Source organism: Haloarcula mannanilytica, assembly GCF_005406125.1.
GTDB lineage: Archaea > Halobacteriota > Halobacteria > Halobacteriales > Haloarculaceae > Haloarcula > Haloarcula mannanilytica.
Map to the genome: position 1 here is coordinate 1 of NZ_BIXZ01000003.1, position 109731 is coordinate 109731.

A 109731-nucleotide genomic window follows, 5' to 3' on the forward strand; every position below is an offset into this window, starting at 1 on the left:
GCCCTGAAGTCTGGGACTGTGACACCGAGTGGTGGATTCACCGCCCACCCGGAAGGGTCCGAGGTCGAGTCCACGGACAAGCCCCACCCTCAAAGCGCCGAAGGCGCTTAGGGTGGGGTAGTTGACCGCTCGCACTAGGTGTCGGTTTTGCCCTTGGTGCTGTTATTGACCTCTTCTGATAGTGATTATTGTAGATTAGTTCCGGATAGCGCCGACCCGGGGGCGGGGCGTCCTCTATGCCTCTCCCAGCTATAGGGATCTGCCCTGATACAGCTCGGCTACTCCGGCGGCGAGCCGACGAGCGGACGCTCGGGGGCGGCCAGGGTGTTCTGGACCAGTGTTCGCGTTCCGCGACGGAGCCGCTCCGAGGCGGCCTGGCTGGAGATACCCAGCTCTGCGGCGAGGTCCGAGAGGGACGATTCCCGTGGCACAGTGAAATACCCGCGGTTGAGCGCGAGCAACAGCACTTCCTTTTGCGGGTCTGTCACGCCGAACTGCGGGGACGCCTCCGTGTCATCGGTAATTGTCTGAATGTCGATATTGATATCGCTTGAAACGAGCGAATCACGGAACGACAGCACCGAACTCTTCTCGGGGAACCGGGCCCGAAACACCCAGTCGTCCCCGGTCTGTGCGGCACCGAGGAGGAACCCGTCTGCCTTCAACAATGACTGTCCAATCGAACCGACTACCATGTCAGTTGTATGTAGTGTATACCAGTGACCATCTCCTTCGGACGCCACGTGAGCGTAGTCTGTAATACTCTCGTCTTGGGCCAGGTTCGCTTCAATGGCGGGTCGTTCGACAGGGCCGATCCAGGCGACGGCACGGCAGTCGTCGCCCTCGCAGTGCAGCCGCTGTATTCGTATCGCTGTTTTACTCAGCGTCTCAGCTGTTCGTTGCAAGAGAGGGGCATCGATGTGAAATTCTACTATCATGTCTCACTGTCACGTAGCAACAATGATAAACCCCGGTCAGACAGTTGTCGTACCTGAAAACGGTGCTTGTATAATTTCCGGGTACTGAAGGTTGACGGCGGTATGGGCCGGGGTATAGTTGCTTCAAGCACCAATCGGTAGCACTCGGGAAATACACTTAAATTCCCAGCATGGTCTACCATGTCTCAGCTACCAGCACCCTTTTGAGCGGGTGCGAGTATTGTATAGCAGCCTGCACGATGGGGATGGCCCCGAACTCGGTTGACGGCATCATACGGAGCGTTGCGGCCTGAATCCACATGATTGACTCTCCCCGCGGCCAATCAGAAACCGTCGGCATCGTGCTGCTGACGGCAGTCATCGTCGTAGTGGTCTCGGTACTCGGAGCCGGTATTCTCTCGTCCGGGCCACAACCCGCTGAGAGACCGCTTGTGGACCTCGATATAGACATCTCGTCGAACAATGTCACAATCACCCATAGCGGGGGTGACACCGTCGACGGTGCGTCACTCGACGTTGGTATCCGAAACGAAACGGCGAGCCAGCGCTACACGTCCGCCGTCACCGGACAGTTCCGGCCGACTGACACGCGGACGCTGTCACACTCTCTGACCGGTACTGTCACCGTGCTCGTGATTGATACCGGGAGCAACAGCGTCCTCGGGCGTGACAGCCAAGCGCCGGATACCGAGACAGCGACGGCCGCGGGGATGCCGGCTATCGAATCGGAGAGGCGATTATAGCGTTCGACGCTGTGACGATTTCGGACGGTTTGACGGCTGAAAGCCCGATGTATGCCTCCCTGCACTCCGAGAACCCAGTCCAGATAGCCAGTGCGTCTTCGTTCAGTAATGGGTGCGAACTGGCTTCCGTCTCCCCCACCGTGGTAGCGCTACTGCAGGTTTTCGCCCTGATACGACCCCTCATAGGTCCCCTCGTGAGCCGCGTCGGCGAGGACGAGCTGTGCGACCCGCGCGCCCGCTTCGAGTTCTATCGGATGATGGACTTCCAGAAGCCCTTCACCTCGCCCCTCATAGCCGGCATCCCAGACGGCCGTATCGAGCATACAGGAGTTGCGAAGCAACGACGACCGCGGGAGGAGAAAGCCAACGTGTCCCTCTGGGATGACGACGCGGTCAGCGTACTCGACGATGTAGCCGCCGCGGTCGAGGTGGTACATGCCGTCGTTGGGTTCGATCTCCTGTCGGTCGCCGACGGTCTTGCCATCGCGCTCGATGCGCCCCGGTTCGACCTGCTCGTAGACGGCCCCGAGCGTGAGGTCGACGCCGTTCGGTTGCACCTGTGATTCCGCCAGGTCGCCGAGGGCATCGGCGACGAACTGCCCGCTTTTGAACATACGGAGTTCTGTGCGAGTGTCGTGGAAAGACCTGCCGGTCTCGCCGATCCCCGGTCGGTTGACTCACATCTGAGTGGCGGACGGGACGGGGTTTTTATAAATGCAAAATAGGGAGGAATACGCGGGATTTATACCGGCGCGCCATCCATTGACGCACGTTATGGGACAGACGCTTACGGAAAAGATTCTCGACGACCATCTCGTCGAAGGGGAGCTGACACCCGGAGAGGAGATCGGGATCGAGATCGATCAGGTGCTGACACAGGACACGACCGGGACGCTTGTTTGGCTGCAGTTCGAGGCCCTGGGCCTCGAAGAGGTTCAGACGGAGCTTGCCGCGCAGTACTGTGACCACCAGACCTACCAGTTCGACTTCAAGAACACGGACGACCACCGCTTCCTCCGCTCGGCCGCAGGCACGTTCGGGGCTCACTTCTCGCGCCCCGGCAACGGTATCTGTCACAACGTCCACAAGGAGAACTTCGCCGAACCCGGCAAGACGATGCTCGGGTCGGACTCTCACACGCCGACCCCCGGTGGCCTTGGCGAGCTCGCCATCGGCTCCGGTGGCCTCGATGTCGCCGTCGCGATGGGTGGCGGCGCGTACTACATCGAGATGCCGGAAGTCGTCAACGTCCGCCTCGAAGGCGAACTGCCCGAATGGGCCACCGCCAAGGACGTAATCTTGGAGCTGCTCCGCCGGCTGTCGGTCAAGGGCGGCGTCGGCAAGGTGCTTGAATACACCGGCCCCGGCGTCGAGACGCTGACCGTTCCCGAGCGGACCACCATCACGAACATGGGGACCGAACTCGGTGCCACGTCCTCGATCTTCCCGACGGACGACCAGACCAAGGACTACCTCGAACGCCTCGGCCGCGAGGAGGTTTTCGAGGAGATCGGCCCCGACGAGGACGCCGAGTACGCCGACGAGATCGTCGTCGACCTCTCGGACCTCGAACCGCTCATCGCCGAGCCGTCGATGCCTGACAACGTCGTGCCCGTCTCCGAGGTCGAGGGCGTCGATGTCGAGCAGGTCATGATCGGCTCCTGTACGAACGGCGCCTACGAGGACATCCTCCCGGCCGCGAAGATGCTGGAAGGGCGCAACATCGACAAGAAGACCGAGATGATCGTCGCCCCCGGTTCCAAGCAGGCCTCCGAAATGCTGGCCCGCGAGGGCTGGACCGCGGAGATGATGGCTGCTGGCGTCAACTTCTCCGAGGCGACGTGTGGTGCCTGTATCGGCATCGGCCACGTCCCGGCCTCCGACTCCGTCTCGCTGCGGACGTTCAACCGCAACTTCGAGGGTCGCTCCGGTATCGAGGACGACAACGTCTACCTCTGCTCGCCGGAAGTCGCCACCGCGGCGGCCATCAAGGGCGAAATCGTCGACCCGCGCAACCTCGCCGACGAACTCGGCGACCTCGAGGCCCCCGGCCTGGAGATGCCCGACCAGTACATCGGCAACTCCGAATCGGACCTCATCGCGCCGGAAAACGCCGTCGACGACGAACTCATCAAAGGCCCGAACATCGGCGACGTGCCGCTGAAGGACCCGCTGGAGACCGAAGTCGGTGGCGAAGCCCTCCTCAAGATGGAGGACAACATCACGACGGACCACATCATCCCGGCCACACAGGACATCCTGATGTACCGGTCGAACGTCCCGAAGCTCTCCGAGTTCACGCTCTCGCGTGTCGACGACACGTTCGCGGAGCGCGCACTCGAAGCCGACGGCGGCGTCCTCGTCGCCGGCGAGAACTACGGCCAGGGCTCCTCGCGCGAACACGCGGCCCTGTGCCCGATGTATCTCGGTATCGAGACGGTCCTCGCACAGAGCTTCGCCCGCATCCACAAGGCGAACCTGTTCAACTTCGGGATCGTCCCGCTCACCATCGACGAGGAGACCTACGAGAAGATCGAGCAGGGCGACGACATCGAGGTCGTCGACGACGCAGCAGAGGCTGTCAAGTCCGGCCAGGAAGAGTTTACCATCCGCGTCAACGACGACTGGGAAGCGACCGGCTATCTCGACGCCTCCGACCGCGAGCGCGAGATTCTCGCCGCCGGTGGCAAGCTCTCGCACACGAAGATGCAGCACGACGACGGCGGCGCTGCACCTGCTGACGACTAAAGCGAGATTCCGTCAGGAATCTCGATATTGCGAGCGGGGAGGAACGACCCGCGACGGAGAGACTCCGAACGTAGTGAGGAGTCTCTTACAGGTCGACCGGCGCTTCGCGCCGTGAGACACGCGAGGTCGCCTTACGACCGCGATTTTTTTCGATGGTGACGCCGTGAGCCGCTACTGTTGTCTCAGAGAACCAGCACAGTCGGCGATAGCGGACGAAATGCCCGAACCAGCCAAAATATCTCACCCAGGGACAGATATTCCCGATTTAGCACTCGCTACACGGCGGATATGCTACCTACCAGTGGTAGCGAAACTTAGCAACGGTGGAAAGATTGGAAAGAGGGGTGGGGGTGGGGGTGGTGGCACCCAAAATGGGTGCGATTATAAGTAGGTCCGTTGGGCTAAAGAACCTTCCGACGTTCTGTTCGCACCTCGGTCGTATCGATGCATGAATTATCAGTTCCTATCGACAAACAGTCAGAACTGGGTGCCGGTTCGGTCGGCGATAACGCATATGTAGGTCCGCACCGAATACCGCATGTGACAACGGTCGCCCCCGACGGATCTGAGCCGCCGGACACCCCGCGGGTTCGGCGCGCCGTCCGCGCGGATCTCATCGAGATCCACCGCATCGAGCAGGCGTCGTTTCCGCAGCCGTGGCCGTTTTCGGCACTGGAGAGCTATCTCGGCGAACCGGGGTTTCTCGTCGCCGAGACCGGCAACGACGACGATGACCCGCCCGCTGTCGCAGGCTACGTCGTCGCGGATACAGTGCCGAACCACGGCACACCGCTTGGCCACATCAAGGACCTCGCGGTTCGGGCGTCGTACCGACGGCAGGGGGTGGCGAGCGCGCTGTTGACGCATGCGATGGAGGTCATCGACGAGACGGGCGCCGGTTCGGTCAAGCTGGAGGTCCGGGCCGACAACGACGGGGCGCGACAGCTCTACCGGCGCTTCGGGTTCGAGCACCGCAAGACGATTCCGAACTACTACAGCAACGGCGAGGACGCCCTTGTGATGGTCCGCCTGCTGTAGGTGGTCGCTGCGCTTCGCCGAGACCCCGACTGCATATACGGCTCCGTATCCACGGTTTGCACACCGATGGGATACGCCTGTCCAGTGTGCGAGGACCCGCAAGCTGACGACGTGCATCTGGCGAACCACCTCGCGTTCACGGCGATGACCGGCGGCGACGACCACGAGGCCTGGCTCGACGAGCACGTCCCCGACTGGGGACAACTCGGAGAAGACGAACTGTCCACGGAAGTCGTCGAATACGCCGAGGAGACGGAGTTCCCGCAGGTGTTTGAGGACACCGTCGACCGCAGCGGGGACGGACATAGCCACGAACACGACCACGCAGGCCACGGGCACGGCCAAAGCGACCTCCCGCAGGGCGCGGACCGTCATCGCGGGTCGAACGCCCTCAGTGACCACGACAGCGAGGTGCTGGCCGAGGCACGGGACCTGACGCGAGAGATGTTGCGTGAGGGCGACGACAGTGACACGGAAGACGGCGGTTCGGACGCTGCTGCCGAGGACGCGACCGACGACGGAGACGAAACCGAATAGTCCGACCGGCGATAAGTGCGGGTATGGACACCGAGGGGCAGTTCGCGCCGGCATCGGCAGCCGAAGCCAGCGAGCGCTACGAGGCGCTCGGACCGACGGCACAGGTCGTCGTCAAGGAAGTCGCGAAGGCGATGGGACTCGACGCCGAGGCCTACGAGGAACGGGTCACCAGTGAGGTGGTCGAAACCGCCCGCGACGTGCTGTTCGCGGAATCGCTCGTGGTCCAAGTCGGTTCGATGGCGGAGTTCGAGGAGTGGCGCGCCGATACCGACTGCGAGGTGACGCTGGTCGGCGCGGAGAACGTCGACAACGTGGTCTGGCACGCTGTGCCCTTCGCCGAGCAGGCCGTCGCGGCGACGTTCCAGGACAAACGCCGGGCCGCCATCGGTACTCTCCGCCGGCAGGCATTCGGTCGTATCTACCGCGAGGTCGTCTGATGCGGCCGGTCACACGGAACACCTTGCTCGGCATCATCGCCGTCGTCGTGCTGTTGCTGGCCCTGGGTGCGCTGCCAGGGCTTCTCAAGAGCGGCGACCCCTACTACGTCGTCGCCACGCCGACCGACGGCGAGTACAGCGTCGAGAACGGCACGGCGATCAACTGGAGTACCCAGTCAGAGCGGCGCTTCCCGTACACGAGCGCGGCGCTTGCCGACGCATCCCCGTCGGCGGCCGGACAGTCCGACCCGTACTGGCGCGGGCCGGTCGGGTTCAAGGGCGCGTTCACCCACTCGCCGTTCGACGAGCGAGATGCCTTACGACAGCAGTACGACGGCGCTGTGACCGATGATGGCGTCGTCGTCAGGTACAACGGCACGTTTTACCACGTCGCGGTCAGACAGGAGGTATGACCCGCGAACCGGCCCACGAGTGGCCCGTCGTCGAGAGTGAGCGCGAGTACGAGACCGGCTGGTACACCGGCGGCTACGACCGGGTTCGCCAGCCTGACGGCTCGGAGAAGGACTACTACTGGGCGGAACTGCCTGATGCGGCCGTCGTGGTTGCCACGACCGGCGACGAACTCGTTATGGTCGACCAGTACCGCCCGACCATCCGCGAGCAATGTCTCGAACTCCCCGCCGGCATCGTCGAGGACGGCGAGTCCTACACGACTGCTGGCGCACGCGAACTCCGCGAAGAGACCGGCTTTGAGGCCGCCGGCGTCTCGCTTATCGAGGAGTTCTCGTGTTCGACCGGTGTGCTCCGACACCGGCGCGGTATCGTCTTCGCCGAGGGCCTAGAACCCGTCGACCGGGAACTCGACGACAACGAGTTCCTCTCGGTGACGACGGTCCCCATCGACGAGGCGCTGCAGGTCGCCCGGCGCGAACCGGCCAACGACGCCACTATCGAGGGCATCCTGCTGGCACAGACCGACGGCTTGCTGTAGCCGGTGAAGGTTTAGGTATCGCCCGCTAGCGGCTGGATATGGACGGCGAAATCGACGCCGACGAGCTGCGGTCACAACTCGAAGAGGGGGACGTGCGGGTGGTCGACATCCGCTCTCCGGGTGCGTTTGAGCGGGGCCATATCCCCGGGAGCGAGAACGTCCCGTTCCCCTCACTCGTCGACGAAGTCGAACGGTTCGAAGGGGACGAGCAGGTCGTGACGGTCTGTCCGCACGGGAAATCAAGCGTCCAGGCCGCCCGGCTCATCGCCTCGTACAAGGGCTTCGACGGCGATGTCGTGAGCCTCGCACCGGGACTCGACGGCTGGGAGGGGCCGCTGGAACGCGGTGATGCGAGTGAGGCGACGCCGGCAGACGCTGCGACCGCTGACGGCGATTCCGACGACGGTTCTGCGGCACCGTTTTAGCTGTCGCTCGGGCGTTGAAATGGTGGCTCAGGAAAAGTCCATCGTCACAAGGGGCTCAGCGGGGGTAACATCTCGTCATCGCCACCAAGAGTCGATTACGCGTCCCCGCTGAAAAGTTCGTCTATTATTTAGTCAGCCACACCGGCGTGGGAGTGGGGTTACCCTTCACCTCGGCTCGAAGACGTGGACCGGCCAGTCCGTTTCGTAGTCGAGTGCGGCCTCCCGCTCTGCGGCCGTCGGCTCACGCACTGTGAGTTCGACCGAGTCACCGATGGCGACGTCGGCGTAGTCGGCGGCCACGCGTCCAAGGAGGCGGCCCCCGTCCGCGAGTTCCACGACGGCGACCGTGTAGGGTGCGTCCGCCGCGAACGCTGGCGGCGGCGTGTGGACCTCTGTGTATGAGAAGACCTGACCTTCGGGTGATTGCGGTTCGATGTCGACGGCGCGACTACCGCAGGCGTAGCAGGCCGGGCGCGGCGGCAACAGGACCTGTCCACAGTCCGCACAGACGCCGCCTAGGAGTTCGCCGTCGGCGAGGCTGTCGAAGAACCCTGGCAGTGTCCGCGGGTCGGTCGCATCGAGGTCTCCGTCAGTCATCGTGCCTCCGCCGTCGTGAGCACGTGGCCGACAGTGACGGCGTCCGCGACGCCCCCTTCGTTGAGTAACAAGGCTGTCTTGGTCCCTTCGACCGCGCGGTCACCTGCGGCACCCGTGAGTTGTTCGTAGGCTTCGAGCGCCTGCAAGAGGCCGGTCGCACCGATGGGGTGGCCCCGGGCCTTCAGTCCGCCGCTCGGACTCAACTGCACGTCCGTCCAGCCGTCCGCTCGCTCCGCCGGTGCCTGGTAGCTCTGATAGCCCGTTCCCTTGGGAGCGAAGCCGGCTGCTTCCGCGAGCAACGCCTCGCAGACGGTGAAGGCGTCGTGGACTTCCGCAATATCGATGTCCTCGGCGTTGATGCCCGCTTCCTCGTAGGCCGTCTCAGCGGCGATGCGACCGCCCGCGATGTCCGTCATGTTCCGTTCGGCGACCGCGATGTTGTTCGCGGAGGCCCCGCTGCCCGCAACATGCACCTGCGGCCGGTCGAGGTCGGCTGCCAGTTCGGCGGTCGTCACGAGGACAGCCGCAGCGCCGTCCCCGACCGGCGCACAGTCGAAGAGCTTCAGCGGCGGGGCGATGAGGTCTGATTCCATGACCTTCGCCACGTCAATCTCCTTCGGAAACTGGGCCCGAGGGTTGCGAGCGGCGTTGGCGTGGTTCTTCACCGCAATCTCGGCGAGGTCGCGTTCCGTGGCGTCCGTCTCGTGGAGGTACCGCTGGGCGAGCAGTGCGTACTGGCTGGGTGCGGTGACGCCGGAGCGTTGCTCGATGGGGCGGTCGAACGCCGCCGACAGCGCGTCCGTCGCGCCGCTGGTGCCCGCGGATGTCATCTTCTCGACGCCGCAGGCGAGCACGGCCTCGTGTTCTCCGTTGCGAACGTCCTTGACCGCGTGGCGCAACGCGAGCGCGCCTGCGGCGGCACACCCCTCGACCCGCTCGGCGGGGACGTGACGGAGGCCGGCCCACTCGGCCAACAGCGTCCCGTACATGATCTGGTGTTCGTAGCTTTCCGACTGGTTGCCGACGTATACTGCTTCAACGAGGGTGGCTGGGTCGGGCAGTTCGTCGAACGCCTCTGCGAGGGCGACCGAAAACAGGTCGCGGCCCGGGAGGTCTGTGCGGCCGAGCGGCGAAGCCCCCACCGACGCAATGACTGGTTCTGGCATGTGTACCTACCCTGTCTTGACGGTACTTGTTAGGTATTAGCATCCTACAGCTAACTGAGCCCGCGAGACAGAGGACCACTTGCATATCATCACTGGTGTTGCACTCCCCCGGTCTGTGATGGAGTTCAATGCTCGTGCCAGCAGACCCGATTACGGCGTTTTCAACGACTACTACTACCGAATCTGAGCTGACAGCTGTCTGAATAACTATAGTGTTACCCTCGGCTATATAGCGAACATATAAAATAACTATACGAGGATCCGCGATTTCCAGACCGAACCTCCCGTGTCTGACACCGAGACAAGCCAGCCGCGAATCGAGCAGGCACTCGACATCGTCCAGCGAGAAATCGACTGTATCGAGGCTGAACTGACGGCTCTCAGTCGGTTTCGGACCAAGATCGTCTCTATCGAACCGACGGCACGCGCCGCGGGGACCGTCGATACGTCGGCCGGTGGCATGTCGGCACTGAGTTCCCGCCAGCCGAAACCCGATGCCAGCCTGCGTGCCGTCAGAGAAGCGTATCGGGAGACGGTCATGGCGGTGCCACACTTCGAAGCCGAGTACGATGACTCGCTGGAAGCGAACATGTCGACGGAGTTCGGACCGGAACTGGGGACACAGATCGCCACGGGCACACGCCTGACGCCGCAGTTGTACGAGGCACTGCTGAGTGCAAGTGAGGGTGCCCGCGACGAACGCGAGACGCTGCTCCCGGAACTCGAACGGGAGCGCGAGTCGCTCCAGTCGGTGCGGAACAAACTCGAAGATTGCGAACACCGGGCGGCCGCCCTCGGTTCGAACGCACGCCGGACGACTGACCCCGCTCGGCTTGACACCATCGATGACCAGCTCGCCGACATCGAAGCTGCGTGCGAGACGGCGGCAGCGACCCGCCAACGGCAGCTCCACAGCCGGTCGGCCGCTGCTCTCTCGGGCATCGACGGGACCAGTCTCGTCCGCTATCTCTATGACGAGTGTTCGGTGACGTGTCCGGCACTTGCTGATATCGTCGCCTGCCTCGACATGATCAGGCGACACCGTCGCCACTGTCTGGTGTCGACGAGCTGAGGGAAAGAGTGGTCGACTGTCGTTTCTTCGTTGGCTGCTCTCAGGACTGTGGCCGCGGTGCGGCTTTCTGGAGCGCGCTTTCGGCGATGTTCCCGCCGTAGTCTGCGGTCCGGGACAGCGAGTCGACAACGAGCCCGAGTACCTGTGCGCTCTGTGGATCGAACTCCCGGATCTTCCCGTCGACTTCGCGGGCGGTCTCGTCCACATCGGGAATCTGGCTCCGGGCCTCGTTTGCCAGGTCGACGGCCTCATCGGAGTTTTCGGTCAACAGGGCGTCCATTGCGGTTTCGGGAACGGCGATAGCCTCGGCTTCCAACTGGTCGAGCAGGTCAGCGGTTTCACCGGTGATCTCCCCGATCTCCTGGGAGAGGCTGGCGATCTTCGTGGCGTGGTCGGCGATACGCTCTAGCTGGCGGGCGCTGGACTGGAAATCGAACACCGTCTCGCGTGGGAACCCGATCTCATCGGCCGCCGTCGGATTCCGGAGGACGGTCCGGAACACACGCGAGACCATGTACCAGAGCCGGTCCACGTCATCGTCGCGTTGCATTACGTCCGCCGCGAGGTCGTCGTTGTCCTCGATGAGCGCCTCGACGGCGTCGGAGAGCATCGTCAATGAGACCAATCGCATGCGCGTAATGGCGTTGTGGACCGATAGCTCCGAGGAGTCGAGCAGGTCCTGCAGGACGACCCGGTCGGTCGTCTCCTCGATCATCTCCAGGCCGACAAGCCCCTGCGTGGCGTCGCGGATGATCCGTCGCTGTTCGGCGGTTATCCGAGAGGCTTCGAGCTGGATGATGTCGAAGCCACTGACGTACATCGTCATCACTGCCCGCGTGAGTTCGTGCCTGTTTTCCAGCCCCTCCACGTCGAGACTCCCCTCCACACGACCGTTGTCGCGCTGTGGAGCGAGCAACAGCAGGTCCCGTTCGGCGTGGAACTCGACGACGCTGCCCGCGCTCACGTCGTTTTCTGTCGCCCACTCTTTGGGTAGTGAGACGGTGTATGTCGACCCGCCCGTCACCTGGACCTTGCGTGTCTCCATGTGACCGGCACTCGTTCACGGGATGATATAAATCCATTCATATCTATATACTGTATTGGAGTTCTAATATTTGGGGACATATTCGCCGTCTGAGCGACATTTATTCGATGATATTCACCGGTGTAGCCGGTTCTGACCGACTAAAACGGCGATATCTGAGTGCCCGTTCATACAATCGGAATTCAGGTACAAGAAGGCTCAAATACGGTGAATGAGGTAGTATATTTGCACCTATTTGTGGGTGTTTACCACACTATATCTATATAGTAATATGGCGAACGATATAGGAATCTTAGCAGGTTACTTATTAGCCGTCCTGCTGGACTCTGGTGATGGCGCACGATCCAGACGGGCTGTCAGACTTCGTATCGCGGCGGAAATTCATCGCAACGACAGGTGCAACCAGTATCGCTGCGATCGCTGGCTGTTCCAGTGGGAGCAGCGACACCGACTCGGACGGTGGCTCCGGCGGCAGCACGGACACTGCGGCGTCGACGGAAACGGAAGCGACCGAAATGGAGGAGACCGAAACGGAAGCGACCGAGAGTGGCGGCTCCAGTGACACCAGCGCGCTCGAATCCGGCGGTTCCTCGACGGTGTACCCCATCGCCAACACCGCGGCCTCTTACTGGAACGCCAACCGGCCGGCTAGCGACTCCGAGTACTGGCCCCACGGCGAGTACGACATCGACACCGATCAGAATCTCGCCGACTACTGGGCGGGCCTGTACGGGTTCGAGGCCGGCGGCGAGGAGGGCCCGCCGTTCCAGTTCACCGTCGGTCTTTCCCACTCCGGGACCGGCGTCGAGAAGGTCATGAACGGCCAGAACGACATCGGCAACTCCTCCGGGAATGTCGAGGACGAACTCCCGGACCGTGACTCCTATGAGAGCTTCGTCGACCACGTCGTCGGCGTCGACGGCCAGCCGCTCGTCGTCTCGCAGGAAATCGCCGACGCCGGCGTCGAGCAGATTACCGGCGACCAGCTCAAGGGCCTCTACAAGGGCGACATCACCAACTGGAGCGAACTCGGCGGTCCGGACCGCGAGATTCAGGTGCTGGGCCGGGTCAAGGGCTCCGGGACGCGCACCTCCTTCGTCTCCAACGTCTTCGGCAACCCCGAGGAAGACACCAGCGTCGCCAACCGCTACGGGCAGAACCAGCGCCTCGCACAGGCCATCGCTCAGGCCGACAACGCCATCAGCTACCTCGCGCTGGCGTTCATCGACACCGACGGGCTGGCCCCCATCGCTCTGGAATGGGAGGGGACGACCTATGCCTACCAGGACGACGAGAACGGCCTGGACTCCAAGGCGTACCCGCTGTCGCGGGACCTCCACATGTACACGTGGGAAGGCACCTCGAACAAGGAAGCCGCGGTCATCAACATGATCCTGTCAGACTTCGGCCAGGACACGTTCGTCGCGCCGAACAACTACTTCAAGCTTAGCGCCCGCCGGCAAGAGGAACAGCGCGCCAAGCTCCCCGACCAAGTGTAATCGCCCGCGACCGGAACGGTTGGACAGTTGTCGACCGTGTCGGTCGATTTTCCATACTATGACAGAGGACATACCTACGACGGAGGGAGAGGCGGTTTCAAGCGGGGAGAGAGTCGACGGGTCGACGCTCGCCGTCGGCACGATAGCGACGACGCTGGTGGCGACGGTTCTCGTCTTCCTGTTTCGGCCGGCCCTGGCGCTGCCCATGCTGCTCGCGTTCGTGTTTGTCACGGTGGTCGGCTGGGTGACTTATCAGGCCGAAGTCGCACGCCTGCTCACGCTGGTCGCGACGGTGCTGACAGTGCTGACGGTCGCGTTCATCACGTTCTTCCTGTTCATGAGCGCACTGCCGGCGTTTCTCGAACACGGGCTCGGCCTCCTCCTGATTCCGGAACAGGGTGGGGAGCCCCGCTGGTTCTTCTGGCTCGAAACCGTCCTGCCGTCGAATTCGACGTACTGGAACCCACTCAGTGGGGCCTACTCGCTGATTCCGATGATCTGGGCGACGGTGATCGTTACCCTCATCGCGGGCGCAGTGGCTGGGCCACTCGGTCTGTTCGGCGCGCTGTTCATCGCCGAGGTCGCCAGCGACCGCCTGCGGGAACTCATCAAGCCCGGTGTCGAGATCCTGGCCGGTATCCCCTCTATCGTCTACGGGTTCATCGGCTTCCAGGTGCTGAACGGCTTCATCCAGACGAACTTCCTCGATGACGGAGCGAGCTTTCTCATCGCCGGCGTCGTCGTGGGCGTGATGGCACTGCCGACGGTCGTCTCCGTCGGCGAGGACGCCCTCTCAAGCGTCCCCCAGTCGATGGGTGACGGCTCCGTCGCCATGGGCGCGACCGAGTGGCAGACGATGAAGAGTATCTCCATCCCGGCGGCGTTCTCGGGCATCTCCGCGGCCGTTATCCTCGGCCTCGGACGGGCCATCGGCGAAACGATGGCCGTCGCCGCCATCATGGCCTCGGGGACGCAGTTCGCCGACCCGCTGTTCGACATCTTCGATGCCAACGCGACGCTGACCAGTCTGATTGCGACCCAGTACGGGAGCGCATCCGAGAGCACCGTCGACGTGCTGTTCGTCGCCGGCGTCATGCTGTTCGTCATCGTCGCCGGGATGAGCATCGTCTCGCAGTACATCGAACGACGCATGCAGCGGAAACTGAAGGGGCAACAATGAGTGACGCCTACGCGACCACGGACCGACTCGTCAGTGCGGATTCGAACATCTACGACCGGGCCCTCGATACGGCGATTGCGCTGAGCGTCATCGGCTTCACGCTCGGGCTCGCCACGCTCGTAAATCTGGTCCCGCCCGGTGCCAGCGGCAGTGCCCTCACCACTGCCTTCGGGACGCTGCTGGCTATTGTCACTGGGGCGGTCGGCATCACCGGCCTCGCATCTTACACCAACGTCGTTCCGGTCACCTCACAGCGGGTGCGTGGCATCGGTCTCGGCCTCGTCGTTTCGACAGTCGCGCTGACCGTCCTCGCGGCGGCCCTTCCGGTGACGATGGCGACGCTGCTGGGAACCGTCTTGCTGGTCGAGGCGCTGGCGGTCACCGTCGCTGGCGTCACCTCCCGGCTCGAAATCGTTGACACGGAACCGAACATGAGCGCCGGCCTGCTCTCCGGCGTGGCCTTTGGCACTATCGGCCTCGCCATGGGAGCGGCTGTCGGGGGTGCCCTCGCCGGCTTTGGCTCGCTCCTGTGGCTCGTCGGCGCTATCGTCGCCGGTATCGGGCTGTTTCTGCTGGCGATTCTCCCCCGCGAAGACCTCGGCTCGACGCTCCCGACGGCTCTCGTCGTCGGCGCGCTCGGGCTGACAATCGTGACCGGGACCATCGGCGTCGGCTGGCAGTGGAGCCCGCAGACGCTCTCCGGTGGCTTCACCGGCGGCGCAGTCATCCCGGTGTTCCTTCTGGTCGGGACGCTCCTGTCGGCCTGGTCGGCCGCGAAGTGCCGGGCCGGGTTCGGTGCCCGGGGACGCGAATACGGGGCCTTCCTCGTCATCAACCTCAACGCCTTCCTGATGGTCACTGTGATGGCGACAATCGTCGTGTTCGTGACGGTCAAAGGCGTTGGCTACGCGATCCACGGGTTCTCAATCGGCGCATTGACCGCGCTGGTCCTGCTGACGCCTGCACTCCTCGCCGCGATCCAGTTCGCCCGGTCGCCCGCGGGCACGAACGACTGGCACACCGGCGCACGACAGCTGTTCCGCGTGCTCCCGCTGGCGGTTGTCGGCGCGCTCGCCGCGGTGTTTGTGAGCGTGCCCATCACCGGGTCCCCGCTGCGCTACCCGTTCACCTACACGGTACTCGTCAACCGACAGGAGCAGTCAATCGACACGGCGATCGCGGTGACGCCGGACATGACGATCGGGACGCTCCTGTTGATCGCGCCGGCACTGTTGCTCGCGGTCACCTTCTTCCGTTCGTTCGGCTCGCTCCGAAAGGTCGGGACGCAGTCCGAGCGGACCGGGTCGATCAGACAGGCCGTTCCGACCGCGGTGCTCGCGCTCGTCGTTCTCATCGGCCTCTTCCTGCTTCTCGGTCCCGCTCCGTTCGGTCTCCCCCTCGGCGGCACGCTCGGCCTCGCCGCCGTCGTCGCCGGTGCAGTCGCGGCGGGCGGGCTCGCCGTCTATCCGCTCGTCGGCGTACTCACAAGCGACGGGCCGACATTGGCCGACAGCGCACAGCGCGAGGCCCCGCTGTTCACGCTGGGGGTGTTCGGCGGACTCGGGCTGTTGCTGACCGCGCTGTTGCTCCAGCCCGTCGCCGGCGTCAATCCGCAGGTCGGCCCGGTGAACCTCGTGCCGGCGGTGGCGTTAGCGGCCGCCGTTGCCTCACTGGCGCTGGCGACGCTCACGACCGTCGCAAAGCGCTCCAGCGAGGAGACCATCACCCGCCGGCTGCTGACCGAGGAGACGCGACTCGGCCTCGTTGGCGCGGCCGGCTTCACCGCGCTGGTAGGCCTGCACGTCGCCGTTACCGGCGTCTCCTTTACCGTTCTCGGCGTCTCGGTCTCCAACGAGGGGAGCCTCTCGTGGCCGATGGTGATGCAGGCCTACATCCCGCTGGGGGCCGAACCCGGTGGGATCATGCCTGCCATCATCGGCACGGTGTGGCTGGTCATCGGCGCGACGCTGTTTGCCGTCCCGCTGGGGGTCGGTGCGGCGGTGTTCCTCACCGAGTACGCCGAGCAGGGTCGGTTCACCGCGGTCGTCGAGATCGCGACGAATGCGCTCTGGAGTACGCCGAGTATCGTCTTCGGCCTGTTCGGGGCGGCCTTCCTGATCCCGCGGCTGGGCGGCGACGAGTCCCTGCTGGCCGGGATGCTTGTGCTCGGGTTCATGCTCCTGCCGCTGGTGCTCATCACCTCGCGGGAGTCAATCAAGGCTGTTCCCGACGAGTATCGGGACGCCAGCGCGGCCCTGGGCGTGACCCAGTGGGAGACCATCAAGAGCGTCGTCCTGCCCGCGGCGATGCCGGGGGTCATCACCGGCGTCATCCTCGGTGTCGGCCGCATCGCCGGCGAGACTGCCCCGCTCATTCTCGTGCTCGGGTCGACGCTGAACGCGACGGCCGCCGTCAACGTTATCGACGGGTTCCGCTTCGTCTCGGGGCCACCCTTTATCGCTAACGACGCCTTGCTGACGGCCTCGGCGTCACTGCCGACGCAGGTGTGGGCCGTCATCGCGGCCGGGGTGTCGGGGTCGCCACAGATGGGGTGGGCGACGGCGTTCATCCTGCTGATGGTCGTTCTGACGTTCTATGCGGTCGGTATCACGGCGCGGACGTACTTCCGGAGGAAACTCAACTATGAGTGATAGCATCAACACGGAGACGAGCACGGAGACGCAAACGAGCGGCGGTCAGACGGTCGAAACCGCATCGCCGAGCACCGAGACGACAGCCGGCGAGAGCGACGAGCAGATCCGCGAGGCGTGGCGCCAGTACGACTTCGATGGCGACGCGAAGCTCTCGGTCGAGAATCTGGATGTCTGGTACGGCGACGACCACGCGCTGAAAGACGTTTCAATGGAGATCCCCGAAAACAGCGTCACGGCGCTCATCGGTCCGTCGGGCTGTGGCAAGTCGACGTATCTCCGGTGTCTGAACCGCATGAACGACCGCATCAAGGCCGCTCGTATCGACGGCTCGGTCGAACTCGAAGGCACCGAGATCTACGACCCCAACGCCAACCTCGTCGAACTGCGCAAGCGCATCGGGATGGTGTTCCAGTCGCCGAATCCGTTCCCAAAATCCATCCGCGAGAACATCTCGTATGGCCCCCGCAAGCACGGCGACATCAACAAGGGCCTGCTCGCGCGCCTGTTCGGCCGCGACGATACGGAGAAAGAAGGCGACCTCGTCGAACGCTCGCTGAAACAGGCCGCGCTGTGGGACGAGGTCAGCGACCGTCTCGGCGACAACGCGCTGGGACTCTCGGGCGGCCAGCAACAGCGGCTCTGCATCGCCCGCTGTCTGGCCGTCGATCCCGAGGTCATCCTGATGGACGAGCCGGCATCGGCGCTTGACCCCATCGCAACCTCGAAGATCGAAGACCTCGTCGAGGAGCTGTCGGAGAACTACACCGTCGTCATCGTCACCCACAACATGCAGCAGGCGGCCCGCATCTCGGACCAGACCGCCGTCTTCCTCACCGGCGGCGAACTCGTCGAATACGACGACACGGACAAGATATTCGAGAACCCCGAGAGTCAACGCGTCGAGGACTACATCACCGGCAAGTTCGGGTGACCCATGTCGCGCGAGTCGTACCAGCAGCAACTGGACGAACTCCGGGCGAACGTGGTCGACATGGGTGAGCTTGTCGTCGAGCGCCTCGAAGCAGCGCTTACAGCCCTCCAAACGGTCGATCTGGAGACGGCACAGTCGATCATCGACGGCGACGACGAGATAAACGAGCTGTATCTGGGTCTGGAAGCGGACTGTATCGACCTCTTTGCCCTCCAGCAGCCGGTCGCCACCGACCTCCGTTTTATCGCTGCCTCGTTCAAGATCATCACCGACCTCGAACGCGTCGGCGACCTCGCGACGAACCTCGCGGCCTACGCGCAGTCGGCCGACCAGCGGCTCGGCCTCGATATCGATGTCGATACCATCGGCCGGGAAGCCACCGAGATGGTCGAGCGCAGCATCGACGCCTACGAACGGGAAGATATCGAGGCATGCCGCGCCATCGCGGCCGACGACGACGAACTCGATGCGCTCTGTCAGCGGGCCAGCGAGACCGTCGCCCGTGACCTCATCGAACGGGAGGCCGACAGCGACGACGGTTGGGGGGTCGAACAGCTTCTCGACGACGTGTCCCGGCTCCTGTTGACGGTTCGGGACCTCGAACGCGTCGGCGACCACGCCGTCAACATCGCGGCACGCACCCTGTATATGGTCGAAACTGATTCCGAACTCATCTACTAAGCATGGAAACCCGAAAGATACAGACCGTCGGCGGCGGGACCTACACCGTTTCGCTACCGAAAGAGTGGGCCGAGTCGGAAGGCTGTACGGCCGGGACGACGGTCAACCTCCATACGCACATCGACGGCCTGCTAGTGATTCAGACGCCCGAGTCCCAGACGGGAGCGCGGAACCGCGTCGCGCTCGAAGCCGGGACCGACGACCCGGCCGAGATAGAGCAGTTGCTCCGGGCGGCCTACGCCGCCGGCGTCGAGTCCGTCGTCCTCGAAGTCCCCGACGGCTACACCGACGACCAACTCCGGGCTATCGAACGCGTCACGCGGAACCTGACCGGCGTGACCGTCGCCGAGGAGACCGAGACGGCGGTGACGGTCCAGACGCTGCTCGACGCCGGCGAGGTGTCCGTCAGACAGTCGGTCCGCCAGCTCCAGTTCGTCGCGCTATCGATGCACCGGGACGCGATGGCCGCGCTCACGGCCGGGACAACCAGCGACCGATGGGGCGACCGCGACGAGCAGGCCGACCGGCTGTATGCCATGATTGATCGCTACTTCGAGCGCGGCCTGGCACGACTCGACGAGATCGACGCGCTCGGGCTGACGCGCCCCGAACTGTTCAGCCTCTGGGTGACCGCGAACGAACTCGAACGCGTAGCTGACCACGCTGAACGCATCGGCACCGTGGCTGACCAACTCGACGGTCAGCCCGCCGGTCCCATCGCCACCGGTCTCAATGACATCGCCGATGAGGTCCGCGCCGTCGTCGAGGACGCCGTCCGCGTCATCATCGGCGACGCCTGCGTTGCCACCGCCCGGCAGACCCTCGCCAAGCGCCGGGCCGTGCGCCAGCGAATAACTGACCTCGACCGACAGCTGTTCGAATCCGGTGACGCCGATTACCGGCTCACACGTGCCCTCGATAGCCTTTCTAGAACGGCGGAACACGGCGGCAACATCGCCGAGTTCGGGCTTCGGATGGCCGTCCGCGACGGTGCGCTCGCCGACTCCAGTACCGGCACCGACGACGCGGACACGTCGGGGTCGGCGGCCGAGACGGAGTCGTGACTCCGTCCAGTCCCTTTTGATGGAGCTCTCGGCAGTATCCTTTTGCGATTGCGAACGGTAGTACTGGCATGGCCAAGCGTGATACGCGTCGGATCGCGCACGAGCGTCTGGACGAGCCACATATCTCCGGGCGGCGTATCAGTGTTCGGCAGATATACGCGCTCGTCGAAGAGCGCGGCGAAGACCCCGTGGCTGTGGCTGATCGCTACGACCTCGATGTCGCTTCTGTCTACCACGCACTTGCGTACTACCACGACCATCCCCGCGAAATGCGTGCCGTAGAACAGGAACGGGACACCACGATGGACACAATCCGTGACGAAATCGACCGTCCCGCGGGTGTCGAACCCGATTCCATCCGTGATGAGTGAATGGCGGTTCTTGCTTGACGAAAATATCGACCCGAAAACAGCCACCTACCTTCGGAAAGAAGACCTGGCTGCTGAACACGTCCGCGACGCGCTCTGGCAGGGAGCCGCGGACGAGGCCGATGTCCTCCCGTATGCCTTGGAACAGGACTGTATCGTCGTGACCAGCGATGTCACGGATTTCGGTCGCCTCCCTCCGGAGTCTCATGCGGGAATTGTCCTCCTGTACGACGACACGATGCCGGCGTATCAGGTCGCTTCAGGTCTTATCGCAATGGTCGATGCGTACCCTGGGCGTTCGGCGTTTCCCGGCCGCGAAGAACTCGATGCGTGGGTGTGAGCGCACTCGGCAGCTCCCACCCCGAAACTTCGCACCAACACACGGACGTGGCCTCGGATGCCAAGCACACAAGACCCATCGGTTCCCAGACTCGCTATGGTCGACTGGGACGTGTATCTCGTTACGCAGGCGTCGCTCTCGGCGGGTCGGACAACCGAGGAAATCGTCGCGGACGCAATCGACGGCGGCGTCGGCGTCGTCCAACTCCGCGAGAAGGACCGGACAGCGCGCGAACGCTACGAACTCGGCCAGCGAGTACGGGAACTGACCCGCAAAGCCGGCGTCACGTTCGTCGTCAACGACCGCGTTGACCTCGCACAGGCACTCGACGCCGACGGGGTCCACCTCGGCGACGACGACCTGCCCGTCTCTGTCGCACGGGACCTGCTGGGCGAGGACGCGATTATCGGTCGCTCTGTCTCGACTGTCGAAGACGCCGAAGCGGCCGAGGCCGCTGGCGCGGATTACCTCGGCGTCGGCGCGGTGTTTGCCACTGGCTCGAAAGACGACATCGATGACGACGAATACGCTGTCGGCACTGACCGCGTCGCCGCAATCGCCGAGGCTGTCGATATCCCCTTCGTCGGTATCGGCGGTATCACGGCCGAAAACGCCACAGAAGTCGTCGAAGCGGGGGCCGACGGTGTCGCCGTTATCACCGCCATCACGCAGGCCGACGATCCGGACATAGCGACGGCAGATCTGGCGACCGCTGTCAAGCGTGGTCGTCAACGGAAGTAGCCATCCGGCTACCCTGACCGGTGCTCCTGGAATTTCTCGCGCAACTGCCGCTCGTCGACGTGGTATTTGAACGCCGGTGAGTCGTCGACGAAGACGTAGGGGACGCGCTCGCCGTACTCCTCCCGAAGGTCGGGGTCTTCGTCAACGTCGACGAGGTCCAGTGCGACGGCGACTCCCTCGTCGTCGGCGACCCGCTCGATGGTCTCGATGGCCTGTTCACAGAGATGGCAGTCCTCGCGCGTGTATACGGTGACCGACACGTCGCTCATCGCCGCGGTGTAAGTGCCCGGCGACTAAAGACCCTGCCGTCGTCGATGGGTTTCAATGTCTCGGGCCCGTACCAGCGGTGATGACAGGCTGGACTGCCGAGGACATGCCCTCGTTGACGGATCGAACCGTGGTCGTAACTGGCGCGAACAGCGGACTGGGGCTGGAGGGCTCGAAAGCGTTCGCACGCAAGGGCGCAACGGTGGTAATGGCCTGCCGCAGCGTCGAGCGCGGTGAATCGGCGGCCGCGGAGATCCGCGAAGCCGTTCCCGACGCGACGCTGGACGTTCGCGAGTGTGACCTGGCCGATCTGGCGAACGTCGAGGCTTTCGCCGACGGTCTCCACGAGGACTACGACGCCGTCGATGTCCTCTGTAACAACGCCGGTGTGATGGCGATTCCCCGGAGCGAGACGGCAGACGGCTTCGAGACCCAGGTCGGCGTCAACCATCTGGGACACTTCGCCCTGACCGGGCACCTGCTCGACCTGCTCCGGGCCGCCGACGGCGAATCCCGAATTGTCACGCAGTCAAGCGGCGCTCACGAGATGGGCGAGATAGATTTCGACGACCTCCAGCGCGAGCGCTCCTACGGCAAGTGGGAGGCCTACGGTCAGAGCAAGCTCGCAAACCTCCTCTTTGCCTACGAACTCCAGCGCCGACTGGGCAACCACGGCTGGGAGGACGTACTCAGCGTCGCCTGCCACCCCGGCTACGCCGACACGGACCTACAGTTCCGTGGCCCTCGGGAGATGGGGTCGACGCTGCGGACCGCGTTCATGGGCATCGCCAACGCCGTGCTCGCCCAGTCTGCCGAACAGGGCGCGCTGCCGATGCTGTACGCCGCCACCGCGGACGATGTTATCGGCGGCGAGTACGTCGGCCCCGGCGGCCTGTTCGACATGCGTGGTCCGCCCGAGTTCCAGCAGTCGAACGCGGCCTCCCGCGACGAGGAAACCGCCGAACGGCTCTGGGGGGTCTCGACTGACCTCACCGGCGTCGAGTACGACTTCGAGAGCGCCTGAACCCCTTCGGTACTGTCGCGACCCGAACGAAGTCGGCAATCCCCACTTTTTCACGCCCTGAACCTGAACCCCACCGGTACATGCAACCAGTCGAGATCACGCTCAGACTGCTTGCTGGCCTCGCCCTGATCCTCGCGAACGGCTTCTTCGTCGCTATCGAGTTCGCGCTGACGAGAGCCAGACAGTACACCGAATCGGAGTTCGACGAGCCCGGCCTCCGTCGGGCCTGGGAGATGACCGACGACCTGGAGATCTACCTGACGAGCTGTCAGGTCGGCATTACTGCCTCCAGTATCGCCGTCGGTATCGTCGCCGAGCCGGCACTGGCGGCCATCTTCGAGCCGTACTTCCAGTCCTCCGCGCTGGCCGGCGTCGGGGCCGGCGCGGCCATCGCCTTCCTCATCATCAACCTCGTCCACCTGACGCACGGCGAGCAGACGCCCACGTATCTCGGCGTTGAGCGCGCGAAGTTCGTCTGCCGGTACGGCGCGACGCCGCTGTACTACTTCGCTTTGCTCATCTCACCGATCATCAAGGTCGGTGACGGCGTCGCCAAGTGGACGCTCGGCCTGTTCGGCGTCGAGATGTCCGGTGCGTGGCTCGAAACCGAGGTCGACACCTTCGAGTCTCGCGCGGAACTGCGCAACGAACTCGGCTCCGTCCTCGACCGCGGCGACGTGTCCGAGGACCGCCGCGAGGAGATACTCGCGGCGTTCCAGGTCGGCGATCGTGAGGTCGGCGAGGTGATGAACCCACGGGAAGACATTGTCGCGCTGTCGACGGCTGCCGACGACGCGACCAATGCCGAGCGCATCGCCGAGACGCCCCACACCCGCTACCCGCTTGTCGGCGAGACGCTCGAAGAGTTCCTCGGTATCGTCTACATCCCCGCGCTCGTCGACGAGCGCGAGGAACAGGCCGGCGACGGCGGTCTGCTGGACGGCATCGACCTCGAAGCCGTCGCGTCGCCGCCGATGACGATGTCCCCCAATACGACCGTCAGCGACGCTATCGACCAGTTCCAGGCCGAACGGCAGGAACTCGCGTTCGTCCTTGATGACGGCGAGGTCGTCGGGCTGGTGACCGTCACGGACCTGCTCGAAGAGGTCGTCGGCGACATTCAGGACCCGATGGACGCCGAGGCCGGCGTCGACTGACGCTGAAAGTAGTTGCCTTGCCGCATCGGCTGTCGTGTTTGTCCTGTAGGCGGGGAACTACTACGAACTGTCCGGACCGATGGAACCGTTCGTCCGGAGTGGTGGAACCGACCCCTGAGGCGGCTAGCGCGGTGGCGTGTAGAAGTTGACTGTTTCCAGGGGTTCGTCACCGTCGTTCTCGATGCCGTGGCGCTCGCCGGGCTCGATGCGGACGAGGTCGCCGGCCTCGACCCTCTGAGTCTCGCTGTCGACGGTGACCACGCCGGTGCCGCTGACCACGAACAGCCACTGGTCGCTCTCGGCGTGGTAGTTCTCCGGTCCGCCGACGGACCGGCCCGGCGCGACGGTCATCTCGGCGGCCTGTGCCTCGTCGGTCTCCATGACGACCTCGAAGTAGCGGTCGAAATCGAGGTGTGCCCGTTCCATACGTTCCGGTCCGTCTGTACCGTAGAGTCGCTTTCGGGAAGAAGTGAGCTTCGGGACTCAGTCTCCGCTGGTGAGCCGTCCGACTCGGCCGGTGAGTCTGGCCGCGATGCCCTCGAAGTGGGCGGTACTCCAGCCTGCGACGACGAGCGCGCCGACCGTGTTAAACACGAGGTCGTTCACGATGTCGCTCGTTCCGTACTGGGCGAGGACCGCCTCACCCCCGATTACCGACGCGAGGCCGCCGCTTGCGAACTCCAGAATCTCCCAGCCGACACCCACCGCGAGGACGAACAGGACGACGAAGGTCGCGCGAAACTCGCGGTTGAAATCGACCGCCCGGGAGTGGCGTTCGACCGCCCGTGCGACCGCGTATCCCATGCCGGCTATCAGCGACGCCGAGACGGCGTGGGTTAGGCTGTCATACCAGCCAAACGCCTCGTATAGTTCGAGCGCGCCGGCCGCGTGCAGCGTCGACGCAACCGTGATCCACAGCACGAGGCCGGTGTCCATCGCGTAGCCGTACTCCCGGCGGAACAGCGCCGGCAGGAACGTTATCGCCAGCGGGCCGCCGCTGTTGACGAACAGCGTCGCGTTGCCCCGAACGAGTGCGAATAGGGCTATTGCACCCAGGACAGCCTGTAGCGCCCGGACCGCGAGGCGGTGGTGCTGGCCGTCTCCGGGAAGGGACGCCCCTGATTGGTCAATTGCCGCTTGATTCCCTTCCGAGACGCGAAGCCGGGCGATACGGTCCGATCGCTCGAAGTACAGTTCGAACACGACGCCGGCGACGATACCGGCGGCTGCCGCCGTGACGAGGTCCCACATCAGTTCTGTCTGGCCGTCGAGAAATGCGGTTCCCAGTAGCGTATCCGTCGCGTAGATACCGACTGCCCAGACGCCGGCGACGGCCATCGTCACGATGACGACGAACACGGTCGCGAATCGCGGCGTCATCGTCAGGGAGGTACACGCGTCGAGGACGACAGCCAGCAACAGGGCGACCCCGGCGATCACGAGAAACGGCGTGACTTGCGGGAACCCGCCGAACACCCGCACGAGCACCGGCACCGCGACCAGACCGAGCAACTCCGCGGGGACCGTCGTTTCGAGGTCTCGTGTGGCGAGCGGAACCGTGATCGCGATAGCGACGAGGAGCGCCGTGAGCACTGCCCAATCAAACTCGCCGCCGGCCGTGAACCGACCGATGCCACCCACGAGAATGCCAGTTACCACCCATGCACCGAGGGCGTCGAGCCGGTGGGGGCCGAGGAGAGACTGTAGTGAACCCATTACTGACTGTGGGTACGACGCGAGTCGTAATCAAAGCATGGCGGTTTCCTGACACCCGACCGGCCGCTTTCTGCCCGTGAGACCGCTGTCACGCGACTGACCGACGACTGTCTGACGAGGATATATCTCTCTGGCGGTCCCACTCCCCGTAATCAATGGACGAAGCGTTTCTGGACCTCGAAGCGATCGAAGTCGAACTGGACGAGGAGGTGCTCGATGCGATCGACGAGAAGGCGTTCGCCGACCACCGCGACAACCGGGACGCAGCGGTTCGTGACCTGCTCGACGAGTGGCTGAAACAGCGCGCCGCCGAGGACGGCGACGAGAGCGACTGAATTCCTCAGTTCCGCCCAGCCGTCCATTATACAGTAACTGTCGCGCCGACCTCGGGCGCTGTCGCGTCGTAGCCGTTCTCGCGGAGTGTGTCCGCAAACGCCCCACAGCGGTCGCCGTGGTTCACGACCACCGGCGTGTCGCGGTAGCTGTCGAGATACTCCAGCAGGCCGTCGCGGTCGGCGTGTGCGGAGAAGTCGTACTGCTCGATCCGTGCGCTGACGGGCATGATGCGGCCGTCTATCTCCGCGCTGCCCGTCTCTAGCAGGTCCCGTCCCGGCGTCCCCTGGACCTGATAGCCGGTCATCGTGATCTTGTTCATCGGATTGGCCCGGATCTCGGGGATGTACGTCATCGCCGGACCGCCCGAGAGCATCCCGCTGGTGGTGACGATTGCGGCCTTCTGGTCGGTGATACGCTTTCGCTGGCCGTCCTTGCCCGTGACGAACCGGGCGTGGGATTTCGCCCGCTGGAGCGCGTCCGCGTCGCGGACGAACTCGGGGTACTGCCCGAGCATCTCGGTCACCCGCTTTCCCATCCCGTCGACGTAACAGGGGATGTCGTGGGCTTCACAGATGAGCAACATCTCCTGAGTCCGGCCGATGGCGAACGCCGGGACGACGACTGTCCCGCCCTCCCAGAGTGTCGTTTCGACGCTCTCGACGAATCGCTCCTCGACCGTCGTCCGTGGCTCGTGCTCGACATCCGAATACGTGCTCTCACAGATAATCGCGTCCGCGCCGGGGCGGGCCGTGGTCCCCGAGACGAGTCGCTGGTCGTCGGTGTGGAAATCGCCCGTGTAGAGGAGTCGGGTGTCGCCATCGTCGACGAGGACGTGCGCGCTCCCCGGGATGTGGCCGGCGTTGTAGAACGTGACCTCGTAGCCGGCGGCCTCGAACGACTCCCGGTAGCCGTGGGTCTCCGACACCTGCGTGACCCGTCTGACGTTGGTCTCGGTAAACGGACAGTTGACCGTTCCGCCGTGGAGTTTGAGCGTGTCCCGCGCGAGCGTCATCGCCAGTTCGTACGTCGGCGGCGTCCAGTGAATCGGCGGCCGCGCGTCGCCCGACACCAGCGCCGGAATATTCCCAACGTGGTCCAGATGGCCGTGGGAAACGACGACGGCGTCCGGTGACGGCGTGCGAACCGGGAACTGCGGCGGAGAGTCGGTCAGCATCCCGAAATCCAGCAGGAGCGACTCGTCGATGAGGACGGCACTCCGGCCGATCTCACCCGCGCCGCCGAGAAACTGCACATCCATTATCGGGGCGGAGGCGACCCGTCCGTTTCCGTCCGTCGGTTCCGTCCGAACCATGCCGCTGGTCCCCGGCCAGTCGGGATCTGTGTGCAATAGAATACCCTGATAGATGCGGATTTAACAGCCATGCGAACCCAGAACGAGAGTCTCGCTTTCGATATTGTGCGTGAGTAACATGTCGGTTGGGCAGTGCTACCACACTAGCATAAACAATTATTATACTCCGGATCGATAGTTCAGTTGTCATGGCGACACGCCAGCAAACACCGACGACGTACCACACGTGCAGTTGCGGTGAGGAGTTCGACACAACGGAGGAACTCCTCGAACACGCACGAGAGGCACACGGGCTTAGCGTACACTGACTGGCGTCGCGCCGTTTTTTATACTTAGAGCCACCGACAGCGACGCGTCACGATGTCTTGTCGATGTCCTGTCGCACGCTGAACCGCGCGTAGCCGCCGTGTGAGAGGTCCAGTGCGCCCAGCCACCAGTTCCATCGCTCGGCGAGTCGATAGTCCTCGGGCGCGTCCCCGAGGTTGTCGACAACATCCTCCACCGTCAGCTCCGCGCCGAAATCGGTCACGAACTGATCCGCTTCCGAGAGGTCCCGTGCCTGCCTGGCCACGACCGTGACGATGTCGGGGTCGGCGTCAAAGGCGTCGCGGAGTTCCCGTTCGAGTTCCTTTCGGTCCACGTGCGGGTGTAAGATGCTCGTTTGACTTGAATGTACGGTTGGTTAGCAACATTTCAGTTCGGAGGCGGGAATCGCTGCTCGGAACGCTTGTCGCTGCCACGAACAGCTGCTGTGGCTCACCGACTAGCACTATAAAAATCCGAAAATAGGCCGTCTACGCTCTCGCTTACTCAGCCTCGCCCCGCTTCACGGCTTCCGATGGTCGCCGTTCCGCTACGAGGCCGATTCCTTCGCTGCGCTCAGTCGTCGGCCTCGCCTTTCTCCGCGGGTCGGCTATGCCTCCCCGCTCCGATTCGAGGCTTCGTGCGCTACCGCTTACTCAGCCTCGCCCTTCTCAATAGGCGCACCAACTAGGTTGCCCCATTCGGTCCAGGAGCCGTCGTAGTTGATGGTGTCCTCGTAGCCCAGCAGTTCGTGCAGGGCGAACCAGGCGACGGAGGAGCGCTCACCGATGCGGCAGTAGGCGACCGTCGTGGAGTCGCCGTCGATGCCGTACTCGGCGTAGAGCTCTTCGAGTTCGTCGTAGTCCTTGAACGTCCCGTCGTCGTTGGTGACGGCCGCCCAGGAGATGTTCTGTGCGCCGGGCACGTGGCCGCCACGCTGGGCCGTCTCCTGGAGTCCAGGGGGTGCGAGGATCTCGCCGGAGAACTCCTCGGGTGAGCGAACGTCGACGAGCGGCAGTTCGCGCTCGATGGCGTTCTCGACATCCTCTCGGTAGGCGCGGATGGACTCGCGCGGACCGGCGGCTTCGTAGTCGACCTCGGAGAACTCGGGCACTTCGTCGGTGAGTTCGTAGTCGTTCTCGACCCAGTACTCGCGGCCGCCGTCGAGCAGCTTCACGTCGTCGTGGCCGTAGTACTTGAACTGCCAATATGTGTAGGCGGCGAACCAGTTAGAGTTGTCACCGTAGAGGACGACCGTCGAGTCCTCGCTGATGCCGTGGGCACCCAGCAGGTCCTCGAAGTCGTCCTTGTCGAGGATGTCCCGCGTGGTCTGGTCCTGGAGGTCTGTCTCCCAGTTGAAGCCGATTGCGCCGGGCGCGTGGCTCTCGTCGTACAGTTCCGTGTCCACGTCCACCTCTACCAGTCGGTGGGCGGGGTCGTCGCTCTGGAACTCGTCCAGGTGCTCGCTGACCCAGTCGGCCGAGACGAGCACGTCGTTAGCGTATTCAGTCATAATGCATCGAAGCGTAAGTCTACCAGACATATATTACCACGACTTTCGGCATGTTCGGCCACTCGTCCACCCTGACGGCATATATTGCCTCTACTAGACACTGTAGAAATATAACACGTCGCTGGTGTCACGGACACGTAACCATGGAATGGCATGTCCGGCTGCGTCTCGGGCGACCTCCCCGCAAGAACAAGCAACATTTGCAACCACCTTCGACTGGCAGCGATGAGAGCGTTCAAGCGACCGGAGCGGCAACGCCACGACAATGACTGATTTCGTCTCCGCGGAGTGGGTAGCGAGCCAGGACGAGGACATCCGAATTGTCGACGTGCGCGACGCCTGGGAGTACGACGGCCTCGGCCACCTCCACGGTGCGGTGAGCGTGCCCTTCGATTCGTTCCGGGCGGACGAACACGGCGCTGAGTCCGACACCGACGCCGGCGACGGGATGCTCCCCGACGAGGACGACTGGGTGCAGTTGCTCTCGGAGGCCGGCATCACGCCCGACAGCGAAATCGTCGCCTACGACGACCACCATGGCGTCTTCGCCGCGCGGTTTCTCGTCACTGCCGAACTGTTCGGCCACGACCCCGACCGGCTCCACCTCCTCGATGGCGACTTCTCCAGTTGGCAACTCGAACGGGAAACATCGAGCGAGACGCCGGCCGTCGAGTCGACAGACTACGAGGTGACGCGCCCCGAGTCGACGCCGTTGGTCGGCCCGGACGCGGTCGCCGACGCGGGCGACGACCCCGACGCGGTGCTGGTCGACACCCGCGAGGACGAGGAGTACGACGCGGGCCACATCCCCGGCGCGGTCCTGCTGGACTGGCGGAACCTCGTCGACGACGAGACGCGCGGCCTGCTTCCGCGGGCGGAGGCGCTGTCAGTGCTTGAAGACGCGGGTATCGTCCCCGAGAAGCGCGTCGTCCTCTACTGTAACACCGCCCGCCGCATCAGTCACACCTACGTCGTCCTCCGCCACCTCGGCTTCGAGCGGGTGGACTTCTACGAGGGGAGCCTCACCGAGTGGGAGGCACAGGGGCGGCCGCTGGAGACGAACTGAGCCGTTCACGACCGCCGGCAGATAGACCGCTGTCTCAGCTCAGCTTCTGCTGGTCCCCGTGTCGCTCGCTCGTCAGCAGCGACGACAGTTCGACCAGGAGCGCGATGACGACCGGCCCGGCGATGAAGCCGATGACGCCCAGCGTCAACACCCCGCCGGTGAACCCGACGAAGTAGAGGCTGGCCGGCAGGCCGGTCGTCGAGCGGGCGAGCCTCGGCCTGATGACCGCGTCGGGGAGGAAGCCGACCAGGACGAGCCCGAACACGGTCACCAGCACCGCTCCGGTGATGTCGCCGTTGATGGCCTCCGCGGCGGCGATGGCGAGGACGACGACGCTGGGGCCGATGACGGGGACGAACTGCAGGACGCCGGCGGCCACCGCCAGCGCGAACGCGCCCTGGTACCCCAGCAGCCAGAACACGGCCCACGCCACGAGGAAGGTGCCGAAGGCCGTCGCCGCCTGAAGGACGTAAATCGCGTACAGCGTCCCCCGGAGCCGCTCGTGGAGCCGGTCGACGACATCGTGGTACGTCGCCGGCACGGTCCGGTAGACGGCTTTCTTCGGGGCCTGTGGCTGCCAGAGCATCGCGTAGACGAGAATCGTAAACAGGACGACTTTCAGCGCGAGGACGGGCGATTGCGCGGCCAGGCCGACCGCGACGGCCGTGAGCGCCTCCCGGCCGGCCGTCAGCGTGGGGTCTATCTCTAACAGGTAGCGGAACTCGCCGAACTCGACGGGCACGACCGGCGGGAGTTGCTGGAAGAACGTAAACAGGTCACGGCGGCGCAGATACAGCACGGCCCCGAGCGGGACGACCACGAGCGTTCCACTGACGAAGGCGATACCCGTTGTCACCGCTGCCGACAGCCGCCTGTTGAGCCCGTGGCGGCCGAGCCACTCCGAGACCGGGAACAGCACGTACGCGACCGTGATTGCGAAGAAAATCGTCGACAGCACTTGCTCCAGCAGGACTGTGGTCAGACAGCCGGCGAGCACGACCAGCCCCGCGAGGACGTAGGTCCGTCGACGTGTTGCCACGCCCGCCTTTTCCGGTCGGTCGGTAAAAACGTTGTCTGCACACGCCAACTGGGTAACACGTCCGTCAGGACCGGGAAAACAGCGCTGCCAGTTGCTCGCGGGAGAACAGCGTCGTCGGCCGGTCCATGTGGACGCCGATTTCGCCCTCGAAGGCTTTCATCCCGGCTTTCTGTATCGGCTCCGGCGCGGAGTAGCCGGCCCGGACCGCGTGACCAAGCCGAATCTCCTGGCGAAGGTCGTCGCGCCACGCCCGCTCGTACTCGCCCAGCGTCGCCGGCTCCTCGGGGTCGATCTCTCGGGCCGCGTGGTCGGCCGCGGTCATGCCATAGCGGATGCCGCCGCCCGTGAAGGGCTTGGTCTGGGCTGCGGCGTCGCCGACGAGGAACGACCGCCGGCCGGTGACCCGCTTCGGCGGGCCGATGGGAATGAGCCCCGAGCAGCGGCGGTCGGTCTCGACCCCGTAGCCGTCGACGAATTCCTCGAAGCGACCGCGGGCGTCGTCGCCCGGCGGCACCGCCAGCCCGTACTCGACGCCGGCCTCGCCCCGTGGGATGCGCCAGGCGAAAAACCGCGGGACGGTGAGGTGCACGTCGACGAAATCGCTGTGGTCCACCTCGTCGCTGAACCCGAGCACGCCGTGGAGCAGCTCGTCGGGCTCCGGGAGGTCGAGTTCCCGCCGGACGCGGCTCTTTGGCCCGTCACAGCCCGCGACCATCTTCGCCCGGTGCGTCTCGACGCCGTCATCGCCCCGAACCGCCACGGTGACGCCGTCCCTGTCCTCCGTGACGCCGACGACCGAATGCTCCTCACGAACGTCCGCGCCGGTGTCGCGGGCCAGCCCCGCGAGGTGCTTGTCCAGGCCGACGCGGTCGATGACGTTCGAGATGACTTCGTCCTTGTAGAAGGGGTGGTCTGCGCTCCCGGGACCGCCGGTGTGGAACCGCGCGCCCGAGATTTCGTTCTGGAACAGCTCGTCGCGGGCGTCCTCGGTGAACTCCCAGATGTCCGTGCTCACGTGGCCCGAGCAGGCCAGTGGCTTCCCGATCTCCCCCTGTTCGAACACCACCACGTCGAGCCCCCGACTCGCCGCTTGGCGCGCGTACCGGGACCCAGCCGGACCCGCGCCGACTACCACAACATCGTGCATACACGTTCTCTCGGTGTCACGAACCAAATAGCTTCTCGATTCATACGGGCTGTTGTACCTGTTTTCGGCGACCATCGCATCACCAGCCGAAGCAGGGCGTATTTGTCGCTGCAGCCCTTCTCGACGGCCATGGCGGAGTACCAGCCCGGGGTGTGTAACATCGGAGCGAACCAGCGCCGCGCCCGTCGACTGTCGGCCGTCGCGTCGTTCGCCATCGCTATCGGTATCGCGCTCGCCGTCGCAGTCGGTGCGGTCCCCGGCCTGTCGCTGTGGGCGACTGTCCCGTTCGTTTTCGGCGGGTACGTCGGCGCACTGCAGGACTACTTCCGGTTCTGCGTCGCCTTCGGGGCACTCGCCCGCTACGATCTCTCCGGGTCGGGCGGGGAAAGCGGCCGTGTCGATGCTAGCGAGGCCGTCCGCGCCGACCGGCGACAGGCGGCGAAAATCCTTCTGCTCGCGGTCGTTGCGACGGCCGTGACGAGCGGCCTCGGCTACGCGGCTATCGTGCTGCTCTAATCGACTCTCGCTGGTCACCGTAGCGAAATCGTGAAGGCGACGACGGCGAGCAGCAACAGGCCGAGCGACAGCGGCGACGGCGTTCCCGTCACGGACCGGTAGACGAGATAGCCCATGCCACCGCCCGCCGTCAGGAGCACCACAATCAAGACGGTGTGGACGAGTTCGACGCGGAGCGTCGGGGCCTCGGAGCCGACCTGTGCGTCCAACCGCAGTGCGTGTCTGGCGGTCACCCAGGCCAGCACGACCGGCACCGTCGTGCCGAGGACCCACTCCGGTGAGCCGTCGGCGGCAGCCTGTAGCACGGCTATGAACAGGCCGGCGACGCCGGTCGTCAGGGCGAACTCGGACCGACCCAGTAGACCGACGCCAACCGCCAGTCCGCCGACGACGGCAACCGCCAGCGATGCGGGGTCGGACGCGACGAGTCCGACAACGACGAGGACCGAACCCGCACTGACGCCGGCGCTGAACCGCGGCAGTCCTACAGCGGACGAACTGTCTCGATCAGACGCCAGCGGCACGGGCCTGCACCCCCCTGAGCGGTGTCGTCGGGTCCCAGTCCTCTACCGGGATGTCGTGTCCACGAAGCGTCGAGAGCCGGTTTTCGCGGGCGAGATGCGCGTAGGCCCCGGCGACCGTGGACGGGTCCGTACAGTCCGGACTGACTACCGAAACGCTGTGACCGGCACCCGCCAGTTGTCGGATGAGGGCCACGCCGTCGTCGTCACAGAGCGGCGAGACGACGACCACCTGTACGTCGGGGCCGAGCCGTGCCGACAGGTCGTTGACGGCAGCAGCGAGCTCTGTCGGCTCATTCGGTGGCGTCCATGGAACTGTGTTGTCGCCGGCAAGACACGTTCGGATGTCCTCGCGGTGGGCTTCGCCGGTCGTCGTCGGCAGCCAGCAGTCGCCCGCCCCAACCGTCCCCACGCCGACCGGAATCCCGTCGTCGAGCAATCGGTCGGCGATGCTGTGGGCGGCCGACGCGCCGTGCCGTGGTGCTGGCACATCTCCGACCGTCGGTGCGACGTACGCCGCGCGACGGGCATCGACGACCACGGCGACCCGCGGCCGGCGCGGCTCCTGGAACTCCACTATCGCCAGCTCGCCGGTCTTCGCGCGGTGGTGCCAGTCGATTCTCGACGCCGGGTCGCCGGGGCGGTACGCACGCAGCGAGTCGAACTCGACGCCGCTCCCGGTGACTCCCGCGTCCTGTCGTCCCGGCAGCGGGGTCGCCTGCTTGCGGGGCGCGCTGGCGTCGCCACTCGGCCGCTTGAAGCCGCACGCCAGGCTCTCATCGCCGTCCGTCACCGCGACGGTTCGGACCGTCTCTTGCGCGCCGGCGACATCGCCCACAATCACAATCGGCGACTCAAACGTGTGAGTGCCTGGAACCGCCGTCAGCACGTAGGTGAACGACCGCTCGGTGCCGGGCCGCAACGCGGTGGTCAGCCGCGGCGACCCCGAGCGGACGCTGAGTCCGGCGGGCACTCCATCCAGCAATCGGAGGTCCGGAACCGTCGTCTCACCGACGTTCCGAACCGTCACGGTGACCTCGACGGTCGTTCCGGGCGTCGGCGTCCGCGGTTCGAGCGTCCGGGCGAGTTCGATGTCGGCCGTCGGCTCCCAGACCTTCGCGGCCCCGGCGAGTGCGACCCCGAACGCGGCGGTCAACACCGCGCCGGGAACCCCCATCACGACGCCGCCAGCGCTGGCAAGCAGAACCGCGACGGCGACGCGTCTGGTCCGTCCGGTCGACCGGATTCGAGGGAACTCGGCAGTGGGCCAGTACTCACCGGCGGAGTCTCCGTCTCCCATCCTTTCCCCTGGAGCAAGTCGGCTGTCCGGGTCGGGCGCATCGGCCGCCAGTCGGTCGGCTAACTCAGCGACGGCGTGGCGGGCCCGACGCACCTCGGGTAGTTCGGGTCGAACAAGGGGGAGCGACGCCCGACGCGGCAGCGGCGGGCAAAGTCCGTCCGCGAAGAAGGCTGCGGCCGTCTCGTCGTCGGTCCACTCCCCGTCCGCGAGGCGGTCAGCGGCCACGCCCGGCCTGTCCCCGTCGGTCCGACCGAGTACGTCGACGGCAAGCTCATGCAGCGATGCGTACACACGCTCTCTGGGCGTTCGCTCCCTCGTCTCGTCCCACTCGTCCGCGTCGTTGACTGCGCGGCGACCGACGGTGCTAATCCGGTCGAGTCGCTCGGCGAATCCCGTCCCGGGCACTCGATACCGGGGACGGGATTCGGGCGTCGGAAGCCGTAGCTCCGGGTCGTCGCTGTCGACCAGTTCTCTGGCTGCGAGTACCACCGCTGCGGCCCCGACCCCAACCGTCAGCAGCGTCGCCGCCACTCGCGGCAGGACCCCACCACTCAGTTCGGGCAGTGCCAGGAGGAGCCCGCCGGCACTGATAGCCAGGAGGCCAACAACCGTCGGTAGGCGTCGCCGACGGGTCACTGTGCAGCACCTCCGACAGGCGCGTCAAGCGACAGCGTGGCCGCGACGGCCCGCGCCCGCTGTTCCCGCTCCGGCGTTGCGGCCGCGCCGCCGTACCGGACCGCACAGAACAGGTCAGTCAGCGCCGTCACTGGCTGTTCTGGGAGGCCGGACTCGATAGCCCTATCCCGAACATCGGCAGGGGTCACCGGCTCCCCAGCGGGCGCTTCGGACCCTTCGTGGGCCGGTTTGACGCGATTCCTGAGCGCGACCCATGCCCGGTACACGTCGTTTTCCGGCGGCACGTCCGCCGCGAGCGAAACCGAATCGGCCGCGGGTGCCGTCGGCGTTGGTGGCGGACTCTCGTCGTCAGGGTCCGGGTCGGTCGCCTCGCCGCGGGTCAGTTCATACAGCACCGCTATCCCGCCCAACACGACGAGCATGAGGCCGGCGGCGACCTGCCAGCGCGGTGGGCCGTTGTTCACGTTCGATGCGGCCGCCGTCGCCGCGTCCGTCTCCGGAACCCTGGTCGCTGACTGGGTCCCCTCTGGGGTACCGGGTCCCCCGCCGCCCGGCGCTTGCGGGGGTGGCGTCGAATCGACCGTCTGCTCCTCGGTCGTCACTGCCGGCGCTGTCGAGACGGTTTCAACCGACGCGGCGACCATCGCCAGCGCGACGACGGCGAGGGCAGCGAGGACCAGTGAGCCGAGCCGCGCCACGGTCACACCTCCCGAGGGCTGTCTCCGGCAGGCCAGAGCGATTGTCCTCCCGCCATCTGACTTACTCCCCGGCCGCCGGCGTCTCGGGGGCCGCCGGCGACACCGTCGGGACCGCGATGCTGTCGAACACGTCTGCGACGACATCGCCTGCGGTCGTCCCATCCACGGTCGCATCCGTCGTCAGAACCAGCCGGTGGGCCAGGACTGACTCACCGACGGTCTGTACGTCGACCGGGCGCACGTACTCCCGGCCCGCTATCACCGCGTGGCTCCGGGCGGCTTCCAGCAGGCGCTGGCTCCCGCGGGGCGAGACGCCGACGTCGGTGCGTGCATCCTGGCGGGTCCTGTGGACGATGTCGATGAGGTAGCTCAGAATATCGTCGTCGACAGTGACTCGCTCGGGGACGGACTGTAAGCGGCGCACGCCCTCGGGGTCGAGGACGCCGTCGGTCGAGGGGGTCTGTGATTCCCGTTCGGTCCGCTGGCGAAGCAGTCCCTTCTCGGCGCTGGCCTCGGGGTAGCCGATGCTGGTCTTGACCAGAAACCGGTCGCGCTGGGCCTCCGGCAGGGGGAACACACCCTCGCTCTCGACGCGGTTCTGGGTCGCAACGACGACGAACGGCTCCGGTAACGGGTGGGTGTCGCCGTCGACGGTCACCTGCCCCTCGGCCATCGCCTCAAGCAGCGCGGCCTGTGTTTTCGGCGGGGCGCGGTTGATTTCGTCTGCCAGCACGAAGTTGGCGAATATCGGTCCCGCCGAGAACTCGAACTCGCCGTCGCCCTCGCGGTAGACGTGCGTCCCGGTCACGTCCGCCGGCAGGAGGTCGGGCGTGAACTGCACTCGCGAGAAGGAGAGCCCCAGCGCAGTTGCGAAGCTCCGGGCGGTCAGCGTTTTGCCGGTTCCTGGCACGTCCTCGATGAGCACGTGACCTCGGGCGAGGACAGCGGTCAGCACCGTTTCGAGGAACTCCCGCTCGGCGACGACGCTCTCAGAAACCGTATCGAGAATCCGGTCACAGTCGGCACAGGCGTCTGAAACGTCCATCGTACCCCCGACTGGGACTGCCGATATGTTAGTAGTATGAACCGAGCTTCTCACCGAGAAAACGGGGTCAGACGACGACCAGTCCGCTCGGGACCTGGTCGTATTCGGCCGGCCATTCCTCGTCGCTGGGTCCTTTCCGCGTCCACGTTTCCCCGCGTTTCGACTGGAACAGGCCGTGATTCGTCAGTGCGAGCAAGCCGCCGTCCGGGTCGGCGGCGAGAACCGGCCGAGCCAACCCCGTCGGTCGCGGGAGGCCGTCCATCGACTGTCTCCACCGGTCGTCGTCCCACCGGTACACGTAGCTCTCGCCGCTGGTGCTGTGGGCCGACCGGGGGCCGCTGGCGGCCGAGACGACGACACGGTCCGGGTCCGCCGGATGGACAGCCAGGCCCCACACGTAGCGATGATCCAATCCGTCCTGTGGATGGGTCCACGTCTCGCCGCGGTCGGTCGAGATGGCGTAGCCGTCGCCGGCGGCGGTGTACACCCGGTCCGGGGCGTCGGGATGGGTCGCAAGCGTGTGGTTGTCCCGCCGTGCGCCGTCGGGGTGGTCCACCCACGTCTCGCCGCCGTCGGGACTGCGGACGAACGCGCCGGCCTCGATGGCGGCGTACACCTGCTCGGGGTCATCCGGCGCGAGCGCAATCCACCGGACGTGGTGGGTATGGGGTCGCGGCGGGAACGACCACCGCGCCGACGAGTCGAGGTCGGTCAGGCCCGGTCGCTCCGTCCACGTCTCCCCGCCGTCGCTCGACCGGTAGACTGCGCTCGGCTCCGCCCCGGCCCAGACCACGTCAGCGTCGTGTGGGCTGACCGTGACGCTCGTCACGCGGTCGCCGGCATCGAGGATTTCCTCCCACGTTGCGCCGCCGTCGGTCGTCCGCTGGAGTCCAGCGCCGACGGTGCCCACGAAGGCACGCTCCGGTTCGGCCACTTCCGCGGCGACGCACTCGATGTCGTGCCCCACGAGACAGTCGTCGACGGCGTCGCCGTCGGTGGCGAGGACGCGGTCAGAGAGTGCAGCGTAAGCGATGTGCATACCGAGTGACACGAGCCGGGAACAGAGAACGGTGTCGCCGGTTCGGGACCTCGCCTCGAAACCGCGGACTACGGCGTCCACCAGCGCAGCCCAACCATCACGAAGATAATAGCCAGTTGCATGAGCCCCTGCAGGCCGCCCAGTTTGGCGTTTCGCATCCCGATCTCGGAGACGAGATCAACGTCGGGGTTCTCGGAGACGACCTGCCGGTAGATGCGGATTTCTCCGGGCAGGATGACGCCGAAGCCCTGGACCGACAGCAGCGTCACGATAGCGAGCGTGGCGACGATCCACCACGAGGTCATCGCGAAGGCGGGCAGCGTGGTCGCAAGATACGCGCCGGAGCCAAGGACGGCCACGCCGAGGACGCCCAGCGTCTTCGGATCAGTCAGCGCATCGAACTGGGAGCCAATGAGGAGAACGACGGGAATCAGCGTCGCGGCGGTCAAAAGCGCCAGCCACGGGTCGGCGTTGGGGAACTTCCCGAGCCTGAGCGCCAGCAGGATGCCGCCGCTGATAGTCACCGTCGCCAGCGTCGGCATCAGGAACGTCATCTTGGGCGTGAACGAGGCGAAGAAGTCGGCTCGCGCCTCGGGCTCCTGGCCGCCCAGCACCGGCCCTAGCACGAGGCCCATGAACAGGTCGATGCCGGTCCACAGCACCCCGGCCATCACGTGGACGTAGGTCAGCGCCCGGATGTTGCCGCTGGCGAGCGCCCCTGCGAACGCGAGCAGCGGGATGGCGACTGCGCCCGCCGCAAAGGCCGGGTTCGCCTGCTTCGCCAGCCCACCGATACCCCGTTTCCGCTCGGTGCGGTCCGCTGTCGACTGTGCCATGTCTGCTATATCAGGTTTCGCTATCGACTAAAACGTTGGTGGCCGAACCAGCGGTCGCCGCGGCTGACCACCCGGCGACCGATTAGTCGTCGTCCGCGGCCGGCTGTGCCACGTCGCGGTCGGCGCGTGGCCCCTCAAGCTCGACGTTCGGCAGCAGGTCCCGGAGGTACTGCCCGGTGTAGGATTCCTCGCTCCGGGCCACCGCCTCCGGCGTCCCCTGTGCGACGAGTTCGCCGCCGTTCTCGCCGCCCTCGGGACCGAGGTCGATGATGTGGTCGGCGTTTTTCACGAGGTCGAGTTCGTGCTCGATGACGACCACCGTGTTGCCGTCGTCGGTGAGCCGGTGAAGCACGTCGATGAGTTTGCGTTCGTCCTCGGGGTGGAGCCCGGTCGTGGGCTCATCGAGCAGGTACAGTGTCTCGCCCGAGTCCTTCTTGCCCAGTTCCTCGGCGAGCTTGACGCGCTGGGCCTCGCCACCTGACAGGGTCGTCGAGGGCTGGCCCAGCCGCATGTAATCGAGTCCCACGTCCTTCAGGAGTTCCAGCCGGCGGCGGATGCCGCTGTGGCTCTCGAAGAAGTCGTAGGCCTCCTCGACGGTCATCTCCAGCACGTCGGCGATGGTCGCGCCCTTGTAGGTCACGTCCAGCGTCTCGTCGTTGTAACGCGCGCCGCCACACTCCTCACAGGGGACCGTCACGTCTGAGAGGAAGTTCATGTCGATGGTGACCGTCCCCTGGCCGCCACACCCCTCACAGCGGCCGCCTTTGACGTTGAACGAGAATCGACCCTTCTCGTAGCCCCGCTGCTTGGCGAGGCTGGTCTCGGCGAACAGTTCGCGGATGTGGTCGAAGACGTTGGTGTAGGTCGCCGGGTTCGAGCGCGGTGTCCGGCCGATGGGCGACTGGTCGATGAGCCGCACCGTCTCGATGTTGTCGAGGCCGTCGATGGCGTCGTGCTCGCCGGGGTTCACATCGGTGTCGTTCATCCGACGGACCAGTCCCTTGTACAGCACGTCGTGCATCAGCGTCGACTTGCCCGACCCCGAGACACCCGTGATGGCGGTGAACGTCCCCAGCGGGATGGACACGTCGAGGTCCGCGAGGTTGTGCTGGCGAGCGCCCCGGACGGTGAGTTCGCCGTCGGCCTCGCGGCGGCTCTCCGGTACTGGAATCGTCCGCTCGCCCGAGAGGTACTCGCCGGTCACCGACGCCTCGGTGTCGATGACCTCGTCCATCGGCCCGTTGACGACGACCTCGCCACCGCGCTTGCCCGGCCCCGGACCCATGTCGATTATCTGGTCGGCGCGGCGCATCGTCTCGGTGTCGTGTTCGACGACGAGCAACGTGTTCCCGAGGTCCCGAAGCTCCTCTAAGGTGTTCAGCAGGCGGTCGTTGTCCCGCTGGTGCAGGCCGATAGAGGGCTCGTCGAGGACGTAGAGGACGCCGACGAGGCCGCTGCCGATTTGGGTCGCCAGCCGGATGCGCTGGCTCTCACCGCCAGACAGCGTCGAGGCCTCGCGGTCAAGCGTCAGGTAGTCCAGGCCGACCTCGGTCATGAAGCCAAGGCGGGCACGGATTTCCTTGAGAATCTCCTCGGCGATTTTCCGATCCCGAGCCGAGAGGTTCTCTTCCATCCCTTCGAAGTGGGCCAGCGCGTCGCTGATGGACATCTCGTTGACCTCGGTTATTGAGGTCCCGTCGACGAGCACCGCCCGCGACTCGGCCTTGAGTCGCGTCCCCTCACAGGCCGGACACGTCGTCGTCGCCATGAACTCCTCGATGTGCTCGCGGGCTCGGTCCGAGTCCGTCTCGACGTGTCGCCGCTCAAGATTCGGGATGACGCCCTCGAAGCGCTCGCTCTTCTCGCGGGTGCCGTTCTTCGTCCGCCACTGGAAGTCGACGATGCGGTCGGTGCCATAGAGGAACTGCCGCTGGATGGACTCGTCGAGTTCCTCGAACGGCGTCGAGAGGTCCACGCCGAAGTGCTCGGCGACGTTGTCCAGTTGCCGCGAGTAGTACGTCCGGTCGTAGCTCCAGGGCTCGAAGACGTGCTTGAGCGGCTTCGTCGGGTCGGTGATGACGAGGTCCTCGCTGACCTCCTTGGTCTCGCCCAGCCCCTCACACTCCGGGCAGGCCCCGTGCGGTGAGTTGAACGAGAACGACCGCGTCTCGATTTCGGAGATGTCGATGCCACAGTGCGTGCAGGCCAGGTCCTCGGAGAGTTCGACGACGAGGCGGTCCGAGGCAGCGTCCTCGTCCTCCTCTCCGTCGGCGAGGTCCCCCGTCGCCCGGGCGTCTGACCCACCGAGTGTTTCCGCCGCGCCCTCGGGCGGGTCCGGCAGGATGACCTTCAGCGTCCCGTCGGCCTCTTCGAGCGCGGTTTCGACGGAGTCCGTGATGCGCGAGCGAGCGTCCGGCGAAATCTTCACACGGTCCACGACCACGTCGACCGTGTGGTCGTAGTTCTCGTCCAGTTCTGGCCGGTCCAGCGTGAGGTCGAACTCCTCGCCGTCGACCTCGACGCGGCTGTACCCCTCGCTCACGAGGTCGTCGAACAGGTCTTCGAAGGCCCCCTTCTGGTCGCGGACGACCGGCGCACACAGTTTGGCGCGTGTTCCCTCCGGCAGTTCGAGGATGCGAGACACCATGTTCTGGGCGGACTGCTCGCCGACCTCGCGGCCACACTCCGGGCAGTGGGGCGTACCGACCCGAGCGTACAGCAGGCGGAGGTAGTCGTGCAGTTCGGTGACGGTGCCGACCGTCGAGCGGGGATTGTTGGCGGCGTTCTTCTGGTCGATAGAGATAGCCGGCGAGAGCCCTTCGACGTTCTCGACCTGGGGCTTGTCCATCTGGCCCAGGAAGTTCCGTGCGTAGGCCGACAGCGATTCGATGTAGCGCCGCTGGCCTTCGGCGTACACCGTCTCGAATGCGAGCGAGGATTTGCCCGACCCCGACAGCCCGGTGACGACTGTCAGTTCCTCGCGGGGAATCTCCACGTCGACGTCCTTGAGGTTGTGTTCCTCGGCCCCTCGGACCTCGATTGTATCCTTGCTCATCTTGGATTTTACTTGGCCGGCAGGGGGGAAACCCTGTCGGTTCGGGTCTCGACAGACGACTCTCAGCACGGCCCCGTCTTTATTTTGGCCGATGTGGCGAAAGATTTACCACGAATATCGGATATGAGATTCGTATGGGTACGACAAGCGACTACGATATCAAAGGTATCGACCTCTCTGACGACAGCTACACAGTCGAACAGAGCCTGGTCCGCAACAAGTACAAGGCGATGGACGCCGCCGGGAACGTCGTCCTCCGCGGGAAACAGAAGATGCTGAAGATGAAAGAGGAGTTCCCGTTCGTCGACGCAAACGACAACGAGGTGTTCCAGGTCAAGGCCGGCGGTATCATCGATGTAGCCGGGAACTACGTTCTCACCGACTCCAAGACCGGCGAGGACATCGTCATCCTCGACAACGACTACTCCATCTTCCAGGACACGTGGAAGATTCGGGACGCCAGCACCGAGGCGAAGATCGCCGAAATCAACTCCCAGGGCGCGCTCGTGACCATCGCTCGCAACGTCGTCCCGTTCGGCGGGTGGATCCCCCACAAGTACGAGATCACCGACCAGGACGGCAACCACGTCGGCAACATCGACGGACAGTTCTCGCTGAAGGACCGCTACGAAATCACCATCGACGACGCCAGCACGGTCCCGAAAGAGCCGATCATCGCGGCGGCGATGGTCATCGACGCGATTCAGGGGAACTAACTGGCCCGCGGGCACCGGAATCCTTCTTGCCTTGGCTCCCCCAGGGACGGCTATGCGCCGCCGGACGGTCCTCCGACGACTCGCCCTCGCAGGCACAGGTGTCGGGCTGGCGACCGGGACAGCCAACGGCCATCCGACGCCGACCGGTGACGGGACGGCCGAGCCAGCGGCCTCCGACACCCCGACTGGCGAGGACCCGCTTGGCGTGCTGGAGATGGAGACGGTGTACGAGGTCGTCACCAGCCCCGACGGGCACACGGCCTACGTCGCGACGGGGGACGGCATCGCGCTCGTCGACCTCGTCACGCCGACCAGTCCCCGACCGCTCAGCCAGCGAACCGACCTGCTGGCCGACAGCGACAACGGCCCGATACAGCGCGTGCAGGACCTCGCTGTCAGCGATTCGCGGCTGCTGGCTGCCGGGCCGGCCCACCCCGCCGACGGAGCCCACGGCTTCGTCGTCTTCGACGTGAGCGACCGGCAGGACCCGGAGCGAATCGCGGGCGTCGAACTGGACACGCGAATCCACAACTGCGATTTCGACGGCCGCTACGCCTACCTGACCGCGAACGACCGCGACGGCAATCCCTTGCTCGTGGTCGATACCGACGCCGAACAGGAGGTCGGCGAGTGGTCGCTGCTCGATGCTGGTGACGCTTGGAGCGATGTCCCGACGAGCCTCTGGCCGCTGCACGACGTGTGGGTGCAGAACGACCGGGCGTATCTGGCCTACTGGGACGGCGGGACGTGGATTGTCGACGTGTCGGACCCGAGCGACATCTCGCTGGTGGCGAAGGTCCGCGGGCGTTCTCCCGAGGAGTTGGCCGCTATCGAGAACCCCGGCACCGAACGGAGCGAGCCGCCGGGCAACGACCACTTCGTGACGGTCGACGAGGAGGCATCGCTGCTGGGCGTCGGCGGCGAATCGTGGGACCTCGGTGACGACGACAGCGGCGGCCCGAGCGGCATCGACCTGTACGACATCAGCGACCCGACCGACGCCGAATTGCTGGCGACGCTCGACCCGCCGCCGACCTCGGACCCGTCGCCGGGGGGCATTCTCACGACGGCCCACAACTTCGAACTGACGGCCGACCGCTGTTACTCCGCGTGGTACAACGGCGGCGTCCGGGTCCACGACCTGACGGACCCGGCCACTCCCGAACTCGCTTTCGAGTGGCGCGACACCGAAGCGACCTCCTTCTGGACCGCACAGCGGGCCGCCGGCTGCTTTGTCGCCGGCAGCACCAACGCGAGCCAGGGGACGGAGGTCCAGCCCGGGCTGTACACGTTCCCGGACCCGCGGATACGGACGCCGACGGCGGACTCGTCGGGCACGAACAATGCGACCGGCAACGCTGACGGAACTGACGGCACGTCTCTCGGCGTCGGCGGCCCCGGCTTCGGCATCGGGTCGGCAGTCGCGGCGGTCGGACTGGTGGCGTGGCGCGCCCGACGCCGGCGTGACTGACTCTGCACCGCGTGACTGAGCCCCGTTCCGTTACTCCAGGGCACTCTGAACGGCAGCCGCAACACTCCGGGCGCGCTCGGCCAGTGGTTCGGGGACGTGTCCGCGCTCGACGGCCGCGGCGAGTTCGTCGTCGTCGACCCGCTCGACGGTCCCGTCGGCGTGTTTCACCACGTCGACGTGCAGGTCGACGTAGCGGGCGGTGTCGGGGAATATCTCGACGGGCGTGCAGACGTTGACGTAGGTCCCCTTCTTCTCGCCGTCGCTGTCGCGGTACACCGTCGGGTACCACCAGCGGCCCTCCTTGACTTTTGTTTCGGCGATGTCACCGGCCTCCTTCGGGATGCCGAGGGCGTCGTAGGAACCGCCGGCGCGCATCTCCCGCTCGATGGTCACCGTTCCGTCGTCGTTGACCGACTGGACTTCGCCGCTGCCCAGCGTGATGAGCCGGCCGTCGGGCTTGCCGTGGCCCAGCGACAGCGACCCACCGACCTGCGGGCCGAACTGCCGGGCCGTCACAGCGAAGGGGAAGTCCGTCTCGTCGGTGTCGAGGTCGTCACACAGTGCCTCGACGTAGTCGACGGCGGCGCTGGCCGCCCGGTCGCCGGCCTTCACGCGGTGGTGGCCCGGCATTGTCGCGGTCACCTCGCGCCGGGCCTCGTCCAGCGCGAACCGACTCTCGCGGCCGAACCACAGCCACGCCGTCGAAAGCCCCTCGTCGTAGCGCGTGGGGGCGCAGTCCTCGGGTGCGTCGGCTCCCGCAAGCGCGTCGTCGATAGCTGCCGCGCGGTCGTTGGCGGCGTCGAGGGCCTCGGCCAGCGCGTCGAAGCTCGCGTCCTCGCTCGCCGCTTCCCACGAGACGCTCCAACCCTCTCGTGGCTCCGCCGAAATCACGTCCAGCATCGCCGGGCCGCCGGTCCCCGACCTGTTGGCGGTCCCGCCGCGCACGAGCGAGAGTAGCGACCCGCGGACCGCGACGGTCGTGTCCAGCACGGGTCGGCCGTCGGTCCACGGCGCGCTCGCCTCGACGACCTGGACTCGAACTGTGTCACCCGTCTCGACGCGCTCGTCCGATGACGAGTACGGGAGAAACCCCTCGCCGTCGCCGAGGTCGACGACGGCTCCGCTGCTCAGCGTCTCGGTCACGGTGCCTGCGTAGACCGCGCCCTCGGGCGTCGGGTCGTCCCAGCGGAGTGTGTCCCGGCCAATTTCGGTCAGGCGGTCGATGATTGGGTCGGCAACGTCGCGGTCACCGACGACGCCGACGCCCTGCTGGTCGTCCGTCGTCGTCACGGTGACCGCCGCCCGCTCGTCGGCGAACTCGCCGTCGAAGCGGTCCTCGATGGGTCCCGACGCCTGGACGACCTCGTGGCCCGCCTCGCGCAGTAACTGGGTCAGCGCCGTCGCGTAGATGCCCCTGACCCGGACGGTCATAGCGCGTCCTCGTCGGCGGCGAAGCGGACCCGCCCGTGGACCGTCGGCCCCAGTGAAAGTTCTACTTTCTCGTCGGTCAGGACCCGGCCACCCTCGACGGGGACGCCCCAGGTGTCGAACCGCAGATAGCCCCGGATGTCGTCGGCGTGGGTGAACAGATCGCAGTACTCGACGGTGTGTTCCTGAATCTCGCTGGAACTGTGGGCGATGTCCATATCGGAGTACACCGTCCCGCGGCTGTCGAAGAAGGCTTCGAGCGCTGCGGCCGCGTCGTCAGTGGCTGTGACCACCGCGTCGGAGGCCGCTTCGATGGTATCCTGGTCGATGCCGGCGTCGCGGAGCGCCTGCTGTTCGCGTTGCGTGAAGTGCATACCCGCGAGTCAGTGGCGGAGGGAGGAAAACAGTGCGGAATCGCCTACACGATCATCGCGTTCAGTACGAGCATCAGCAGGCCGAACAGGACGCCGGTCGCGACGATTGTTCGAGGGTCGATACGGATCGTGTTCTGGTCTTCGGCGTCGAAATATCGGACCAGTCCCGCACTGGACATCAGTCCGCCGCCGTCGCTGCCACTCATACTTCAGGGTCGCGTAGCACCGACAGTAAGCCTTTCGGGTCGCCCGCGATTGCATGCGCCGGGTACACATGGATAACCCTTATCAGATCCCACGGGCTAACACGAATAGAGTACTATGACGGTTACACTGAAGGACTTCTACGCAGACTGGTGCGGCCCGTGCAAAACGCAGGACCCGATTCTCGAAGACCTCGAAGAGGAGTGGACCGATGTCGAGTTCGAGAAGATCAACGTCGACGAGGAGCAGGACGTTGCCAACGAGTACCAGGTCCGCTCGCTCCCGACACTCATCATCGAGAACGACGACGGCATCGTCGAGCGTTTTGTCGGCGTCACGCAGGCCGACGACATCGACGACGCGCTACAGCAGGCCTCGGCGTAACGCAGCAGTTTTTTGCGGTTTGTCACGCTTCCCGATAGCGGCCGCGCCAGCGTCTCGTCGCTGGCGTCGGGGACGGGCAAGGCTGGCACGAAGCAGGCCTAGCAAGAATATCGCTGTCCGCGGCGGGGCCGTCGTCGCAGGCATACCGCGCGCCGGCGGCGCGCGGTTTCACTTCTCGCGACCAGCGGGAGCGAGAAGGTCGTTTTTAGCGTAGATTTTTGCAAGGAGTGGTTCCCACAGCGGCGCGAAGCGCCGCGAGGAAACCCGACGCAGTAAAAAGGTACTATTGGAACCGCACGCCCAGGTCGTGCAGGCCGTCGTTGTGCCGGGCGACGTTGATGAGCAGCGGCGTCAGTCCCTCGACTTCCGCAGCATTCGCAAGGGGGCCGCCGTCCAGCGCACGAAGCCCCTCGATGCCTTCGGCGAGTTCACAGACGGTGTCCTTGGCGTCGGTGTCGTCGCCGACGACGATGGTGTCCCAGTCGAGGTCGGCATCGAGGTTGGCGAGGCGACCGGCCGCGAGGTTGTGGAACGCGCCGACGACAGGGGTGTCGTCGGGGGCGGCGTTGGCGGCCAGTTGCGTGACGCTGCCGGCCCCGGGGCGGTTGTAGTGGAAGCCGTCCTCGTCGCGTTGCATCCCGACGGCCGGGGCGACGAGCGTCGTGTCGTCGAGTTCGTCAGCGACGGCCTCGACGGTGTCCGTGAGGTGGTAGGCGGGGACGGCGGCGACGACCACGTCGGCGCGGGCGGCGGCGTCCTCGTTACCCAGGCCGGCGATCTCCACGTCTTCGTGGCCGCGGCTGCGCAGTTCCGCCTCGTACTCCTCGGCCTTGTTCGCCGCTTTCTCGGCTTTCCGGGAGCCGATGATTATCGTGTGGTTCGTGTCGTCGGCCCAGCGGAGGGCGAGGCCTTGGCCGATGTCTCCGGTACCGCCAAGCAACGCGATGTCCATATCTACGGCGTAGGCCGACCACTGAATAAGCGTTGTGTGACAGGTTCGCGCGCTCAGGTGTACTCTTCCCAGGCCCAGTCGAACCCGCCGGCGAAGGTGATATACAGCGCACTCCCGAGCCCCACCAGATAGCTGAGCCACTGGGTCCCAACGCCGAGGGCGGAAGTGTGTCCGAGGGCGAAATCAAACAGCGTCGAGAGCGGCACCGTCACGAAAAACAGGACGATGATGAACAGTCCGACGCGGCCCGGTCGATGGATGGATTCGAAGATATCGTCGTACGTACGCATCGTCCAGTAGGCCGCGCCCAGGCCGATAACCTGGCAGGTGATGGCGTACAGCGGCACCAGATCGACCGACGGCTCGCGGATGATTGCGCCCCCGACGAGCCCGGCCCAGATGCTCACCAGAAACGCCCAGCCAAACGTCGGCAGTCGTCGCATATTCGGGGTCTCTGTCCCGGCGGTGAAACCGTTGCCGTTTGCGGTCGAGCGATGTTGCTGGAAAACCGACGACGCCGGCTACGCCGCGTCCAGCAGGTCGGGAAGGTCAGTGACCGATTCGATGACGGCGCTCGCACCGTTGTTGGCGAACGTCCGGCGGCCGGCGTCGCCGGTCAACCCGCCGGTCAGGACGCCGACCCCGTAGTACACGCGGTCCTCGTCGGCTTCGTCGGCGTTGACCGCCGTCGCCATGTCGTCGAGGGTGTCCCCGGCGAAGGCGATCCGCTCGGCGTCGAAGCGCTCGGCGAGCGTCCGCAAAGCGGCGGGGTGGGGCTTGCCCTCCTCCCAGTCGTCCATGGTGAAGCGGTGCTCCGGCGGCAGGTCGAGGCCGACCCGCTCCAGCGCGATGTCGGCTTCTGCGGCGGGGCGACCGGTGACGACGCCGACGGCGAAGCGCCTTCGCAGGTCAGCTAACATCTCGTCGTCGACCAGCAGCGGCTCGTCGTGGATGTACCCCGGCGCGTCGAACGGCGGCTCCCCGCCTTCGATATCCCGATAGAGGTCCGTGCCGAGATACAGCGTCTGGAACACATCCCGGAGCTGTTCGGGGTCCCAGGCGTCGAAAACCCGTTTCTCGGCCGAGTCATCGAGCAGGTCACGAACGACTGCCTCGGCCGCGTCGAGGCCGCCGCCGCGCTCGGCGATAGCGTCGGTAAACGCCGCCAGGTCGGAGACCGCGGACTCGTGCCCGGCGAGGACGAACAGCGCCGCTGCGTCGGTCAGTTCCCAGTCGTTGTTGAACCCGCCGGCGTCCTTGAACTGCTGGATGGCCGACTTCTCGATTGTGTCGCCGTACACCCGGTCGATGGATTCGACGATGGCTCGGCGGTAGGAGTCGGCCACGTCCACCAGCACGCCGTCGATGTCGAGGACGACCGCGTCGACTTGCATGGGTGAGCGAAGGAAACGCTCACTCAAGCGCCTTGCTATCTTTCGCCCGGTACAGCGTCTCCCCGCCCGGGAGCTGCTCGCGCTCGACGGGGACTGTCGGCGGGTCGCCACCCAGCGTCGTGAACCAGAACGCCGCCCCGGCGGCGTCGGCGACAGCCAGCGTCGGCCGGTGGAGTTCCGGCGGGAGGTTTCGGGCGAATACGATGTCACACTCTGAATACACGGCGTAATCTGGGTCAAGTATGTCGTCAACGACGAACGTGACGCCGTCGGGGACCGTCCGCTTGACGATGTCCGTCGCCGTTACGTCGACGCCGCGACTGGCCAGTCGGCCGGCTATGTCAGGGTGATTTCCGATGCCGACCTCGACGACGGAATCGACGGACGCCAGTCGGTCGACGAGCGCGCCGGTGGTGTCGGTCACGTCGTACAATTTATGAGATGTGGGCGCATATGCGTTCCCATGCACGTCGACATCGTGCCGGTGGGCGAGGTCTCGGCCCAGGTCAAACGCGAGGCCTCCGACGGACTCCGGTCCGTCTATGACTGTGAGGTCTCGATGCACGAGCCACAGTCCGTTCCGGCCGGCGCGTACGATGGGGACCGCGACCAGTACCGCGCCGAGGAGTTCATCGATCTGGCCCGCCGGGTCGGCTCCGGCGGCAAGAACATCGCTATCACGCCGAAAGACCTCTTCTACCGCCGCCGTAACTACGTCTTCGGCCTCGCGTATCTCGGCGGTTCCGGCAGCGTCATCTCCACGTATCGGCTCCAGACCTCCTCCGACGGCGGCTTCTCGAACCGCTCGGCCGGCGAAATCTTCTCCCAGCGGGTCCGCAAGGAGGTCGTCCACGAGGTCGGCCACACGCTCGGCCTCGAACACTGCGACAACAAGCGCTGCGTGATGAACTTCTCGCCCACGGTCCGGCAGGTCGACGTGAAGGAAGTCTCGCTGTGTGGTTCCTGCCAGCGAAACGTCTTGTAGTCTGCGAACGGATACCAAACTGTTTGGGGCCGGTGCATATTTTTCTGTGGTACTGGTACACACACGCGATGAGCAAGAGTCAGTCCCCCGAACGCGTCGCGGAACTGCGAGACATCTTCGTGACGGTCACCGGCGATGAATCGGTCATTGAATCCCAGGCCGACGACCAGCCCGACCGCGAACTCGACCCCGACGAGGAGTTCGACCCCGAGGAAGTCGCTGATGGGCTTGATGACGCTGTTGCCGGGTCCGAAACCAGTGCGAGTGGTGATCCAGCGGCGTGACTGATGCGTCCGCTGCCACGCGGAACAGGATTTCTCTACGGACGGCCTACGGCGCGTAGTAGTACTCGCCGGCGTTTTTCTGCTCGCGGTCCAGTTGTGAGTCGGGCTTGTTGATGCGTGGCCGGGAGGTTCGCTCGTCGCGGCGGAAGGTGATATCGAGATTCTTGAGGAACTCGTTCATCCCCTCGCGCATGCCCTGTGGCGGCGCTGCGTGGCCGTTTTTCGCCGGCTCGCCGTCGAAGACGAGCAGCCGGTCGGCCAGCAGGTCGATCATGTAGATGTCGTGGTCGATGACCATCGCCGTCGCGTCGTGGTTCTCGGCGTAGCGCCGGATGGCCGATGTCGCCATGACCCGCTGTTCCACGTCCAGGTGGGCCGAGGGCTCGTCCAGCAGGTAGAGGTCGGCGTCCTTCGAGAGGCAGGCCGCGATGGCGACGCGCTGGCGCTCCCCGCCCGAGAGGTCGGTGAGTTGCTGTTCCATCACCGACTCCAGCTGGAGAGGCTGTGCGATTTCGGTGTTCCAGTAGGAGCTGCCGAAGTCGTCGGTTATCGACGCGAGGAACGCGTCGACACGCATCGGCTGGTCGATTTCGATGTACTGGGGCTTGTAGGCGATGTCGAGGCTGGTGTCGATGTCGCCGGCGGTCGGTTCGAGCCGACCGGCCAGCATCTTGGCGAACGTCGACTTCCCGATGCCGTTCGGGCCGACGACGCCCAGTACTTCGCTCTCGCGGATGGTGCCGGCCTCGACATCCAGCGAGAACTCGCCGTCGCCGTAGCTCTTCTGGAGTTCGGGGTACTCGATGACCACGTCGCCGGTCGAGGCGGTTCGCGGGGCGTGTTCCTCGAACTCGATTTCCGTCTGGCGGACCCGCATGTTCTCGTTTTCGAGGTAGCCCGAGAGATACTCGTTGATACCCTTCTTCGTGGATTTGGGCGGCGTGATGATACCGAACGCGCCGGGGGTCCCGTAGGCGACGTTGATGTTGTCGGCGAGCAGGTCCAGGATTGCGAGATCGTGCTCGACGACGAGCATCGAGCGGTCCTCCTCCTCGGCGAGTTCCCGGATGAGCCGCGCAGCGGTCATCCGCTGGCCGATGTCCAGATACGGCGTAATCTCGTCGAGGAAGTAGAAGTCCGCGTCACGCGCCAGCGTGGCGACGAGCGCGACCCGCTGGAGCTCACCGCCCGAGAGGTCGTCGATGTGGTTGTCGACGACTGGGCCGATGCCCGTGCGCTCGATGAGGTAGTCAAGGTCGCCCCGCTCGTCGGTCTGGTCGAGGAGCTGGCGGGCCTTCCCGTCGAACTGGTCCGGAATCCGGTCGACGTACTGGGGCTTGCGAGCGACGGTCACGTCGCCGTCGCGCATCTGTTCGAGGTACTCCTGCAGGGCGGTCCCGCGGTACTCGTCGAGGATTTCGTCCCAGTTCGGCTCCTCGCCGTAGCGGCCCAGGTTGGGCTGCATCTCGTCGGCGAGGATGCGGACGGCAGTGGTCTTCCCGATGCCGTTCGGGCCGAGAATCCCGGTGACCTGGCCCTCAGCGGGGCTTGGGAGCCCGTACAGCGCGAAGGCGTTCTCCCCGTAGCGGTGGACCGGCTCGTCGGTCAGCTCCTGGGGCAGATTGATGATCTCGATGGCGTCGAACGGGCACTTGTTCACGCAGATGCCACAGGACTCGCCCAGACAGATCTCCTCGGAGATGCGGACCTGGTCGGGCTGGCCCTCGAAGGGTTCGTCCTCTTCGTACTCGTCTTCCCGCTTGACGATGCATTCCTTCCCGCTGCGGTTGGGCGGGCAGTAGTTCATGCACTCGTAGTTACAGCGGTCGGGCTGACACCGCTCTAAGTCGACGACTGCGATACTGTCTTCGGCCATCGTTACGCTCCCGCCGTCAGAAGAATGCCCCACGAGACGAACCACAGCGAGAAGGTCATGAAGCCGATGTAGAGCACGTCCTTCGCCGAGAGGTCGTCCGTGTCGATGCCGATCACCCGCAGAATCGGGAACTGTGCTGCGATAGCGACCGCGACGACCAGCACGCCTTGCGGGTCGCTCGGCGCTGTCGCTAACGCGTTAGAACCGAACGCGGCGGCGATGCCAGCGACGGCCGTCAGCGTCGTGACAGTGAGCCCCCGCATGTGAGAGCTCATCCCGTCCGCCGTTTCCGTAGCCATACCACACGTTCCACTACCCGCAACCAAAAGGTGCGCGGTTCGGTGCTGCGAGCGCTCGTGCCGGCGAGACGGACTCCTCAATCTTTATGCGGCCGGCGCTTGTGATTACGGGTAATGACGGACTCTGATGGGGAGGCCATCGCAGACCTTCCGCCGAGCGCAAAGCTCGTATACAAGGTTCTGGAGTACGACGGCCCGCTGACACAGAAAGGCATCGTCGAAGAGTCGATGCTCTCGGCCCGCACTGTTCGCTACGCTCTGGAACGACTCGACGAAGTCGGTGTTATCGAAGAAGACGTGTACTTCGCCGACGCACGGCAGAACCTCTACGAGATCGTCGACCAACCGGCCGAAGCGGACGCCGCTGTCTCGGACTGACTGGCCTTCTTACTCGGTTTTGCACTGCGGTCAGTAGCCACCGCTCACAGCGACGCGACCACGTCGTCCGTCGGCGCGATTGTCGCGAACTCACCGCGCAGTTGCGCCAGCGCGGTTCGGTGAACGAGTGCTGGTTCGAAGCGTTCACCGTCCAGCACCCGGTCGAACGTCGCCGTCGCGTCGCCCGGCACGACTACGTCGAAGCCGCGGTTTTCAGCCATCCGCGTCGTCGTCGAGACGCAGTGGTCGGTCGTCAGACCACAGATGACGAGCGTCTCGTACCCATGGTCGCGGAGCCACGTCTCCAGCTCGGTATCGATGAACGCGCCGTTGACGCGCTTTTCGAACGTCGCTTCGCCCGACGCAGGCTCTAGCCCCGGCTTGAACGCGAACCCCGGCTCGCCGCGCCGGAGCGGCGAGTTCGGCTCCGTCGAGTCGTGTCGAACGTGAACGATCGGGAGCCCACGTTCCCGCCACGCAGTAAGCAGCCGCGTGGCGTTCGCCTCGGCGTCGGGATTGCTCCGCGTCCCCCACCGTGACTCGTCGAATCCCTGCTGGAAGTCCACGAGGACGAGCACCGGCGTCTCGGGCAGTTCGACCATGTCAGTCGGCTGGCTCTGGCGCGGGCGTTTCGATGAGCCACTTCGATTTCGGATGTTCGCGCGTCACGGTCATCGGACACTCGTCCGGCGACGCGTCTTCGTCCGAGGACAGCATGTACTGGGGCCACTCACGGTCGCCCTCGACGCCCCAGTCACCGAGATCAGCGTGCGGACAGACGCCATCGTACGCTTCGAGCCGTCCCTGGATGACATCGCGGGCGTGCTGGCCGGCCTCGGTATCGGCCGTGACGTTCAGGTCCTCGAACAGCGCCCGGGGCTGGAACGTGATCTCCAGCCCGACCGGGCAGTAGCGGCTCTTTCGCGTGTCATAGAACGGCGCACGACAGGTCGGAAACATCGGCTCGCCCCCGAAACAGAACTCCCAGTGAGGGTCATCGGGGTCGGTCGGGATATCCTCGGGCCACGGTTCCGGGTCGTGAACGTGGAGAAACTGGAGGACATGCCAGAGTCGGTCGTGGTACTCGGACTCAGTCAACGGTCGGTCCGGCGGCCGGAAGAACGTCACCAGCGACGCCCGCTCGCTGTGGTCCTGGTAGGTCTCTATGTAGGTGAGCAGCGTCCTGCCGAGGTCGAACAGCGCGTCCGCGTCGCTCATCGACGGGACAGCCGTATACAGCGGATCGCCGTCTCGCACTGACTCCGCGCCGAAGAAACAGGGGAACGGGGAGCCGTTTCGCTCACCGGTCAATCCCTCTCTGAACGTTCGCCAGTGGGCCCCAACCCAGTCGGGCGCGTCGCCGCGCTCTACTCGGGCGGCCAGTGTTTCCTGGTCTTGTAAGCTACCGACGACTGCGTCGGTCATGGGTAGCCGGTCGGGCTCCTCCGGAATTTATCTGTCGCTTTCGGCAGCTCGACTGCTGTATTTGGCACAATTGTTCACTTATATCTCGTCAGTCTGGAAAATTCGATAGCGGTGGCCGCCGCGGTGAACGAGCGTCCCGAGGATATCGCAGGCAACATCGACTACAACTCTGGGATGTTGAAGCCGCGCACCGGCCGGTTATCGAACGCTCCTACGACGGGACGACCGTAATCGTACTGCCGCGGTCGATGGCCCGCTCCAGTTCTTCGGCGATGCCCGACCCCCGCGAGACCTGAATCTCGCCGCTACGGGAGACCGTCGCGGTAAAGAGGTACTCGCCGTCGGCCTGTAGCTCGACGGTGTCGCCGGCATGGCCATCGAGCGGGACGATGACGTGCCGAGAGGTGACTTCGGGCTGGACGATTTCACCCTGCTTGCCGCCGGATTCGGTCTTGGGACCGCCCGAGGGTCCGGACGGTCGCTCCTCGAAGGTCCGCACGTCGATGTCGATGCCGAGGCGGTTCTCCACGTCGGAGATGCGGCCCCCGCCCTTGCCGATGACCTGCGAGATGTCGTCGTCCTCGACCCAGGCGATAGCGGTGTTGGGGCCACGGAGTTCGACCTCGACGTGGCCGCGGGCAATCGACCGAATCTCGCGCTCGACCTCCTGCTTGGCGAGGCGGTCGACACCCGAATCCTCCTGGTCGTCTTCGTCGCCAAGCGGCACCGTGACGACCTGGTTGTTGAAGGTGTAAATCTCGAACTCCGGTCGGTTGGTCTCGAAGTCCTTGACCATGATGACCGGTCGCGCGAGGTCGTCTTCCATGAGGCCCTGCGGGACCTTGACCTCGGTCGTCACGTCGTAGACGGTGTGGACCTCACCGGCTTCGATGTAGACGACGGTGTCGACAATCTGGGGAATGAGTCCCAGTTCGACGCGGCCGATGAGCCGCTGGAGCGCGTCGATGGCGCGGGTCGCGTGGACGACGCCGACCATGCCGACGCCGGCCAGGCGCATGTCAGCGAACACTTCGAAGTCGTCGGTTTTGCGCACCTCGTCGTAGATGGTGTAGTCCGGTCGGACCATCAGCAGCGAGTCGGCGGTCTTCTCCATCGAGCCGCCGAGTTCGGTGTACTGCGTGATGTTCGGCCCGACCTGGAGGTCCCGGGGTTTCTCCATCGTCTTGACCGCGTAGTCGGCGTCGACGAGGAACTCCCCGACGGCCTGGGCAAAGGTCGACTTCCCGGCCCCGGGTGAGCCGGAGATGAGGACGCCGCGCTGGTGTTCGGTGAAGCGGTCCCGGAGCTGGTCCGCGTACTCGTAGTCGTCCAGTTCGGTCTTGACGATTGGCCGGACGGCCGTGATTTCGAGTGCGTCGGCGAATGGCGGCCGCGCGATAGCGATGCGGTAGTCCCGGAACTGGGTGATTGTCATCCCCGGCTCGTCGAGTTCGAGGAAGCCGTCGGGCGAGGCGCGCGCGCTCTCCTCGATGTCGGCGGCGTACTCTCGGAGCTCGCTCTCAGTCGCGGGGTCGTCGCGGATCGGCGTGTACTGCATATCGCCGATAGAGCCCTTCTTGGCGTAGGGCTGGACGCCGACCTTGAGGTGGACGCTCATCGTCCCCTCGTCGAAGAAGTTCTCGATCTGGAGGCGGTCGACCGTCCGCTTGATCGGCTCGACGAACTCGACTGCGAGCCCCTTCGCGCGGGCGACCTGTGCCTGCACGTCGTCGCTGGTCACGAGCGTCGCGTCGCGGTCACCGGCGATGTCTCGGATGAGCGCGTCGATCTGGCCCTCGCCGGCTTCGCGCTTCTCGATGGCGTCGGGCCGCCGGCCGACGTACTCTACGTCGATTGTCCCTTCCTCGGCCAGGTCGACGAGCGTCTGTAGCTCCTCAAGCCCCTCCCAGCCGGTCTCGCGGCCGTCGTTCGCCTGTGCTTCGAGTTCGCCGACGACGGCTTCGGGGACCACGACCGTCGCGCCGGCAAAGCCCATGCCGTCGACATCGGTGTCAGGGTCGGCATCGGCCTTCACTTGGTCGGACACGCGGCCGTCGATGACCACGCTCGTGTCCGGTACGATTTCCATATCGGGCCGTTGGAGACTGCCGTTGATAAGGGTGTGGAGTCCACACGCACCTCGGTTCCGTTCACCGACGCCGCAAAACGGGACAAACGCTGTACCGCAGCCGACTCAGACGGCCTTCCGGAGTTGCGTCCGGACGCTCCGGTCAACCGACGCAAGCGACGGCTGTCCGTACTGATTGGCCGCCAGCTCACGGACCCATAGTGTCCGGTCCAGCTCCCGGAGCCCCTCCTGTTCGCCCACGAGTTCGACCGTTTCGGCGTTCGCCTCGACGATGTCGACGCCCGTGTTGCCGCGGACGGCCCGCTTCAGCTCGCTGACTTCCGCGGTTGTGACCCCCTCGACCGTGATTTCCGAACTCATCACCACTACGTACGTACCTGGTAAATAAATCTGGACTACCGAATCGTTTAGGCCTCTAAACATGGCAATCCGCTCCTGTCCATGACTTTTTGCCGTCCCGGTCCCCGACCCACGGTATGGCCACGCTCACGTCGCTGACTCGCGATCTCGTTTCGATACCCAGTCACGACGACGAAGCGGCTGCCGGGAAGTCTATCCGGCAGTGGCTTGAAACCAACACCGACGCGCGGGTCACCCGCGACGACCACGGCAACGTCATCGCTCGCAAAGGGCAGGGCGACACATCGCTGGCGCTCGTCGGCCACCACGACGTAGTCCCGCCGGACGGCTCACAGGTAGATACCGACGGCGAGTACGTCGTCGAGGAACGCGACGGCCGCCTCTATGGCCGCGGCACAGCGGACATGAAAGGCTGTGTCGCCGCGGCGATGCTGGCATTCCGGGACGCCGACCCCGCCAGCGAACTCGTCTTCGCCTCCTTCGTCGGCGAGGAGCAGGGCGGGGTCGGTTGCCAGGCCGCCATCGAGGACGGCTTCGCGCCCGACTACGCCGTCGTCGGGGAGGGGTCGACCGGCTACTCCGGCGACGGCGTCACCGACGTAGCAGTGGCTCACAAGGGCCGACGGGGGTCAACCATCGTCGCCGAGGGCGCGGCGGCCCACGCCAGCGAACCCGAAGCGGGCGCGAACGCCATCTACCGCGCGACCGACGCCGTCGACATGGTCCGGGACCTCGATTTCCCTGAGACGACGGTCCTGGGCCACGACCTGCGTGGGAGCGTCGCCGTCACCGAAATCGACGGCGGGTCGGCCTGGAACGTCATTCCCGAGCACTGTGAGGCCACGGTCGACGAGCGGACGGTCCCCGGCGAGCGCGCGCCGCTTGACAGGGTGGAAGCCATCGACGGCGTCACTTGGCGCGTCGACCAGGACCTCCCGCCGATGGCCTGCAGCGACGCCGAGTTCGCCGACACGGTGCTTAACGCGGCGACTGCGGCGCAGGATGGCGCGCCCGAGCACGTGGTCAAACCGCACGCGACCGATGCCGGCTGGCTCGCCCAGGCCGGTACGGACTGCGTGATTGTCGGTGCGGCCGAACCCGGTGAGGCCCACACTGCCGACGAGAGCGTCTCGCTGGACGTACTGGAACGCTGCCGCGAGGTCTATGAACGCATCGCCGAAGCGTGGCCATCGCACTGATTTTCGACAGTAACGCTACTACAGTCGCCAGCGTGGTGCCTGAACCGTCCTCGGGTTTCTCTCTGGCGTTGAATGCTGACTTCTGAATTAATTCCACTAAATCCTGACTATACTGAATGTACATCCATATAGATTTTCTAACAGTGGGTATTCATATAGAAAACCCGAAATACTTGTATATTCATCCATATTTATACCTGCCTGACACCTCCCGGGACGTGGAGCGATGAAACGAAGACGACTCATGAAAGCGGCAGGCGCGTTGGGCGTCCTCGGGGCCGGAACCGGCTCGCAGCTTCTCGGGGAGAACATCGACCTCGCGGCCGCACAGGAGGAAGACGAGACAGAGGCCGACGGCCAAGCGGATGAGGAGTATGAAGTCGATACAGTCGTCGAATCAACGACCGAGAACGTGGAATGGGGCGCAATCGACCCGACAAAGGACCCCGTTGAACGGGTCGAATCAGGCTCGGTGGTCCAGATTGAGACCATATCCCACGAAGGTATCCTGGAAGACCAGCCCGGTCCCGAGGAATTCTTCACAAGCGCGGGGATTCCGGAATCCGAAATTTTGGAGGACCAGGTCAGTGTCTACGAGGAAGTCCCCCACGACGGGGGTGGCCCACACGTCGTCACCGGGCCGGTGTACATCGAGGACGCCGAACCTGGCGACGTGCTGGAGGTCGAAGTGCTGGATATCGACTTCCGTGTCCCCTACGGCGCGAACACGATGCGACAGCGGAAAGGCGGCCTTCCCTCGGAGTTCACGTGGAACGACAGCGAGGTGATCGAATTTGACCTCGACCGGGGCGTCGCGGAACTCAGTGATACCACCGAAATTCCGCTGGAACCGTTCCAGGGAATCATGGCTGTCGGTCCGACGGCGACGACGGGGCGGGTGAACTCAGTGCCACCGGGTCCGTTCGGCGGCAACATCGATGTCCAGGGCACCGGCGTCGGGACGACGCTGTACTTCCCGGTTTTCGTTCCTGGCGCACTGTTTTTCACCGGCGACGGGCACGCGCTGCAGGGCAACGGCGAAGTCGACCTCACCGCCCTGGAGACATCGCTGACGCCGACGTTCCGGTTCACGCTGCACAAGAACGCCGAGCAGATGGACTGGCCCATCGCCGAGACCGACGAGGATGTCTACGTCATGGGCATCAACGACGACCTCGACAACGCGATGGAACAGGCGCTCCGCGAGGCGATCTCCCTGCTCGTCCACCAGAAAGACATGACGCCGACGGAGGCCTACCGACTGCTGAGTCTCGCCGGGGACTTCAACGTCTCACAGATTGTGGATATCAACAAGGGGATTCACGGGAAAATCCCGAAGAGCATCTTCACCGACGGCTTCGAAATCGACCCACAGAATCTGGGTGAGAGCTTCTAAGAACCCGATAACTGGTTGTGTCGCCGGCACGTGCGTTGTTTTCCGGCGACACCGCTTCTTTAGGGTCGCCGGCCTAATCCCGCTGTATGGCAACAGCGAGCGAGGACAGCGAGTCCACGTACGAGCAGTTCCTGGATCACGTCCGCCGCCTCCACTACATCGGAGACGCTGGTGGTGTCCTCAACTGGGACCAGCAGGTGATGATGCCCGACGCCGGGACGCCGGCCCGGGCGAAGCAGACCTCCGCCATCTCGACGCTCCATCACGAACTGCTGACCGACGACGACCTGGCCGACTGGCTAGACGAACTTGACGACGCCGACCTCGACGACGAGCAGGAGGCCGTCGTTCGGGAGGTCCGCCGGGACCACGAGCGGGCGACGAGGGTCCCCGCCGACCTCGTCGAACGCATTTCGGAGGCGTCCTCCAACGCCCTGCCGGTCTGGAAGGAGGCCAAGGCCGAGGACGACTTCGACGCGTTCGCCGACACGCTCGAAGAACTGGTCGACCTCCGCCGGGAGTACGCCGCGGCTATCGATCCCGACCGCGACCCCTACGAGGTGCTGTTCGAGGAGTACGAGCCGTATCTCGGCATCGACACCGCTGAGGACGTGCTGACGGAACTCCGTGACGCGCTCGTGCCGCTCATCGACGACATCGCCGACAGCGACGTGACGCTGGCCGACCCCTTCGAGGGCACCTACGACGACGACACCCAGCACGATCTCGTCGAGACGGCGCTGGACGCGCTGGGATACGACTGGGACCGCGGCCGCCTCGACACCGCGCCCCATCCGTTCTCGATGGGGACACAGTTCGACGCCCGCGTCACCACTCGCTTCACCCCCGAGGACCCGCTGGACGCGCTCGGGTCGACCATCCACGAGTTCGGCCACGCCACCTACACACTCGGGCTCCCGCAAGAGCAGTACGGCACGCCGCTTGGCGACAACCGCGACCTCTCCGTCCACGAGTCACAGTCCCGCTTCTGGGAGAACCACGTCGGCCGCTCGAAGCCGTTCTGGGATTTCTTCGCCGACACCGCAAACGACCACCTCGGGACCGAAGCCACCGCACAGCAGTTCTACGAAGCGTCCAACGAGGTGTACGACGACAACCTCATCCGGGTCGAAGCAGACGAGCTAACGTATCACATGCACATCATCGTCCGCTTTGAAATCGAGCGGGACCTCATTCGCGGGGACCTCGACGTAGCCGAGGTGCCCCAGGTCTGGAACGACAAGATGGAGGAGTATCTCGGTATCCGGCCTGACACCGACGCCGAGGGCTGCCTGCAGGACATCCACTGGACCAACGGGGCCTTCGGCTACTTCCCTACCTACACGCTCGGGTCGGTGCTGGCCGCGCAACTGGACCACCACGCCCGGCGGGACATCGACGGCTTCGACGACCACGTCCGCGCCGGCGAGTTCGGGCCGATCCACGACTGGCTCACTGAACACGTCCACCGGCACGGCGCTCGCTATCGGACCGACGACCTCGTTCGGGAAGCGACGGGGGAATCCTTCACCGCCGAGCACTTCCTCGACTACGTCGACGAGAAGTACCGAGAGCTATACGACTGCTAACACGATGGGCGAAACTCACCGTTCCAGATATCGTCTGTGATACTATTGGGTATCCCGTTTTTATATTCCCGTCCCATTTTGATGACTACTATGGCCGAGAGACCGATGGAAAACGTAGCAGACCAAACAGGGTCGGGGATCGACGATGATATCGATGCGGATATCGAGGACGACATCGCGGAAGACATCGACACGGAAGCCGGCTACAGTCACGAGGCGGCGAGCCAGATCCAGACGATGCTTGCCGAACTAGAAGATTCGTCGGTCGGCATCGCCGAGGAGACCGACGACATCCGCGAACAGGCCGCCGAGCAGTATGAGGGGATGTCGGAGGTCGCAAACGAGATCTCGAACCTCTCGGCGTCGGTCGAACAGATCGCTTCCTCGGCGGAGGAGGTCTCCGCGGCCTCCCGCGAAGCGACGGAACTCGCCGAACGCGGGCAGGGGAACGCCGACGACGTTCACGAGGCAATGGAGAACATCCAGCAGGCGGCCGACAGCGTCGCCGAGGATGTCAAAACGATCCAGCAAAGCGTCCAGGAGATCGACGAGATCGTCGACGTGATCAACGACATCGCCGACCAGACGAACATGCTGGCGCTGAACGCGTCTATCGAGGCCGCTCGCGCAGGGGAAGCGGGCGAAGGGTTCGCCGTTGTCGCCAACGAGGTTAAGAGCCTCGCCGAGGAGTCACAGGAGCAGGCGACGACCATCGAGGGGATGATCGACGGCATCCAGGACGATACCGAAAACGCCGTCGAGAGCCTGGAAGAGAGCAACGAGGAGATCGACGAGGGTATCGACACCGTCGAGGAGTCGACTGAAATCCTCGAAGAAATCGACGACACCGTCCGCGAGGTCAACAACGGTATCGAGGAGGTCGCCACCGCCACGGACCAGCAGGCCGCCTCGACCGAGGAAGTCGCGAGCATGGTCGATCAGTCCACGACGGCCGCCGAGGGTATCGCCGACAGCACGGCCGACATCGCCGACGAATCTATGGAACAGACTGACCTCATCAGCGACATCAACCAGGCGATAGACGACCTCGTGGCGGACCTCCAGCGCAACAACTGAGCGGCTAGCTGTTCTGGCCGTTTGTATCGGTACTGGGCTCGAATATGCTCCCACGATGAACCCGGCGTTTATTTCTCCGGGCTGCCAACCGTCGCTATGCGACCGGATCTGGATCCCGAACAGCTTGACCGGTACTCCCGGCACATCATCATGAACGACGTGGGGCCGGAGGGCCAGGCCGCACTCCTTGACACCGACGTACTGGTCGTCGGGGCCGGCGGCCTCGGCGCACCAGTGCTTCAGTACCTCGCAGCCGCGGGCATCGGCCAGCTCGGCATCGTCGACGACGACACCGTCGAGCGGTCGAACCTCCAGCGGCAGGTCATCCACGGCGACGACGACATCGGGCGGCCGAAAGTCGACAGTGCCGCCGAGTTCGTCACCGGCCTCAACCCCGACGTGACCGTCGACCGCCACGAGCTGCGGCTGGCGCGGGAGAACGCGACCGACCTGGTGGCCGACTACGACATCGTCGTCGACGCCTCCGACAATTTCGCCACGCGATTCCTCGTCAACGACGCCTGCACCCTCTCGGGCACGCCCTTTTCCCACGGGGCGATCTTCCAGTTCGAGGGACAGGTGACGACCTTTTCCGGCGACAGCCCGTGTTACCGCTGTCTGTTCCCGGAAGCGCCGCCGGAGGGGACTGTCCCCGACTGCGCGACGGCGGGCGTCCTCGGTGTCCTGCCGGGGACTATCGGCTGCATGCAAGCGACCGAGGTCGTCAAGCTCGCTATGGACTACGGTGAAACGCTGGAGGGCCGGCTCATCGCCTACGACGCCGCGGAGATGTCCTTCGAGGAAATCCCCGTCGCCGCCAACCCCGACTGCCCGGTGTGTGGCGACGACCCGGCCATCGCCAGCGTCGCCGACGCCAGCTACGAGGGCCGCTGTTCGCTCGCTGAGGACTGACCGACTCGCTCCGTGCTGTTCCTCAATTCTCACTGCTGATACTGGAGAACCGAGTTTTATGCGCCGATAGCCGTGATTCTCGGTACCGCCTCTCATGTCCCGCCCTGACCACGCCTCCCACCCCCTCTCGGTTCGCCTCCGGAAGCCCGGCTACGTCGAACTCGTGTTCTCGCTGGTGCTCGTCTGGGGCTTCGGCGATGCGCTGTCGACGCTGTTTGCTGCCCGCTTTGCCGGCCCTGGGCTGGAAGCCAACCCCTGGATTCGAACTCTGTTGATTCACGAACCGCTGCTCGTCATCGCCCTGAAGATGGCTGTCGTCCTCTACGTCGGCGTCGTCCTGCTTGAGTGTCGTGACCTCGTCGAACGGGTCCCGCTGTGGCGAGCCTGGCTGCTCTCCATCGTGGCGCTCGGCGCGGCGGTCGTGGTCGGCAACACCTACGTTGGCCTGGCCGCAGCCGCCGCTTAGGCCCGGACGGTCCTGAGTTCGACGGCGGCGTCCCGTGGCGGCGCGTCGAACAGATCCGGATGGACGAGCGCCGCCAGGAACTCAAGCGTGTCCACGAGCCGCGGCCCCGAGCGGTTGACGTAGTGGTGGCCGTCCATTACGTAGGTCCGGCCTTCGCGGACCGCGGTCAGGTCGTCGAAACCGGGGCGTTCGGTCAGGTCAGCGAGGTTCTCGCGGGTCTGTGCCACGTCGAACCCACACGGCGCGGCGACAAGCACCTCGGGGTCGTATTCGCGGACCTCCTCCCATTCGCGGGGTCGAGAGTGTGCGCCCCGTTCTTCCATCCCGTAGGTGCCACCTGCCGTCTCGACCATCCCGGGTACCCAGTGCCCGGCGACCATCACCGGGTCCAGCCAGTCGAGCACCGCGACGCGGGGCGTCGTCTCGGCCCGTGCCGCAGTCGTCTTGATGGCCGCGACCCGGTCCCGGAGGTCCGCGACAAGTTCGGCGGCGCGGTCGTCGCACCCGACCGCTGCGCCGACCCGGTGGATTGACTCGAATAAGTCACCGAGGCTGTGAACGTCGAGCGTCAGTACGTCGGCGTCCAGTCCTAACTCCTCAACGGCGTCGGCGACCAGCACGTGGTCGACGGCACACACGTCACAGACACCCTGGGTGATGATGAGGTCCGGGTCAAGCGCCGCCAGCGTTTCGCGGTCGATGGCGTAGACGCCGTCGCTCTCCTCGGCGGCCGCGACCTGCTCGTTAATCTCGCCGCTGGAGGCTTCCGGGTCGACGCGCGACCGATTGACGGACGGCTTCTCGCGGGCCGCCGGCGGATGGTCGCATTCGTGTGAGACGCCGACCGGCTCAACGCCGAGCGCGTAGACGATTTCTGTCGCCGAGGGCAGCAGCGTGACGACTCGCATACCCCGACCTTGGACCGCGCGGACAAAAACCTGCGTCCACCACACCGCTCCCGTGCTTCGTTACGCTTACCGTCTGTCGCCGAGGAGACGCGGGCATGGAAGTCAAGTCGAGACACCACCTCCGCTCGGACGAGGTCGACACCATCACGACGGCGCTGTCGGAGAACCTCGGTGTCGAACTCGACGCGGACAGCTTCGAGAAAGTCGAGTTCGACGACAGCGATTGGGATGTCGTCCTCGTCGACGGCGACCCGCTCGTCCTCTATTTGAACGGCGAACCGTTCCTGACCGTCCAGGGAGCCAATCAGTACCCGCCGGAGAAACACATCGTCACCGTCGACGCCGGGGCCGTTTCGTTCGTCTCGGACGGCGCTGACATCATGCGGCCGGGCATCACCGAGGCCGACGACGATATCAGCGAGGGCGACCTCGTCGTCATCAACGAGGAGTCCCACGGGAAGTTCCTCGCCGTCGGCCGCGCACAGACCGACGGCGACGACATGGTCGGCGACAGCGGGAAAGTCGTCAAATCGCTGCACCACGTCGGTGACGACCTGTTCGAGTTCTCGGTGTAGCGTCGAGCGATCGTCCGCTGTCTGCCCGGCGATTTCCGTTTGTTACACCAGCGGTCGGAGTCCGAACCGGCCGACGCCGCGGTCGAGGCCGACTCTGACGAGTGCTTCGACACCACCAGCACCCACGGCGACCCCGAGCAGCAGGGGCCAGACGGTGAGATACGACGACAGCGGGTGGAGATGCGTCCCGTACAGCCACTCGGACACCGTGTTGCCGAGCAGCCAGAGCGTCACGAGTACCGGCGTGACAAGCCAAAGCCGGCTACAGAGATACAACGGGACAGCCCCCGTGAGGACCATTCCGATGACGGCGTAGCCGGCCCCGAACGCGAGGGTCGCCGGCTCCTGTGACGTGAAGTAGACGCCGTTCGAAAATAGCCACGACAGCACGCCGATGGCATAGAGGACGCCACCGACGGCCGCGACAGTGATGGGGGTCGTTTTGCTGGAGGGCAGACGCATCGCTGTCGGTATTTGTCCCGCCGCTGAATAACGTTTTGTGCAGTAGACGTGTTCCTGATGCTTACCGCGGCTAGTCAGGGGCTGCTGTGGCGACACGTTCGATGGACGAAAAGTTGAAACGGGTAGCGGACGCCGTGAGTGACATGGGACTGATGAGCAAGATCCTCGGGGAGTCTGGATCCTCGCGGAACACCGAGGATTACGTCGAACTGGACGCGAACGAATTCGAGATGACCGGGACGGAACTCGAACGCCAGGTCCGGATCGCCCGTATCAGCGACAAGCAGGACGTTATTGACATCAAAGACGCCGTCTACGACGGCGATGTAGTCGTCGCGGACATCACGCGACACTCCACGCAGGACCGCACGATGGAACACATCAGCGACGAACTCAAGCAGGTCGCCAACGAGGTCGGCGGCGACATCGTCCAGAAGGACGACGACCAGCTCATCATCACGCCGGCTGGCGTCGGCATCGCCCGGGAACGCCTCGGCCGGTAGCTCACTCTACTGGACCGTGCTATTCTGTCTCGCTTGGTAGTTCGTATCAGTCTAACTGCCCGTTTTCGGAGGCTTCAATGCGTTTTTCGGTGTCGCCACGCTAAGGGCGGCAATGACTGAACCGGCGATACGCGCCAGTGGGTTACAAAAGCGCTACGGCGATGTCCAGGCGCTCGACGACCTGGAACTGACCGTCGAGCAAGGCGAGTTCTTCGGGCTGCTCGGGCCGAACGGGGCCGGCAAGACGACGTTTATCAACACGCTGGTCGGTCTCGTCCACAAGGACGCGGGAACCGCCGAGGTGTTCGGCTTCGACGTGGAAGACGACTACCGGGAGGCCCGCGACCGCATCGGCGTCGCGCCACAGGAGTTCAACGTCGACCGCTTTTTCCCCATCATCGAGGTGCTGGAACACAAGGCGGGCTATCACGGTATCGGCCGCAAAGAGGCCCGCGAGCGCGCCGAAGACGCGCTGAAGACCGTCGGCATCTGGGACAAGCGCGACACGCGCTTCGACTGGCTCTCCGGCGGGATGAAGCGGCGATTCGTCCTTGCGCGTGCGCTCGTCTCCGATCCGGACCTGCTCATCCTCGACGAGCCGACGGCCGGGGTCGACGTTCAGCTCCGCCACGACCTTTGGGACATCATCAATCGGATGAACGACGCCGGTACGACGATTCTGCTGACGACGCACTACATCGAGGAGGCCGAACGCCTCTGTGACCGGGTCGCCATCATGGACGACGGACAGAAGGTCGAGGTTGCGACGCCCGACGACCTGATGGCTCGCGGGACGGACACTATCGTCCTCGAACTCGCCGAGATGCCGCGGACGGCCCCGCGACTCGATGTTGAGGGGATCACCGACATCGAACTGACCGACGAGGGGCTGGCCGTCACCGCGATGGGCGGGAGCCAGACCGCGCCGGCCATCATGCGCGAACTGGAGGCAAAAGGACATACGGTCAATTCGCTGGAGATCCGCCGCGCGTCCCTCGAAGAGGTGTTCGTGGACATGACCCGCGATGACCGCGAGTACGCGGAGGTGTCCGCATGAACGCGAATGCGACACAGTTCCTGACGCTGGTCCGACGGGAGATACTCCGGTTCGTGCGCCGGCCGTACAACACGTTCCTGCCGCCGATAATCACGAACGCGCTGTATTTCTCCGTGTTCGGCGTGATTCTCGGGAGCCGAATCGGTGAAATTGCGGGCGTGAGCTACCTCCAGTTCGTCCTGCCCGGACTTGTCGTGCTGGGGGCCATCTCCGATAGCTTCGAGAACGCTTCCTTCACCATCTTCCACGGGCGCTGGAACGACTACATTCAAGCCGTCCTCACGTCGCCGATGTCGAACCGAAGCATGGTGGCCGCCTACGTCTCGGCCAGCGCGCTCCGGGGCATCGTCACGTCGCTGTTGATCGTCGGCGTGGGACTGGTATTCACCTCCGTCCCCGTCGCCAACCCCGTGTATCTCGTTTCGTTCCTGCTGGTGATTACCACGCTGTTTGGCGGCCTGGGCGTCATCGGCGGTCTGTGGGCGAGTGACTTCGACTACCTCACGGTGATGAACCAGTTCATCCTCCGGCCGCTGGTGTTTTTCGGTGCGGTGTTTTACTCGCTGGAAGTCCTGCCGGCGTTCTGGCGCAACGTCTCGCTGCTTAATCCGATGGTGTATATGGTGAACGGCGTTCGCTACGGGATGATCGGCGTCACCGAAATCGACCCGAACACGTCCCTGGCCGTCCTGACCGGGACGACCGTGGTCGTGCTGTCAGTCGACTACTTGCTGTTCAAGCGCGGCTACGGGCTCGCTGAGTAGGGTCCCTCGGCTGCTTGACTCTTCGTGGGCTCTCCCTCGTCGGTATCGCAATATCGTCCGAAAAACGGGGACGCTGGCTCGCCAACTGACCTGGCCGCGCTCGAATGCCGGATTGGGTCCGCTCCGGCAGGCGGACAAACTATGACAGGCTGCCCCGGAACTGGCTCCGTGGCAACACGAGGGTGTCTCGTGGCCCGGATACTTCTGTGCGCCTCCGGGCGGGGCGTATGTGAATGTATGCCACAACCGTATTTAGATGTGACGCCTGTCTGACGCTGAATGATACTGGCGGCACTCGGTAGCGGAACTTCTCCGAACGAGTGCCTGACGGATGCAGTCCACGCCGAGAACGATGGTGCTGTATCGCTCGCCCGGAACTCACGGCTTCGCCGACCGGGCGGCCGCCCTCAGACGTTGTCCGGTGCGTCGGCGTCGTCCTCGACCGAGCGTTTCAGCGAATCGCGGCGTGCCTTCGCGTCGCGGTCGGTCGCCTCCTCCAGGAAATCGTTCTTGATGGCGACGGCGTCCTCGGCCGCGTCGACGTTGCCCTCGGCGATAACATCCTCCGCCGGTCGCTCGTCGATGTGCAGCGCGAGCTTGTCCTTCTTGGAACCGTACTCGACGCGGCCCGCGACGACCCGGTCGAACACTGGGTTGTCGGGGTCGTCGACGACCAGCAGGTCGTTGCCCTCGTACTCTTCCGTGTCGGTTACCTCGCCGAAGTACTCCTCGACGAACGCTTCCATGTCAGGGACGCGGTCTTCGAGATGCTCGCCCCGTCGCATCTTGTACTCTCGCATGGGCGAGTTTTTGCGAGGGGCTGTCTTACCCTTTGCGTTCACTCCTCGCGCTGGGTGATAAGTGAGCCCTTGTGACACTCCGGACAGAAGTCACCCTCGCGCAGCGAGGTCGACTCCACTTCGGTGGTGAACCCACATTCCGGACACGCGAACTCGCCCTCCGGCACCGTCACGGCGTTGTCGCTGACCGGCTCGACATCCGACTCGTCGCCGGTATCGGCGGGCATCGTCTCCGGCGACCAGTCGTCCCCGTCGTCGCCCGGCTCGTCCGGCCACTCGCCCGGCTGGCGGTCGCCACCGGCCGGCTCCGTCTCCTCGTCTTCCTCGCCGAGAATGAGTCCATCGTCTTTCTCCGGGTCGGTCTCGTCTTCGGTCACCGGTTCCTCGCCTTCGGCGTCCGGCACGTCGACCGTCGTCGTCGGCTCGTCTAGCTCCACGTCGACGCCTTCCTCGTCTGATTCTGCCTCCGACTCGCCGCTGTCGTCGATAATCTCGGCGTCGTCGGCTGACGGATCGACCGGCTCGCCGTCATCCGCGACACCATCGTTGACTCCTGTGTCGCCCGGTGCTTCGACCGGGTCGTCGACGCTATCCCAGCCGTCCGAACTCCCCGCGTCATCGTCGTCTGTCTCGCCCGCTCCCTCGACCGTCTCATCGGTGGCCGGCTCGCTGGTGGATTCCGCCGCCGTATCGCCTTCCTCGTCATCCTCGACGAGATCGCTCGCGATATCGGACGGTGTCTCGATGGCTGTAACCTCCTTGTTTTCCGAAACGATACGCGTGTCTCCACACCGCTCACAGGTCTCCCGTTCCTGGATGGTGATGACGACTTCGCTACCCTGCTCTTCGCGCTCGCGCTCGACGGTGGTCTCACCGTACTTGTGCCCGAGGACGGAACATTTGAGACCCATTGCCAGAACTTCCCACCGTGGCGTACTTAAACCCTGCCCGTTAGCTCGACGATTCATGAAAGATGCTAAACCATTATTTGGCACGCCCATCTTAATTTCACCCTAGCTTACGAAATTTTATAACTGATACAAACGCAACCCTACGCCAATGCACCGGATGTCGCTCCTCGCGTTGTCGGTTCTCGCCCTTTCGGCGCTTCTCGGCGGGACGGCAGTAGCGACTGGGACCCAGCCGCCGCTTGCCGACGCCGGACTGGACCAGTCTGTCGAGCGGGGCGCGACAGTCCAACTGGACGCCAACGGCTCGCGCGACCCCGACGGGACAATCGAGCACGTCGAGTGGTCCATCGAAGCCCCGGACGGCACGACGCACACGCCAGACTGCTCGACCTGCGTCCAGACGACGTTTTCACCGGCCGACACCGGTCAGTACAACGTCACTGTCACCGTCACTGATGACAACGGCGTATCGCAATCGGACACACTTCGGGTCGACGTGGTAGCCGCCGGTGGGCCGTCAGTCTCTGTTTCGGCCCCGACTGCGCTCCCCACTGGCTCACAGCGAAATCTGACTGCCAATGTGACCGCCGGTGAGGCCGACCTTCGAACGCTCGCCTGGGTTGTCAATGGGACTGCACGGAACCGGACGCAACTCGCCGGTGCGAACGGATCGTCGACGATTACGCATACGTTCAACGACTCCGGCTCCGTGTCCGTCCGTGCAGTCGCCTACGATGCTGCCGGACGGCGTGGCGTCTCTAATCAGACAGTACAGATAGTTAGCTCAGGTGGTGGTGGTAGCAGTTCGAATAGTTGTCCGGCTGGAACGATAAACTACTACGATAGTGGCAATAAGCATCAGGGGTGTACTTCGGCTGCCATGACCGTCGAAGATACCATCGTTGACACTGACGGGCGAGATGGTTTGTGGGTGCACGTGGATGGTGAACTCAGCCAAATTATCGAGGAGGAGAATATGAACAGGTACTCTGAGGACGGTCGCGGAGAGACATTTAGTGAGGAGACTGTTGACGAGCAGAAAGCAACGATAGGACAAAAGCGACAAAAAGTGAAGAATGATGGTAGCAGTAGTGACAATGATGATGGGAGTAATGGCAATGATGGTGGTAGTAGTAGTGATGATGATAGTTCCAACTCCGGTAGCACCCGTCCGGACTCTAGCGTACCGAATAACTTGATGGACCCAGACGGAGGGGGCGATGACGACGACGAGGATGCTTCACTGCCCGACGGACCATCGATAGAAGACGACAATCCGTTCGAGAGTAGTGACGACGATGATGGTAGCCTATTCGATGACGATAGCGATGACGGTGGCAGTAGCAGTGATGACGACAGTAGCAGTAGTGACGATGATGATGGCGGTCTACTCGGCGGTCTATTTGATGGTGGCGATGACGGCAGCGCCGATAGTGGTGGCAGTGGCAACGATGGCAGTGGCAATAATGGCGGAGGAGGTTGGAGTTTCTGGTAATATCCTCAATTCTGTTTTATGAAGATAGAATTTATAAAGAATAGTAGATAAATTCAAAATATGATTGATAGACATAGAAAAACTGGAGAGATAGTTTTGTTCCTGTTAGTGATGATTGCAGAAACTCTCCTGCTACCAGTCGTCGCTCCAGTTATCATGGTGACGAACCTCCGTGAGTCTGCTGATGGGGACTTATTGATACCTGGTATCCAGTCCGGGGGTAGTTTTGTCAGTGCCCTGATCGCGTTCGTATCCGTTGGCGGGACTGTGCTTGATTCACCATCGGAGGGAGTGGACAGACGGTCGGCAACTGGTTTGACACCAGAACCTTTGCCAACCCCGATTAAAGCTCTGACTCTTCCGTCCGTTCAAAAAGAAAACAAGAAAATAGACCTAAAAAACGAGACTCAGAATCATGAGTAAGATCAGAACTATGATCAGCTCTGTCGCTATCGCACTGTTAATTATTTCTGCCGGCTGTTCCGCGTTTGCGGGAGGCAGTGGACCAGTCGAAGAGACAGCTACGTCAACGCAGACGCCAGAACTCACGACAGAAGTTACTGAGACCCCAACATCTGTAGCTACGGAAACTGAGAACGAGTCAGTTGCTACAGAAGAACCTGAAATAGAAACCGAATCTGCCACTGAAGGAGATCCCAGTAAGGCAAAGAAGTTTGAAAAATTCGATGAAGAGATGGAATACCTCTCAAGAGATGATGCCTCTGTTGAAGGAGAGGCTTTCCCTGAGAACGATTCATACCACCTTACGTATGAAATGCGAGATACAACAAACTTCACCAACACCCGAGACGACCGGCTTGATCCGCTATGGACATACTACGTCATTGTAGAGGAGTATAATAACAATGACGAACAAGACCACACATACATCGCTGATACAGTCAATATAACGTTCACTACGGAAGATGGCGGAGTGTTCGAGACGACTTACATTAAATACAATTGGGCGTACAAGTACTATACCGACGAATGGTCGCTCCGAATCTTCATGGCAAAGTATGGCTCTACCACTCAAGAGGGACCAGCTTACCACGATAATTGGCGGTAGCGAGTTGGTCAACTCGGAATCACGAGCCATGGAGCGTTTTCGCCTACGGCCTCGCCGCTCAGGAGTCAGTCTTATCGCTGCAACATTTTACGGCGTGTCGATCAGGCACCCATGTTAGACTCTGACGAGGGACAAAGATTAGACCCAGCCGGTTTTAGAGGAGAGTATGAGAGCGAAGCCGGAGTATCGTGACCGGGACGACACCGAGGTTGCGGTGCTCGATGCGCTCGCTGACCGCCGCGAGGAGGGGATGACCGTCTTCGAACTTCGGTCGCGGACGGAGGAGAACATCGACCGGATTGAGGACGCGCTCGCCGCTCTCAAGGCGGACGGTCTCATCGAGGTCGAGGACAACGGGGAGCGGACAGTCATTCTTCCAGGAGAGGGCGTGGTGGGCGAGTCAAAACCGGACGAAGCGGAATCGATTCTCGACCAGATTCGCAAGCGACTCCCCCTGTAGGGGGCCCCACCCTTGCAGCGGCGTCAGGCCACGTCCAACGGCGTGGCCGCACAGTTGTTCGGCCCGAGTTCGAGTTCGAATGCGGTGTCATCGTCGGCTGTCGCTGTTCCGAGATTAATCGCGATTATTCGCTCGAAGTTGGCCGGACGCGGCGGGATGTCGTCACAGACGTATTCGACAAACGCCTCTCGCTCCATCTCGAATGCGGGCAGCTGGTCGCGGAGGGTACCGAGGGTGGCCGTGAACGTCCCGTCGGCCGCCGGTGTAGTCGACTCGTTGTAGTGGCCCGGCGCAACGCGTGTCTCGTCGGGCAGCGCCGCGAGGCGCTCGGTCAGCGTCCGGTGGAGGTCGCGGGCGAGGTCGCGAGCGCCGTCGGCGCCGGCTTCCAGGTCCGGCCGGGCAACGCTGTCGAGGAAGATGCTGTCGCCGGCTAAGAGTACAGCACCGACGGTGAAACCGGTCATCCCCGTTGTATGGCCGGGTAGCGGGTTGGGTTCTAGCGTGACTGAGCCGACCTGTAATGTTTCGTCGTCGGCTAGTTCAGTCACGTCAGCGGCGACGCCGCGGTCGGCCGCGCGCTCAGAGAGGATCGGTTCGGCGTCGGTTTCGGCGGCGAGGCGGCGAACGCCGCTGATGTGGTCTGCGTGGACGTGCGTGTCGACGGCATAGGTGAGCGTGGCGTCGCGGTCGACGGCATCGGCGACGTATCGGTCGGTGAACGTCCGGAGCGGGTCGACGACGGCGGCCGAGCCGTCGCTGACGACCATGTAGCCCAGACAGCCCGACGACCGGCGGCGGTACTGGAGGACGGTGGCGGCGTCACAGGCAATCTCGCGGGCCTCGTAGAGGCGCGCCCACCCCTCCATGCCGTCGCTGAGGTTCCGCGCCTCGAAGCCGTGTTCTGTCAGGAGGCCGGCGACGAAGGCGCTGGCCTCACCGCGAGCGCAGACGACCGTTATCGGCCCGGTACCGGCCACCGCTGCAACGAGGTCGTCCACCTCGCCGGTCACTTTCGCCTGGAGGAGCTTCGGGAAGGGCAGCTGTGTCGCCGTCACCGAATCGCCGCTGAGCCGCCACTGTTCGTACTCGTCGCGGTCGCGCACGTCGAGCAATCGAATCGACTCGCCGGCGTCGAGTTTCGACTGCAACGCAGCTGTCGACAGCGACGGTGGGTCCGTGGGCGGATCGGGATAGTCCTCGGCCATGCTGACTGTAGCGCCGCTCGGCGGATAAATCGGGCGGGGATTTCAAGCCCGTCCCGCGCCCAGCGGACGTATGGACGCAGGGGCCGCTATCGACGCCGTTCGCGACCGGACCGAGACGGAGCGCAACAGACTGGGATCGGATAAGGCACTCATCGCAGCGACGGACGCGACGCTGGAGACTGAAGCAGTGCTCGCGGCGGCCGCGGCGCGCGAGTCAGGACTCGCACGCGTGCTCGATCAGTGGGCCGGCGAGAGCGACGACGCCGCAACGACCCAGTTCGAGGCGGCCGCTGCGGGTGCGGCCGAGCGGGCCGACCGCATCGACGCAGACGTGGGGGACTCCGATGCGTTCATCGACCATCTCGAAACCGTCAGCGGAACCGCGAACCGCGTCGGGGCTGGCCTCGTCGCCGCGCCGCTGGTCGCCGACCGGTTTTACCTGCAGGTGGTGAGCTTCTTCGTCAACGAGGCGGACGAAGGGCGGGCTGATACGTTCCGTGAGATCCGACAGGGAGCGTCGGCGCTCAATCACGGTGAGACTGCGCTCGGTGCTCTTTCGGAATCTGAGCGTGAGACGGCGGCAACGGCCGCGACTGAGGCTATTGAAGCAGCCTACGACGATTACGCGACAACGCTGGAGGCGATGGGACTGGACCCAAAGCCCATCTGCTAATCCAGTCGGTAGGTCGCCACGCGGTTGGCGGCATAGAGGAAGCCCGCGACAGCGCCCGCAATCGCTATTACCACCGTCATCGCCAGGCCGCCGCCCAGGAGCCACGGTGTGCCGAGCGGTATCTGGAACAGGTCACGAACAGCGAGTAGGTAGGCGAGGCTGGCCGGCGTGACGGCCACGCCGAGGACAAGGAAGTACAGCCCAAACGCCCAGCCGCTGGGGACGACCACTTCGCGGCCCTGCACCGACGAGGACTCGAATTTCGGGAATACGACGCCGGAGCCGACGGCCATGGCCGGCGCGGCGACAGTTGCGACGAGCGCGGTCGCGAGTCCCACAGCGAGCGTGACCGGCGGCGTCCCGGCCGCGGCCCCGAGGCCGACCACCAGAAGCGTCGTGACCGCGACGCTGGGGAGCGCGCCCGCGAGGACGAGTCCAGTGACGAACGCCCGACCCGAGACGTTGGCTGTCAGCGTCAGCGGGAGCACGCCTTCCTCGCCGCCGAGCGGATTGAGCGAGAACGCCGCGCCGAACGCCGCCGCGCTGGCGAGGCCAGCGGTGAGCGGGAGCGTCGGCGGCACCACCCGCTCTAGAACGACGATCTGGAGGTGATACACCAGAAAGAAAAACGGCATGACCGCGAACTGGACGGTGACCGGGGCTCGCTTGGCTCGGAGCCAGGACTTCTGGACCACGACGCGAGTCGCTGTCGGGACCCGCCCTTTCAGCAGGCGATCTGAAAGCGTCCGCTCGTCGGCGTCGAACTCGTGGTCGGGCTGGACCGGGTCGGCGTACCAGACCCGCCCGGCCAGCCACAGGCAGGCCGCCACGCCGACAGGAATCGTTGCGACCAGTCCCACTGTGGCAACGACGGCGGTTACCGGAGTGCCGCCGGTCCCCAGCACGAGCAGGACCACGTCGGCGGGCCAGGAGAGGGGCGACTGGGTCGCCAACTGGAGCACGCGAAGCTGTATCGTCGGAACGGCCGTCATCGCAACCCAGCCAATCGGGAAGATGAGGGAGACGATGGCCCCGACGCTCGCGCGATGACTGGCGACGAATGCCGAACGGTTCGCGACCAGTTTCGTCACCAGCCCCACTCCGAAGCCCAGAACGGTCCCCAGCAGCACGACTGTGACCGAACCACCGAGAACGATGACAGCGACGAGAACGCCGGCATCACCGACTGCGAGCCCGCCCACCAGCGCCAGAACCGGGACGGTGAGCGCGAGCGACACGCGACCGACCTCAGCGGCGAGCAGCCCGGCCGCCGCGTCCTCGTAGGGGACCGTCGTCAGCAATCCGTCGGCAGCGTCGGGCTCGCCGGCCGATTTCACCGTGTGCTGGAGCGTGACGAAGCCGACGAGTCCGAGCAGCCCGACGATGCCCGCCGTCGTCGCAAGCCTGACCGTATGTGGCTCGCTGACAGCGAGGACGCCGCCGAGAAAGAAGGCCGCCGCGCCGATAGCGAAGCTGTAGACGACGAGCATCAAGCCGCCGCCGAGCAGCATGAGCGTCCCGCGTGTCGTGCCCATGAGTTTGCGCCAGGTCCGCTGTAGCTCTGTCCGCGCAATCAGGAGCGCTCGCTGTCCGTTCGGCCGTCTCATCGTGCGTCCGGCTGTTCGCTGGTCACGTCGAGGAACACGTCTTCGAGCGTGCTTCCGGACTCGACGCCCTCGGTCAGTTCGGCCGGCGATCCCTCCGCGACGAGATCGCCGTCGTACAGCACGCCGACGGTGTCGGCCAACTCCTCGACGACAGGCAGGATATGCGTCGAGAGAAAGACGGTCGTCTCCGCGGCCGCGACCTCGCTGATGGTGTCACGCACCGTCCGGGCCGCCCGCGGGTCCAGGCCCGAGGTCGGTTCGTCCAGAAAGAGAACCTCGGGGTCGTGCAACAGCGCCTGGACCAGCCCGAGTTTCTGTTTCATTCCCTTCGAATACGTCTCGACGCGCCGGTCGGCGTCCTCGTCGAGGTCGAACCGGTCGAGCAGCGATTCCACGCGGTCCCAGTCCTCGTGGCCGCGCAGGCCGGCGACGTACTCCAACTGCTCCCGGCCGGTGAGTTCGTCGTACAGTGGCGGTTCTTCGGGGAGAAAGCCGATGTGTTCGACCACCGCAGCGCGGTCGGCGACCGACTCGCCCGCGACCCGGGCCGAGCCGCTTGTTGGATTTGTCAGCGTCGTCAGAACCCGAATCGTCGATGTCTTGCCCGCGCCGTTGGGACCGAGAAAGCCGAAGACGCTGCCACGCGGGACCGACAGATCGAGGTCTTCTATCGCCGAGACGCCACTGTAGCGCTTCGTCAACCCCTCGGTGACGATTGCGGGTGCTGGAGGGCACATACGGGCAGTGCCGACCCGTTTCTCAAAAGGTCTTCCTGTTGATAGGCGCGTCTTTGGAATGTGGGCTTGATCTCCTTCAGCCTGGAGTTAGAGTTTGAACAGCCAGAAAGCCCCCTGTCGCTGGGCGTTCGAGACGACGCAAGCACGCGAAGCGCGCACAGCGAGGCGCGGGAGCTGAGAACGCGGGGGCTTTCTGGCTCTCGAAGACGGTAATTACAGAACCAAACCAACCATCCAATAACAAATAGACTAACCGTTACTCTTCGGCGGTTGCGTCGGCTGCATCTGCGTCCGCCTCGTCCTCGTCATCAGGATTTTCGACCACTTCGATGCCGCGGTTGTTGACCGCCGACGGGTCCAGGCCGACCTCCTGCAGGAAGTCTTTGTACTCGCGCTCGCACTGCTCGGCGTCCTTCTGGCGGTCGCTAGCGCGGTCACACAGCGCGATGAGGTCCTCGGGCACGTCGTTGGTGTAGACGATCCAGTGGTTGATGAGGTCCGAGAGCCGCCGGATGGGCGAGGTGAAGTGCCCGTAGATCTCGAAGTTCAGTGCGTGGTGGCCGCCGAAGGGGTCGTTCATGTACTTCGCGCGGGGCATCACCTTCATCACGGCCCACTGGATCTTATCGAGCTGGCGACCGGGGGCCTGTTCGAGCGTGGCGTTGACGGCCTTCCGCGGATCGTCCCAGGCGTCGCCGGGGATAGACACGCCGTCCAGTTCCTGAATCTCGACTAAGGCCTCGTCCCACTCGTCGGGGCTGGGCTGGGGGTGGACGCGGTACATCGCCTCGACGCCACGAGACCACATCAGCTCGTGCGTGACGGCCTTGTTGGCCTTCAGCATGCACTCCTCGATGATGGTGTGGGCGCGGTCACGCGCGGGGTTGAGGACGAGCGACCCCTCCTCCTTGCGCTGTTCGTGCATCCGGTCGGCCAGTTCCCAGACGCGCTCGGTCTTCTCCGCGAGGTCGACGCTCTGGTCCTCTAGCACGTCTTCCGCGGTCTCTGGCTCATCCAGCAGGCGCTCGGCCTCGGTGTAGGTCAGCCGGGCGTCGCTGCGGATGACGGACTTGTAGATGTTGATCTCCTCGTAGCCGAGGTTCTCCTTGTCGAGGTGCATCTCCACGGTGTGGGCCAGGCGGTCTTCGTTGGGGACCAGCGAACAGACGGTCTCGGCGAGGACGGGCGGCAGCATGTGGACGGTGTAGGCCGGGAGGTAGACGGTGTTCCCGCGCTCGACGGCCTGGTCCCACATCTCCGTGTCGGGGTTGACGTAGTGGGTCACGTCGGCGATGTGGACCCAGAGGACGATTTCGTCCTCGCGCTCCTCGATAGAGATGGCGTCGTCGAAGTCCTGTGCGTCGATGGGGTCGGTCGTCCAAGTCGTCATCTCCCGGAGGTCCTCGCGTTCGTCGACCTCGTCCTCGATTTCGGCCTGCACGTCTTGTGTGCGCTCTTTGGCCTCCTCCAGTACCTCGGGTGGGAACTCGTCGGGGATACCGAACTTCTCGAACAGCTCCTCGCGTTTGTTCTCCAGATGCCGGGCCATCTCCTCGTCAATCTGAACGGGACCTTGTCCCTCGGCGGTCCCGGCGGCCGCCTGCGCGTCGTCTGTAGTCATGTCACCCGGTACGAACAGGGCGTAGTTAGGGCTGTCGGGGTGGGATTGGGCTGTGACTCCCACGTCTCAGTCTCTGTTGGCGTCGTCTTCGGAGAGTTCCCGGAACCGTTCGAGAAACGTCGCCCGGTCGGTCTCACCGGCCCCGGCGGCGTCGAGTGTCGTTTCGAGGCCGTCCCGCGGTTGCTGGCACAGGTCGGCGAAACAGGCCTTACAGAGGTGCTCGAACGCCTTGTCCCGGCGGTCCCATCGGTCCCCGTGCTTGTCGTACTCGCGGGCGTCGGACCGCGGGATGGATTCCCCACACGCGATGCAGGTGACTGACTCCCCCCGGGAGTTCCGGGACCCGAACATACGAACCCGTTGCGACTGACAGCGTTTAGAGCTTTTCGCACAGGCAACAGTTCCCCGTTCCGGGCCACACGTTTATTCACCACCCGCCACTAGAGAGGGTATCGGCTACACGGAGCCAGGGACACCGAATGAAGCCACCAGAGACACTCGCTCACTCGACGTTGGACACGCTACCGATCAATATTGCTGTTCTCGACGACGAGGGGACGATCCTGTTTACGAACCACGCCTGGCGGGAGTTCGCGGGCGACGAGGACGGGGAGATGGAGGGGACGAACTACTTCGCGACAACCGACGTTGACGCAGATGAGTACGCTGGCAAGGCGCTCGACGGCATCGAGTCGGTCATCGACGGTGAGCAAGATCTGTTCACGATGGAGTACCCGTGTCACTCCCCGGAGGAGAAGCAGTGGTTCCTGATGCGGGTCGCGCCGCTGCCGGCAGACGAGGCCGGGAGCGCGGTCGTCGCACACATCGACATCACCCAGCGGAAGCTCGCCGAACTGGCGGCCGAGCGCCGGAGCGAGGAGCTCAAAGCCGAGCGCCAGAACCTCAAACATCTCGTCGACCGGGTCGACGGCCTGCTGAAGGCGGTGATGGGCGACGTGTTGACCGTCGACTCGCGCGAGGCGATCCAACAGACCGTCTGTGACCGGCTGGCCGCGGTCGACTCCTACCAGTTCGCCTGGGTCTCCGAACTGGACCTGCGCGACGAGACGCTGTCGTCGACAGCGCTGTCGGCCGACCGCCCGACCTCGCTGTCGATCCCGCTTGACGCCGACGACCCGGTCGCAAAAGCGGCCCGTTCCGAGGAGATGCAGGTCGTGACCGGTGACATCGACGAGCAACACAACCGGCTCGCCGACTCCGAGGTCGCGTCGGTGGCGGCCGTCCCGCTCGTCTCGGGCGACTCGCTGTACGGCGTCCTCACCGTCTACGCCGACAGCGACGACGTGTTCGACCCCCGGGAGCAGGCGGTACTGGGAACTATCGGCCGGGCGACCGCGGCAGCCATCGACGCCCGCGAGACCAGCCGGCTGCTGACCGCCGACAACGTCACTGAACTCGAACTACAGGTCACCGACCCCGAGGTGTTCTACATCGATGTGGCGAGCGAACTCGGCTGCTCGATGGAGTACGGCGGCAGCGTCCCCGACGGCGAGGAGACGGTGATGTTCTTCCTCGTCCAGACGGACGACCCCTCGGCGGTCTGTGCCGTCGCCGCCGACCATCCGCAGGTGTCGGGCGTCTCGCACGTCTCGACGGCGGATTCGTCGGCACTGTTCGAATTCACCGTCTCGGACCCGCCGGTCGTCTCGGTCGTCGCCGATCGCGGGGCCCAGACGGGCGACATTCTCGTCGAACCCGGGCACGCCACGGTGACTGTTACCCTCCCGGCGTCGATGGAGACCCGGACCGTGGTCGAGCAGGTCCGGGACCGGTACCCGGAGACGGAACTGCTCTCCGTCCGGGAGCGGGACGAACCGCCCGTCTCCCGGCAGGCCTTTATTGCCAACGTTGAGGATCGACTGACCAACCGCCAGCTCACGGCGCTCCGGAAGGGATTCCTCGGCGGCTTCTTCGACTGGCCACGCGACGTGTCCGGTGAGCAACTGGCCGAGTCGATGGACATCTGTCCGTCGACGTTCCACCAGCACCTCCGTGCGGGTGAGCGAAAGTTACTGGAAGAAGTGTTCGAAAACTGGTAATCAGTGATTCCGAACCCCTGTTCTAGTAGTGGACTCCTGATGTGGTTCCCGAAGCAGTTTGGTAGTCCGTTTATCCCGATAACAACCGTACATACATGTAGTGATACGGACCCAGTGTCCTGTTTGCTGCCGGCAAACGGACGGGACACAGCCCTTCGCGACAGCGGGTCGACCGGACCATTACGGACAGCCTGCAGACAGCGCGCAACGTATCGCCCGCCGAATGACCACTCGATAGCTTTCAATGCACTCCGATAACATCCAAACCAGCAAATCGATACAGCAGGAGACCGGACGGACGTTCCACCTCGCGACGCGGCTGCTTCCGGAACGTATCCGCCACCCGACCTACGTCATGTACGCCTTCTTCCGGGTGGCCGACGAGGTCGTCGACCAGCCCGACGGGCCGCCGCCGACCGTCCAACACGAGCAACTGGAGGTGATTCGCGAGGCCGCCCTCGGGAACCTCGAACCGTCCGAAACCGACCACGAAGCCGTTCTGGCGGCGTTTCAGGACCTGGCCGAGCGCCACGATATCTCCGAGGAGACGATTAACGTCTTCATCGACGCAATGGAGATGGACATCGCACAGGCCCGCTACGAGACCTTCGAGGACCTCCGTGAGTACATGCGCGGCTCCGCCGTCGCCGTCGGCCACATGATGACCGAGGTGATGGACCCGCCACAGAAGGAGGAGGCCCTGCCCCACGCGACGGCGCTGGCCGAAGCGTTCCAGCTCTCGAACTTCCTGCGGGACGTTCGCGAGGACATCCACGACTACGGCCGGGTGTACCTGCCACAGGAGACGCTCAAACGGCACGGCGTCACCGAGGAGCAACTGGCCGACGCCGAGGTCGATGAGGCATTCCGCGCTGTCATGCAAGAAGAACTGGCCAGGACCGACGAACTCTACCGCGAGGGCGTCGCCGGCATCCGGTATCTCCCCGAAGACTGCCAGTTCGGCGTCCTGCTGGCTGCGGTGCTGTACGCCGACCACCACCGACTTATCCGCGACCGCGGCTACGACGTGCTGACGGAGACGCCGGAGCTGACCCGTCGCCGCCGGCTGTGGCTGCTCGCCCGGACCTGGTGGCACTGGCGGCGCAACGGCGACCCCGAGGCGACCTTCTACACGGTGAGTGCCGTCTCCGAGCGCGGCCCCGGCGAGACGCCGACGGACGTGCACGGCCACGGGCAACCCGCGTGGCGCGGATGACAGCCACGCGCCGGGAATCGCTTCTGACTTCCTGTTTCACTTGAACCGATGACGCCCACGCTCACGTATCTGCAGTTCCACGCCCTGTTCGTGGTGCCCGTCGTGGCCGGGCTGGCGCTGACGGCCACGTACCGTCTCGGGAGCCGACGGGACACCCTCACGGGGACGGCCATCCTCGCGGGACTGGCCCTCGTCTACACGACGCCGTGGGACGGGGCGCTCATTCGACGCGGCGTCTGGTGGTACGGCGACGGCACCGTACTGGCGCGGCTCTGGTCGATTCCGCTCGGCGAGTACCTCTTTTTCGTCCTGCAGACCACGATGGTCGGGCTGTGGGTCGCCCGGTTTCGGGTGGATACGGACCGCCCGCTGGCGACGCCGACACGGACGCGGCTCGTCGGGTTCGCTGCCGCGCTCGCCGTCGCCATGGCCGGCCTCGCGCTCTTGCGCTCTGATTCCGGGCTGTATCTCGGGTCGCTGCTGGTCTGGAGCGGGCCGATCCTCGCCATTCAGTGGACCTTCGGCTGGCACTTCCTCGCGGGAGAGTGGCGGACAGTCGGGGCCGCGACACTGGTCCCGACGCTGTATCTCTGTGGCATCGACAGCGTCGCCATCCGACTCGGCGTCTGGACACTCTCGAAACAGTACACGACCGGCTACGCGATTCCCCTGCTCGACCTGCCGATAGAAGAGGCGGTCTTTTTCTTCCTGACGACGCTGTTTGTCGTACAAGGGGTCGTGCTATACGTCTGGCTCGTCGACAGATGGACGTGAGCCACCGCGCCGCTGTCGGGCCGTCGGTTCTCTACCGGATGGCGCTGGCTCCCGGTTGGGTCGCCAGTATCGCCGTCGTCGTCCCGTTTCTCGCTGGAGTCTCGATACCGCCCGCGTTCCAGTACGCTCCGCTGGTAGTTAGCGCCGTCCTGCTCGGCCTGCCCCACGGCGCGGTCGATCACCTCGCGGTTGCGCGCACCCACGGCGACCAGCCGGACCTGGCCGCTATCGCCCGCGTGTTCGCTCTCTACGGCGTTGTCGGCGGGGCCTACGCCGTTGTCTGGTTCCTCGCGCCCACGGCGGCCTTTGCCCTGTTCATCGTGGTGACGTGGTTCCACTGGGGCCAGGGCGATCTGTACGCGCTGCTCGCGCTGGCCGACGCCGACCACCTCCGGACGCTCCCCCAGCGGGCCGGGGCCGTCTTCGTCCGCGGCGGCCTCCCGATGCTGGTCCCCTTGCTCGCCTTTCCCGAGTGGTACCGCCGCGTCGCGACGGACCTCGTCTCGCTGTTCGCGCCCGACGCCGCGGCCGGCATCGGCTGGGCGTTCCGAGCCGATGTCAGAACCGCGCTCGCTGTCACCTACGGCGCGCTCGTCGTGGCGACGCTGGCCGTCGGGTTCGTCCGCGCTGACGCTCGCCGGCCGTGGCTCCTCGACGCCAGCGAAACGCTTGGCCTGCTCGCCTACTTCGCCCTCGTTCCGCCGGTGCTTGCCATCGGCGTGTACTTCTGTCTATGGCACTCGCTGCGCCACGTCGCCCGCCTCCTGCTGGTCGACGACGCGGCCGCCGCCGCGCTCGAAAACCGCGACCCGACGGCCGCACTGGCGCGGTTCGCCCGCGACGCCGCACCGCTGACCGCCGCCTCGCTCGCCCTGCTCGGCGGGCTGTATTTCCTTGTTCCGAATCCACCCGGAACGGTCCCGGAGTGGGTCGCGCTGTATCTGGTGTTCATCGCCGTCGTCACGCTCCCCCACGTCGTGGTTGTCAGCATCATGGACCGGGAACAGCGTATATGGACGTAGTTCAAGCGGACCGTACAGAGAAGGCTCTGTTCTCGAAAGTAGCACCAATGACGAATCGAAAAATCGAGTTACGGTTCCGAAAGGGTCCGGGTCGCGCTTAGAGGTTACCCGGCGGGAACAGTCGCGCAGTCGCGGACCCGTCGCCGGCGTTGCTGGAGCCCGACCTGTTGGACCGCCGAACTTTCTTGCCAAGCCATTTCTGTGTGTCAGCGAGCAGCAATTTTACCTGAGGTTTTCTCATTATGTGTCCATTATCGCTCGAACGTATAAGAGTTTCATACATTATTGTTCATTTGTGCATTAACGATGGGGTAGATCAGGCAGTCACAGCACTGAGGCTGTGACGAGAGCTACTGAAGCTGTGACATATTTCGTCCGAACACGTCCGCAAAAAGACAGGTGCGTCGGCGTTACTTGCCCTTGCCGCTGTTGCTGCGCAGCGACGGGCGGGTCTTCTCGCTACCTTTGCCCTTGCCGCCGAGGCCGCGGTTGCGACGGCCGGCACCGGTCAGACCGCGGAAGACGCGGTCGGCCTGGTCGTCGGCACAGATCCACGACAGGTCGTCGTCGTTCTGGATGGCCGGGTGGTTCGGGTCGATGAGGATGACTTCGTGCCACTTCTGGCGGCCGTCCTGGCCGACGGAGTAGCTGTTGAGCACGCGCAGGTTCGGGAAGGTGCGGGAGGCGCGTTCCTCGGCGACGCGCTGGATGTCCTTCCGGCGGGTGATGCGCGTGACGCCCTGGCGCTTGGACCGGCGGCCGGCCTTGTGTCGGCGCTTGCGTGCGCCGCCCTTGCGGACGGAGACGCGGGCGACGACGACGCCCTGTTTCGCCTTGTAGCCCTGCGAGCGGGCCTTGTCGAGGCGGGTCGGGCGCTCAATGCGTTCGACGGCCCCTTCGTTGCGCCACTCCTGCTGGCGCTGCCACTGTAGTTCTGCGAGCTTTCCGTCACCTGGGTTCTTCCAGGCGTCTCGAATGTACGAATATGCGCTTCGTGCCATATGTGTTCACCACGGGCGTTGCATGGTTCAAGTCGCGCATGGCGCAACTCACATCCCGACCTGCACACGCAGGTGCCCGCTGGTGCCCGTCGTCCAGCGAGTTACACGGAGTTTGCCGTTCGGACTCTTAAGCGGTTCGGACCACAGCTACGGGTGTGACTGGGTCACGAAGGCATAGCAGTCGGTGAAAAACGCGGGCAAGCCACAGCCTGATAACACAAATCGTTAAGTTGTTCCCGGCCGGATAGTCACATATTACCATGACAGACCTTGGTGGCTTCCAGGACCACGTGGCGCGAATCGACCTCGGGGATGGGGACGTAGCCTACGAAGGCATTGACGAAGAGGACGCAAAAAAGTACATTGGTGCACGCGGACTGGGGGTGAAATACGTCTTCGACCAGGGGCCGGACGTGGACCCGCTGGGCCCGGACAACCTGCTGGCGTTCATGAACGGCCCGCTGACGGGGACGCAGGTGACGATGAGCGGTCGCATCGCTGTCTGTACGAAGTCGCCGCTGACGGGAACCGTCACTGACTCCCACCACGGCGGCTGGTCGGGCGCGCGGCTGAAGTGGTCGGGCTTCGACGGCCTGCTGTTCGAAGGGCAGGCTGACGAGCCAGTGTACGCCTACGTCGAGGACGGCGAAGTGGAACTGCGCGACGCCTCACACCTCTGGGGCCAGGGCGTCCACGACACCATCGACGAGCTCGAAGCCGAAATCGAGGGCGGCTCGCTGGGTAAGAACCTCTCAGTGATGGCTATCGGGCCGGGCGGCGAAAACGAGGTCAAGTACGCCTGTATCATCAACGAGGACGACCGCGCGTCGGGCCGCGGCGGCACTGGCTGCGTGATGGGCAACAAGAACCTCAAGGCCGTCGTCGTGAAATCCGGGACGCGGATGCCCAAACCGAAGGATCAGGAGACGTTCCAGGAGGGCCACAAGCAGGCAATGCAGGTCATCCAGGAGTCCGACGTAACCGCGCCCAACGAGGGCGGCCTCTCGATGTACGGCACCAACGTCCTGATGAACCTCACCGAGGAGATGGACGGCCTCCCGACGAAAAACGCGAAGTACTCCTCGACGCGGTCGATGTCCGAGTCGGAGGGCGACGGCGAGCGCATCATCGACTCGGAGAACGTCTCCGGCGAGAACGTCCGGGAGAACATCCTGGTCGACGAACCGACCTGTCACTCCTGTCCGGTCGCCTGCAAGAAGGAAGTCGAGGTGCAGGCGATGCACAAGGGCGAGGAGATGAACGTCCGCACGGAGTCCTACGAGTACGAGTCCGCGTGGGCCCTCGGGCCGAATTCCGGGCACGTCGAGCGGGACAAGATCGCCGTGATGCTCGAACGGTGTAACGATGTCGGCGTCGACACCATCGACGTGGGCAACACCATGGCGATGGCGATGGAGATGACCGAACAGGGCAAGTTCGACGACCTCGGGGACGGAATTGATTGGGGTGACGCCGACACGATGATCGACATGATCGACATGATCGGCAACCGCGAGACGGAACTCGCGGACCACCTCGCCGAGGGGCCAGACCACCTCGCCGAGGAGTTCGATGCCCACACCAACTCCCTTGCGGTCAAGGGCCAGACGATGGCCGCATACGACCCACGGTGTATGAAGGGGATGGCAATCGGCTACGCCACCTCGAACCGCGGCGCGTGTCACCTGCGCGGGTACACGCCGGCAGCAGAGATTCTCGGTATCCCGGAGAAAGTCGACCCGCGAGAGTGGGAGGGGAAAGGCGAACTGTGTGCCACCTTCCAGGACCTGCACGCCATCAGCGACTCCTTCGACATCTGCAAGTTCAACGCCTTCGCCGAGGGGATCGAGGAGTACGTCCTGCAGTACAACGGCATGACCGGGCTGGACGTAAGCGAGGAGGAACTGATGGAAGCCGGCGAGCGCATCTACAACCTCGAACGGTACTACAACAACCTCGCCGGCTTCGACGGGAGCGACGACGACCTCCCCAACCGCTTCGTCGAGGGCGACGAGCACGCGATTCCGGCCCAGGGCGGTTCCGAGGGCGAACTCGCGGAACTCTCGAAGATGAAAGACGAGTACTACGAGGTGCGTGACTGGGAGAACGGCGTCGTCACCGACGAAAAGCTCGACGAACTGGGCATCGATATCGGCCCCGGAACCGGCGTCAGTTCCGGCGGCGCAGCGGCACCGAGCGACGACTGAGACAGCACCGGCCGCCGAACACATTTCATTTCTCTAATGCGCAAAGAAGACATCGACGACTTCGAATTCCAGGTCGAGTCCCGACTGACCAGCCACGGCGTCTACGTCTCTGAGTTCACCGACGAGGGCGAGACGTACCGCGTCACCTACGAGTCCATTTCGGCCGACGAGGCAGCTGTCATCCCCCACAGAGAAATCGGCCGCGTTATCAACGTCTTCCGGGACCTCCACGCGGATGACTGGTCCGGGGTCGACGTTGAGGCAACCGTCACGGACCTCGACGGCACGGAACTCGGCGAATGGTCGGTCGACAGCGAGTGGATCGACGAACTCGAAAACGGCGACCTCTCGGAGACGGAGTTCTCCCAGCGCGTGCTGGAGACGATTACGGTTCGGCAGTAATCGCCAGCACGTCCCGTATTTCCAGCGTCGCCGCGAACTCCTCGCTTCTGTCCAGCCGCCGGCCGTCACGCTCGAACTGGGCGACGTGGGCCCGCCGAACCGCGTCCCGTTCGCGGTCGTTCAGCCCGGTTTCTGTGCCAATAGTCTCCCAATGGCCCGACTCGACGCAGACGTAATCGGCCGTTCTGGGACCGTTGATGCGCTCGTACTCTCGTTCGTAAGACGCTCTGTTCGCCCGGAGATAGGACTGTACCCGCTCCAGTAAGTCCGGGAGCTGGTCGAGCGGGACGCTGGCCCGCGTGCCGGCCAGCAGGACAATCTGCCCCTCGATGGGGTACGACGGCTCGGCCATTGTCCCGGTCAGCCGCCCGCTCGCATCGCTTTCTGTGCGAACTTCTCGATGAGCGGCTCCAGCGTCTCCGGGTCGCCGTCGAACTGGATCGTCACCTCGTTGAGTTGCAGGCTCGGGCCGATGGCGACTTTCTCCTCGGAGAGGCTGGCCGCCCAGCCGTCGCCTTCGACGGTTGTTTCGTCCTGTTGCTCGCCGCCGAGGTTCTCCAGATAGCCGATAGCGGCTCGAACCGAGATACCGCGAAAACTCCGTTCACGCTCCATCGTGTGCTCGTTACGGGTGCGGTCGTCTAAACCTATCGACGGTCGGGCGCTCGGTCATCACAACCGCGCTATCCTGGATGGGTTCGCCTCTTCCGGACGAACGTGGCCTACCCCGGTCGGATGCCGTCGTCGACGATGCGGGCGTTGCGCTCGCGGTTGATGCGCTCGTCTAGGTCCTCGTGGTCGTAAATCTGGGCGATGACGGCGGCGTGGAGGTCCCGCCAGGCCATCGCGTAGATGGGCGACTGGCCCCAGGCACGGAGTTCGACGACGTACTCGTCGTAGGCCTCCCAGCGCTGCTCGAACTGTTCGATGTGGTCGACGACGGCGCTGGCCGGCTCCTCGGAATCGAGGGCGGCGTTGAGTTCCCGCTCCCACCCGCCGACGGCCTGTTCCATGTCGCGTTTCGTGTCCTCGCTGTCCGGCGGTAGCGAGTCGACAATCCCAGCCGGAATCCCCAGTTCGATGTCTTCCATACCCCTGCCACACGGCTCGTCGATAATAAACCCCCGCGGTGGCCGAACATGTTCACCTCTAGTGGTTTGTGGGAGCAGCGTGTAGCGCAGGTATGGCCAGCGACGCACTGGAGCAGCGTCAGTCGACGACACCCGACCTGACGACTGTTGAGGCACGGTGTACCGGGCACGTCCGACGAGTCGTCGGCGAATCGTCGCTCTCGTTCACCTTCGAGGGCGACACGCTACGGGACTTCCTCGACGCGTTCTTCCGGGAGTACGACGTGAGTGACATGCTCATCGCCGAAACCGAAGCGGACGCTACCACGGAGGGCTGGGCTCCGGAGATGGCGGACCTACCGGGCGACTGGGAGAAAAACCCCGAGGGCGAACAGACCCGATGCTACGCGCGAGTGGCGGTCAACGGCGAGTTCAACGAACACCTCGACGGGCTGAACACGGAACTGGAAGCCGGCGACCGCGTCTCGCTGATGTTCCCGTTCATCTTCTGTTGCTGATACTGTCGGCTGTTCCGCCGGAACAGTCTACCCGCCGGCGACCGGCGGAAAGATACTGAGTTCGTCCCCGTCCGCCAGTGTCGTCTCTAACCCGTCGAGATGCGTGATGTCCGTGCCGTTGCGTAGAATCGTCAGGTACTCCCGCAGTTCGCCGTCCTCGAACAGGTCCATCCCGGGGAACTCCTCGGGGAGTTGGCGGAGCACGTCGCCGGCCTGCAGGCCGTCGTTGTCGTACTCGCGCTGGATCGTTTTCTGTCCCACGGCTTCCCGGAAGTTAGCGAAAAACCGCAGCTCGATTTCCATGTCGCTTCGTTGGCGACCGAGCGGCTTAAATCACAGCGCTCAGGACTGCGAGGCTGGACCGCGGCGCGGTTTGCTATCGTTGTATCCGATTTATCATGGACCTCGAATTCCTACCCGGCGGGAACGACGCCGACCCGTTTTAGGCCTGCTGTCCGTCACTCGACATATGGAACGCGTGGTCGCAAGCGATGATCCGATGATAGATGTCGACCGACTGCAGGCGGAACTTGACGCCGATGTCGTTGCCGCAGAGACGGGCACCGAGGACGCACTTCGGGACGCGGCCGCCGGTGCGGCGGCGCTCGTCGTGGACGTGAACACGCCGGTCACTGCCGCAGTCCTCGACGCGCTGGACGACCTCCGAATCGTTGCGAGAGCGGGGGTCGGTATCGACAACATCGACGTGCCGGCAGCGGCGGACAACGGCGTGACCGTCACAAACGTCCCCGAGTACTGCACCGACGAGGTCGCCACCCACACGGTGACGCTGCTGCTTGATTGTATTCGGACCGTCGCCGCCTACGACCGCGACGTTCGCGACGGCGGGTGGGGCTGGGAGCGGACCCGTCCGGTGCATCGCGTCCGCGACCGGACGCTCGGCCTCGTCTCCTTCGGCCCCATCGCCCAACGGGTGCGCGACCAGCTGCGGGGCTTCGACCTCGACGTGATCGCCTACGACCCATACGTCGACGCCGAGGAGATGGCCGACGCCGATGTCGAGAAGGTCACGCTGGAGGCGCTGTACGAGCGGGCCGACTACGTTTCGCTGCACGCGCCCCTGACCGAGGAGACGGCGGGGATGATAGACGCCGACGCGCTCGCGGCGATGCGCGACCACGCCGTCCTCGTCAACACCGGCCGCGGCGGCCTCGTCGACGAGGGGGCGCTCCGGGCGGCGCTTGCCGACGGGACGATTGCGGCCGCTGGCCTCGACGTACTGGCCGAGGAACCGCCGACGGCGGACCACCCGCTGGTCGGCCTGGACAACTGCATTGTCACGCCGCATGCGGCCTGGTACTCCGAGGAGGCCCGCGAGGACCTGAACGCTGCCGTCGCCGCGAATGTCGGGGCCGCGCTGGCCGGTGAGACGCCGCCGAACCGGATCGACCCGGACACGGACTGGCTGTAGCTGGACGGTTGCATCTGACTGTACACGCCAGTGAGACAAATACTAGGGAGCCGCCTTTGCTCAGCAACGAAGGAACTCTCGGCGCTGGTCGCCGAGGGCGCTCTGACCGGTGACTGCCGTCTTGATGTCACGAGCGAGATTCGAGAGATACGCGCGGGGGCCGGGGTCACACGTCCCAATGTGCCTGGCCTGCCGGTAGTCACAGCAGAGCGCGACCGGCAACAGCGGGGCGGCGAACAGCCCGGACAGTGTGACCCCCAACTGGAACGGGTGGCCGGCCGGGACGACCAGCCATGCCGCGGCCACGGCCGCCCAGAACACCACGCCGTAGATGACAGTGTGTCGCCAGTTGTGTACGGGGAGTCCGTACCCGGGCGAGGAAGCGTCGTCCGGCGCGTCGCCAGTGACTGGTCCACCGGGCGACTCGCCAGTAGATGGGGAAACAGGACAGGACATATTCTTTCGGTGGCCTTCCGTGCTAATCACAACTCGTTTGGCATGCGCCAAATGAGACCGTGCGTATAAGCCGCTCGACACGCAACGGGAGCATATGCGAGAGTTCATCTTCACCATCGATTACGAGCGCAACGTCGACCCCGTGATGGACGTGTTCATCGACTACCCGGAGACCCACTCTCGGACTATCGCGTGCAACGTCACAAAAGACGGGATGTGGCGGCTCGAACGGGTCGCCGGCCCTGAGGCAGCGCTTGAACAACTGGACGACGTGTACGACGACCCGGTCCAGTGTACCGAGTGCATCGGGACCCGCAACTGCAAAACCGACTGGACGTACGAAGTCATCGGCTCGGACCCGGGCGTCCGGACGGTGTACAGCTACCGGTCTGAAGCCGGCGACTGTCACTCGATTCCGCGGCTAGCCATCGACCACGTCGGCCGCGGCGTCCTCGTCGAGACCGAGCGCCGCGGCAGCCGGTGTGAGTGGCGACTGCTCCTCTGTAGCGACGCCGGCGTCGACGGACTGTTCGAGGAGATGGAGTCCGAACTTCGGGAGGGGCTCACCGTCGAGTTCCGACAGCTCAGCTCGCCGTCGTACTGGGTCGACGAGGCGGTGACGCTGGCGGAACTCCCGCCGGAGCAACAGGCCGCCGTCGAGGCCGCCGTCGAACACGGCTACTACCGGACGCCGCGGGACATCTCCCTTACCGACCTCGCCGAGACGCTCGACGTGTCGCGGTCGACGCTCCAGTACCGCCTCCAGCGGGCCGAAGCGTGGATCGTCCGGTCGTTTGTCACCCGGTCGATGGGGCCGGTCCAGGCCGACGAAGACGTGGCCGAGGGCGGCCGGCTCCGCATCGGTCGCTCGGGCGTGTAATCGTCGATAGAACGGATCTTAGGCGGTCGACCTGCTTTCGGCGCGAATCTTCTTGCCGATCCCGACGACAACAATCGACAGCACCGCGGCGACGACGAAAAACAGCACGTCGCCCCGTGTCACCAGAATCGGGTCGACCTGCGTCACTCGCACGCCGAACGCGTATTCGAGTGCCTGTCCGAGGCCGATGGTGATTGCGACCGCTGGAACAGCAGCGATACTCAGAACGATGAGCGGGAGCCGCGGAATTTGCTGGAGTATGCTGATAAACGGTGTCGCCGCATCATGCGTCGACAGCGCGACCAGCGACCCATACGCCAGCGTCTGCACGGCGAACACCACCGCAGTGTGGCGATTCAGGGCGGTGGACCAGCGTGGTTTCGCCATGTGTCGTAGTGATACGCAGATAACATAAGTGCGCTGCTCAGACGAATTTCGGCGTGTGCCAAACGAGTCCTCATGCAGGAAGCACCCCTACAATTGGGTACGACCGCGGGCGTCCCCACGCGCTCGCAGAGGCACACTATGACGACACGCAGCATCTACTCCCCCGACGAACGCGGTGACAGTGTGGACGAACAGGCCGAGTCCGAGGAGAGTACCGGCCACGCCTGCCCGGACTGTGGCGGGAGTCTCGTCACCGACGACAGTCGCGGCGAGACTGTCTGCGAGTCGTGTGGTCTCGTCGTCGACGAGGACGAGATCGACCACGGGCCGGAGTGGCGCGCCTTCGACAGCCAGGAGCGGGACGCCAAGCGCCGCGTCGGCGCGCCGACGACCGAGATGAAACACGACAAGGGCCTCTCGACGAACATCGGCTGGCAGAACAAGGACGCCTACGGCAATTCCCTGTCGACCCGCCAGCGCGAGAAGATGCAGCGGCTCCGGACCTGGGACGAGCGGTTCCGCACCCGCGACCACGCCGAGCGCAACCTCAAGCAGGCGCTTGGCGAAATCGACCGGATGGGCAGCGCGCTGGGCGTCCCCGAGAGCGCCCGCGAGACGGCAAGCGTCATCTACCGCCGCGCGCTGGACGAGGGCATGCTGCCCGGCCGCTCCATCGAAGGGATGGCGACCGCGGCGCTGTACGCCGCCGTAAGGCAGGCGAACCTCCCGCAGACGCTGGACGACATGGCCGTCGTCAGCCGCGTCGACGAGATGGAGTTCACCCGCGCGTACCGCTATCTCAACCGCGAACTCTCCTTGCAGGTCGGCCCGCCGGACCCAGCAACCTACCTCAGCAAGTTCGTCTCCGAACTCGACGCCGACGACGCGCTGGAACGCCAGGCCCGCGCCCTCATCGAGGCAGGGAAGGAAGCGAACGTCCACAGCGGCAAGAGTCCGGTCGGCCTCGCCGCCGCGGCCATCTACGCTGCCGGCCTGCTGCTCGGCGAGGAGATGACCCAGGAGACCGTCAGCGAAGCGACCGACATCAGCACCGTGACAATCCGCGAGCGCTACCGCGAACTGCTCGAAGCCGAAGCGGAACTCGACGACAGCGCCGTCGACGCGACGACCGGCGCTGAATCCGGCGCGAGCGCCTAAGCCGTCGCGCTGGCGCTCCCGTTCCCGTCTTATCTCCGTTTTCCGTCTTAGTTCCGCTCCCCGTCGAACTCCTCCAGCCACCCGCGCACAGCGTTCTGTACCGCGCCGGTCGTGCTCCCGACGTGGAGAATCTGATACCCTGACTCGGCCTTCTCGTTTACGTCGTCCATCCCGAAGCCGAGGCCGCCGACGGTGACATCCGCCTCGACGGCTGCTGAACGGACCGTCTCCACCGCGTCCTGTACCTCTGGATGCTCGATTTCGCCGGGGTGGCCAAGCGACACCGAGAGGTCAAAGGGTCCGATGAACACGAAGCCGAGGTCGGGCACGGCCAGAATATCCTCGATGTTCTCGACTGCCTCCTTCGTCTCGATTGTGGTCCCGACCAGCGTCTCCTCGTCCGAGGCCTCGATGTAGTTCTCACCGAGGCCCCAGCGACGCGCTCGGGGCGCGGCCAGTCCTCGGTCGCCCGCCTCGCCGTCGTACCGGAACCGGCCGGACTTGACCGCTTCACGCACTTCGTCGGCGGTTTCGACCCGCGGGAGGAAGACGTTCTTCACCCCCAGGTCCAGCGCCTTCCGCACCAGCGTCGGGTCCGTGTCCGGCAGGCGAACCAGTAGCTCCGTTCCGGTTCCGTCGGCCGCCCGCAGGAGGTTCTCGACGGTCGCCGCGTCCCACGGGTCCGGTCCGCCGTGTTCGAAGTCGAGCCAGATGAAATCGACGCCGAGGTCGCCGTAGAACTCTACCAGCGTCGGACTGTACGTGTTGTCGAGAACGCCCAGCGCGACGCCCCCGCTATCGACTGTCTTGCGGAGTCCGTTCGTCGGCAGTGGTTCGGCCATACCGTGTCAGTGAACTGTGATACCAATAAGCGTGGTGCGGAACCGGTTGGCCGGCACAGCTGCTTCGGCGGCAGCCCCTACTGCCCCGGCAGCGGACAGAGGCTCGCGGTCAAGACAGCAACCTCGTCGGTGTGATTGTGCGCGCCGTGGGCCTGCCCCCGCTCGTTCAGGACGACGCCCGGCGCGGCGATGGTCTCCTCGGTGTCGTCCTGCTGGACTGTGACCTCGCCGCGGATCACATGGAACACGTTCGTCGCCCCGCCGTGCTCGTGCGGGTCGATTGTCGCACCCGGTCCCAGCGCGAACGCCTTCACCAGCACGTCGTCGGTTACTGCCAGTTCCCCGTCGATGACTTTACCCTCTGCCGGCTCTGCGTCGAACTCGGACAAGCGGTCGAGTGTCATATCGGGTCGTCGGACGGGGCGTCCTTAGCCGTTCGGTTGCTAGGAGCCTTTGGTTCTGGGATAGATGTGTTATCTCACAGCCAGAAAGCCCCGACTGCCTGAACTCGGGGGACTCGCTGCGCGCTTCCTCGCTCCCGATGGTCGCTCGTGCAGTGCTTTCATCGTCCGCCGTCGTCCAGGCAGTCGCCCCTTTCAATCCCACCTCGTCGATGTTCGGTCAGCCGACACGGGAGGGACTGAAAGGGGCCGATACGCTCCGGGAACCCCGGCGACGGAAGCACCGCAGGGAGTGAAACGACCGAGGAGCGCAGCGAGCCGCGGGACCGGAGCGTATCGGGGGCTTTCTGGCTGTCAAAACATTCGTTCTCATCGCAGTACCGTCCCATATCTCACACATCTCCGAGCCGGAATGCGAGACTGTACATCGTCCCGGCTCGCTCGGAGCCGATAGCAGCCACCAGATCTTCAGCCATAGCAGCCAGTGGCTCCCCAAGGGAATCTGGAAGCGTCGCAGCGTACTCACGCACCACGTCGGCGTGGGCGTTCAGATGTGCCTCGGTCCAGGGAACAGGGTCCAGCAAGGTCGCTTTTCGCTCGATAGCCCAGCCGTGGTCGGCGAACACCGCGGCCAGCACAGCGGGCGGATAAAACGCCAGCGCCGGCCGACCGTCGACCACCCGCGCGGCGGCGTTCTCCAGCGCGAACAGTCGGGTGACGGCCGCATCGGCCGGCGGCACCGCGTAGTCGTCGACAACGAGACGCCCATCGGATTTCGCGACCCGCGTCAGTTCGGCCGCGACGGCGTCCAGATCAGCCGGTGGCAGGACGTTACAGAGTCCGTGGGCGGTGACGAGGTCGACGCTGTCGGTCGCAAGCGGCGTCGCCCGGAGGTCGGCCTCAACGACGACCAACCGGTCGGCGCTCCCGTCGCCGACGCGCTCCCGCACCGTCGCGGCGTGGTCGGCGTCGTTCGTCACCGCGTACACCCGCTTTGCGCCCGCGGCCAGCAGCCCGGCCGTCGTGTTCCCGACGCCGGCCCCGGCTTCGAGGCAGACTTGGCCCTCGACCTGCCGGTCGGCGAGGGCCGCGGTCACCGTCTCCGGAACGTCTGCGGCCACGCTTAGTGGTGCAGTTGCTCAGGTACCGGGCTGTCGTCGTGGCGTACTTCCTCAATGAGCGAGCGCTGGCGGGCCTCGTCCATTCCCTCAAAGCGGCTTGCGGCGTCGAGCACCATTTTGACGAGCTTCGGGTCGCCGGGGCTGACGACGGTATCGAGGCCCTGGGCGGCGGCGAAGTCGAACCGCTCGCGGATGGCCTCCGGCGTATCGACCGGCTCGTACCAGTTCGCGTACGGGCGGTCGGCCTCGGCCAGTTCGTCGGTCGACGGCCACGACCCCTTCGCGAACGCTTTGATGCCCAGCGTGCCGATTCCCTCCGACTCACAGCGTTCCAGCACGGCCTCGTAGTCGTACTCGCTATCGTCCTTGCCGGCAACGACGGGGTTCAGCGGGAACATCACCGTCTCTAGGTCGTCGATGCGGTCGATGGCGTCGAGGATGAGGTCAGGGTCGCCGTGGCTCGTTAGGCCGATGTGGTCTATTTTCCCCGCTGCCTTCGCCTCTCGTATCGCGTCCAGCGCGCCGCCGTCGGCGGTGATGGTGTCCAGTTCCTCCTCGTACTCTAGGCCGTGGATCTGGTAGAGGTCGATTGTGTCGATGCCCAGTCGGTCCAGTGACCGGTCGATCTTCCGGGCCGCGCCCTCGTACTCGCGCTCCTGTGTCTTGCAACCCAGGAAGATGTCCTCGCGGTACTGGCGGAGCTTCGGCCCAAGTTTCAGCTCCGCGTCGCCGTAGGTCGGTGCCACGTCGAAGTGATTGACGCCGTGGTCTAACACGAGTTCGACCATCTGGTTCGCCCCCTCCTGTTCGAGCCAGTTGAGTGCGATCGAGCCGAACGTCAGCACCGTGCTCTCCTGTCCAGTGTCGCCCAGCGCTCGGGTCTCCATACCGGGTGCATGGACCGGAGACCAATAACCGTTGGTCGATTACTGTGGTCGCGGCCAGCGGGTCGAACGAATCTATGTAGCCGAGGCCGAACCTGATCGGCCCTTCGATAGGGAAACTACCTGCAAGCGCCTCACCGACAGGCACAATCGATAAGGCCGTGCCACGGCGATAAATAATAATGATACATGCAGCCGGGCCGCTGTTGCGGATCGATCTGACTGCAGGCGAAACCGATACCGAGAACATCGACGGCGTACTCGAACAGTATCTCGGCGGCCGCGGCGTCGGCACACGGCTGGCCCACGAGCGGATTCCCTTCGACGTGGACCCGCTCAGCGCGGAGAACCGACTGGTGTTCTCGACTGGGCCGATGCAGGCCGCTCAGATGAGCTTCACCGGGCGGATGAACTGCACCGGTGTCTCGCCGCTGACCGACGGGCTGCTCTCGTCGAATGCCGGCGGCTTCATGTCCCGTAACTTCGCCGATACGGGGTACAGCGCCGTCGAACTCACCGGCGAAAGCGACGAACTCGTCATCGTCCACGTGCGTGACGACGGGGTCGAATTCGAGCCCGTCCCCGACCTCACCGGCGCAACCGTTCCCGAGACGCTGGACTATCTCGACGCCGAACACGGAATCGAGTCGGACCAGACGGCAGTCATCGGGCCGGCCGGCGAGAACGCGGTCCGGTTCGCCTCCATCATGACCAGCGCGGAGCGGGCCTTCGGCCGCGGCGGCCTCGGCGCGGTCATGGGCGCGAAAAACGTCAAGGGCGTCACGTTCGCCGGCGACTCCCCGCCGGACATCGAAATCCCGGCGATGCAGATGGACATTCACCGGGAGGCCGCCACGGAGGACCACATCATGAAACGGCAGGGAACCGTCTCGGTGATGGACCTCGCCAACGAGGTCAACGGCCTCCCCTCGTACTACTTCTCCGAACAGACCTTCGCCGGCGTCGAGGGCATCAACGGCGATGCTGTCGAATCGAAGAAGTACAAGAAGGGGACCTGCTCGGCGTGTGCCTTCGCCTGCAAGCTCCCGACGCGGGACGAAGAGCGCGGCGTCGAGACCGAGGGCCCGGAGTTCGAGGTGGCGATGGCTTTTGGCTCGAATTCCGGCGTCGACGACATCGTTGACGTGATGCAGTCCAATGAGCTCTGTGACCGCCTCGGGATGGACGCCATCTCAGCCGGCAACACTGTCGCGGCTTACCTCGCCAGCGAGGACGCCTTCGGCGACACCGACCTGATTCACGAGACCGTCGAGAAAATCGCCCACCGAGAGGGCATCGGCGACACGCTGGCGGAGGGCATCGACCGCTGTCACGACGACCTGGGGGTCGAGAACTGGACAGTCAAGGGGATGGACTTCGCCGCCCACGAGGGACGTGTCCTCCACGGTCAGGGACTCTCCTATGCCGTCGCCAACCGCGGCGCGGACCACATGTACGCGACGTTCTACTCTGTCGAGTACCCCCTCGTCCCCGACGACCAGGCGGTCGCGCCCGAGGGAACGCTCGGCAAAGCCGACGTGCTGGTCGAGCGGGAGAACCTGATGGCACTGAACGACAGCGGTGTCGTCTGCAAGTTCTCGCGGGACTTCATGACGCCCGAGCGCTACGCGGCCCTCTTCGACGCCGACTTCGAGGACCTGCTGGCGGTCGGCGCTCGAACCGTGACGCTCGAACGTCACTTCAACAACCAGCGCGGATTCGACCGAGGGGATGACACGCTCCCCTACGATCTCCCGTCGTTCGAGGGGGCGCTGGACGAATACTACGACGCGCGCGGCTGGTCCGACGACGGCACCGTCCCCGAGAGCGCGCTTCCGGTGTAGGTTCTCTCGGAATTTCTGTAGGTCGCTGTTCGGTCCAGTTCACCGTTCCCCGGGCATAGGCGTCGGTCAATAGCGGGCCTTGTTCGCTGAAAGAACATCGTCTCCGGCCACACCCTGTGAAAAACGAGTCGACAATCGTGTGCAGTACCTTTGTCGAGATTCTATCAGAACTGGGGCCGGAATCCTCGTACTCGGCCATCTTTTCCATGTCATGACTGTTCCATCCATACGCCGCAGTATCATTTCATCTGTGGCGGTTCAATCAAGGGGTCTCTTCGTCCGAGGGCGACGACCCTGAGTCTCCAACCTCCCGAGTGCGCTCTCCTTCGCCATCACAGGGGAGCGTCGCCGCCAGTCGCTCGGCGACCATCGGACTGACCAGGCCCGCCAGTTCCATCGCCTCCGTCTCGTGGTCGTCGAGATCCAGTACGCCCCGGAAAAACCACGAGACGGTCACGTACGTTTCGTGTAACTCCGCGGCTTCCTCACGTCCCGACTCGGTCAGTGTCACCCCGTCGTAGGGCTCATAGGAGACGAGATTCTCCTCCGCGAGTCGCTGACACATCTCCGTCACCGCCGCGGGCGACCGGTCAAGCATCTCTCCCAGCTCACCCGGTGCGACGGGCGGTTCGTCCCGATGCTGGGCGATATAGATCGCCAGCAGGTACTCCGGCGCTGTACTCATTACTCCGGTGAGTTCGTCCCGCCCCCGCCGCTCGCTGCGGGTTTGCCGTTTGTCGACTCCCCGGTCGCTCCCTCACCGGGCTCGAAGACCACTGCGTAGGCCCACGCCCACAGCCGAGCGCGCACACGCTGCGGGCGTTTACCCATCTGTTTCTCCCGGCGCTTCGGTATCGCTGTCAGAGATCATCGCCTTCGGCTCCCGTATTCGGTATCGGTATCTTCCATATGATTTAGGCCCGCCTAACAATATATAACGTCTACGGTTTTTAGGGTGCCCTAATCAATTCTATGGGGACAACTCAGGAACCACGGAACTGCCGCCTGGCAAGCAGATCTGTCCCACGACACACGAACTGGCTGTCGGGAGAACAATCGTCTCCGCTATCTCCCTTTGAACCTGCCGTCAGTCAGCATGATCAATTTGATATAGCGATATATAATTTATTTAGACAGCGCTTGGAATAGCTCCGGCTCATGAATGACCGACCAAACGAGAGTGCTACGCGGCTAAAACGTCGCTATTCGGTAAACTCGGTAATAGACTCAAACGAGTCGGTCGCCAGTTGTTCGGCGACGGCCCGTCTGTCGACATCCCTGATTTCCTGTGGATATTTCCGCTCGAAGTAGCTCACGATGTTCTCCACGTCACGCGTTAACAACTCACGCGCGTTTTCGTGATCGGTCGGGACGGCCTGGGGCCAGTCGAAGACGACGACGCCCTCGTTTGTGACGAAGACGTTGTACTCGCTCATGTCCGCGTGGACGTACCCCTCGCGGTAGGCCGTCTGCATCTCCTCAAGAACCAGGTCCAGAATCGGCAGCACCTGCTCCGATTCGAGTCTCGTCCGGGAGAGTTCGACGCCATCGATCTTCTCCATGACAATCGCGTGGCGGTTCGTATCGATGGGCTGGGGGACCGATACGTCCGGATACAGCGTTTCGAGGGCGTCGTACTCACGCTCTGCGGCCTTTCGGGCGGTGTAGAGCCACGAAACGTGGTCGCGGTCGGCGGTGTACTCCCGCTCTTTCATCACTTCGCGGAAGTTGGTGTACCCCTCGCGGTGGTACTTCAGAGCCACGGGTTTGTACGAATGGGCCTCGTACACGTCGCTCTCCTTGCCCACGCCAAGCGGCGACCCAACGCCGTCGATGGTGTCGCGCTCGGCAAACGTATGCAACGCGAGCGTGTCGTACCCCTCGAAGGTGAGTTTGAAGCCTTCGTACTGGATGGTCTTGCGTTCGACCAGCCCCCGGTCCGCACAGCGGTCGAGTCGGTAGTCGACATCCTCCGTCGTCAACCGGGAGAACTCGGTCAACTTCTCGCGGGCGACGTACTCCGAGAACCGCATTCCCTGTTCGACGCCGGAGAGCAGATGGAAATCCTCGGGTTCCAGCTCTGCCATCACTGAAGCCACGTTCTGGACCATTAGGTCCCTGTACTCGGCCGACTCGTAAAAGGCCGACGCGTTCGCTGGACAGTGGTATAAACCAATAATAACTATACTAAATCCGAATCTCGATAGCAGGCTAATCAAGTTACCGTTGGATTGTGGGCGACCCGACCGTGTTCAAATCGGCCGACCGGTGGAATAGTTCGATCTTTGGTCTGTGTACGGACGATCTATACTGATGCGAACACGTGGCTGGTGGCGCGGTAGTGAGCGGACGACAGCGGGACGCGATTTCGAGATGGTCCGGACGATCGTGACTTCAAGAATACTGAATTTTTGTTAGTTATGCAATTAATCAAAAGAACAACTATTTGTTGATGCTCGGCAGCCGAAACCGGTTCTAGGCCGATATTTTACGGAGTAAGGAATACTTTCACCCACATATTCACACATTTCTGTAGTGATATTATTGCCTGTATATTATTGCTGTACTGTCACTTCTGTCGCTTAAAGCCCGATTGAGTCACCGTGGGAACGGGTCTATCTACGACCGTCGAGGTGACATATCCGAACAAGACGGTAAGCTACACATCAGTTTGAAAATACATTCCTAACTAGACTGGCTGTATATGTAATGGGAGCATCATTTCACTTCAGATACCGACTCTGTTCTAAACTACTCTCTACTTTTGGCCCCCTGTGTCTAAGCGGGGTACGTGAGCAGACGAAACAGAGACCGGCTCAAAGATTCGCTTCGCTCGCTTGCTCTCCATCCCCGCGACCGACGGCTTGCATTTCCGGTTTTGTTCGCTGTCGGCACTGAAATTTACTTTTTTCTGACAATTACACTCAATTTCTCTCGGCCTCCGATGGCACCGGATGCTGGTATCTTCCAACACATCGGCTGGTATGTGACACAGGGTGGTCGGCTGTACGTCGATGCCTGGGAACCGAAGTTCCCGCTGTCCTACGAGACGACCGGGCTGCTGGCAATGTTGTCTGGCGGTGATATGTATCTCCTCCATCTGCTCAGCGTGTTGCTGATGATCGGGTCGGTGTGTGCAATCGTTGGACTCGTCGTGATACTCGTCTACGACATCACTGGTGACGATACCGCTGCGGCACTGGCCGGCCTCTCGTTGTTCCTGTTACCGGGATTCGCCGTCCGGCCGGCGTATGGATTCAAAGCGAAATATCTACTCGTTCTCTGTGGCTTACTGGCGATCTATCTGTACACGCGCGGGTACCCGGCACTGAGCGGCGTGGCTGCGGCAGCCAGCGTGGGATACTGGCAAGCCGGGGTTATTTTCCCACTGCTAGTGGTCGGTCTGGCGATCCAGCAGCGCGATATGCGGGCGCTTGAGCGTGTAGTCGCTGGCGGGCTTGGGTTTACCGTCGTCATGTTGATGCCGGTCTTTTTCGTCTGGCACTCAGCCCTGGAAATGGCCGTTCAGGTGCTCCTCGTGCCGCTAACAACGGATGAATACACCTCGTTGTTTGCTCGACTTGTCGCCGGCGTCGTTCACTTCAAGTGGGCGTCGCCGTTCGTTTTGCTCGGCGGACTCGGCCTCGCTCACACCGCCCGATGTTGGTTCAGGAGCAGCGACGGCGTTGTCGGGCGAACCGACTGGTGGATCCCGGTCGGTGCCGCGTGGTTCGCGTTTCTCATATTTTTCGTCGATTTCGAGACCGGCGGCTACACTGACCTTATTCCGGGACTCCCCTTCGTCGCAATCGGTATCGGTATCGCCGCAGCAGCGCTTCGTGATCGGCGACGGAAGCAGTTTCTCGGGAGCGCACTCGCACTCGTTCTCGTCGTGAACGTCGTGTTCCTCGGCAGCGTCGGCGCTATCTTCACACCTGTCGACACGCCGGGACCTGTGCCGATGTCGGACCTCGAAACTCACGACCTCCCGCAGGCCTACGACGAGGCCGAGCCAGTCCCCGATGTCCGGTATCTCTACTGGCAACAGATAGAGCCCTCGACGTGTCACTACCGGCTTTCGGTGATGGAATTACGATGGCTCGACAGTATCGGCTCGACAACCGAGAGTCGCTGTGTCGACTTCGGAACCGCTAGAGCCCGGCTCGCTGGCGGGTAGCGCTTAGGACTCCGTGGAGTCGTAGTCGGAGAGCGACGTTTGTGTCGTGTCTACTGAGCCCGTAATGATGTATGGAACGATGATGTAGAAGAACTGGGCAATCAACACCAGCAAGATCGGACCCAGGAAGATGCCGTAGAAGCCAAACGCGATCGGCCCGAGGATGTACGCGAACATCAACAGGCCGACGTGGGTCAGGTCACCGCTGACGTACGGTCGGATCAGGAAATCCGGGATCGTATCGACGACGACCAGCGTGACGACGAGGAAGAGAGCGACCCAGGCGAGGGCGGCCGTCTGTCCCGTGACGATAGCGGAGACCGCAAGCAGTGCAGCGACGGGGAGGTACACGATTTTCATTCCGACGACGGGAATGAGGCTGCCGATACCGGTCAGCGCGCCGACGAGCGGCGCAAACGGGATCTGTACCGAGCCGGGAGCGATCAGATTGTACAGCGTGAACACGAAAATCCCGATGACGCCCGTCACGAGCGCGTTCAGGATGTTCCCGAACAGGATCGAGGAGAGTTCGTCGTCGACGACCGCCGCGAACTCGCGGAGAATACCCGATCCGTCGAAGGTGTCAAGGAACCAGCCGACGAGCCGCGGCCCGTCGGTAAGCAGGTAGTACGTGCCGGCGAGCATGATGAACACGCGAAGCAGCAGTGATGTCAGCAGACTCAGTGAGCCGAAGAGTGTATCTGAGACGCGTCCCAGCCACGACTGGACTGTCGCGTTTTGCAACACATCGATCAACTCGGCCGGCCCCATCGTCAGCAACTCGCTGAGGCCGATGTCGGCCAGTGGTCCCGGCAGCGATCCGCCCTGAAGCGCCTGAAACTGAGAGAGGTACGTCGAGGCCAGGCCGCCTTCGCCGAAAAACGCCTGTAACTCGGGGATAACGAGGAATACCGTATAGCTGACTAGCACCACGAACGGCAAGAGAAAGAAGAAAATCGTCGCGGCCGCGTGGATCTGTTTCTGGTAGGGTACGGGCCGCTTCAGGAACGACTCGGGCAACGGGAGCTTCCCGAGCCGCCGATAGATCGGTCGGCTGGCGTAGTACAGGAAGACGGTAAACACGAGCGTCGGGAGGAACTGGGACAGGACGAGCCCGACCATGATGAGGAGTACCACGCCCGCGAGGGCAAGGAGGGCGCGCCGTCCGAGGTCGGTACTGTATTCCATATGTTTTCAACACAACATATGGATAAAAAATAAAACCACCGGTCGGGACGATGATTTCCCAGCGGACGGGCAGTACGGAGCGCTTCCGTGCTATCTGCGACGGTTACAGCCCTTCGAACTGCGCAATCTTCTTCCGCCAGTCTTCGGGAATGGAGCGCGAGGACTCCGTGTCGCGGTCGTAGGTGACGACGGTCGTCTCCCCGGTCGCGGCCACGCCGTCGTCGGTCCGAACCTCGTACTCGAAGGGGAAGCTCTTCTCGCCCAGGCGTGGGACCCGGACGGCGACGGCTACGGTATCGCTGATCTGGACCGGCTGGAGGTAGTCGACCTCCAGATTGGCGATGACGATACCGGTGCCGGACTCACTGCCCGAGAGCAACGCGTCGTCGCTGCCGACAACGTCCTCTAAGTAGTCGATGCGGGCCTCCTCGAAGTAGGTCGCGTACGTCGCGTTGTTGACGTGGCCGTACGTGTCGATATCCGTGTACCGGACTTCGACCTCGGTCGTGTACTCGAAGCTCATGCCAGCAGCTCCGCATGTTTCTGTTTGAGCTTCTCGATCTTCGGCGGGATGGTCAGCTGGCAGTAGCTCTGGTTCGGGTTCTTCTCGAAGTAGTCCTGATGATACTCCTCGGCGGGATAGAACGTCTCCAGTGGCTCGACTTCGGTGACGATGTCGCTGTCGTAGCCGGGCTGGATCTCCTCGATGAGTGCCTCAACGGTCTCGCGCTGGCTCTCGTCGTGGTAGAACACGGCCGAGCGGTACTGGGTCCCCACGTCGTTGCCCTGGCGGTCCTTCGTCGTCGGGTTGTGCGTCGTGAAGAAGACGGCAAGCAGGTCCTCGTAGCTCACCACGTCGGGGTCGTAGGTGAGCTGGACGCACTCGGCGTGGCCCGTCTCCTCGCGGCAGACCGCCTCGTAGCTGGGGTCGGCGACGTGGCCGCCGGCGTAGCCAGAAACGACCTCGGTCACGCCATCGACCTGCTTGAACACCGATTCCGTACACCAGAAACAGCCGCCCGCGAGTGTCGCTTGTTCGGTCATCACCGGACGTACGTGCCCGGCGTACAAAACTCACTGGCTGTGTCCGGTCCGAGCGGGAACGGCTACCGGTCGACCTCACCCATGATGGTGTCGAGACTCCCCAACGTCGCCACAAGGTCGGGGACGAACTCGCCGCGGACCATCTCCGAAAGTGCCTGGACGTGCGAGAAGGAGGGACCGCGGATCTTGAACCGCGCGGGGGAGTCTGTTCCGTCCGAGCGGATGTAAATGCCGAGTTCGCCTTTCGCGGCCTCAACGGCGCGATAGATTTCGGCGTCGGGGTCGGGCCGAAGGGTGCGGGGGACGTTGGCCTGAATTTCGCGGTCGTCCTCGGGCCAGTCCTCCAGCAGGTCGACGCACTGACCGATAATTTTCGCGGATTCCTCTACCTCGCGCAGGCGCACGAGCAGGCGAGCGAAGTTGTCGCCGTCCCGCTCAGTGACGACCGACCAGTCGAGTTCGTCGTAGTAGCCGTAGGAGTCGTCCCGGCGGAGGTCGTAGTCGACGCCGGAGGCCCGTGCAACCGGGCCGGTACAGCCGTAGGCCTTCGCAGTCTCGGCCGAGAGGTGACCCGTGTCGACCGTCCGGAGCTGGAGGATTTCGTTGCTGGTCAGCATGTCGTGGTACTCGGCGAGCTTGTGGGGGAGGTCGTCGAGGAACGAGCGTATCTTCTCGAAGAACGCCGCCCGCGGGTCGGGCAGGTCCCAGGCGACCCCGCCCAGCCGCAGATAGTTGAACATCAGCCGCTGGCCGGTGAGGTCTTCGAGGATGTCCTGGACCAGTTCGCGGTCCCGAACCCCCCACTGGAAGGTCGCGGTGAACTCGCCGACCACGTCCAGGGCATAGGTCGCGACTGCGAGCATATGCGAGAGGATGCGCGATAGCTCGCCGCCCATCGTCCGGATGACCTGCGCGTATTCGGGCACCTCGATGCCGGCGAGGTCCTCGGCCGCGCGGGCGTAGGCCCACTCGTTCAGCAGCCCGGCCCCACCCCAGTCCCAGCGGTCCGGGTAGGGCATTATCTGGTGGCGGTAGGTTCCTTGCTGGCACATCTGCTCCTCACACCGGTGGATGTAGCCGATGTCGGGGTCGACGGCTGCCACCTGCTCGCCGTCCAGTCGGACGTTCAGGTGGAGGACCCCGTGGGTCGAGGGGTGGTGTGGCCCCATGTTGAGGTGCATCGTCTCCGGTCCCTCACGGTGGTCTTCGAGTAGTCGCTCGTGTTCGCGGAAGGAGACGATCTGTGGCTGGTCCTGATTGTAGTCCCGGCTCAGCGGGTGGCCCTGCCACGTCTCGGGCAGGAGAATGCGCCGCAGATCCGGGTGGTCCTCGTACTCGATACCGACCAAGTCGTAGGCCTCCCGCTCGTGCCACGCCGCGGTCGGGTACACCGGTGCGGCCGACTCGCTGCTCGGTGCGTCTCTGGGTGTCGGAACGACGACAGAGAGTTCCTGTGTCGGGTCGGCGTAGCGCCGCAGGTGATAGATGGTCTCGAAGCGGTCGGCGTACTCCTGAGCCGTGACGCAGGCACAGTGGTCCAGCCCGGCCTCACTCCGGAGCGTCGAGAGGACTGCCTGTACCTCGTCCGCGCGGATAACGACGGCCGGGGCGTTCTCGTGGCTGTCCGTTGTGAGGACGTGGTCGGCAATCGGTTCGACGAGCGGATGGATGTCGTCGGTGCGGTAGACTGTCCGGGCCATCTCCGTGGCCGCGCGTTCGCCGTCCGCGTTCCTCGACTTATCCCCTCACGGCCGAGGTTATTTTAAAAAACCGACTGGAACTGTCCGGTGTGAAATACGTCACGCTCTCGCTGTGGATGGGTCCCGAAATACGCCACCCGATGCACCAGTTCGTGATGGACCACGACGGCTACGAGGCGAGCTATCTCCTCCGGTGGAACGACATGGGTGCCGCGGTCCAGACCCTGCTCTTTCACGTCGACGGCTGGCCGGTCGAACCGTACCGGGAGGCCCTGGACCACGCCCCGAGGGTTCAGGAGTACGCCATCTCACCCTGTCCCGACGACTCCTTTTACCTGTACGTACGCGGCCGGCCGACCGACGCCGACACGGACCTCATCGACGCGTTCACACGAGTCGGCCTGGTCATCGTCTCGCCGGTCGCCTACCGCGCCGACGGCACGGCCGAACTCACGCTGGTCGGTCCCGGCGGGACGGTCCAGCAGGCCGTCGAGACAGTGCCAGATAGCGTCTCCGTCGACGTTCGCGAGGTCGGCGAGTACGACAGCCGGCGGCTCGATACCGGGGCGGCGCTCACTGACCGTCAGTTCGAGGCCGTCGCCGCTGCCGTCGACTGTGGTTACTACGGCGACCCCCGCGAGGGTAGCGTCGACGAAGTCGCCGACGAACTCGGCTGTGCGCCCGGGACTGCCGCCCAGCACCTCCGGAAGGCCGAGGCTCGCGTGATGGCTGACCTGCTCGAACAGCGGAACTCGTCGGTGTAGGGTCTGCTGTGTCAGGACAGGGGAACCATTTGTATTCGAATCAAAACGTACCCGGGACTGACCAGCGACGCGAGCCCGCAATTCATATCGTATCGCCTCACCAAGGTCGGGTATGTCACTGGCCGACCTGGAGTGGCGCGTCATCGGCGAGGAAACGCGGCCCGGGCCGATGACGATGGGGCTGGAAGCGGCGGCCGCCGAAACCGTCGCCGCGGGCGGTCCGGCGACGGTGCGGGTGTACACTTGGCCCGACACGCTGTCGCTTGGCTACGGACAGGACCCCGACACTATCGACTGGGCGTTCTGCGACCGCGAGGACATCGGGGTGACGCGCCGACCCACCGGCGGCGGGGCGATATATCACGACAGCGTGGCTGACATCTCCTACGGTATCATCGCGCCGGCCGAGGCCGTGCCGGGCGACCTGATGGCGTGTTACGAACAGTTCTGCGAGCCGGTTCTGGCGGCGTTCGAGCGCATGGGCGTCGACGCGTCGTTCGCTGACGACGAGCGCGAGGCGGTCCACCAGCCGGCCTGTTACCTGCGGCAACTCCATCCGGCCCACGACATCGTCGGGCCGGACGGCCGCAAACTCAGCGGGAACGCCCAGTACCGCCAGAAAGACGCCGTCATCCAGCACGGCTCCGTCTCCGTTTCGCTACGCCCGGAGCGCCATTGGGGCTGTTTCATCGCCGACCCCGATGTCGAACGGTTCACCGAGCGCGTCGGGGCGATAGACGAGTATGCCGACATCGACCGCGACGAAGTCGTCGAAACGCTGCGCTCGACGCTGGCAGAGTGGGTCGACGCCGACGCGGGCGAGTGGTCGGACGACGAACTGGCTCGCGCACGCGAACACGCGAACGAGAAATATGCCGCCGACGAGTGGGTCCGTCGGTCGCCGTAACTGGATTCTATACCGCAGTATGCGGCCCGGCTCGCTCGCTACTCTGAGAGGGCAATCGGCGGTTCCACGGGCGTGTCGATGCCCTCCCGGTCGAAGGCGGCCAGCGTCCGCTCGGTCACGTCGGAGGTGAAGGCGAACTCGTCGCGCAGATCGGCGACGTAAGCTTTTCGGCGAACCGTCCGGTAGTACGTGCCGTCTTCGACACGGACGACGGCCGGGTGGTCGTCGTCAAGCAGCGTGGCCGGGTCGACGCCGTCGGGGCGCTGTTCCGCAGCCGACTGGGACTCACTCATGGACTCGCGCCTCGGGCCATGCGGTGTGTCTTGGGTGGGTGACATATTAGCTGTGCCCGAAACGGTTGGGTGGGATGAACCTGTGTCTGAAACGACGCCACTGTTTTGTGGCGGCTCGACCCAGTGATGATATGGTCTCATCCCCCGCTGATGAGGACCCCTCCAGCGGTCCGGCGACGGACGGCAGTGTCGCACAGCTCTCAGAGGACGAACTGTATGCGATTGTCCGGGTAGCAACCGAAGACGCGGTGCTTGGCGCGCTCGGCACGCTCATGCTGGTCGGTATCGGCGTTTTTCTCATCGCAGCGGGTACGTCGCTGTTCTTTGCGCTGTCACCGCTGCCATCGGTTGTCGGCGTCGTACTCATCGCCTATGGTGCGTATCTCGCGCTATCGAGCCTCCGCATCATCCCGCCCGCTCGCGAGTGGGTCTGACTCCGGAACCTCTTTTGTCGGTCACCCCCCACCCGTGTGCATGGTACGAGTCGGCGCACACACCTCTATCGCCGGCGGCGTCTACAACGCCGTCGAAGAGCAAGTCGAGTACAGCGGCAACTGCGGGCAGATCTTCTCCCATTCGCCGCAGGTCTGGCAGGACCCCAACATCGACGACGACGAGGCTGCGCAGTTCCGCGTTCTCACCGACGAACACGACGTTGGGCCGTGGGTCATCCACTCGTCGTACCTGGTGAACCTCTGTACGCCCAAAGACGACCTCCGTGAGAAGTCGCTGGACTCCATGCAAAAGGAGGTCGACGCCGCCGCGAAGCTCGGCATCGAGTACGTCAACGTTCATCTCGGGGCCCACACCGGCGCGGGCGTCGACGGCGGCCTGGACAACGCGGCTGGCGTTCTGGACGACCTTGACATCCCCGAGGGCGTCACCGTGCTGGTCGAGTCCGACGCCGGGAGTGGGACGAAGCTCGGCGGCCAGTTCGAGCACTTGGCGACGGTCCGGGAGCGCACCGACCAAGACATCGAGTTCTGTCTCGACACGGCCCACATGTTCGCCGCGGGTTACGACCTCTCGACGCCCGAGGCCGTCGACGAGACGCTCGCAGCGTTCGACGAGGTCGTCGGCTTCGAGGACCTGGCCTGTGTCCACCTCAACGATTCGAAACACGAGTGCGGGACGAACAAGGACGAACACGCCCACATCGGCGAGGGCCACATCGGCGAGGACGGCATGCGGGCGTTCGTCAACCACGACGCTATCCGCGACGTGCCGCTGGTACTCGAAACACCGACCGAGGACGGCAAGAGCTTCGCCTGGAACATCGAGCGCGTCAAGGAACTCCGCGGCGAGTAGTAGCCACCACCGAACTAGACTGTCCGAGTTCTCGATGGTACATCCTGCCAAACGGTGAGCGAGCGCGTTCGACCGCGGTATTTTTGGGGGCGACTCGACACTGAACACCTGTGCGCAGGTTCTCCGCCGACTACCTCGAAACCACTCGCCGAGGGATGTGGGGTGACTCCCGCGAGGCGCTTTCGGACCTCCAACTGGACGAGTGCGAGCGCGTCCTCGATGTGGGCTGTGGGACCGGCGAATTGACCCGCGTCCTCCGCGAGGAGACCGACGGAACGGTCGTCGGACTTGACGCCGATACGGACCTGCTTTCCGCCGCCGGCGACCCGACCGTCTGCGGGGACGCGACACGGCTCCCGTTTACCGACGACAGCTTCGACCTCGTGGTGTGTCAGGCGCTACTCATCAATCTGCCCGATCCCGAGGACGCGGTCCGGGAGTTCGCCCGCGTCGCCACCGACCGGGTGGCCGCTATCGAGCCGAACAACGCCGCCGTCACCGTCGAGTCGACCGTCGACGCTGAGCCGGTGCTGGCACGCCGCGCCCGCCGGCTGTTCCTCGATGGCGTCCGGACGGATGTCACCCTCGGCAGCGACGCCGCTGACGTGTTCCGCGACGCGGGGCTGGCCGTCGTCTCGACGACGCAATACGACCAGGAACAGCGCATCGAGCCGCCCTACGACGACGCGGCGATGCAAGCGGCCCAGCGGAAAGCCACTGGGTCCGGGCTGGCCCACGACCGCGACACGATTCTCAACGGCGAGACGACGCTAGACGAGTATGACGCGCTCCGGGAGCGCTGGCGGTCGATGGGCCGGGACGTAATCGAGCAGATGCAGGACGAGTCGTACGAACGCCGCGAGACGGTCCCGTTCTTCGTCACTGTCG

The 109731-nt window shown here is 64.5% G+C and carries 123 protein-coding genes and 1 pseudogene (2 of these 124 cut by a window edge); 62 read left to right on the plus strand and 62 right to left on the minus strand.

Annotated elements, in window-relative coordinates:
• Window positions 1-111 (plus strand): annotated as a pseudogene (locus tag Harman_RS22075) (zinc ribbon domain-containing protein); the annotation flags it as partial.
• A 167-nt stretch (window positions 112-278) separates the two neighbouring features.
• Here the strand turns inward: Harman_RS22075 and Harman_RS21750 are convergent.
• Window positions 279-668 carry a helix-turn-helix domain-containing protein gene (locus Harman_RS21750; protein WP_235007193.1) on the minus strand — a complete coding sequence of 130 codons (390 nt, stop codon included), beginning with the start codon at window positions 666-668 and terminating at the stop codon, window positions 279-281.
• Between the two features lie 569 nt (window positions 669-1237).
• Here Harman_RS21750 and Harman_RS10600 point away from each other — a divergent pair.
• Entirely contained in the window at window positions 1238-1681 is a 444-nt protein-coding gene (locus Harman_RS10600) for a type IV pilin N-terminal domain-containing protein (protein WP_137683775.1), read from the plus strand.
• A gap of 149 nt (window positions 1682-1830) precedes the next feature.
• Here the strand turns inward: Harman_RS10600 and Harman_RS10605 are convergent, their stop codons facing one another.
• Window positions 1831-2295 carry a deoxyuridine 5'-triphosphate nucleotidohydrolase gene (locus tag Harman_RS10605; RefSeq protein WP_137683776.1) on the minus strand — a complete coding sequence of 155 codons (465 nt, stop codon included), beginning with the start codon at window positions 2293-2295 and terminating at the stop codon, window positions 1831-1833.
• A 160-nt stretch (window positions 2296-2455) separates the two neighbouring features.
• Here Harman_RS10605 and Harman_RS10610 point away from each other — a divergent pair, with 160 nt between their 5' ends.
• The 7 genes from Harman_RS10610 (at window position 2456) to Harman_RS10640 (ending at window position 7818) form a co-directional block, all read left to right on the plus strand.
• Window positions 2456-4429, plus strand: a complete 1974-nt coding sequence (locus Harman_RS10610; protein WP_137683777.1) for an aconitate hydratase — start codon at window positions 2456-2458, stop codon at window positions 4427-4429.
• A gap of 540 nt (window positions 4430-4969) precedes the next feature.
• On the plus strand, window positions 4970-5467 hold the full coding sequence (gene rimI / locus Harman_RS10615) for a ribosomal protein S18-alanine N-acetyltransferase (protein ID WP_137683778.1): 498 nt from the start codon (window positions 4970-4972) through the stop codon (window positions 5465-5467).
• A 66-nt stretch (window positions 5468-5533) separates the two neighbouring features.
• Window positions 5534-6004, plus strand: coding sequence for a DUF5810 domain-containing protein (locus Harman_RS10620; RefSeq protein ID WP_137683779.1), 471 nt, complete (start codon window positions 5534-5536; stop codon window positions 6002-6004).
• A 23-nt stretch (window positions 6005-6027) separates the two neighbouring features.
• Window positions 6028-6441: a DUF5809 family protein gene (locus tag Harman_RS10625; RefSeq protein ID WP_137683780.1), complete on the plus strand. Its 414-nt coding sequence runs from the start codon at window positions 6028-6030 to the stop codon at window positions 6439-6441.
• Window positions 6441-6854 carry a hypothetical protein gene (locus Harman_RS10630; protein ID WP_137683781.1) on the plus strand — a complete coding sequence of 138 codons (414 nt, stop codon included), beginning with the start codon at window positions 6441-6443 and terminating at the stop codon, window positions 6852-6854. The genes Harman_RS10625 and Harman_RS10630 overlap by 1 nt, the downstream gene beginning before the upstream one ends.
• Entirely contained in the window at window positions 6851-7393 is a 543-nt protein-coding gene (locus Harman_RS10635; RefSeq protein ID WP_137683782.1) for an NUDIX hydrolase, read from the plus strand. Before Harman_RS10630 ends, Harman_RS10635 begins: the two co-directional genes overlap by 4 nt.
• A gap of 38 nt (window positions 7394-7431) precedes the next feature.
• Window positions 7432-7818 carry a rhodanese-like domain-containing protein gene (locus Harman_RS10640; RefSeq protein ID WP_137683783.1) on the plus strand — a complete coding sequence of 129 codons (387 nt, stop codon included), beginning with the start codon at window positions 7432-7434 and terminating at the stop codon, window positions 7816-7818.
• A gap of 165 nt (window positions 7819-7983) precedes the next feature.
• On the opposite strand, the gene Harman_RS10645 is transcribed toward Harman_RS10640, so the two are convergent.
• Both Harman_RS10645 and Harman_RS10650 read right to left on the minus strand, forming a co-directional pair.
• Window positions 7984-8415 carry a Zn-ribbon domain-containing OB-fold protein gene (locus Harman_RS10645; RefSeq protein WP_137683784.1) on the minus strand — a complete coding sequence of 144 codons (432 nt, stop codon included), beginning with the start codon at window positions 8413-8415 and terminating at the stop codon, window positions 7984-7986.
• Window positions 8412-9581, minus strand: a complete 1170-nt coding sequence (locus Harman_RS10650) for a thiolase C-terminal domain-containing protein (RefSeq protein WP_137683785.1) — start codon at window positions 9579-9581, stop codon at window positions 8412-8414. The genes Harman_RS10645 and Harman_RS10650 overlap by 4 nt, the downstream gene beginning before the upstream one ends.
• Before the next feature lie 286 nt (window positions 9582-9867).
• Between Harman_RS10650 and Harman_RS10655 the strand changes: the two genes are divergently transcribed.
• Window positions 9868-10653: a DUF7260 family protein gene (locus tag Harman_RS10655; RefSeq protein ID WP_137683786.1), complete on the plus strand. Its 786-nt coding sequence runs from the start codon at window positions 9868-9870 to the stop codon at window positions 10651-10653.
• A gap of 40 nt (window positions 10654-10693) precedes the next feature.
• On the opposite strand, the gene Harman_RS10660 is transcribed toward Harman_RS10655, so the two are convergent.
• On the minus strand, window positions 10694-11698 hold the full coding sequence (locus Harman_RS10660) for a phosphate uptake regulator PhoU (protein WP_137683787.1): 1005 nt from the start codon (window positions 11696-11698) through the stop codon (window positions 10694-10696).
• Between the two features lie 332 nt (window positions 11699-12030).
• Between Harman_RS10660 and Harman_RS10665 the strand changes: the two genes are divergently transcribed.
• The 9 genes from Harman_RS10665 to thiE all read left to right on the plus strand — a co-directional run bounded on the left by Harman_RS10665 (window position 12031) and on the right by thiE (window position 21156).
• On the plus strand, window positions 12031-13197 hold the full coding sequence (locus Harman_RS10665; RefSeq protein ID WP_137683788.1) for a PstS family phosphate ABC transporter substrate-binding protein: 1167 nt from the start codon (window positions 12031-12033) through the stop codon (window positions 13195-13197).
• Window positions 13198-13255: 58 nt separating this feature from the next.
• The gene (gene pstC, locus Harman_RS10670; RefSeq protein WP_137683789.1) at window positions 13256-14377 is read left to right on the plus strand and encodes a phosphate ABC transporter permease subunit PstC; all 1122 of its coding nucleotides are present in this window, start codon (window positions 13256-13258) and stop codon (window positions 14375-14377) included.
• On the plus strand, window positions 14374-17028 hold the full coding sequence (pstA, locus tag Harman_RS22080; RefSeq protein ID WP_137683790.1) for a phosphate ABC transporter permease PstA: 2655 nt from the start codon (window positions 14374-14376) through the stop codon (window positions 17026-17028). The genes pstC and pstA overlap by 4 nt, the downstream gene beginning before the upstream one ends.
• Entirely contained in the window at window positions 17021-17962 is a 942-nt protein-coding gene (pstB, locus tag Harman_RS10680) for a phosphate ABC transporter ATP-binding protein PstB (RefSeq protein WP_137683791.1), read from the plus strand. The genes pstA and pstB overlap by 8 nt, the downstream gene beginning before the upstream one ends.
• 3 nt (window positions 17963-17965) lie before the next feature.
• Window positions 17966-18643 (plus strand): phosphate signaling complex protein PhoU, encoded by a 678-nt coding sequence (phoU, locus tag Harman_RS10685; protein ID WP_137683792.1) that lies wholly within the window; start codon window positions 17966-17968, stop codon window positions 18641-18643.
• Window positions 18644-18645: 2 nt separating this feature from the next.
• Complete coding sequence (locus Harman_RS10690; RefSeq protein ID WP_137683793.1) at window positions 18646-19707, plus strand: phosphate uptake regulator PhoU; 1062 nt, start codon at window positions 18646-18648, stop codon at window positions 19705-19707.
• A 68-nt stretch (window positions 19708-19775) separates the two neighbouring features.
• Window positions 19776-20078: a DUF433 domain-containing protein gene (locus tag Harman_RS10695; protein WP_137683794.1), complete on the plus strand. Its 303-nt coding sequence runs from the start codon at window positions 19776-19778 to the stop codon at window positions 20076-20078.
• Entirely contained in the window at window positions 20071-20415 is a 345-nt protein-coding gene (locus tag Harman_RS10700) for a DUF5615 family PIN-like protein (RefSeq protein WP_137683795.1), read from the plus strand. The genes Harman_RS10695 and Harman_RS10700 overlap by 8 nt, the downstream gene beginning before the upstream one ends.
• 96 nt (window positions 20416-20511) lie before the next feature.
• Window positions 20512-21156 (plus strand): thiamine phosphate synthase, encoded by a 645-nt coding sequence (gene thiE, locus Harman_RS10705; RefSeq protein WP_137684043.1) that lies wholly within the window; start codon window positions 20512-20514, stop codon window positions 21154-21156.
• 8 nt (window positions 21157-21164) lie between these two features.
• Here thiE and Harman_RS10710 read toward each other — a convergent pair whose 3' ends face one another.
• The gene (locus Harman_RS10710) at window positions 21165-21425 is read right to left on the minus strand and encodes a glutaredoxin family protein (RefSeq protein ID WP_137683796.1); all 261 of its coding nucleotides are present in this window, start codon (window positions 21423-21425) and stop codon (window positions 21165-21167) included.
• A gap of 80 nt (window positions 21426-21505) precedes the next feature.
• On the opposite strand from Harman_RS10710, the gene Harman_RS10715 reads away from it, so the two are divergent.
• Together Harman_RS10715 and Harman_RS10720 are read left to right on the plus strand one after the other, a co-directional pair.
• A complete protein-coding gene (locus Harman_RS10715) occupies window positions 21506-22447 on the plus strand; it encodes an oxidoreductase (RefSeq protein ID WP_137683797.1) in 942 nt (313 codons plus the stop codon).
• Window positions 22448-22527: 80 nt separating this feature from the next.
• Window positions 22528-23604: a CNNM domain-containing protein gene (locus tag Harman_RS10720; RefSeq protein WP_137683798.1), complete on the plus strand. Its 1077-nt coding sequence runs from the start codon at window positions 22528-22530 to the stop codon at window positions 23602-23604.
• A gap of 123 nt (window positions 23605-23727) precedes the next feature.
• Here Harman_RS10720 and Harman_RS10725 read toward each other — a convergent pair whose 3' ends face one another.
• Together Harman_RS10725 and Harman_RS10730 are read right to left on the minus strand one after the other, a co-directional pair.
• Complete coding sequence (locus Harman_RS10725; protein ID WP_137683799.1) at window positions 23728-24030, minus strand: cupin domain-containing protein; 303 nt, start codon at window positions 24028-24030, stop codon at window positions 23728-23730.
• Between the two features lie 57 nt (window positions 24031-24087).
• On the minus strand, window positions 24088-25320 hold the full coding sequence (locus Harman_RS10730; protein WP_137683800.1) for a DUF2238 domain-containing protein: 1233 nt from the start codon (window positions 25318-25320) through the stop codon (window positions 24088-24090).
• A 155-nt stretch (window positions 25321-25475) separates the two neighbouring features.
• Between Harman_RS10730 and Harman_RS10735 the strand changes: the two genes are divergently transcribed.
• Window positions 25476-25655, plus strand: a complete 180-nt coding sequence (locus Harman_RS10735) for a ribbon-helix-helix protein, CopG family (RefSeq protein ID WP_137683801.1) — start codon at window positions 25476-25478, stop codon at window positions 25653-25655.
• A gap of 26 nt (window positions 25656-25681) precedes the next feature.
• Here Harman_RS10735 and Harman_RS10740 read toward each other — a convergent pair whose 3' ends face one another.
• The 3 genes from Harman_RS10740 to Harman_RS10750 all read right to left on the minus strand — a co-directional run bounded on the left by Harman_RS10740 (window position 25682) and on the right by Harman_RS10750 (window position 28784).
• Complete coding sequence (locus tag Harman_RS10740; protein ID WP_137684044.1) at window positions 25682-26914, minus strand: MBL fold metallo-hydrolase; 1233 nt, start codon at window positions 26912-26914, stop codon at window positions 25682-25684.
• A gap of 409 nt (window positions 26915-27323) precedes the next feature.
• The gene (locus tag Harman_RS10745; protein WP_200830879.1) at window positions 27324-27608 is read right to left on the minus strand and encodes a hypothetical protein; all 285 of its coding nucleotides are present in this window, start codon (window positions 27606-27608) and stop codon (window positions 27324-27326) included.
• Window positions 27609-27923: 315 nt separating this feature from the next.
• Window positions 27924-28784 carry a sulfurtransferase gene (locus tag Harman_RS10750; protein WP_137683803.1) on the minus strand — a complete coding sequence of 287 codons (861 nt, stop codon included), beginning with the start codon at window positions 28782-28784 and terminating at the stop codon, window positions 27924-27926.
• Window positions 28785-29049: 265 nt separating this feature from the next.
• On the opposite strand from Harman_RS10750, the gene Harman_RS10755 reads away from it, so the two are divergent.
• Entirely contained in the window at window positions 29050-29850 is an 801-nt protein-coding gene (locus Harman_RS10755; RefSeq protein WP_137683804.1) for a sulfurtransferase, read from the plus strand.
• 34 nt (window positions 29851-29884) lie between these two features.
• On the opposite strand, the gene Harman_RS10760 is transcribed toward Harman_RS10755, so the two are convergent.
• Window positions 29885-30889, minus strand: a complete 1005-nt coding sequence (locus Harman_RS10760; RefSeq protein WP_137683805.1) for an AI-2E family transporter — start codon at window positions 30887-30889, stop codon at window positions 29885-29887.
• A gap of 64 nt (window positions 30890-30953) precedes the next feature.
• Window positions 30954-32036 (minus strand): geranylgeranyl reductase family protein, encoded by a 1083-nt coding sequence (locus Harman_RS10765; RefSeq protein WP_137683806.1) that lies wholly within the window; start codon window positions 32034-32036, stop codon window positions 30954-30956.
• 129 nt (window positions 32037-32165) lie between these two features.
• On the opposite strand from Harman_RS10765, the gene Harman_RS10770 reads away from it, so the two are divergent.
• On the plus strand, window positions 32166-32552 hold the full coding sequence (locus tag Harman_RS10770) for a hypothetical protein (RefSeq protein ID WP_137683807.1): 387 nt from the start codon (window positions 32166-32168) through the stop codon (window positions 32550-32552).
• 14 nt (window positions 32553-32566) lie between these two features.
• Here Harman_RS10770 and Harman_RS10775 read toward each other — a convergent pair whose 3' ends face one another.
• The 7 genes from Harman_RS10775 to uvrA form a co-directional block, all read right to left on the minus strand.
• Window positions 32567-33076, minus strand: coding sequence for a DUF7519 family protein (locus tag Harman_RS10775; RefSeq protein ID WP_137683808.1), 510 nt, complete (start codon window positions 33074-33076; stop codon window positions 32567-32569).
• Complete coding sequence (locus tag Harman_RS10780) at window positions 33060-35009, minus strand: DUF58 domain-containing protein (RefSeq protein ID WP_137683809.1); 1950 nt, start codon at window positions 35007-35009, stop codon at window positions 33060-33062. Before Harman_RS10780 ends, Harman_RS10775 begins: the two co-directional genes overlap by 17 nt.
• Window positions 35006-35707, minus strand: a complete 702-nt coding sequence (locus Harman_RS10785; RefSeq protein WP_137683810.1) for a DUF4129 domain-containing protein — start codon at window positions 35705-35707, stop codon at window positions 35006-35008. The genes Harman_RS10780 and Harman_RS10785 overlap by 4 nt, the downstream gene beginning before the upstream one ends.
• A gap of 61 nt (window positions 35708-35768) precedes the next feature.
• Window positions 35769-36752 carry an AAA family ATPase gene (locus Harman_RS10790; protein WP_137683811.1) on the minus strand — a complete coding sequence of 328 codons (984 nt, stop codon included), beginning with the start codon at window positions 36750-36752 and terminating at the stop codon, window positions 35769-35771.
• 67 nt (window positions 36753-36819) lie between these two features.
• Window positions 36820-37791: a hypothetical protein gene (locus tag Harman_RS10795; RefSeq protein WP_137683812.1), complete on the minus strand. Its 972-nt coding sequence runs from the start codon at window positions 37789-37791 to the stop codon at window positions 36820-36822.
• A 68-nt stretch (window positions 37792-37859) separates the two neighbouring features.
• Entirely contained in the window at window positions 37860-38627 is a 768-nt protein-coding gene (locus Harman_RS10800) for a hypothetical protein (protein WP_137683813.1), read from the minus strand.
• 82 nt (window positions 38628-38709) lie between these two features.
• Window positions 38710-41682 (minus strand): excinuclease ABC subunit UvrA, encoded by a 2973-nt coding sequence (gene uvrA / locus Harman_RS10805; RefSeq protein WP_137683814.1) that lies wholly within the window; start codon window positions 41680-41682, stop codon window positions 38710-38712.
• A gap of 134 nt (window positions 41683-41816) precedes the next feature.
• On the opposite strand from uvrA, the gene Harman_RS10810 reads away from it, so the two are divergent.
• Window positions 41817-42398, plus strand: coding sequence for an LURP-one-related/scramblase family protein (locus tag Harman_RS10810; protein ID WP_137683815.1), 582 nt, complete (start codon window positions 41817-41819; stop codon window positions 42396-42398).
• Window positions 42399-42450: 52 nt separating this feature from the next.
• Window positions 42451-43869, plus strand: coding sequence for an LVIVD repeat-containing protein (locus Harman_RS10815; protein WP_137683816.1), 1419 nt, complete (start codon window positions 42451-42453; stop codon window positions 43867-43869).
• Between the two features lie 30 nt (window positions 43870-43899).
• On the opposite strand, the gene Harman_RS10820 is transcribed toward Harman_RS10815, so the two are convergent.
• The 3 genes from Harman_RS10820 to Harman_RS10830 are packed head-to-tail and all read right to left on the minus strand — an operon-like array spanning window position 43900 to window position 45877.
• Window positions 43900-45300, minus strand: a complete 1401-nt coding sequence (locus Harman_RS10820) for a DUF402 domain-containing protein (protein ID WP_137683817.1) — start codon at window positions 45298-45300, stop codon at window positions 43900-43902.
• A complete protein-coding gene (locus Harman_RS10825) occupies window positions 45297-45671 on the minus strand; it encodes a DUF7532 family protein (RefSeq protein ID WP_137683818.1) in 375 nt (124 codons plus the stop codon). Before Harman_RS10825 ends, Harman_RS10820 begins: the two co-directional genes overlap by 4 nt.
• Window positions 45672-45715: 44 nt before the next feature.
• Window positions 45716-45877 (minus strand): preprotein translocase subunit Sec61beta, encoded by a 162-nt coding sequence (locus tag Harman_RS10830; protein ID WP_137683819.1) that lies wholly within the window; start codon window positions 45875-45877, stop codon window positions 45716-45718.
• A gap of 115 nt (window positions 45878-45992) precedes the next feature.
• Here Harman_RS10830 and Harman_RS10835 point away from each other — a divergent pair, with 115 nt between their 5' ends.
• Window positions 45993-46259 (plus strand): thioredoxin domain-containing protein, encoded by a 267-nt coding sequence (locus tag Harman_RS10835; protein WP_121511428.1) that lies wholly within the window; start codon window positions 45993-45995, stop codon window positions 46257-46259.
• Window positions 46260-46542: 283 nt separating this feature from the next.
• Here the strand turns inward: Harman_RS10835 and npdG are convergent, their stop codons facing one another.
• The 4 genes from npdG to Harman_RS10855 all read right to left on the minus strand — a co-directional run bounded on the left by npdG (window position 46543) and on the right by Harman_RS10855 (window position 49038).
• The gene (gene npdG, locus Harman_RS10840) at window positions 46543-47211 is read right to left on the minus strand and encodes an NADPH-dependent F420 reductase (protein ID WP_137683820.1); all 669 of its coding nucleotides are present in this window, start codon (window positions 47209-47211) and stop codon (window positions 46543-46545) included.
• A gap of 53 nt (window positions 47212-47264) precedes the next feature.
• Window positions 47265-47654, minus strand: a complete 390-nt coding sequence (locus tag Harman_RS10845) for a hypothetical protein (protein WP_137683821.1) — start codon at window positions 47652-47654, stop codon at window positions 47265-47267.
• A 78-nt stretch (window positions 47655-47732) separates the two neighbouring features.
• Window positions 47733-48605 (minus strand): TIGR01548 family HAD-type hydrolase, encoded by an 873-nt coding sequence (locus tag Harman_RS10850; protein WP_137683822.1) that lies wholly within the window; start codon window positions 48603-48605, stop codon window positions 47733-47735.
• Between the two features lie 19 nt (window positions 48606-48624).
• On the minus strand, window positions 48625-49038 hold the full coding sequence (locus tag Harman_RS10855; protein WP_137683823.1) for a UPF0146 family protein: 414 nt from the start codon (window positions 49036-49038) through the stop codon (window positions 48625-48627).
• Window positions 49039-49068: 30 nt separating this feature from the next.
• On the opposite strand from Harman_RS10855, the gene Harman_RS10860 reads away from it, so the two are divergent.
• Both Harman_RS10860 and Harman_RS10865 read left to right on the plus strand, forming a co-directional pair.
• Entirely contained in the window at window positions 49069-49590 is a 522-nt protein-coding gene (locus tag Harman_RS10860) for an archaemetzincin family Zn-dependent metalloprotease (protein WP_137683824.1), read from the plus strand.
• A gap of 68 nt (window positions 49591-49658) precedes the next feature.
• Entirely contained in the window at window positions 49659-49874 is a 216-nt protein-coding gene (locus tag Harman_RS10865) for a hypothetical protein (RefSeq protein WP_137683825.1), read from the plus strand.
• A 46-nt stretch (window positions 49875-49920) separates the two neighbouring features.
• Here the strand turns inward: Harman_RS10865 and Harman_RS10870 are convergent, their stop codons facing one another.
• Window positions 49921-51750, minus strand: a complete 1830-nt coding sequence (locus Harman_RS10870; protein ID WP_137683826.1) for a ribosome biogenesis/translation initiation ATPase RLI — start codon at window positions 51748-51750, stop codon at window positions 49921-49923.
• Between the two features lie 2 nt (window positions 51751-51752).
• On the minus strand, window positions 51753-52049 hold the full coding sequence (locus tag Harman_RS10875) for an EMC6-like membrane protein (RefSeq protein ID WP_394347818.1): 297 nt from the start codon (window positions 52047-52049) through the stop codon (window positions 51753-51755).
• A 114-nt stretch (window positions 52050-52163) separates the two neighbouring features.
• Between Harman_RS10875 and Harman_RS10880 the strand changes: the two genes are divergently transcribed.
• The gene (locus Harman_RS10880) at window positions 52164-52427 is read left to right on the plus strand and encodes a winged helix-turn-helix domain-containing protein (protein ID WP_137683827.1); all 264 of its coding nucleotides are present in this window, start codon (window positions 52164-52166) and stop codon (window positions 52425-52427) included.
• Between the two features lie 44 nt (window positions 52428-52471).
• Here Harman_RS10880 and Harman_RS10885 read toward each other — a convergent pair whose 3' ends face one another.
• The 4 genes from Harman_RS10885 to Harman_RS10900 all read right to left on the minus strand — a co-directional run bounded on the left by Harman_RS10885 (window position 52472) and on the right by Harman_RS10900 (window position 56301).
• Window positions 52472-53029 (minus strand): cysteine hydrolase family protein, encoded by a 558-nt coding sequence (locus Harman_RS10885; RefSeq protein ID WP_137683828.1) that lies wholly within the window; start codon window positions 53027-53029, stop codon window positions 52472-52474.
• Window position 53030: 1 nt separating this feature from the next.
• Entirely contained in the window at window positions 53031-53852 is an 822-nt protein-coding gene (locus Harman_RS10890) for a YqcI/YcgG family protein (RefSeq protein ID WP_137683829.1), read from the minus strand.
• A 211-nt stretch (window positions 53853-54063) separates the two neighbouring features.
• Entirely contained in the window at window positions 54064-55941 is a 1878-nt protein-coding gene (locus Harman_RS10895; protein ID WP_137683830.1) for a PINc/VapC family ATPase, read from the minus strand.
• Between the two features lie 105 nt (window positions 55942-56046).
• Window positions 56047-56301 (minus strand): hypothetical protein, encoded by a 255-nt coding sequence (locus tag Harman_RS10900; RefSeq protein WP_137683831.1) that lies wholly within the window; start codon window positions 56299-56301, stop codon window positions 56047-56049.
• Between the two features lie 116 nt (window positions 56302-56417).
• On the opposite strand from Harman_RS10900, the gene Harman_RS10905 reads away from it, so the two are divergent.
• The 6 genes from Harman_RS10905 (at window position 56418) to Harman_RS10930 (ending at window position 62940) form a co-directional block, all read left to right on the plus strand.
• A complete protein-coding gene (locus tag Harman_RS10905) occupies window positions 56418-57500 on the plus strand; it encodes a M20 family metallopeptidase (protein ID WP_137683832.1) in 1083 nt (360 codons plus the stop codon).
• Between the two features lie 226 nt (window positions 57501-57726).
• A complete protein-coding gene (locus Harman_RS10910; RefSeq protein ID WP_137683833.1) occupies window positions 57727-58896 on the plus strand; it encodes an acetamidase/formamidase family protein in 1170 nt (389 codons plus the stop codon).
• Between the two features lie 86 nt (window positions 58897-58982).
• Window positions 58983-60485 (plus strand): carboxypeptidase M32, encoded by a 1503-nt coding sequence (locus Harman_RS10915; RefSeq protein WP_137683834.1) that lies wholly within the window; start codon window positions 58983-58985, stop codon window positions 60483-60485.
• Window positions 60486-60575: 90 nt separating this feature from the next.
• A complete protein-coding gene (locus tag Harman_RS10920) occupies window positions 60576-61562 on the plus strand; it encodes a methyl-accepting chemotaxis protein (RefSeq protein ID WP_137683835.1) in 987 nt (328 codons plus the stop codon).
• A 96-nt stretch (window positions 61563-61658) separates the two neighbouring features.
• A complete protein-coding gene (gene ubaA / locus Harman_RS10925) occupies window positions 61659-62474 on the plus strand; it encodes an SAMP-activating enzyme E1 (protein WP_137683836.1) in 816 nt (271 codons plus the stop codon).
• 94 nt (window positions 62475-62568) lie between these two features.
• Entirely contained in the window at window positions 62569-62940 is a 372-nt protein-coding gene (locus tag Harman_RS10930) for a DUF5658 family protein (RefSeq protein ID WP_137683837.1), read from the plus strand.
• On the opposite strand, the gene Harman_RS10935 is transcribed toward Harman_RS10930, so the two are convergent.
• Complete coding sequence (locus Harman_RS10935; RefSeq protein WP_137683838.1) at window positions 62937-63848, minus strand: cobalamin-binding protein; 912 nt, start codon at window positions 63846-63848, stop codon at window positions 62937-62939. The two genes, Harman_RS10930 and Harman_RS10935, sit on opposite strands and share 4 nt — an antisense overlap.
• Window positions 63849-63943: 95 nt before the next feature.
• On the opposite strand from Harman_RS10935, the gene Harman_RS10940 reads away from it, so the two are divergent.
• The gene (locus Harman_RS10940; RefSeq protein WP_014041256.1) at window positions 63944-64423 is read left to right on the plus strand and encodes an RNA-binding protein; all 480 of its coding nucleotides are present in this window, start codon (window positions 63944-63946) and stop codon (window positions 64421-64423) included.
• Between the two features lie 42 nt (window positions 64424-64465).
• Here the strand turns inward: Harman_RS10940 and Harman_RS10945 are convergent, their stop codons facing one another.
• Window positions 64466-64885 (minus strand): hypothetical protein, encoded by a 420-nt coding sequence (locus tag Harman_RS10945; RefSeq protein WP_137683839.1) that lies wholly within the window; start codon window positions 64883-64885, stop codon window positions 64466-64468.
• Window positions 64886-65028: 143 nt separating this feature from the next.
• Here Harman_RS10945 and Harman_RS10950 point away from each other — a divergent pair, with 143 nt between their 5' ends.
• From Harman_RS10950 to Harman_RS10960, 3 genes are all read left to right on the plus strand, one after another.
• Entirely contained in the window at window positions 65029-65388 is a 360-nt protein-coding gene (locus Harman_RS10950; protein WP_004591046.1) for a cell division protein SepF, read from the plus strand.
• A 112-nt stretch (window positions 65389-65500) separates the two neighbouring features.
• The gene (locus Harman_RS10955) at window positions 65501-66445 is read left to right on the plus strand and encodes an ABC transporter ATP-binding protein (RefSeq protein ID WP_137683840.1); all 945 of its coding nucleotides are present in this window, start codon (window positions 65501-65503) and stop codon (window positions 66443-66445) included.
• Window positions 66442-67209, plus strand: a complete 768-nt coding sequence (locus tag Harman_RS10960; RefSeq protein ID WP_137683841.1) for an ABC transporter permease — start codon at window positions 66442-66444, stop codon at window positions 67207-67209. The genes Harman_RS10955 and Harman_RS10960 overlap by 4 nt, the downstream gene beginning before the upstream one ends.
• Window positions 67210-67616: 407 nt before the next feature.
• Here the strand turns inward: Harman_RS10960 and Harman_RS10965 are convergent, their stop codons facing one another.
• Both Harman_RS10965 and Harman_RS10970 read right to left on the minus strand, forming a co-directional pair.
• A complete protein-coding gene (locus tag Harman_RS10965; protein WP_137683842.1) occupies window positions 67617-68009 on the minus strand; it encodes a DUF5611 family protein in 393 nt (130 codons plus the stop codon).
• A 38-nt stretch (window positions 68010-68047) separates the two neighbouring features.
• On the minus strand, window positions 68048-68920 hold the full coding sequence (locus Harman_RS10970) for a DUF7093 family protein (RefSeq protein ID WP_137683843.1): 873 nt from the start codon (window positions 68918-68920) through the stop codon (window positions 68048-68050).
• A 148-nt stretch (window positions 68921-69068) separates the two neighbouring features.
• Between Harman_RS10970 and Harman_RS10975 the strand changes: the two genes are divergently transcribed.
• The 4 genes from Harman_RS10975 (at window position 69069) to Harman_RS10990 (ending at window position 71944) form a co-directional block, all read left to right on the plus strand.
• The gene (locus Harman_RS10975; protein ID WP_137683844.1) at window positions 69069-70415 is read left to right on the plus strand and encodes a PKD domain-containing protein; all 1347 of its coding nucleotides are present in this window, start codon (window positions 69069-69071) and stop codon (window positions 70413-70415) included.
• Window positions 70416-70475: 60 nt separating this feature from the next.
• Complete coding sequence (locus tag Harman_RS10980; protein WP_137683845.1) at window positions 70476-70838, plus strand: hypothetical protein; 363 nt, start codon at window positions 70476-70478, stop codon at window positions 70836-70838.
• Window positions 70831-71484, plus strand: coding sequence for a hypothetical protein (locus Harman_RS10985; RefSeq protein ID WP_137683846.1), 654 nt, complete (start codon window positions 70831-70833; stop codon window positions 71482-71484). Before Harman_RS10980 ends, Harman_RS10985 begins: the two co-directional genes overlap by 8 nt.
• A 166-nt stretch (window positions 71485-71650) precedes the next feature.
• Window positions 71651-71944: a DUF6432 family protein gene (locus Harman_RS10990; protein ID WP_137683847.1), complete on the plus strand. Its 294-nt coding sequence runs from the start codon at window positions 71651-71653 to the stop codon at window positions 71942-71944.
• A 23-nt stretch (window positions 71945-71967) separates the two neighbouring features.
• Here Harman_RS10990 and Harman_RS10995 read toward each other — a convergent pair whose 3' ends face one another.
• Window positions 71968-73149, minus strand: coding sequence for an MBL fold metallo-hydrolase (locus tag Harman_RS10995; RefSeq protein ID WP_137683848.1), 1182 nt, complete (start codon window positions 73147-73149; stop codon window positions 71968-71970).
• Window positions 73150-73219: 70 nt separating this feature from the next.
• Here Harman_RS10995 and Harman_RS11000 point away from each other — a divergent pair, with 70 nt between their 5' ends.
• On the plus strand, window positions 73220-73822 hold the full coding sequence (locus Harman_RS11000) for a transcription antitermination protein (protein WP_137683849.1): 603 nt from the start codon (window positions 73220-73222) through the stop codon (window positions 73820-73822).
• On the opposite strand, the gene Harman_RS11005 is transcribed toward Harman_RS11000, so the two are convergent.
• The 4 genes from Harman_RS11005 to Harman_RS11020 form a co-directional block, all read right to left on the minus strand.
• Window positions 73819-75429, minus strand: a complete 1611-nt coding sequence (locus tag Harman_RS11005) for a hypothetical protein (RefSeq protein ID WP_200830880.1) — start codon at window positions 75427-75429, stop codon at window positions 73819-73821. The two genes, Harman_RS11000 and Harman_RS11005, sit on opposite strands and share 4 nt — an antisense overlap.
• Complete coding sequence (locus Harman_RS11010; RefSeq protein ID WP_137683850.1) at window positions 75426-76166, minus strand: ABC transporter ATP-binding protein; 741 nt, start codon at window positions 76164-76166, stop codon at window positions 75426-75428. Before Harman_RS11010 ends, Harman_RS11005 begins: the two co-directional genes overlap by 4 nt.
• Window positions 76167-76422: 256 nt before the next feature.
• On the minus strand, window positions 76423-77787 hold the full coding sequence (locus tag Harman_RS11015; RefSeq protein WP_137683851.1) for an RNB domain-containing ribonuclease: 1365 nt from the start codon (window positions 77785-77787) through the stop codon (window positions 76423-76425).
• A 66-nt stretch (window positions 77788-77853) separates the two neighbouring features.
• Window positions 77854-78138, minus strand: coding sequence for a DUF7562 family protein (locus Harman_RS11020; RefSeq protein WP_137683852.1), 285 nt, complete (start codon window positions 78136-78138; stop codon window positions 77854-77856).
• 128 nt (window positions 78139-78266) lie between these two features.
• On the opposite strand from Harman_RS11020, the gene Harman_RS11025 reads away from it, so the two are divergent.
• The 4 genes from Harman_RS11025 (at window position 78267) to Harman_RS11040 (ending at window position 82859) form a co-directional block, all read left to right on the plus strand.
• Window positions 78267-79847, plus strand: a complete 1581-nt coding sequence (locus Harman_RS11025; protein ID WP_137683853.1) for a bacterio-opsin activator domain-containing protein — start codon at window positions 78267-78269, stop codon at window positions 79845-79847.
• A 244-nt stretch (window positions 79848-80091) separates the two neighbouring features.
• Window positions 80092-81063, plus strand: a complete 972-nt coding sequence (locus tag Harman_RS11030) for a phytoene/squalene synthase family protein (RefSeq protein ID WP_137683854.1) — start codon at window positions 80092-80094, stop codon at window positions 81061-81063.
• 48 nt (window positions 81064-81111) lie between these two features.
• Window positions 81112-81837 (plus strand): lycopene cyclase domain-containing protein, encoded by a 726-nt coding sequence (locus Harman_RS11035; protein WP_137683855.1) that lies wholly within the window; start codon window positions 81112-81114, stop codon window positions 81835-81837.
• Complete coding sequence (locus tag Harman_RS11040) at window positions 81834-82859, plus strand: Brp/Blh family beta-carotene 15,15'-dioxygenase (RefSeq protein ID WP_200830885.1); 1026 nt, start codon at window positions 81834-81836, stop codon at window positions 82857-82859. Before Harman_RS11035 ends, Harman_RS11040 begins: the two co-directional genes overlap by 4 nt.
• A gap of 410 nt (window positions 82860-83269) precedes the next feature.
• Here Harman_RS11040 and Harman_RS11045 read toward each other — a convergent pair whose 3' ends face one another.
• On the minus strand, window positions 83270-83860 hold the full coding sequence (locus Harman_RS11045; protein WP_137683857.1) for a 50S ribosomal protein L15e: 591 nt from the start codon (window positions 83858-83860) through the stop codon (window positions 83270-83272).
• A 260-nt stretch (window positions 83861-84120) separates the two neighbouring features.
• On the opposite strand from Harman_RS11045, the gene Harman_RS11050 reads away from it, so the two are divergent.
• Window positions 84121-86067 carry an aldehyde ferredoxin oxidoreductase family protein gene (locus Harman_RS11050; protein ID WP_137683858.1) on the plus strand — a complete coding sequence of 649 codons (1947 nt, stop codon included), beginning with the start codon at window positions 84121-84123 and terminating at the stop codon, window positions 86065-86067.
• Window positions 86068-86103: 36 nt separating this feature from the next.
• Window positions 86104-86469, plus strand: a complete 366-nt coding sequence (locus Harman_RS11055; RefSeq protein WP_137683859.1) for a hypothetical protein — start codon at window positions 86104-86106, stop codon at window positions 86467-86469.
• Here the strand turns inward: Harman_RS11055 and Harman_RS11060 are convergent.
• From Harman_RS11060 to Harman_RS11070, 3 genes are all read right to left on the minus strand, one after another.
• Window positions 86453-86821 carry a hypothetical protein gene (locus Harman_RS11060; RefSeq protein WP_137683860.1) on the minus strand — a complete coding sequence of 123 codons (369 nt, stop codon included), beginning with the start codon at window positions 86819-86821 and terminating at the stop codon, window positions 86453-86455. The two genes, Harman_RS11055 and Harman_RS11060, sit on opposite strands and share 17 nt — an antisense overlap.
• Before the next feature lie 8 nt (window positions 86822-86829).
• Window positions 86830-87084 carry a hypothetical protein gene (locus Harman_RS11065; RefSeq protein ID WP_137683861.1) on the minus strand — a complete coding sequence of 85 codons (255 nt, stop codon included), beginning with the start codon at window positions 87082-87084 and terminating at the stop codon, window positions 86830-86832.
• A 107-nt stretch (window positions 87085-87191) separates the two neighbouring features.
• Window positions 87192-87560, minus strand: coding sequence for a hypothetical protein (locus tag Harman_RS11070; RefSeq protein ID WP_137683862.1), 369 nt, complete (start codon window positions 87558-87560; stop codon window positions 87192-87194).
• A gap of 92 nt (window positions 87561-87652) precedes the next feature.
• Between Harman_RS11070 and Harman_RS11075 the strand changes: the two genes are divergently transcribed.
• Window positions 87653-88057: a MoaD/ThiS family protein gene (locus Harman_RS11075; protein ID WP_137683863.1), complete on the plus strand. Its 405-nt coding sequence runs from the start codon at window positions 87653-87655 to the stop codon at window positions 88055-88057.
• Window positions 88058-88084: 27 nt separating this feature from the next.
• Here Harman_RS11075 and Harman_RS11080 read toward each other — a convergent pair whose 3' ends face one another.
• A complete protein-coding gene (locus tag Harman_RS11080) occupies window positions 88085-88360 on the minus strand; it encodes a ubiquitin-like small modifier protein 1 (protein WP_137683864.1) in 276 nt (91 codons plus the stop codon).
• 166 nt (window positions 88361-88526) lie between these two features.
• Between Harman_RS11080 and Harman_RS11085 the strand changes: the two genes are divergently transcribed.
• Window positions 88527-89489 (plus strand): C-terminal binding protein, encoded by a 963-nt coding sequence (locus Harman_RS11085; RefSeq protein ID WP_137683865.1) that lies wholly within the window; start codon window positions 88527-88529, stop codon window positions 89487-89489.
• 60 nt (window positions 89490-89549) lie between these two features.
• Here the strand turns inward: Harman_RS11085 and Harman_RS11090 are convergent, their stop codons facing one another.
• Window positions 89550-89945, minus strand: a complete 396-nt coding sequence (locus Harman_RS11090; protein ID WP_137683866.1) for a hypothetical protein — start codon at window positions 89943-89945, stop codon at window positions 89550-89552.
• Window positions 89946-90039: 94 nt separating this feature from the next.
• Between Harman_RS11090 and Harman_RS11095 the strand changes: the two genes are divergently transcribed.
• Entirely contained in the window at window positions 90040-90825 is a 786-nt protein-coding gene (locus Harman_RS11095; protein ID WP_137683867.1) for a helix-turn-helix domain-containing protein, read from the plus strand.
• 18 nt (window positions 90826-90843) lie between these two features.
• On the opposite strand, the gene Harman_RS11100 is transcribed toward Harman_RS11095, so the two are convergent.
• Window positions 90844-91212 carry a hypothetical protein gene (locus Harman_RS11100; protein WP_137683868.1) on the minus strand — a complete coding sequence of 123 codons (369 nt, stop codon included), beginning with the start codon at window positions 91210-91212 and terminating at the stop codon, window positions 90844-90846.
• 138 nt (window positions 91213-91350) lie between these two features.
• Here Harman_RS11100 and Harman_RS11105 point away from each other — a divergent pair, with 138 nt between their 5' ends.
• The gene (locus Harman_RS11105; RefSeq protein ID WP_137683869.1) at window positions 91351-92370 is read left to right on the plus strand and encodes a transcription initiation factor IIB; all 1020 of its coding nucleotides are present in this window, start codon (window positions 91351-91353) and stop codon (window positions 92368-92370) included.
• Window positions 92371-92417: 47 nt separating this feature from the next.
• Here the strand turns inward: Harman_RS11105 and Harman_RS11110 are convergent, their stop codons facing one another.
• From Harman_RS11110 to Harman_RS11130, 4 genes are all read right to left on the minus strand, one after another.
• Window positions 92418-93212: an HpcH/HpaI aldolase family protein gene (locus Harman_RS11110; RefSeq protein ID WP_137683870.1), complete on the minus strand. Its 795-nt coding sequence runs from the start codon at window positions 93210-93212 to the stop codon at window positions 92418-92420.
• 77 nt (window positions 93213-93289) lie between these two features.
• The gene (locus Harman_RS11115; protein ID WP_137683871.1) at window positions 93290-93616 is read right to left on the minus strand and encodes a cupin domain-containing protein; all 327 of its coding nucleotides are present in this window, start codon (window positions 93614-93616) and stop codon (window positions 93290-93292) included.
• Window positions 93617-94005: 389 nt separating this feature from the next.
• Window positions 94006-94734 carry a class I SAM-dependent methyltransferase gene (locus Harman_RS11125; RefSeq protein WP_137683873.1) on the minus strand — a complete coding sequence of 243 codons (729 nt, stop codon included), beginning with the start codon at window positions 94732-94734 and terminating at the stop codon, window positions 94006-94008.
• A gap of 2 nt (window positions 94735-94736) precedes the next feature.
• Window positions 94737-95621: an aldo/keto reductase gene (locus Harman_RS11130; protein WP_137683874.1), complete on the minus strand. Its 885-nt coding sequence runs from the start codon at window positions 95619-95621 to the stop codon at window positions 94737-94739.
• A gap of 179 nt (window positions 95622-95800) precedes the next feature.
• Between Harman_RS11130 and Harman_RS11135 the strand changes: the two genes are divergently transcribed.
• Window positions 95801-97462, plus strand: a complete 1662-nt coding sequence (locus Harman_RS11135; RefSeq protein WP_137683875.1) for an aldehyde ferredoxin oxidoreductase family protein — start codon at window positions 95801-95803, stop codon at window positions 97460-97462.
• A 262-nt stretch (window positions 97463-97724) separates the two neighbouring features.
• Here the strand turns inward: Harman_RS11135 and Harman_RS11140 are convergent, their stop codons facing one another.
• The 3 genes from Harman_RS11140 to Harman_RS11145 all read right to left on the minus strand — a co-directional run bounded on the left by Harman_RS11140 (window position 97725) and on the right by Harman_RS11145 (window position 99573).
• A complete protein-coding gene (locus Harman_RS11140) occupies window positions 97725-98147 on the minus strand; it encodes a metal-dependent transcriptional regulator (RefSeq protein ID WP_137683876.1) in 423 nt (140 codons plus the stop codon).
• Window positions 98147-98293, minus strand: coding sequence for a hypothetical protein (locus Harman_RS21235; protein WP_160140681.1), 147 nt, complete (start codon window positions 98291-98293; stop codon window positions 98147-98149). Before Harman_RS21235 ends, Harman_RS11140 begins: the two co-directional genes overlap by 1 nt.
• A gap of 371 nt (window positions 98294-98664) precedes the next feature.
• A complete protein-coding gene (locus Harman_RS11145) occupies window positions 98665-99573 on the minus strand; it encodes a serine/threonine-protein kinase RIO2 (protein WP_137683877.1) in 909 nt (302 codons plus the stop codon).
• Window positions 99574-100406: 833 nt separating this feature from the next.
• Between Harman_RS11145 and Harman_RS11150 the strand changes: the two genes are divergently transcribed.
• Complete coding sequence (locus tag Harman_RS11150) at window positions 100407-101639, plus strand: DolP-mannose mannosyltransferase (RefSeq protein ID WP_137683878.1); 1233 nt, start codon at window positions 100407-100409, stop codon at window positions 101637-101639.
• Between the two features lie 3 nt (window positions 101640-101642).
• On the opposite strand, the gene Harman_RS11155 is transcribed toward Harman_RS11150, so the two are convergent.
• From Harman_RS11155 to Harman_RS11170, 4 genes are all read right to left on the minus strand, one after another.
• On the minus strand, window positions 101643-102827 hold the full coding sequence (locus Harman_RS11155; RefSeq protein WP_137683879.1) for an AI-2E family transporter: 1185 nt from the start codon (window positions 102825-102827) through the stop codon (window positions 101643-101645).
• 103 nt (window positions 102828-102930) lie between these two features.
• Window positions 102931-103350: an acyl-CoA thioesterase gene (locus Harman_RS11160; protein WP_137683880.1), complete on the minus strand. Its 420-nt coding sequence runs from the start codon at window positions 103348-103350 to the stop codon at window positions 102931-102933.
• Window positions 103347-103871 carry a peptide-methionine (S)-S-oxide reductase MsrA gene (gene msrA, locus Harman_RS11165; protein ID WP_137683881.1) on the minus strand — a complete coding sequence of 175 codons (525 nt, stop codon included), beginning with the start codon at window positions 103869-103871 and terminating at the stop codon, window positions 103347-103349. The genes Harman_RS11160 and msrA overlap by 4 nt, the downstream gene beginning before the upstream one ends.
• Window positions 103872-103933: 62 nt before the next feature.
• Window positions 103934-105571, minus strand: coding sequence for an NADH-quinone oxidoreductase subunit D (locus Harman_RS11170; RefSeq protein WP_137683882.1), 1638 nt, complete (start codon window positions 105569-105571; stop codon window positions 103934-103936).
• Between the two features lie 89 nt (window positions 105572-105660).
• Here Harman_RS11170 and Harman_RS11175 point away from each other — a divergent pair, with 89 nt between their 5' ends.
• Both Harman_RS11175 and Harman_RS11180 read left to right on the plus strand, forming a co-directional pair.
• The gene (locus Harman_RS11175; RefSeq protein WP_137683883.1) at window positions 105661-106335 is read left to right on the plus strand and encodes a helix-turn-helix domain-containing protein; all 675 of its coding nucleotides are present in this window, start codon (window positions 105661-105663) and stop codon (window positions 106333-106335) included.
• Window positions 106336-106447: 112 nt separating this feature from the next.
• The gene (locus Harman_RS11180) at window positions 106448-107242 is read left to right on the plus strand and encodes a lipoate--protein ligase family protein (RefSeq protein WP_137683884.1); all 795 of its coding nucleotides are present in this window, start codon (window positions 106448-106450) and stop codon (window positions 107240-107242) included.
• 38 nt (window positions 107243-107280) lie between these two features.
• Here Harman_RS11180 and Harman_RS11185 read toward each other — a convergent pair whose 3' ends face one another.
• The gene (locus tag Harman_RS11185; protein WP_137683885.1) at window positions 107281-107535 is read right to left on the minus strand and encodes a hypothetical protein; all 255 of its coding nucleotides are present in this window, start codon (window positions 107533-107535) and stop codon (window positions 107281-107283) included.
• Window positions 107536-107666: 131 nt separating this feature from the next.
• Here Harman_RS11185 and Harman_RS11190 point away from each other — a divergent pair, with 131 nt between their 5' ends.
• From Harman_RS11190 to Harman_RS11200, 3 genes are all read left to right on the plus strand, one after another.
• Window positions 107667-107969 carry a hypothetical protein gene (locus tag Harman_RS11190; RefSeq protein WP_137683886.1) on the plus strand — a complete coding sequence of 101 codons (303 nt, stop codon included), beginning with the start codon at window positions 107667-107669 and terminating at the stop codon, window positions 107967-107969.
• A gap of 40 nt (window positions 107970-108009) precedes the next feature.
• Window positions 108010-108843 (plus strand): deoxyribonuclease IV, encoded by an 834-nt coding sequence (locus Harman_RS11195; protein ID WP_137683887.1) that lies wholly within the window; start codon window positions 108010-108012, stop codon window positions 108841-108843.
• Between the two features lie 155 nt (window positions 108844-108998).
• Window positions 108999-109731 carry the 5' portion of a class I SAM-dependent methyltransferase gene (locus tag Harman_RS11200; RefSeq protein ID WP_137684047.1) on the plus strand. The gene runs 14 nt beyond the window's last position, so the window shows 733 of its 747 coding nt (coding positions 1-733); the start codon lies at window positions 108999-109001; its stop codon lies off the right edge, out of view.
• On the minus strand, window positions 109723-109731 hold the 3' portion of the coding sequence (locus Harman_RS11205) for a hypothetical protein (RefSeq protein ID WP_137683888.1). Its footprint extends 570 nt past the window's final position; the window shows 9 of its 579 coding nt (coding positions 571-579); the start codon falls outside the window, past its right edge; it ends in the stop codon at window positions 109723-109725. The two genes, Harman_RS11200 and Harman_RS11205, sit on opposite strands and share 23 nt — an antisense overlap.

Excerpts from the sequence above, each read along its gene's own strand:
- Harman_RS10600 (WP_137683775.1), top strand. The coding sequence starts at position 1,238 with ATGATTGACTCTCCCCGCGGCCAATCAGAAACCGTCGGCATCGTGCTG.
- Harman_RS10605 (WP_137683776.1), bottom strand. The coding sequence starts at position 2,295 with ATGTTCAAAAGCGGGCAGTTCGTCGCCGATGCCCTCGGCGACCTGGCG.
- Harman_RS10610 (WP_137683777.1), top strand. The coding sequence starts at position 2,456 with ATGGGACAGACGCTTACGGAAAAGATTCTCGACGACCATCTCGTCGAA.
- Harman_RS10620 (WP_137683779.1), top strand. The coding sequence starts at position 5,534 with ATGGGATACGCCTGTCCAGTGTGCGAGGACCCGCAAGCTGACGACGTG.
- Harman_RS10625 (WP_137683780.1), top strand. The coding sequence starts at position 6,028 with ATGGACACCGAGGGGCAGTTCGCGCCGGCATCGGCAGCCGAAGCCAGC.
- Harman_RS10630 (WP_137683781.1), top strand. The coding sequence starts at position 6,441 with ATGCGGCCGGTCACACGGAACACCTTGCTCGGCATCATCGCCGTCGTC.
- Harman_RS10635 (WP_137683782.1), top strand. The coding sequence starts at position 6,851 with ATGACCCGCGAACCGGCCCACGAGTGGCCCGTCGTCGAGAGTGAGCGC.
- Harman_RS10640 (WP_137683783.1), top strand. The coding sequence starts at position 7,432 with ATGGACGGCGAAATCGACGCCGACGAGCTGCGGTCACAACTCGAAGAG.
- Harman_RS10645 (WP_137683784.1), bottom strand. The coding sequence starts at position 8,415 with ATGACTGACGGAGACCTCGATGCGACCGACCCGCGGACACTGCCAGGG.
- Harman_RS10650 (WP_137683785.1), bottom strand. The coding sequence starts at position 9,581 with ATGCCAGAACCAGTCATTGCGTCGGTGGGGGCTTCGCCGCTCGGCCGC.
- Harman_RS10660 (WP_137683787.1), bottom strand. The coding sequence starts at position 11,698 with ATGGAGACACGCAAGGTCCAGGTGACGGGCGGGTCGACATACACCGTC.
- Harman_RS10665 (WP_137683788.1), top strand. The coding sequence starts at position 12,031 with ATGGCGCACGATCCAGACGGGCTGTCAGACTTCGTATCGCGGCGGAAA.
- pstC (WP_137683789.1), top strand. The coding sequence starts at position 13,256 with ATGACAGAGGACATACCTACGACGGAGGGAGAGGCGGTTTCAAGCGGG.
- pstA (WP_137683790.1), top strand. The coding sequence starts at position 14,374 with ATGAGTGACGCCTACGCGACCACGGACCGACTCGTCAGTGCGGATTCG.
- pstB (WP_137683791.1), top strand. The coding sequence starts at position 17,021 with ATGAGTGATAGCATCAACACGGAGACGAGCACGGAGACGCAAACGAGC.
- phoU (WP_137683792.1), top strand. The coding sequence starts at position 17,966 with ATGTCGCGCGAGTCGTACCAGCAGCAACTGGACGAACTCCGGGCGAAC.
- Harman_RS10690 (WP_137683793.1), top strand. The coding sequence starts at position 18,646 with ATGGAAACCCGAAAGATACAGACCGTCGGCGGCGGGACCTACACCGTT.
- Harman_RS10695 (WP_137683794.1), top strand. The coding sequence starts at position 19,776 with ATGGCCAAGCGTGATACGCGTCGGATCGCGCACGAGCGTCTGGACGAG.
- Harman_RS10700 (WP_137683795.1), top strand. The coding sequence starts at position 20,071 with ATGAGTGAATGGCGGTTCTTGCTTGACGAAAATATCGACCCGAAAACA.
- thiE (WP_137684043.1), top strand. The coding sequence starts at position 20,512 with ATGGTCGACTGGGACGTGTATCTCGTTACGCAGGCGTCGCTCTCGGCG.
- Harman_RS10710 (WP_137683796.1), bottom strand. The coding sequence starts at position 21,425 with ATGAGCGACGTGTCGGTCACCGTATACACGCGCGAGGACTGCCATCTC.
- Harman_RS10715 (WP_137683797.1), top strand. The coding sequence starts at position 21,506 with ATGACAGGCTGGACTGCCGAGGACATGCCCTCGTTGACGGATCGAACC.
- Harman_RS10720 (WP_137683798.1), top strand. The coding sequence starts at position 22,528 with ATGCAACCAGTCGAGATCACGCTCAGACTGCTTGCTGGCCTCGCCCTG.
- Harman_RS10725 (WP_137683799.1), bottom strand. The coding sequence starts at position 24,030 with ATGGAACGGGCACACCTCGATTTCGACCGCTACTTCGAGGTCGTCATG.
- Harman_RS10730 (WP_137683800.1), bottom strand. The coding sequence starts at position 25,320 with ATGGGTTCACTACAGTCTCTCCTCGGCCCCCACCGGCTCGACGCCCTC.
- Harman_RS10735 (WP_137683801.1), top strand. The coding sequence starts at position 25,476 with ATGGACGAAGCGTTTCTGGACCTCGAAGCGATCGAAGTCGAACTGGAC.
- Harman_RS10740 (WP_137684044.1), bottom strand. The coding sequence starts at position 26,914 with ATGGATGTGCAGTTTCTCGGCGGCGCGGGTGAGATCGGCCGGAGTGCC.
- Harman_RS10750 (WP_137683803.1), bottom strand. The coding sequence starts at position 28,784 with ATGACTGAATACGCTAACGACGTGCTCGTCTCGGCCGACTGGGTCAGC.
- Harman_RS10755 (WP_137683804.1), top strand. The coding sequence starts at position 29,050 with ATGACTGATTTCGTCTCCGCGGAGTGGGTAGCGAGCCAGGACGAGGAC.
- Harman_RS10765 (WP_137683806.1), bottom strand. The coding sequence starts at position 32,036 with ATGCACGATGTTGTGGTAGTCGGCGCGGGTCCGGCTGGGTCCCGGTAC.
- Harman_RS10770 (WP_137683807.1), top strand. The coding sequence starts at position 32,166 with ATGGCGGAGTACCAGCCCGGGGTGTGTAACATCGGAGCGAACCAGCGC.
- Harman_RS10790 (WP_137683811.1), bottom strand. The coding sequence starts at position 36,752 with ATGGACGTTTCAGACGCCTGTGCCGACTGTGACCGGATTCTCGATACG.
- Harman_RS10795 (WP_137683812.1), bottom strand. The coding sequence starts at position 37,791 with ATGCACATCGCTTACGCTGCACTCTCTGACCGCGTCCTCGCCACCGAC.
- Harman_RS10800 (WP_137683813.1), bottom strand. The coding sequence starts at position 38,627 with ATGGCACAGTCGACAGCGGACCGCACCGAGCGGAAACGGGGTATCGGT.
- uvrA (WP_137683814.1), bottom strand. The coding sequence starts at position 41,682 with ATGAGCAAGGATACAATCGAGGTCCGAGGGGCCGAGGAACACAACCTC.
- Harman_RS10810 (WP_137683815.1), top strand. The coding sequence starts at position 41,817 with ATGGGTACGACAAGCGACTACGATATCAAAGGTATCGACCTCTCTGAC.
- Harman_RS10815 (WP_137683816.1), top strand. The coding sequence starts at position 42,451 with ATGCGCCGCCGGACGGTCCTCCGACGACTCGCCCTCGCAGGCACAGGT.
- Harman_RS10820 (WP_137683817.1), bottom strand. The coding sequence starts at position 45,300 with ATGACCGTCCGGGTCAGGGGCATCTACGCGACGGCGCTGACCCAGTTA.
- Harman_RS10825 (WP_137683818.1), bottom strand. The coding sequence starts at position 45,671 with ATGCACTTCACGCAACGCGAACAGCAGGCGCTCCGCGACGCCGGCATC.
- Harman_RS10830 (WP_137683819.1), bottom strand. The coding sequence starts at position 45,877 with ATGAGTGGCAGCGACGGCGGCGGACTGATGTCCAGTGCGGGACTGGTC.
- Harman_RS10835 (WP_121511428.1), top strand. The coding sequence starts at position 45,993 with ATGACGGTTACACTGAAGGACTTCTACGCAGACTGGTGCGGCCCGTGC.
- npdG (WP_137683820.1), bottom strand. The coding sequence starts at position 47,211 with ATGGACATCGCGTTGCTTGGCGGTACCGGAGACATCGGCCAAGGCCTC.
- Harman_RS10845 (WP_137683821.1), bottom strand. The coding sequence starts at position 47,654 with ATGCGACGACTGCCGACGTTTGGCTGGGCGTTTCTGGTGAGCATCTGG.
- Harman_RS10850 (WP_137683822.1), bottom strand. The coding sequence starts at position 48,605 with ATGCAAGTCGACGCGGTCGTCCTCGACATCGACGGCGTGCTGGTGGAC.
- Harman_RS10860 (WP_137683824.1), top strand. The coding sequence starts at position 49,069 with ATGCACGTCGACATCGTGCCGGTGGGCGAGGTCTCGGCCCAGGTCAAA.
- Harman_RS10865 (WP_137683825.1), top strand. The coding sequence starts at position 49,659 with ATGAGCAAGAGTCAGTCCCCCGAACGCGTCGCGGAACTGCGAGACATC.
- Harman_RS10870 (WP_137683826.1), bottom strand. The coding sequence starts at position 51,750 with ATGGCCGAAGACAGTATCGCAGTCGTCGACTTAGAGCGGTGTCAGCCC.
- Harman_RS10875 (WP_394347818.1), bottom strand. The coding sequence starts at position 52,049 with ATGGCTACGGAAACGGCGGACGGGATGAGCTCTCACATGCGGGGGCTC.
- Harman_RS10880 (WP_137683827.1), top strand. The coding sequence starts at position 52,164 with ATGACGGACTCTGATGGGGAGGCCATCGCAGACCTTCCGCCGAGCGCA.
- Harman_RS10885 (WP_137683828.1), bottom strand. The coding sequence starts at position 53,029 with ATGGTCGAACTGCCCGAGACGCCGGTGCTCGTCCTCGTGGACTTCCAG.
- Harman_RS10890 (WP_137683829.1), bottom strand. The coding sequence starts at position 53,852 with ATGACCGACGCAGTCGTCGGTAGCTTACAAGACCAGGAAACACTGGCC.
- Harman_RS10895 (WP_137683830.1), bottom strand. The coding sequence starts at position 55,941 with ATGGAAATCGTACCGGACACGAGCGTGGTCATCGACGGCCGCGTGTCC.
- Harman_RS10900 (WP_137683831.1), bottom strand. The coding sequence starts at position 56,301 with ATGAGTTCGGAAATCACGGTCGAGGGGGTCACAACCGCGGAAGTCAGC.
- Harman_RS10905 (WP_137683832.1), top strand. The coding sequence starts at position 56,418 with ATGGCCACGCTCACGTCGCTGACTCGCGATCTCGTTTCGATACCCAGT.
- Harman_RS10910 (WP_137683833.1), top strand. The coding sequence starts at position 57,727 with ATGAAACGAAGACGACTCATGAAAGCGGCAGGCGCGTTGGGCGTCCTC.
- Harman_RS10915 (WP_137683834.1), top strand. The coding sequence starts at position 58,983 with ATGGCAACAGCGAGCGAGGACAGCGAGTCCACGTACGAGCAGTTCCTG.
- Harman_RS10920 (WP_137683835.1), top strand. The coding sequence starts at position 60,576 with ATGGCCGAGAGACCGATGGAAAACGTAGCAGACCAAACAGGGTCGGGG.
- ubaA (WP_137683836.1), top strand. The coding sequence starts at position 61,659 with ATGCGACCGGATCTGGATCCCGAACAGCTTGACCGGTACTCCCGGCAC.
- Harman_RS10930 (WP_137683837.1), top strand. The coding sequence starts at position 62,569 with ATGTCCCGCCCTGACCACGCCTCCCACCCCCTCTCGGTTCGCCTCCGG.
- Harman_RS10935 (WP_137683838.1), bottom strand. The coding sequence starts at position 63,848 with ATGCGAGTCGTCACGCTGCTGCCCTCGGCGACAGAAATCGTCTACGCG.
- Harman_RS10940 (WP_014041256.1), top strand. The coding sequence starts at position 63,944 with ATGGAAGTCAAGTCGAGACACCACCTCCGCTCGGACGAGGTCGACACC.
- Harman_RS10945 (WP_137683839.1), bottom strand. The coding sequence starts at position 64,885 with ATGCGTCTGCCCTCCAGCAAAACGACCCCCATCACTGTCGCGGCCGTC.
- Harman_RS10950 (WP_004591046.1), top strand. The coding sequence starts at position 65,029 with ATGGGACTGATGAGCAAGATCCTCGGGGAGTCTGGATCCTCGCGGAAC.
- Harman_RS10955 (WP_137683840.1), top strand. The coding sequence starts at position 65,501 with ATGACTGAACCGGCGATACGCGCCAGTGGGTTACAAAAGCGCTACGGC.
- Harman_RS10960 (WP_137683841.1), top strand. The coding sequence starts at position 66,442 with ATGAACGCGAATGCGACACAGTTCCTGACGCTGGTCCGACGGGAGATA.
- Harman_RS10965 (WP_137683842.1), bottom strand. The coding sequence starts at position 68,009 with ATGCGAGAGTACAAGATGCGACGGGGCGAGCATCTCGAAGACCGCGTC.
- Harman_RS10970 (WP_137683843.1), bottom strand. The coding sequence starts at position 68,920 with ATGGGTCTCAAATGTTCCGTCCTCGGGCACAAGTACGGTGAGACCACC.
- Harman_RS10975 (WP_137683844.1), top strand. The coding sequence starts at position 69,069 with ATGCACCGGATGTCGCTCCTCGCGTTGTCGGTTCTCGCCCTTTCGGCG.
- Harman_RS10980 (WP_137683845.1), top strand. The coding sequence starts at position 70,476 with ATGATTGATAGACATAGAAAAACTGGAGAGATAGTTTTGTTCCTGTTA.
- Harman_RS10985 (WP_137683846.1), top strand. The coding sequence starts at position 70,831 with ATGAGTAAGATCAGAACTATGATCAGCTCTGTCGCTATCGCACTGTTA.
- Harman_RS10990 (WP_137683847.1), top strand. The coding sequence starts at position 71,651 with ATGAGAGCGAAGCCGGAGTATCGTGACCGGGACGACACCGAGGTTGCG.
- Harman_RS10995 (WP_137683848.1), bottom strand. The coding sequence starts at position 73,149 with ATGGCCGAGGACTATCCCGATCCGCCCACGGACCCACCGTCGCTGTCG.
- Harman_RS11000 (WP_137683849.1), top strand. The coding sequence starts at position 73,220 with ATGGACGCAGGGGCCGCTATCGACGCCGTTCGCGACCGGACCGAGACG.
- Harman_RS11005 (WP_200830880.1), bottom strand. The coding sequence starts at position 75,429 with ATGAGACGGCCGAACGGACAGCGAGCGCTCCTGATTGCGCGGACAGAG.
- Harman_RS11010 (WP_137683850.1), bottom strand. The coding sequence starts at position 76,166 with ATGTGCCCTCCAGCACCCGCAATCGTCACCGAGGGGTTGACGAAGCGC.
- Harman_RS11015 (WP_137683851.1), bottom strand. The coding sequence starts at position 77,787 with ATGACTACAGACGACGCGCAGGCGGCCGCCGGGACCGCCGAGGGACAA.
- Harman_RS11020 (WP_137683852.1), bottom strand. The coding sequence starts at position 78,138 with ATGTTCGGGTCCCGGAACTCCCGGGGGGAGTCAGTCACCTGCATCGCG.
- Harman_RS11025 (WP_137683853.1), top strand. The coding sequence starts at position 78,267 with ATGAAGCCACCAGAGACACTCGCTCACTCGACGTTGGACACGCTACCG.
- Harman_RS11030 (WP_137683854.1), top strand. The coding sequence starts at position 80,092 with ATGCACTCCGATAACATCCAAACCAGCAAATCGATACAGCAGGAGACC.
- Harman_RS11035 (WP_137683855.1), top strand. The coding sequence starts at position 81,112 with ATGACGCCCACGCTCACGTATCTGCAGTTCCACGCCCTGTTCGTGGTG.
- Harman_RS11045 (WP_137683857.1), bottom strand. The coding sequence starts at position 83,860 with ATGGCACGAAGCGCATATTCGTACATTCGAGACGCCTGGAAGAACCCA.
- Harman_RS11050 (WP_137683858.1), top strand. The coding sequence starts at position 84,121 with ATGACAGACCTTGGTGGCTTCCAGGACCACGTGGCGCGAATCGACCTC.
- Harman_RS11055 (WP_137683859.1), top strand. The coding sequence starts at position 86,104 with ATGCGCAAAGAAGACATCGACGACTTCGAATTCCAGGTCGAGTCCCGA.
- Harman_RS11060 (WP_137683860.1), bottom strand. The coding sequence starts at position 86,821 with ATGGCCGAGCCGTCGTACCCCATCGAGGGGCAGATTGTCCTGCTGGCC.
- Harman_RS11065 (WP_137683861.1), bottom strand. The coding sequence starts at position 87,084 with ATGGAGCGTGAACGGAGTTTTCGCGGTATCTCGGTTCGAGCCGCTATC.
- Harman_RS11070 (WP_137683862.1), bottom strand. The coding sequence starts at position 87,560 with ATGGAAGACATCGAACTGGGGATTCCGGCTGGGATTGTCGACTCGCTA.
- Harman_RS11075 (WP_137683863.1), top strand. The coding sequence starts at position 87,653 with ATGGCCAGCGACGCACTGGAGCAGCGTCAGTCGACGACACCCGACCTG.
- Harman_RS11080 (WP_137683864.1), bottom strand. The coding sequence starts at position 88,360 with ATGGAAATCGAGCTGCGGTTTTTCGCTAACTTCCGGGAAGCCGTGGGA.
- Harman_RS11085 (WP_137683865.1), top strand. The coding sequence starts at position 88,527 with ATGGAACGCGTGGTCGCAAGCGATGATCCGATGATAGATGTCGACCGA.
- Harman_RS11090 (WP_137683866.1), bottom strand. The coding sequence starts at position 89,945 with ATGTCCTGTCCTGTTTCCCCATCTACTGGCGAGTCGCCCGGTGGACCA.
- Harman_RS11095 (WP_137683867.1), top strand. The coding sequence starts at position 90,040 with ATGCGAGAGTTCATCTTCACCATCGATTACGAGCGCAACGTCGACCCC.
- Harman_RS11100 (WP_137683868.1), bottom strand. The coding sequence starts at position 91,212 with ATGGCGAAACCACGCTGGTCCACCGCCCTGAATCGCCACACTGCGGTG.
- Harman_RS11105 (WP_137683869.1), top strand. The coding sequence starts at position 91,351 with ATGACGACACGCAGCATCTACTCCCCCGACGAACGCGGTGACAGTGTG.
- Harman_RS11110 (WP_137683870.1), bottom strand. The coding sequence starts at position 93,212 with ATGGCCGAACCACTGCCGACGAACGGACTCCGCAAGACAGTCGATAGC.
- Harman_RS11115 (WP_137683871.1), bottom strand. The coding sequence starts at position 93,616 with ATGACACTCGACCGCTTGTCCGAGTTCGACGCAGAGCCGGCAGAGGGT.
- Harman_RS11130 (WP_137683874.1), bottom strand. The coding sequence starts at position 95,621 with ATGGAGACCCGAGCGCTGGGCGACACTGGACAGGAGAGCACGGTGCTG.
- Harman_RS11135 (WP_137683875.1), top strand. The coding sequence starts at position 95,801 with ATGATACATGCAGCCGGGCCGCTGTTGCGGATCGATCTGACTGCAGGC.
- Harman_RS11140 (WP_137683876.1), bottom strand. The coding sequence starts at position 98,147 with ATGAGTACAGCGCCGGAGTACCTGCTGGCGATCTATATCGCCCAGCAT.
- Harman_RS21235 (WP_160140681.1), bottom strand. The coding sequence starts at position 98,293 with ATGGGTAAACGCCCGCAGCGTGTGCGCGCTCGGCTGTGGGCGTGGGCC.
- Harman_RS11145 (WP_137683877.1), bottom strand. The coding sequence starts at position 99,573 with ATGGTCCAGAACGTGGCTTCAGTGATGGCAGAGCTGGAACCCGAGGAT.
- Harman_RS11150 (WP_137683878.1), top strand. The coding sequence starts at position 100,407 with ATGGCACCGGATGCTGGTATCTTCCAACACATCGGCTGGTATGTGACA.
- Harman_RS11155 (WP_137683879.1), bottom strand. The coding sequence starts at position 102,827 with ATGGAATACAGTACCGACCTCGGACGGCGCGCCCTCCTTGCCCTCGCG.
- Harman_RS11160 (WP_137683880.1), bottom strand. The coding sequence starts at position 103,350 with ATGAGCTTCGAGTACACGACCGAGGTCGAAGTCCGGTACACGGATATC.
- msrA (WP_137683881.1), bottom strand. The coding sequence starts at position 103,871 with ATGACCGAACAAGCGACACTCGCGGGCGGCTGTTTCTGGTGTACGGAA.
- Harman_RS11170 (WP_137683882.1), bottom strand. The coding sequence starts at position 105,571 with ATGGCCCGGACAGTCTACCGCACCGACGACATCCATCCGCTCGTCGAA.
- Harman_RS11180 (WP_137683884.1), top strand. The coding sequence starts at position 106,448 with ATGTCACTGGCCGACCTGGAGTGGCGCGTCATCGGCGAGGAAACGCGG.
- Harman_RS11185 (WP_137683885.1), bottom strand. The coding sequence starts at position 107,535 with ATGAGTGAGTCCCAGTCGGCTGCGGAACAGCGCCCCGACGGCGTCGAC.
- Harman_RS11190 (WP_137683886.1), top strand. The coding sequence starts at position 107,667 with ATGGTCTCATCCCCCGCTGATGAGGACCCCTCCAGCGGTCCGGCGACG.
- Harman_RS11195 (WP_137683887.1), top strand. The coding sequence starts at position 108,010 with ATGGTACGAGTCGGCGCACACACCTCTATCGCCGGCGGCGTCTACAAC.